89 protein-coding genes (2 of these 89 only partly in view) are annotated in these 115,343 nt (G+C 55.6%); 52 read left to right on the top strand and 37 right to left on the bottom strand.

Annotated elements, in window-relative coordinates; all coding sequences use genetic code 11:
* Window positions 1–545: the 3' portion of a sugar phosphate isomerase/epimerase family protein gene (locus F5984_RS11375; RefSeq protein WP_152124357.1), read on the top strand. 493 nt of this gene lie to the left of the window's left edge; only the last 545 of its 1,038 coding nucleotides appear in the window; the start codon falls outside the window, past its left edge; it ends in the stop codon at window positions 543–545.
* Here the strand turns inward: F5984_RS11375 and F5984_RS11370 are convergent.
* The 7 genes from F5984_RS11370 to F5984_RS11340 all read right to left on the bottom strand — a co-directional run bounded on the left by F5984_RS11370 (window position 542) and on the right by F5984_RS11340 (window position 11,726).
* On the bottom strand, window positions 542–1,174 hold the full coding sequence (locus F5984_RS11370; protein WP_152124356.1) for an ABC transporter ATP-binding protein: 633 nt from the start codon (window positions 1,172–1,174) through the stop codon (window positions 542–544). The genes F5984_RS11375 and F5984_RS11370 overlap by 4 nt on opposite strands.
* 11 nt (window positions 1,175–1,185) lie before the next feature.
* Window positions 1,186–2,295, bottom strand: coding sequence for an MBL fold metallo-hydrolase (locus tag F5984_RS11365; RefSeq protein ID WP_246168919.1), 1,110 nt, complete (start codon window positions 2,293–2,295; stop codon window positions 1,186–1,188).
* A gap of 113 nt (window positions 2,296–2,408) precedes the next feature.
* Window positions 2,409–4,490: a TonB-dependent receptor gene (locus F5984_RS11360; RefSeq protein WP_152124354.1), complete on the bottom strand. Its 2,082-nt coding sequence runs from the start codon at window positions 4,488–4,490 to the stop codon at window positions 2,409–2,411.
* A 317-nt stretch (window positions 4,491–4,807) separates the two neighbouring features.
* The gene (locus F5984_RS11355; RefSeq protein WP_152124353.1) at window positions 4,808–5,989 is read right to left on the bottom strand and encodes an Nramp family divalent metal transporter; all 1,182 of its coding nucleotides are present in this window, start codon (window positions 5,987–5,989) and stop codon (window positions 4,808–4,810) included.
* 287 nt (window positions 5,990–6,276) lie between these two features.
* Entirely contained in the window at window positions 6,277–7,206 is a 930-nt protein-coding gene (locus F5984_RS11350; protein WP_152124352.1) for a sugar phosphate isomerase/epimerase family protein, read from the bottom strand.
* Between the two features lie 89 nt (window positions 7,207–7,295).
* Window positions 7,296–7,820 carry a Dps family protein gene (locus tag F5984_RS11345; protein ID WP_152124351.1) on the bottom strand — a complete coding sequence of 175 codons (525 nt, stop codon included), beginning with the start codon at window positions 7,818–7,820 and terminating at the stop codon, window positions 7,296–7,298.
* A 60-nt stretch (window positions 7,821–7,880) separates the two neighbouring features.
* Entirely contained in the window at window positions 7,881–11,726 is a 3,846-nt protein-coding gene (locus tag F5984_RS11340) for a hydantoinase B/oxoprolinase family protein (protein WP_152124350.1), read from the bottom strand.
* 78 nt (window positions 11,727–11,804) lie between these two features.
* Between F5984_RS11340 and F5984_RS11335 the strand changes: the two genes are divergently transcribed.
* The 5 genes from F5984_RS11335 to moeB all read left to right on the top strand — a co-directional run bounded on the left by F5984_RS11335 (window position 11,805) and on the right by moeB (window position 15,030).
* Window positions 11,805–12,005, top strand: a complete 201-nt coding sequence (locus tag F5984_RS11335; RefSeq protein WP_152124349.1) for a hypothetical protein — start codon at window positions 11,805–11,807, stop codon at window positions 12,003–12,005.
* Window positions 12,002–12,373: a glyoxalase gene (locus tag F5984_RS11330; protein WP_152124348.1), complete on the top strand. Its 372-nt coding sequence runs from the start codon at window positions 12,002–12,004 to the stop codon at window positions 12,371–12,373. The genes F5984_RS11335 and F5984_RS11330 overlap by 4 nt, the downstream gene beginning before the upstream one ends.
* 231 nt (window positions 12,374–12,604) lie before the next feature.
* Complete coding sequence (locus F5984_RS11325; RefSeq protein ID WP_152124497.1) at window positions 12,605–13,378, top strand: HipA family kinase; 774 nt, start codon at window positions 12,605–12,607, stop codon at window positions 13,376–13,378.
* Complete coding sequence (locus F5984_RS11320) at window positions 13,356–13,739, top strand: DUF3037 domain-containing protein (protein ID WP_152124347.1); 384 nt, start codon at window positions 13,356–13,358, stop codon at window positions 13,737–13,739. Before F5984_RS11325 ends, F5984_RS11320 begins: the two co-directional genes overlap by 23 nt.
* Before the next feature lie 178 nt (window positions 13,740–13,917).
* Window positions 13,918–15,030 carry a molybdopterin-synthase adenylyltransferase MoeB gene (moeB, locus tag F5984_RS11315; RefSeq protein WP_152124346.1) on the top strand — a complete coding sequence of 371 codons (1,113 nt, stop codon included), beginning with the start codon at window positions 13,918–13,920 and terminating at the stop codon, window positions 15,028–15,030.
* A 98-nt stretch (window positions 15,031–15,128) separates the two neighbouring features.
* On the opposite strand, the gene F5984_RS11310 is transcribed toward moeB, so the two are convergent.
* Entirely contained in the window at window positions 15,129–15,827 is a 699-nt protein-coding gene (locus F5984_RS11310; RefSeq protein ID WP_152124345.1) for a M15 family metallopeptidase, read from the bottom strand.
* Between the two features lie 139 nt (window positions 15,828–15,966).
* Here F5984_RS11310 and F5984_RS11305 point away from each other — a divergent pair, with 139 nt between their 5' ends.
* The 4 genes from F5984_RS11305 to F5984_RS11290 all read left to right on the top strand — a co-directional run bounded on the left by F5984_RS11305 (window position 15,967) and on the right by F5984_RS11290 (window position 19,695).
* Window positions 15,967–17,202, top strand: a complete 1,236-nt coding sequence (locus tag F5984_RS11305; protein WP_152124344.1) for a nucleoside recognition domain-containing protein — start codon at window positions 15,967–15,969, stop codon at window positions 17,200–17,202.
* 98 nt (window positions 17,203–17,300) lie between these two features.
* Window positions 17,301–17,483 carry a hypothetical protein gene (locus F5984_RS11300; RefSeq protein WP_019990193.1) on the top strand — a complete coding sequence of 61 codons (183 nt, stop codon included), beginning with the start codon at window positions 17,301–17,303 and terminating at the stop codon, window positions 17,481–17,483.
* A gap of 61 nt (window positions 17,484–17,544) precedes the next feature.
* Window positions 17,545–17,976, top strand: a complete 432-nt coding sequence (locus tag F5984_RS11295) for a hypothetical protein (RefSeq protein ID WP_152124343.1) — start codon at window positions 17,545–17,547, stop codon at window positions 17,974–17,976.
* 282 nt (window positions 17,977–18,258) lie between these two features.
* Entirely contained in the window at window positions 18,259–19,695 is a 1,437-nt protein-coding gene (locus tag F5984_RS11290; RefSeq protein ID WP_152124342.1) for a TlpA family protein disulfide reductase, read from the top strand.
* A gap of 417 nt (window positions 19,696–20,112) precedes the next feature.
* On the opposite strand, the gene F5984_RS11285 is transcribed toward F5984_RS11290, so the two are convergent.
* The 5 genes from F5984_RS11285 to F5984_RS11265 all read right to left on the bottom strand — a co-directional run bounded on the left by F5984_RS11285 (window position 20,113) and on the right by F5984_RS11265 (window position 29,331).
* A complete protein-coding gene (locus tag F5984_RS11285) occupies window positions 20,113–21,156 on the bottom strand; it encodes a DUF4097 family beta strand repeat-containing protein (protein ID WP_152124341.1) in 1,044 nt (347 codons plus the stop codon).
* 278 nt (window positions 21,157–21,434) lie between these two features.
* Complete coding sequence (locus F5984_RS11280) at window positions 21,435–23,693, bottom strand: PAS domain-containing sensor histidine kinase (RefSeq protein ID WP_152124340.1); 2,259 nt, start codon at window positions 23,691–23,693, stop codon at window positions 21,435–21,437.
* A gap of 184 nt (window positions 23,694–23,877) precedes the next feature.
* Window positions 23,878–24,543: a 3-keto-disaccharide hydrolase gene (locus F5984_RS11275; protein ID WP_152124339.1), complete on the bottom strand. Its 666-nt coding sequence runs from the start codon at window positions 24,541–24,543 to the stop codon at window positions 23,878–23,880.
* Between the two features lie 54 nt (window positions 24,544–24,597).
* On the bottom strand, window positions 24,598–25,617 hold the full coding sequence (locus tag F5984_RS11270; protein WP_152124338.1) for a glycoside hydrolase family 113: 1,020 nt from the start codon (window positions 25,615–25,617) through the stop codon (window positions 24,598–24,600).
* Window positions 25,618–25,650: 33 nt separating this feature from the next.
* On the bottom strand, window positions 25,651–29,331 hold the full coding sequence (locus tag F5984_RS11265; RefSeq protein ID WP_152124337.1) for a VCBS repeat-containing protein: 3,681 nt from the start codon (window positions 29,329–29,331) through the stop codon (window positions 25,651–25,653).
* Window positions 29,332–29,598: 267 nt separating this feature from the next.
* Between F5984_RS11265 and F5984_RS11260 the strand changes: the two genes are divergently transcribed.
* The 8 genes from F5984_RS11260 to F5984_RS11225 all read left to right on the top strand — a co-directional run bounded on the left by F5984_RS11260 (window position 29,599) and on the right by F5984_RS11225 (window position 40,379).
* Window positions 29,599–32,844 (top strand): SusC/RagA family TonB-linked outer membrane protein, encoded by a 3,246-nt coding sequence (locus tag F5984_RS11260; RefSeq protein ID WP_185155484.1) that lies wholly within the window; start codon window positions 29,599–29,601, stop codon window positions 32,842–32,844.
* Window positions 32,845–32,891: 47 nt separating this feature from the next.
* On the top strand, window positions 32,892–34,640 hold the full coding sequence (locus F5984_RS11255; RefSeq protein ID WP_152124336.1) for a RagB/SusD family nutrient uptake outer membrane protein: 1,749 nt from the start codon (window positions 32,892–32,894) through the stop codon (window positions 34,638–34,640).
* Between the two features lie 130 nt (window positions 34,641–34,770).
* The gene (locus tag F5984_RS11250) at window positions 34,771–35,217 is read left to right on the top strand and encodes an HYC_CC_PP family protein (protein ID WP_152124335.1); all 447 of its coding nucleotides are present in this window, start codon (window positions 34,771–34,773) and stop codon (window positions 35,215–35,217) included.
* Between the two features lie 74 nt (window positions 35,218–35,291).
* On the top strand, window positions 35,292–37,526 hold the full coding sequence (locus tag F5984_RS11245) for a TonB-dependent receptor (RefSeq protein ID WP_152124334.1): 2,235 nt from the start codon (window positions 35,292–35,294) through the stop codon (window positions 37,524–37,526).
* Window positions 37,523–38,095, top strand: a complete 573-nt coding sequence (locus F5984_RS11240; protein WP_152124333.1) for an AraC family transcriptional regulator — start codon at window positions 37,523–37,525, stop codon at window positions 38,093–38,095. Before F5984_RS11245 ends, F5984_RS11240 begins: the two co-directional genes overlap by 4 nt.
* Before the next feature lie 100 nt (window positions 38,096–38,195).
* Window positions 38,196–39,629, top strand: coding sequence for a hypothetical protein (locus tag F5984_RS11235; RefSeq protein ID WP_152124332.1), 1,434 nt, complete (start codon window positions 38,196–38,198; stop codon window positions 39,627–39,629).
* Between the two features lie 93 nt (window positions 39,630–39,722).
* Window positions 39,723–40,091: a heavy-metal-associated domain-containing protein gene (locus F5984_RS11230; RefSeq protein WP_152124331.1), complete on the top strand. Its 369-nt coding sequence runs from the start codon at window positions 39,723–39,725 to the stop codon at window positions 40,089–40,091.
* Window positions 40,092–40,193: 102 nt separating this feature from the next.
* Entirely contained in the window at window positions 40,194–40,379 is a 186-nt protein-coding gene (locus F5984_RS11225; RefSeq protein ID WP_019990206.1) for a hypothetical protein, read from the top strand.
* Window positions 40,380–40,600: 221 nt separating this feature from the next.
* Here F5984_RS11225 and F5984_RS11220 read toward each other — a convergent pair whose 3' ends face one another.
* Entirely contained in the window at window positions 40,601–41,521 is a 921-nt protein-coding gene (locus F5984_RS11220) for a nucleotidyltransferase family protein (RefSeq protein ID WP_152124330.1), read from the bottom strand.
* A gap of 263 nt (window positions 41,522–41,784) precedes the next feature.
* On the opposite strand from F5984_RS11220, the gene F5984_RS11215 reads away from it, so the two are divergent.
* The 6 genes from F5984_RS11215 (at window position 41,785) to F5984_RS11190 (ending at window position 47,920) form a co-directional block, all read left to right on the top strand.
* The gene (locus F5984_RS11215) at window positions 41,785–42,954 is read left to right on the top strand and encodes a homogentisate 1,2-dioxygenase (protein ID WP_152124329.1); all 1,170 of its coding nucleotides are present in this window, start codon (window positions 41,785–41,787) and stop codon (window positions 42,952–42,954) included.
* A gap of 100 nt (window positions 42,955–43,054) precedes the next feature.
* Window positions 43,055–44,185 (top strand): 4-hydroxyphenylpyruvate dioxygenase, encoded by a 1,131-nt coding sequence (hppD, locus tag F5984_RS11210; protein ID WP_152124328.1) that lies wholly within the window; start codon window positions 43,055–43,057, stop codon window positions 44,183–44,185.
* Between the two features lie 100 nt (window positions 44,186–44,285).
* Window positions 44,286–45,032, top strand: a complete 747-nt coding sequence (gene phhA, locus F5984_RS11205; protein ID WP_152124495.1) for a phenylalanine 4-monooxygenase — start codon at window positions 44,286–44,288, stop codon at window positions 45,030–45,032.
* A 199-nt stretch (window positions 45,033–45,231) separates the two neighbouring features.
* Window positions 45,232–45,699: a MarR family winged helix-turn-helix transcriptional regulator gene (locus tag F5984_RS11200; protein ID WP_152124327.1), complete on the top strand. Its 468-nt coding sequence runs from the start codon at window positions 45,232–45,234 to the stop codon at window positions 45,697–45,699.
* Between the two features lie 165 nt (window positions 45,700–45,864).
* The gene (fahA, locus tag F5984_RS11195; protein ID WP_152124326.1) at window positions 45,865–47,025 is read left to right on the top strand and encodes a fumarylacetoacetase; all 1,161 of its coding nucleotides are present in this window, start codon (window positions 45,865–45,867) and stop codon (window positions 47,023–47,025) included.
* Window positions 47,026–47,038: 13 nt separating this feature from the next.
* Window positions 47,039–47,920, top strand: a complete 882-nt coding sequence (locus tag F5984_RS11190) for a flavin reductase family protein (RefSeq protein WP_152124325.1) — start codon at window positions 47,039–47,041, stop codon at window positions 47,918–47,920.
* Between the two features lie 92 nt (window positions 47,921–48,012).
* Here the strand turns inward: F5984_RS11190 and F5984_RS11185 are convergent, their stop codons facing one another.
* Complete coding sequence (locus F5984_RS11185; protein WP_152124324.1) at window positions 48,013–49,131, bottom strand: lactonase family protein; 1,119 nt, start codon at window positions 49,129–49,131, stop codon at window positions 48,013–48,015.
* Window positions 49,132–49,241: 110 nt separating this feature from the next.
* Here F5984_RS11185 and F5984_RS11180 point away from each other — a divergent pair, with 110 nt between their 5' ends.
* The 4 genes from F5984_RS11180 (at window position 49,242) to F5984_RS11165 (ending at window position 52,612) form a co-directional block, all read left to right on the top strand.
* Window positions 49,242–50,042: an MlaE family ABC transporter permease gene (locus F5984_RS11180; protein WP_152124323.1), complete on the top strand. Its 801-nt coding sequence runs from the start codon at window positions 49,242–49,244 to the stop codon at window positions 50,040–50,042.
* A gap of 25 nt (window positions 50,043–50,067) precedes the next feature.
* Window positions 50,068–50,832: an ABC transporter ATP-binding protein gene (locus F5984_RS11175; RefSeq protein ID WP_152124322.1), complete on the top strand. Its 765-nt coding sequence runs from the start codon at window positions 50,068–50,070 to the stop codon at window positions 50,830–50,832.
* A gap of 27 nt (window positions 50,833–50,859) precedes the next feature.
* Window positions 50,860–51,894, top strand: a complete 1,035-nt coding sequence (locus F5984_RS11170) for an MlaD family protein (RefSeq protein ID WP_152124321.1) — start codon at window positions 50,860–50,862, stop codon at window positions 51,892–51,894.
* Window positions 51,895–52,033: 139 nt separating this feature from the next.
* Window positions 52,034–52,612, top strand: coding sequence for a DUF4142 domain-containing protein (locus F5984_RS11165; protein WP_185155483.1), 579 nt, complete (start codon window positions 52,034–52,036; stop codon window positions 52,610–52,612).
* 145 nt (window positions 52,613–52,757) lie between these two features.
* Here the strand turns inward: F5984_RS11165 and ggt are convergent, their stop codons facing one another.
* Complete coding sequence (gene ggt / locus F5984_RS11160) at window positions 52,758–54,548, bottom strand: gamma-glutamyltransferase (RefSeq protein WP_152124319.1); 1,791 nt, start codon at window positions 54,546–54,548, stop codon at window positions 52,758–52,760.
* A gap of 631 nt (window positions 54,549–55,179) precedes the next feature.
* Between ggt and prmC the strand changes: the two genes are divergently transcribed.
* The gene (prmC, locus tag F5984_RS11155) at window positions 55,180–56,049 is read left to right on the top strand and encodes a peptide chain release factor N(5)-glutamine methyltransferase (RefSeq protein ID WP_152124318.1); all 870 of its coding nucleotides are present in this window, start codon (window positions 55,180–55,182) and stop codon (window positions 56,047–56,049) included.
* Between the two features lie 29 nt (window positions 56,050–56,078).
* The gene (locus tag F5984_RS11150) at window positions 56,079–57,053 is read left to right on the top strand and encodes an AAA family ATPase (RefSeq protein ID WP_019990222.1); all 975 of its coding nucleotides are present in this window, start codon (window positions 56,079–56,081) and stop codon (window positions 57,051–57,053) included.
* Between the two features lie 50 nt (window positions 57,054–57,103).
* Here F5984_RS11150 and F5984_RS11145 read toward each other — a convergent pair whose 3' ends face one another.
* From F5984_RS11145 to F5984_RS11105, 9 genes are all read right to left on the bottom strand, one after another.
* Entirely contained in the window at window positions 57,104–58,504 is a 1,401-nt protein-coding gene (locus F5984_RS11145; protein ID WP_246168916.1) for a DUF3748 domain-containing protein, read from the bottom strand.
* Window positions 58,501–59,460, bottom strand: a complete 960-nt coding sequence (locus tag F5984_RS11140; RefSeq protein WP_152124317.1) for a dihydrodipicolinate synthase family protein — start codon at window positions 59,458–59,460, stop codon at window positions 58,501–58,503. Before F5984_RS11140 ends, F5984_RS11145 begins: the two co-directional genes overlap by 4 nt.
* Before the next feature lie 180 nt (window positions 59,461–59,640).
* Window positions 59,641–61,233: a sodium:solute symporter gene (locus tag F5984_RS11135; protein ID WP_152124316.1), complete on the bottom strand. Its 1,593-nt coding sequence runs from the start codon at window positions 61,231–61,233 to the stop codon at window positions 59,641–59,643.
* A complete protein-coding gene (locus tag F5984_RS11130; RefSeq protein WP_152124315.1) occupies window positions 61,230–62,597 on the bottom strand; it encodes a PhoPQ-activated pathogenicity-related family protein in 1,368 nt (455 codons plus the stop codon). The genes F5984_RS11135 and F5984_RS11130 overlap by 4 nt, the downstream gene beginning before the upstream one ends.
* Window positions 62,598–62,640: 43 nt before the next feature.
* The gene (locus tag F5984_RS11125; RefSeq protein ID WP_152124314.1) at window positions 62,641–63,909 is read right to left on the bottom strand and encodes a hypothetical protein; all 1,269 of its coding nucleotides are present in this window, start codon (window positions 63,907–63,909) and stop codon (window positions 62,641–62,643) included.
* Window positions 63,910–64,196: 287 nt separating this feature from the next.
* Window positions 64,197–65,840, bottom strand: a complete 1,644-nt coding sequence (locus F5984_RS11120; RefSeq protein WP_152124313.1) for a SusD/RagB family nutrient-binding outer membrane lipoprotein — start codon at window positions 65,838–65,840, stop codon at window positions 64,197–64,199.
* 51 nt (window positions 65,841–65,891) lie between these two features.
* Entirely contained in the window at window positions 65,892–69,248 is a 3,357-nt protein-coding gene (locus tag F5984_RS11115) for a SusC/RagA family TonB-linked outer membrane protein (RefSeq protein WP_185155495.1), read from the bottom strand.
* A gap of 161 nt (window positions 69,249–69,409) precedes the next feature.
* The gene (locus F5984_RS11110) at window positions 69,410–69,607 is read right to left on the bottom strand and encodes a hypothetical protein (protein ID WP_019990237.1); all 198 of its coding nucleotides are present in this window, start codon (window positions 69,605–69,607) and stop codon (window positions 69,410–69,412) included.
* An 87-nt stretch (window positions 69,608–69,694) separates the two neighbouring features.
* Complete coding sequence (locus tag F5984_RS11105; RefSeq protein WP_152124312.1) at window positions 69,695–70,240, bottom strand: RNA polymerase sigma factor; 546 nt, start codon at window positions 70,238–70,240, stop codon at window positions 69,695–69,697.
* Window positions 70,241–70,695: 455 nt separating this feature from the next.
* Here F5984_RS11105 and F5984_RS11100 point away from each other — a divergent pair, with 455 nt between their 5' ends.
* Window positions 70,696–72,942: a hypothetical protein gene (locus tag F5984_RS11100; protein WP_152124311.1), complete on the top strand. Its 2,247-nt coding sequence runs from the start codon at window positions 70,696–70,698 to the stop codon at window positions 72,940–72,942.
* Window positions 72,943–73,237: 295 nt separating this feature from the next.
* A complete protein-coding gene (locus F5984_RS11095) occupies window positions 73,238–74,614 on the top strand; it encodes a purple acid phosphatase family protein (protein WP_152124310.1) in 1,377 nt (458 codons plus the stop codon).
* 47 nt (window positions 74,615–74,661) lie between these two features.
* Here the strand turns inward: F5984_RS11095 and F5984_RS11090 are convergent, their stop codons facing one another.
* The gene (locus F5984_RS11090; RefSeq protein ID WP_152124309.1) at window positions 74,662–75,759 is read right to left on the bottom strand and encodes an acyltransferase family protein; all 1,098 of its coding nucleotides are present in this window, start codon (window positions 75,757–75,759) and stop codon (window positions 74,662–74,664) included.
* A gap of 84 nt (window positions 75,760–75,843) precedes the next feature.
* Here F5984_RS11090 and F5984_RS11085 point away from each other — a divergent pair, with 84 nt between their 5' ends.
* From F5984_RS11085 to F5984_RS11075, 3 genes are all read left to right on the top strand, one after another.
* Window positions 75,844–78,417 carry a family 20 glycosylhydrolase gene (locus F5984_RS11085; protein ID WP_152124308.1) on the top strand — a complete coding sequence of 858 codons (2,574 nt, stop codon included), beginning with the start codon at window positions 75,844–75,846 and terminating at the stop codon, window positions 78,415–78,417.
* Window positions 78,418–78,468: 51 nt separating this feature from the next.
* Window positions 78,469–79,308 (top strand): ROK family protein, encoded by an 840-nt coding sequence (locus F5984_RS11080; RefSeq protein ID WP_152124307.1) that lies wholly within the window; start codon window positions 78,469–78,471, stop codon window positions 79,306–79,308.
* Between the two features lie 290 nt (window positions 79,309–79,598).
* Window positions 79,599–80,762 (top strand): AraC family transcriptional regulator, encoded by a 1,164-nt coding sequence (locus F5984_RS11075; protein WP_152124306.1) that lies wholly within the window; start codon window positions 79,599–79,601, stop codon window positions 80,760–80,762.
* A 33-nt stretch (window positions 80,763–80,795) separates the two neighbouring features.
* On the opposite strand, the gene F5984_RS11070 is transcribed toward F5984_RS11075, so the two are convergent.
* From F5984_RS11070 to F5984_RS11035, 7 genes are all read right to left on the bottom strand, one after another.
* Window positions 80,796–83,138, bottom strand: coding sequence for a hypothetical protein (locus F5984_RS11070; RefSeq protein WP_152124305.1), 2,343 nt, complete (start codon window positions 83,136–83,138; stop codon window positions 80,796–80,798).
* 284 nt (window positions 83,139–83,422) lie between these two features.
* Entirely contained in the window at window positions 83,423–84,655 is a 1,233-nt protein-coding gene (locus F5984_RS11065; protein ID WP_152124304.1) for a DegT/DnrJ/EryC1/StrS family aminotransferase, read from the bottom strand.
* A 74-nt stretch (window positions 84,656–84,729) separates the two neighbouring features.
* Window positions 84,730–85,770 carry an NAD-dependent epimerase/dehydratase family protein gene (locus F5984_RS11060; RefSeq protein WP_152124303.1) on the bottom strand — a complete coding sequence of 347 codons (1,041 nt, stop codon included), beginning with the start codon at window positions 85,768–85,770 and terminating at the stop codon, window positions 84,730–84,732.
* A gap of 115 nt (window positions 85,771–85,885) precedes the next feature.
* A complete protein-coding gene (locus F5984_RS11055; protein ID WP_152124302.1) occupies window positions 85,886–86,332 on the bottom strand; it encodes a type II toxin-antitoxin system VapC family toxin in 447 nt (148 codons plus the stop codon).
* A gap of 330 nt (window positions 86,333–86,662) precedes the next feature.
* Window positions 86,663–87,421 (bottom strand): DUF4397 domain-containing protein, encoded by a 759-nt coding sequence (locus F5984_RS11045; RefSeq protein ID WP_152124300.1) that lies wholly within the window; start codon window positions 87,419–87,421, stop codon window positions 86,663–86,665.
* A 57-nt stretch (window positions 87,422–87,478) separates the two neighbouring features.
* On the bottom strand, window positions 87,479–89,017 hold the full coding sequence (locus tag F5984_RS11040) for a SusD/RagB family nutrient-binding outer membrane lipoprotein (RefSeq protein ID WP_152124299.1): 1,539 nt from the start codon (window positions 89,015–89,017) through the stop codon (window positions 87,479–87,481).
* Between the two features lie 12 nt (window positions 89,018–89,029).
* Complete coding sequence (locus tag F5984_RS11035; RefSeq protein WP_152124298.1) at window positions 89,030–92,119, bottom strand: SusC/RagA family TonB-linked outer membrane protein; 3,090 nt, start codon at window positions 92,117–92,119, stop codon at window positions 89,030–89,032.
* A 676-nt stretch (window positions 92,120–92,795) separates the two neighbouring features.
* Here F5984_RS11035 and F5984_RS11030 point away from each other — a divergent pair.
* The 6 genes from F5984_RS11030 to F5984_RS11005 all read left to right on the top strand — a co-directional run bounded on the left by F5984_RS11030 (window position 92,796) and on the right by F5984_RS11005 (window position 101,297).
* Window positions 92,796–95,975, top strand: a complete 3,180-nt coding sequence (locus F5984_RS11030; RefSeq protein ID WP_152124297.1) for a SusC/RagA family TonB-linked outer membrane protein — start codon at window positions 92,796–92,798, stop codon at window positions 95,973–95,975.
* 132 nt (window positions 95,976–96,107) lie between these two features.
* Window positions 96,108–97,535: a SusD/RagB family nutrient-binding outer membrane lipoprotein gene (locus F5984_RS11025; protein WP_246168914.1), complete on the top strand. Its 1,428-nt coding sequence runs from the start codon at window positions 96,108–96,110 to the stop codon at window positions 97,533–97,535.
* A 107-nt stretch (window positions 97,536–97,642) separates the two neighbouring features.
* A complete protein-coding gene (locus F5984_RS11020) occupies window positions 97,643–98,098 on the top strand; it encodes a hypothetical protein (protein ID WP_317163098.1) in 456 nt (151 codons plus the stop codon).
* Between the two features lie 93 nt (window positions 98,099–98,191).
* Window positions 98,192–99,376 carry a pyridoxal phosphate-dependent aminotransferase gene (locus F5984_RS11015; protein WP_152124294.1) on the top strand — a complete coding sequence of 395 codons (1,185 nt, stop codon included), beginning with the start codon at window positions 98,192–98,194 and terminating at the stop codon, window positions 99,374–99,376.
* Between the two features lie 200 nt (window positions 99,377–99,576).
* Window positions 99,577–100,605: a 3-dehydroquinate synthase gene (aroB, locus tag F5984_RS11010; protein ID WP_152124293.1), complete on the top strand. Its 1,029-nt coding sequence runs from the start codon at window positions 99,577–99,579 to the stop codon at window positions 100,603–100,605.
* Window positions 100,606–100,736: 131 nt separating this feature from the next.
* The gene (locus tag F5984_RS11005) at window positions 100,737–101,297 is read left to right on the top strand and encodes a DUF4136 domain-containing protein (protein WP_019990258.1); all 561 of its coding nucleotides are present in this window, start codon (window positions 100,737–100,739) and stop codon (window positions 101,295–101,297) included.
* Window positions 101,298–101,393: 96 nt separating this feature from the next.
* Here F5984_RS11005 and nspC read toward each other — a convergent pair whose 3' ends face one another.
* The 4 genes from nspC to F5984_RS10985 all read right to left on the bottom strand — a co-directional run bounded on the left by nspC (window position 101,394) and on the right by F5984_RS10985 (window position 105,592).
* On the bottom strand, window positions 101,394–102,542 hold the full coding sequence (gene nspC, locus F5984_RS11000) for a carboxynorspermidine decarboxylase (protein ID WP_152124292.1): 1,149 nt from the start codon (window positions 102,540–102,542) through the stop codon (window positions 101,394–101,396).
* A gap of 137 nt (window positions 102,543–102,679) precedes the next feature.
* Entirely contained in the window at window positions 102,680–103,495 is an 816-nt protein-coding gene (locus tag F5984_RS10995) for an energy transducer TonB (RefSeq protein WP_152124291.1), read from the bottom strand.
* A 51-nt stretch (window positions 103,496–103,546) separates the two neighbouring features.
* A complete protein-coding gene (locus F5984_RS10990; RefSeq protein WP_152124290.1) occupies window positions 103,547–104,275 on the bottom strand; it encodes a hypothetical protein in 729 nt (242 codons plus the stop codon).
* A 108-nt stretch (window positions 104,276–104,383) separates the two neighbouring features.
* The gene (locus F5984_RS10985; protein ID WP_152124289.1) at window positions 104,384–105,592 is read right to left on the bottom strand and encodes a saccharopine dehydrogenase family protein; all 1,209 of its coding nucleotides are present in this window, start codon (window positions 105,590–105,592) and stop codon (window positions 104,384–104,386) included.
* A gap of 237 nt (window positions 105,593–105,829) precedes the next feature.
* Here F5984_RS10985 and panD point away from each other — a divergent pair, with 237 nt between their 5' ends.
* The 11 genes from panD to F5984_RS10930 all read left to right on the top strand — a co-directional run.
* Window positions 105,830–106,183, top strand: coding sequence for an aspartate 1-decarboxylase (gene panD / locus F5984_RS10980; RefSeq protein ID WP_152124288.1), 354 nt, complete (start codon window positions 105,830–105,832; stop codon window positions 106,181–106,183).
* An 81-nt stretch (window positions 106,184–106,264) separates the two neighbouring features.
* Window positions 106,265–107,284: a lysylphosphatidylglycerol synthase transmembrane domain-containing protein gene (locus F5984_RS10975; protein WP_152124287.1), complete on the top strand. Its 1,020-nt coding sequence runs from the start codon at window positions 106,265–106,267 to the stop codon at window positions 107,282–107,284.
* 38 nt (window positions 107,285–107,322) lie between these two features.
* Window positions 107,323–107,571 (top strand): hypothetical protein, encoded by a 249-nt coding sequence (locus F5984_RS10970; protein WP_152124286.1) that lies wholly within the window; start codon window positions 107,323–107,325, stop codon window positions 107,569–107,571.
* The gene (locus F5984_RS10965) at window positions 107,558–107,878 is read left to right on the top strand and encodes a type II toxin-antitoxin system RelE/ParE family toxin (protein WP_152124285.1); all 321 of its coding nucleotides are present in this window, start codon (window positions 107,558–107,560) and stop codon (window positions 107,876–107,878) included. Before F5984_RS10970 ends, F5984_RS10965 begins: the two co-directional genes overlap by 14 nt.
* Window positions 107,875–108,354, top strand: a complete 480-nt coding sequence (gene rfaE2 / locus F5984_RS10960; RefSeq protein ID WP_152124284.1) for a D-glycero-beta-D-manno-heptose 1-phosphate adenylyltransferase — start codon at window positions 107,875–107,877, stop codon at window positions 108,352–108,354. Before F5984_RS10965 ends, rfaE2 begins: the two co-directional genes overlap by 4 nt.
* 21 nt (window positions 108,355–108,375) lie before the next feature.
* The gene (locus F5984_RS10955; protein WP_152124283.1) at window positions 108,376–109,839 is read left to right on the top strand and encodes a phytoene desaturase family protein; all 1,464 of its coding nucleotides are present in this window, start codon (window positions 108,376–108,378) and stop codon (window positions 109,837–109,839) included.
* A gap of 79 nt (window positions 109,840–109,918) precedes the next feature.
* Entirely contained in the window at window positions 109,919–111,604 is a 1,686-nt protein-coding gene (locus F5984_RS10950) for a M28 family metallopeptidase (protein ID WP_152124282.1), read from the top strand.
* Between the two features lie 233 nt (window positions 111,605–111,837).
* Complete coding sequence (locus F5984_RS10945) at window positions 111,838–112,653, top strand: ion transporter (RefSeq protein WP_152124281.1); 816 nt, start codon at window positions 111,838–111,840, stop codon at window positions 112,651–112,653.
* Window positions 112,654–112,793: 140 nt separating this feature from the next.
* A complete protein-coding gene (locus F5984_RS10940; RefSeq protein WP_019990270.1) occupies window positions 112,794–113,480 on the top strand; it encodes a zinc metallopeptidase in 687 nt (228 codons plus the stop codon).
* A gap of 138 nt (window positions 113,481–113,618) precedes the next feature.
* The gene (locus tag F5984_RS10935) at window positions 113,619–115,292 is read left to right on the top strand and encodes a DUF1800 domain-containing protein (RefSeq protein WP_152124280.1); all 1,674 of its coding nucleotides are present in this window, start codon (window positions 113,619–113,621) and stop codon (window positions 115,290–115,292) included.
* Window positions 115,289–115,343, top strand: partial view of a DUF1501 domain-containing protein gene (locus F5984_RS10930; RefSeq protein ID WP_246168912.1) — the 5' portion only. It continues 1,472 nt past the right edge of the window; the window shows 55 of its 1,527 coding nt (coding positions 1–55); the start codon lies at window positions 115,289–115,291; the stop codon falls past the right edge of the window. Before F5984_RS10935 ends, F5984_RS10930 begins: the two co-directional genes overlap by 4 nt.

Genomic DNA, 115,343 nt, shown 5'->3' with positions numbered 1-115,343 from the left:
ACGGCTTCAAACCCGATGCGTTTGGCATGCAAAACTCCGATGCCGAAATTGACTACGGTATGCGTGCGGCCAAGGCGCTGGGGGCCAATCAGGTCACGCTCGAACACCCGGCCAACGACGCTCACACGCTCAAACTGGGCCAAATGGCAGCTAAACACGGGATTCGGGTGGGGTACCACGGTCACGAGCAACAAACGCCGACGTTCTGGGATACGGCCCTCGCGCAATCGCCGGGTAATGCCATGAACTTCGATTTGGGCCACTACATCGCGGCTGGGCAACCCGACCCGCTGGGCCTGATTCAGCGTCGGCACGACCGCATTTCGAGCATGCACATCAAAGACCGGCAGGGACCAGCCAACGGTAAGAAAAACCTCCCCTGGGGGCAGGGCGATACGCCCTTGACGCAGGTGCTGGGCCTCATGCGGGAGCAGAAATACACGTTCCCGGCTACGGTTGAGCTGGAATATCAGATTCCGGCGGGTTCCAATGCGGTGGCCGAGGTAAAGAAGTGCATGGAGTTTTGCCGGAAAATTCTGAGCTAAACCGATTGCAACAAACCGTTTTCGACCAGAAAAACCCGGTCGATGGGCAGGGTTGACTGCCCGACGTCCTGATGGGACGCCAACCCAAACGAAACGCCCGCTGCCTGCCGCTCGTGGATGAGGTCGTACAGGATTTGCGCGGCCCGGTCGTCGATGGTTGTCAAGGGCTCGTCGAGCAGAATAAGCGCGGGTTGACCCAGAAACGCCATCAGCAGGGCCACTTTTTTCTGCATACCGCTCGAATACGTACCGGTGGGTGTTTTCCAGTATGCATCAACGCCGAGTTGTTCGGCCAAACAGGCGACCTGCGTACGGGTTGCCTGTTTGGCTTTTGCCACAAACTGAATAATGTCGTAGGCCGACAGGAAATCGGGAAACAGGGGCTCTGCTTCGGCATAATTAACCCGTAAACGGTAAGGAACCGGGTGCCGGTTGATCTCGTACTGTTCGTTCAGCCAAATTTCACCGGCAAACGGGAGCATACCGGCTATTGTCCGCAAAAACGTGCTTTTCCCCGACCCGTTAATCCCCCGAAACCAGTACGTACCCGCCGGTAACTGGAGCGATGGCACCGTCAGAATAGGCGTTTCGTGGTAAGCTTTCCGAAAATTTTTAATTGTCAGCAGCATAAGAGTCAACGTTACTGAGCTGGACCGGTGCCCACGGTGCGCCACCAGGCCGATTGGGGGAGCGGTTGCCCCAGCACTATGGGTTGCCCAATTTGAGGGGTTGCAAAAGGCATTCCGGCGGCCTGAGCGCGTTTGGTGAAGCGCTCAACGGGTTCGGTCCAGGCGTGGTAGGCCAGGGCAAATTTACCCCAGTGTACGGGTACTATCGCCTTGGCGTTCAGGTCTTGGCCGGCCTGTACCACCTCTTCAGGAAACATGTGGATGTCCGGCCACAACTCGTTGTACTGCCCGCATTCGAGAATAGCCAGGTCAAAAGGGCCGTATTGTGCGCCCAACTGAGCAAAGGTTTTATCGTAGCCTGAGTCGCCACCCAGAAAAAGGCGGTAGCCGGGCAGTTGCAGCACATACGATGCCCAGAGCGTGCGGCCCCGCGCCAGTGCCCGACCCGAAAAATGCCGTGCCGGGGTAGCTGTTAGCCGAATGCCGTCCTGTACCGTTGTGGTTTCGAACCAGTCGAGCTCGGTAATCCGGTTGGCAGGTACACCCCAGTGTTCGAGGTGCGCCCCTACGCCCAGCGCAACCACAAACTGCTTCACCTTCGGTATCAGGGCTTTAATGGTTGTGTAGTCGAAGTGATCGTAATGGTCGTGCGATAACACCAGCACGTCGATGTCGGGCATATCGGCCGGGCTGTAGGCGTCGCTTCCTGCAAACGACTTCCCAAAAAACGAAACCGGTGCGGCATTCCCGCCAAAAACGGGGTCCATCAACAGCGTAAAGCCGTTGTGCCGCAGCAGGTACGACGAATGCCCAAACCAAACCAGGGTCGGCTGAGCGTCGGGCAGGGTGTTGAGGTCTGTTCGTACCGAGGGCAGCGGCTGCTTGGGTTCATTCTCAGCCGAACGGTTCCAGTAACCACTAAGCAGTTTCAGAGCGGTCGATTCCTTGCCCTCCACCGACGTTTCTTCCCGGTTCTGAAACGAATTGTCCCGGTAATGGGCCGACTTCTGAATGCGCTCCAGACGGGCACCTGTCGGGTCGGTACCAAAAACGGGTAGGCGAAGCAAGGCAAACAAAGTGGCCGTCAGCAGGGCCACCACAACGAGGGTTATTACCATCATGCGGGTAAATCGGCGGGTCATGGGGGGGCAACGGCCGACACCGCCGAAGGGTTCCGGCAGTGTCGGCGGAAATGATGAACGGTTAGTTGACTGGTAGACCGGAGGGCACGGCCTTACCACCGAACCGAAGCCCGAACCCCACCCACGAAGTTACGCCGGGCCGATGCGTTGTAGAATCGGTTGCCAAACGCGTTCAAATCGTACCCTAAGCTGTATTGTTGATCGAGCAGGTTGTCGCCGGTCGCGAACAGATCAAGCATGACCGGCCCCAGCGTGCGCCGGAATCCAACCGTTGCCGTGGCAATCCGGGTGGGGTCGGCGGTGGCCGTGTTGGCGTCGTTGAGCGCAAACGGGCTCAGGAACTGATACGTCAGAAACGCGTACAGCCCAAAGCGGGTGTTCAGGTCCAGGCCCGACACATTGGTGGTGGGTGCCACACCCGGCACCCGCTTGCCCGACACATCGGCGGTACCCTGCCGGTAGTCGCGGTAGCGGTAGTTGGTGAGCGTGAGGGCGTTCCAGATACGCAACGACACCGGATTACCCAGACTACTCTGTTTCAGGATCTGATAACTCAGCAGGGCTTCGAGGCCGCGTTGCTCAGTACGGCCCGCGTTGGTGAAGGTCTCGGCCCCGGCATCGGTTGTGCGCCTAACAATGGTTTCGCGCAGGGCAAACTGGTACGCAGCCAGGTCGAACTGAAGCCGCCCGGCCAGGGTAGAGCCGCGCAAACCCAGCTCGTAGCTCGTGCCGCGCTCCGGCGTCAGACGCGGATTGAACACCAAATCCGACGGCCGGATTTCCTGCAAGGTAGGCGCCGAATACCCCGTGCTGATGCTGCCGAATACCGAAATGGCGTCGGTTAGTTGCTTGAGCAAGGCCACGCGGGGGAGCCATACCGGGTCGAACGTCCGGCGTTGTTCATTGGCCGGGCTGTTCGAAAAGCGTGTAAATTGGTAGCGTACCTCATTGCGGCTGATGCCCGCTGTGAGCACAAAACCGGCCGGCAACGTGCTTTCGACCTGCGCAAAACCAAGCCACTGAAGGGCTTTCAGCTCGTCGTCGGTTTGGAGGGTGTCGATTTGCCCGCGTCGGTTGCCGTAGTTTCGGGAGATGGTAAAATTATGCCCAAGCTCGGCTCCGAACGTAATCACCGTCGGGACGCCCTCCCGGACGGCCTGCCAGCGGGTTACGGTGCGGCCCCCCAGACCCTGATCGGCCCGTCGTTCGTAGTTGGTGATAAACGGGTTCCTGAAATCTGTGACGGTAGCGTACAGGGCGGTGGTGTTTTGCCAGCGTTCGTTGAAGCGGTAGGTTTGCGACAAACCGAGGTACCCCAATTTCTGGTAGATAGCCGCCTGCTGCTCGGCACTGCCGGGCGTAGCGCGGGTGGCTGGGCGAGCCTGTCGCGGGTCGAGCCGGTACTGAGCCTCAGTAAGCCCGCCCGGTGTTTGGTAGTTAAGGTCGGAGAACAACCCCAGCACCGATATGGTCCGGCGGTCGCTCACCCGAAACTGACCGGTCAGCTGCACATTGTCGCGCCGGAGGGCCGAATGGGCTCGGTAGCCCGTGGCTCCCAGATTCTGATAGCTTAGGTTGAGCGACGCGTTTTCGCGGCCTGAGGTTACGGCTACGCCCCCTCCGCCCAGACCGTACGAACCAGCCAGACCGTTCACCTCCACGCTCGAGACACCGGGTGGGGTGGCCGGTCCCGAAAAGAGTACAGCGCCACCGGTATTGGCTCCGTACAGGCTTCCGGCCGGTCCTTTGAGTACTTCGGCCCCGCCCAAAGCGCGCACATCGAGCGCGTTGAGGGGCGTGTTGCCGCCCGCATCGGTCAGGGGCAGGTCGTTCCAATACACTTTCACGTTGCGCACCCCAAACGGCGACCGAATCAGGCTTCCCCGAATGGACAGCCGGTAGCTGCCCGGCGACCGCTCGTCGGCCCGCACACCGGGCAGGGTGTTCAGGGCAGGCACCAGCGTAGGGGCACCAAACCGCTCGGTAAGCTCCCGGCGGCTCAGCAGCCCTACCGAGGCCGCTGTTTGGAGGAGGGGGCGGTTGCTTTCGTAAGCGCGCACCACTACCTCGTTGAGCCGGATGGTGTCTTGCGTAAGGGTGTACGATTGCGGGGGCGCGTCCTGCGCGAAAGCGCTACTGACGGAAGCGACGAGAGCGACGTATAAAATTCTCATTATGTAAGATTACTCGGAAAAAGAAGGCCTGCCGATGGCTGGCGTGCGAATGAGTTGCCGGTCGGAGCCACGGATGCTTATCCCACAACGGCCCGAAACCCGGTTTGGTTACCAGCCGTTGAAAGAGAAAAAGGTTTTTTACGAAAAAAGTGTAGAGCTGACATCTAAACGCAGGCTACGCTCGTACACTTTGCTATGGGCTGAGAAAGGCGACAAATGAACTGAGCAATTTGGGCTAAATCATTTGTAAAGACGTTCAAGACCCTATCCCATGAGATGCGTGCAACGGGTCGCCTGAAGAGCGACCCGTTGTCTGTTTAGGCAAAAACAAGCCACAGGTTGCGCAGGCCAAGAAAAGCCGAGATGGCCACTACCAGCCCCATGGCTATATTTTGCCACAGGTTGTTGCAGTATTGGGCAGGTAGTAGCTTTCGGTTGTTGACGGCCAGGAGCAGAAAGACCGCGACAACAGGAAGTAGCAGTCCGTTGGCCGCCTGTGCCAGTACAATAACCGGCACAGGCTTTACGCCCAGTAAGCCAAACAGCATCCCGACGCCCATCACAACAAGCCAAACGGCCCGGTAAGCCGTTGAGGTGTCGGGCCAGCCCAGCAAGCTTTTGGCGGTAACGGCGGCCGCCAGCGGGGCTGTGAGCGCTGAGGTAAACCCGGCCGCAAACAGGCCAAAGGCAAAGAAGCTCCCCGCCCAGCTCCCCATGCGACTGCTCAGGGTCTGAGCCACGTTTTCGAAGGAAAAGCTGCCTGTAACGAGCGTGCCTGCCAGCAGAATGGCTCCGGAAATAAGCCCTCCGATAGCTACGGCCAGGCCGATGCCCCAGCGCATTTCGGACAGTTGCTGCCCTTCACCAATGCCCGATCCCAGAAACAGGTTGTAGGGTACAATTGTGGTGCCAATCAGTCCAATAACAAGTACCAGCGAACCGTCGGGCAGGGTTGGTACTACCAGCGAGGTCATGAGGGCGGAGGTATCAGTCACGGCCTGAGCCGCTACGTACGCAAAGGCAATGCCCATAAGCCCCACCACCATACCCAGAAACTTGGCAATACCCCCCGTTGAGCCCGCCCAAAGCAGGGCTGTACTTACTACACCTACGACTATCGTAAGCACCCAGGCGGGCAGCTGTGTGAGCAACGTTAGTCCGGCTACGGCTCCCAGAATGTTGCCTGCCTGATAAGCCGCGCAACCAAGGGCCACGGCCCCGAACAGAAACAGGGGGAGTGCCTTTGACCGTAAGCCGTAGGTTTCTGAGATGATTTCGCCCAGGCTGCGGCCCGAGGCAATGGTGATGCGGGCGGCTGCTTCCTGCAATAAAATAGTGCCAAGGGTGCTGAACGTGAGCGCCCAGAGCAGTGAAAAGCCGTACTGCGAGCCCGCCATCGAACAGGTTGTGACGGTGCCGGGGCCAATGAAAGCCGCCGAGATAACCGACCAGAACAGAACACTGCCTAAGCCGGAGCGAAAGGATAACGATTTGGGCATTCTTGACGGTTTATGGTTTATCGTTTCTGGTTTATGGTTAGCAAAACGTACAATCAGCGAGAATCCGCTAAATCCGTGTTATCCGCGTGCCATTAAACTCCAAATTGATTGGCACGCAGATGACACGGATTGGCCAGATTTTCACGGACAATGAGTTAAAAGACAATAGCCTCTTCTGGACTGGAGATTGTTCGCCACGGAGTACTGTGATTTGTGTCAATTTGTTGACAGTAAGTTGGTTGTGATTCTAACTAAAAACTACAAACCGGAACGCCGGCTGGCAAAACCTACGCCCCCAATCCGGCAAATACGTCGCGGGCGTAACGCAGGTCTTGCCGGTGCGCGTCAACAGCGTTGAGGGTATGGGGTGTTTGGGCTTCGAGGCACTGTTCGAGAACCAGGTGAGGGCGCACACGCAGGGCTTTTAGGTCGCGGGTGAGCCGCCGGTAGTCGATATCGCCGTCGGTGAAAGTTTCCTGCCAGATACCCCCTTTCGATTGCCGGATGTGCAGCTCGACAATGCGGCTCCCGAACTGTTTGACAATATCAAACAAGGCCACCTGCGAGTTGCCCGTACCCCGGTACACCCAGTGGGCGTCGAGGCAAAAGGCCACATGGCGCGGATTGGTGTTGAGCATCATGTGGTAAAACTCGCGGGCCCCCGCCCGAAACTCAGGGTCGTGGGTGTGGTAGGCGAGGGTAAGTCCCCGGTTGCGGAGGGCGGCTCCGAGCCGGTCGAGGTTGCGTGCCTGTTCGGTGAGTTGCGCGTCGGTTTTGTTGTCGGCACTGCCCCATTTAAGTGGGTTCGGGTTGGTGACAACAATCCGGGTGCCCAGGGCTTTGGCGGCTTCGGCAATGGCCACTGCTTTGTCGATCGAAGCGGGGGCGTCGGCGGCTTCGTGCAACGAGCTGTTGACGTAAATAGACCGCATCTCCAGCCGATACCGACGTAGGTAAGGCGCCAGTTTGGTCACGTCGTCGGGCGTGTTTAGGCTGGGTTCGTAATCGGTCAGGCCCGCGGCCACGTATTCCGTCAGCGACGCGTCGGGGTCGGCCATCCAGACCTTTTTGTCGCGATTGTAAAACGTGTTCCATGTGTACGAATTGCACGACAGATGGGGCTGGGCGGGGGCGGCCAACGCGGTTTGGGCTGGCAAAAGGGCGGCTCCGGCCAGGCCCGAAACGGTTTTCAGAAATGCTCGGCGAGGGGTAGGCATAGGCAGATGGATGCGCAGGTCTACCCGTAGAAACCAAAAAACACCCGGCGTCTAACCGGGTGTTTGGGTAAATGTGCTTAGTGGCCCGTCTACGACAGATATTTCCGCAGCATCCACGCCATTTTTTCGTGTTCTTCCATCATACCCGTCAGGAAATCGGCCGTTCCGGCATCGTCCAGCTCTTCGTCGGTCGTTTTCACGTCGTCGCGCAGTTCGCGGGTCACTTGCTCGTGGTCGGTCAGCAGGCGCTCAAACATATCACGGGTTTTCACCTCGCCCGACTTATCTTCTTCCAGGCTGGTTTCCTTCACAAAATCGGCCATGGTCGACAGGGGCTTGCCACCCAGCATTCGGATACGCTCGGCTACCTCGTCAATCATTTCTTCCAGTTGCTTGTACTGCTCCTCAAAAAACTCGTGGTATTCCTTGAAGCTTGGACCCGCTACATTCCAGTGGTATTTGCGGGTTTTGATGTACAGTACGTGCAGGTCGGCCAGGTACGCATTGAGCAGTTCGTTGTCTTTTTTCAGAACGTCTTTGCTAAGACCGATGTTGGGCTGAATGTTTTTAACGCCTTGTTCTTTGGTCTCCGGTTTGTTCAGATCGGTAGTCATAACATGAGTATGTAAGATTCAACAGGTAGAACCGGGCCGGGTAAAAATTGTTGCGCGACTTTAGCACACGCCCCGGTCGTTGCTACCCATGCCGCCCCCACCGGGCGTTTCGATTCGGATACGCTCACCGGGTTGCATGGCCCGCGTAAAAATGCCCGGCAATTCGGTGGCTTCACCGTTGGTACTCACCAGCCATTGCTGCCCCACCAACCCTGGCTCACCACCGTTCAGGCCGTAGGGAGGCACCCGCCGGTGTTGGCTCAGCAGCGTAGCCTGTACGGGTTGCAGAAACTCAATCTCGCGTCTGATGCCGTCGCCCCCGCGCCAGGTACCTGCCCCGCCCGAGCCCGCCCGTATGCCAAACGCCCGTAGCCGAACCGGGTACCGCCGTTCGAGCTCTTCGGGGTCGGTGAGTTTGGTGTTGGTCATGTGCTGATGCACCGCCGACCGCCCGTGTGCGCCTACGGTAGCCCCGGTGCCCCCGCCAATGGTTTCGTAATAGCCAAAATCGGCCCCGCCAAACAGAAAATTGTTCATGGTGCCGTAGCTACAGGCTGCCAGGCCAAGGGCCTTGAGCAAGGTATCGACAAGCCGCTGACTCACTTCGGTGTTGCCGCCAACCACCGCCGGGGCCGGTTGCGTCAGGTCGGTGGGGAAGCGCGGGTTCAGAAACGACGAGTCGGGCAGTGTAAACCGCACCGGAGCCATCAGGCCCTCGTTGAGGGGCATATCTTCATTGCACCAGAGCCGGAGCACGTACAGCACGGCACTGTGCAGAATAGACAGGTTGGCGTTGAGGTTATGCGGATGAACCGCCGATGTGCCCCGAAAATCGAATTCAACCGCTCCGTTCTGCACCCGTATTGCCACCCGAATCTGATGCCCGTCGTCGAGGGCTTCGGTAGCCTCAAAAACGGCCCCTTCGTGTTGCGTCAGCACCCGCGCCATCCGTTCGGTAGCCGACTGTTTCAGCCGTTCCATATACCGATGAACGGTAGGCAACCCGTAGGCTTGCACCAGACTGAGGAGGGCCGTTTCGCCTGCCCGGAGCGAGGCTAAGGCCGCTTCAATATCGGCCCGGTTCTCGGCAAGTGACCGGGTAGGGTAGGGGGCGTCCGTGAATCGGTTTTTTACGCCTTGCTGTCCGGCCGGAGTGTCCCAAAGCCACTCGCCCCGGCGCATCAGGTATTGGGGTTCCAGCACTACGCCCTCTTCGGCCAGGGTGGTGGCATCGGGCGGCATAGAGCCGGGTACTTTTCCGCCGATTTCGGCGTGGTGCGCCCGGTTTATGACATAGCCAACCAGTACCGGTTTGGGGGCCTCGGCAGTTGGTCGGGTAAATACGCCCTGTGTCAGCGTCACATCGGGCAGGTGTGAGCCGCCAAAGCGGGGGTGGTTGGTGATGACCACATCGCCTGGTTCCAGTGGCAGTTGCTCCAGACACAGGCGGGCGCATACGCCTAGGCTACCGAGGTGTACGGGTATATGCGGGGCATTGGCCACAAGCTGCGCGCGTGGGTCGAGCAGGGCGCAGGAGAAATCGAGCCGTTCTTTTACATTGGTCGAAAAGGCGGTTCGTTGCAATTGCGTGCCCATTTCTTCGGCAATGCTCATAAACCGGCGGGTAAACAGCTCCAGCTGAATGGCCTCCACATCGGTTTCGGCAGACGGGTCGGGTTTGTCGGGCACTCCCCCAAAAATGGCCACGGCGTCGCGGTTGGGTTGGAGGGTAAGCTGCCAGCCCGGTTCGATAAATACCGACGAGGTGGTGTTGAGTAGCAGGGCCGGCCCCGTGAAGGTGTCGCCCGGTTGCAGGGCCGCCCAGTCGTAGGCCGGGTATAGGTCGGTCTGGAAAGCTGGTTGGGCCGGTCGGGGCGTGGGCAGAGCCTGAGCGGGTTCGGGCATGGGGGGCGCTGTGGCCACCTGTACCCGGATACTCTCGACCTCCACGGCCCGGCCAGCGGGGTAATGACCGTACCGCTGCTCGTAGGCCGCCCGAAACGCATCGGCCAGGTGCTGGGGGGCGTTTGCGTACCGAATATCCACGGTCGACTCCTGCCCTTGCAGCCGCATGAATACCCGCACGGCCGTGACGGCAATGGCTGCGCCCACGCCCACATCAGCCTGAAGCTCCGTGGTGGCTTGCTGGGTCAGAGCGTCGATTCGGTCGGGTAATTCGGTCATAACTTCGTTGAGCGGTTTCAGAACGGCCTGTGCGGCCATACGTTCACTGCGGGCCTGCCCAATTCCGTAGGCACTCAGTAACCCCCCGTCGAACGGCAACACGAGTCGCTTCATACCCAGGAGCCGGGCCACCGAGCAGCCATGCAGCCCCCCGGCCCCACCAAACACCAGCAGGCTGTACTCGGCCGGGTCGAACCCGCGCGCAATAGAGATGGTACGGATGGCGCCGGCCATCGCTTCGTCGGCGATGCGGGCAAACCCGGCCAGAATAGCCTCGGCCGGTGCGTTGGCCTGTTGGCTCACGGCTTGGAGGGCGGCCTGCGCCTTTTCGGGAAAAATTGGAATGCCGAACTGAGCCGGGTGCAGTCGCCCGAGCAACAGGTTAACGTCGGTAATGGTGAGCAGCCCAACCTCGCCCGGCCCCGACGCACCGTAACAGGCCGGGCCGGGGTTAGCCCCGGCGCTGTGCGGCCCTACGCGCAACCGACCCTGAGTTTGGTCGTACCAGCACACCGACCCACCCCCGGCCGCTACTGTCTCGATAGCCAATGAGGGGAGTTGCAGATCGAACGGGCCAATTTGGGTCGAAAACCGGTAGTCGGGTACACCCGTGTTGTCCTGAATCTGGATGCGGGCCACATCGGTACTGGTGCCGCCCATGTCGAGCGTAAGCACCCCACTGCCCGAACCATTGTGTTCGAAGACAGCAGCCCCAGCCTGCCCGGCTCCAATTACGCCCCCGGCCGGGCCGCTCAGAAGGCTGTCTTTCGGCCGAAAGAGGTCGGCCCGAACCAGTCCGCCCGCGCTGCTCATAATGCGGAGCGTAGCCGACGGCCCCAACTGAGCTTGTACATTGGCGAGGTAAGCGTGCAACACCGGTGTTAGGTAGGCATCGGCTACGGCGGTTTGCGTGCGGGCCACGTAGCCGGGTGCTGCCGATACGTCGGTTGAGCAGGTGATGTGCGTAAATCCGGCCCGTTTTAGGGCTTCCCGAATATGGTTTTCGTGGGTGGGGTTGCGGTATGCGTTCAGTAGCGAAATGGCTATGGCGTCGGGGTTCTGTTGCCGGAGGTCGGCAATGAGGGCCGAGAGGGTCGGCTCGGCAAGGGGCGTAACTACCGCGCCATCAGCCCCAATCCGTTCATCAGCTTCCAGAACCGAATTGTAAAGTACTTCGGCGGGTGGAATGGCCAATTCAAACAGGTTTGGCCGTTGCTGGGTGCCAATAAGAAGCAAATCGCGGAAGCCGCGCGTCACAATTAGGGCTACGCGTCCCCCTTTTCGTTCCAGTAGAGCATTGGTGCCTTTAGTGGTGCCAAGCCGCATTTCGAGCGGTGGAAAGGGTTGGTCGAGCGGGGTTTCGGTCAGGAGCCGGGCGGCTAAAACGGGAGCTTCTTCGCCCGTAAACAGTTCGACGGTAGTACCGGCGGGCAGGGTAGGTCCGTTTGGCCCTTCGAGCGTAGGGGCAAGCTGGAGGTACCCCTCTGTACTGAGCGACCGAACGCGGTAGGTGTCGCCTGTACCAACAACCCGCAAGGTGTAACCCGCGAAAATAGGGGCTTTGAGCCACGGAGCCCGCAGCCGACCGTCGGTATCGAGTTGGCCCCTGAGCCGACTGCTGCTGAGTACTTTGGTCCGGTGCAAAGGGCCTTCGGGCGGGCAGGCTATGCCGTCGGTAAACGTGCCGCCGGTGTCAATCCAGATTTGCCAGGTTGGAGTCATACGCAAAAACAACGGGTGCCGGTTTCAGAACCTTTGTCTCGTTGGTGGGTTTTCTGAGAAACAAACTTAGACAACGTTATGGAAAGCAACACAACCCACGGAACGCCCGCCGGTCCGACCGAAGAGATGTACGACCGCAATAAGGAAACCGAAGGCGAACCCCGGTTGGTCAGCGTGGACGAGGACGATGTCTCGGTTGATGCTTCGGATGTAGATGACCACTCGACCGGCATGGGTGAGGATGATTTTTTAGGAAAGTCGAACAAAGAAAACAAGTGAAACCCCGTCCCGAAGTCCCAACCGAACCCACGGCTATCTCAGCCGCCGAGCAGTTTCAGAACCAAACCCTCCGGCCGATACTGAAAGCCCTCAACGACCTTATTCTGGCGTATTACCGGCATCATTTGCCCAAGCGCAAAGCGGCCTTCGACCGGTTTAGTCCCGACGATAAGCTGGCGTACATCGAGCGTTCGGTGCGCGAGGATACCCGGTTGCGGCTTATGCTGATTGGCATGGTGGTAGGGCAGTTTTCGCCCGAGGAGTGGGCCGTTTTTGTGGCTGAAGAAGCCGAACTGACCCGCCGGATTAGTAATCTGCTGATTGGCAGGCTCCAGAGTCAGGTCGATCAGTTGAGTAGCGTGGGGTAATCGGTACGGGGCAACGAAGCGGTTACTCTATTGCGGTTGGGTCTGGTCCGAATCGCCGTACTTTTGTGCTTTACGGGATGGTAACTGGCGTTTCGGTGAATCTGGCTGGTCTCCAGAACCAGACACCGAAACGCCAGCCGCTATCCCTCAAAACCGGAACGCCGGCCACCACAAACCCGTTAGTACGCTGTGCCTAATTACCAACCGCCCGATCTCCGTACCGTCCATGTGATGCGTTACGTTACGCCCCTGCGCGAGGGGGGCTCGCTGCCCGCGTTGGCCGAGGCCGACGATGACTTTTTGTATGTACTGAAATTTCGCGGGGCGGGGCAGGGAGCCAAAGCCCTTATTGCCGAACTGATTGCGGGCGAAACGGCCCGGTTACTGGGCTTGCGGGTACCCGAAATCGTGTTTGCCCAACTCGACGAAGCGTTTGGCCGTACCGAGCCCGACGAAGAAATTCAAGACCTCCTCAAGGCCAGCACGGGGCTCAATCTGGCCCTGCACTACCTGTCGGGAGCCATTACGTTTGACCCACTGGTGACTCAGGTCGATGCCCGTCTGGCGTCGCAGATTGTGTGGCTCGACTGCCTCATGACCAACGTCGACCGAACGGCCCGCAACACCAACATGCTGATCTGGCACAAAGAACTGTGGCTGATCGATCATGGCGCTGCACTGTATTTTCACCACACGGGCGGGTCGTGGGAAGAACACGCCCGGCGGCCGTTTGTGCAAGTTAAAGACCATGTGTTGCTCCCGCAGGCAAGCGAACTCGAAGCAGTCGATGCCGAGTTTCGGGCGGTACTTACCCCCAGCCGGATTGAAGCCATTGTAGGCCTTGTGCCCGACGAGTGGCTGATGGATGAACCGTCGAGTGCTGGCCCCTCGGAGATGTCGCCGGCCGACCGTCGGCAGATGTACGTTCAGTTTTTAACCACCCGACTTTCCGTTTCGGAGGTCTTTGTTAACGCAGCGCAACATGCCCGAAAATCTCTTGTTTGAATACGCCGTAATCCGAGTGGTGCCGCGTGTCGAACGAGAAGAGTTTCTGAACGTGGGCGTCATTTTGTACTGCTCAGCCCGGGGCTTTTTGCAAACCCGCTATCTCCTCGACCCGCAACGGCTCGCGGCTTTTTCGGCCACCCTCGACCTCGACGAGCTGACCCACCGGCTACAGGCCTTTGAGCGCATTTGTGCCGGTCGGCAAACGGGTGGGCCAATTGGTCAGTTGGCTACGGCCGCCCGGTTTCGGTGGCTCACGGCCGCCCGCAGTACCATCGTGCAAACTTCACCCGTACACCCTGGCCTCTGCACCGACCCAGCCCAAACGCTGGAGCGGTTGTTTGAGAAGTTGGTGAAATAGGGGAGAAGGGAGGAAAGGAGAAAAGGGAGGATGGGAAGGAAAGTGGTATCACAGGCTTCTTTTCTTCCCTTTCCTCCTTTCTCCTCTTCCTCCCGCCTTTTAAATTTTCCGGTTGTCCCATAAACTAAATACCCCTCAAAAAGCGTATTTTAGCGTAACAGCCTCACCTAAAATTACTATGCTACTACCTGCTGAATACAAACGCTATCAAAAGCACCTTAACCTGCCGGAGGTAGGTGTGGAGGGGCAACTTAAACTCAAAAATGCCTCGGTTCTTGTTGTAGGGGCAGGTGGGTTGGGGTGTCCGGTATTGCTCTATCTGACGGCGGCCGGGGTGGGCACCATCGGCGTAGTCGACCCCGACGTGGTCGATATTAGCAATCTGCAACGGCAGGTATTGTACACCACCAATGAGGTGGGGAAGCCCAAAGCCAAAGCCGCTGTGGCACACCTGCAAAAGCTTAACCCCGAAGTTACGTTCGATACGTATTCGCTCGCGTTTGAGAGCGACAACGCCCGCGCTATTGCCGAAGGGTACGATATTGTGGTTGATTGTACCGATAATTTCAAAACCCGATACCTCATCAACGACGTATGCGTCACGCTCGGGAAGCCATTTGTGTACGGCGCTATTCACCGGTTTGAAGGGCAGGTGGCAGTGCTCAACCATCAGGGCGGTCCTACGTACCGGTGTCTGTTTCCGGAGTTTCCGAATGAAATGGAGATCCCGAACTGCAACGACACGGGGGTGTTGGGGGTGTTGCCGGGCGTAATCGGGACGTATCAGGCTACTGAAGTAATCAAAATGCTGACGGGCCTGGGCGAGCCCTTGAGTAACCATTTGCTCATGGTCGATTTGCTGGCCATGTCATTCCAGAAAATCCGGGTTAAGCGCCGGGCCGATGCCGAAACCCTCGCGCAGGCTGGCCTCAGCTCGGGCTACAAACCCGCCAAATCGGCAGCAAACGGCCCGCAAAAAATAGCCCCGCAGGAGCTGGCCAACCGGCTGGCGGCTGGCGAAGATATTTTCCTGCTCGATGTGCGCGAGCGCCCCGAATTCGACATTTGCCACCTCGAAGGGGCCGTGCTGATTCCGGTCGGGATTATCCCGAACAACGGCAAACGCATTCCGACCGATAAACCGGTGGTGGTGTACTGCCATCATGGTATCCGCTCGGCCAATGTGGCCAACTACCTGCACACCCAATTCGGGTTGACCAACCTCTACAACCTCGACGGGGGTATTCACGCCTGGGCGCGTGAAGTCGAACCCGAAATGGAGGTGTATTGATAAAAAGGAGAAGGGAAGAAGGAGGAAAGGGAGAAGGGTTAAACCTCGCTTGCGTTCCTTTCCTCCCTCTTCCCTTCCTGCTTTTTCCCTTTCCTCCCTTATTCCACAATCCTAAACTGCATCATGGCTTTCTGGCGGGAGAGGGCGTTGAAATGCCACCACTCGTACTCAATGGATGAGAAACCTGCCTGCCGCATTACCGACCGAAGTAGTTTCCGGTTGGCTACCTGCTGCTTGGTTAATTTGCCTTCGCGCAACAACCGGTCCTCGTCGGAGGGGTAGGCCAATACCCCAAAATAGTCGTAGGGCGTACCCATGTCGAGCGGTACGTAGTCGTTGCCCTGTACGCGGGCAATGGTCAGGTCAACGGCGCAGCCGTAGTTATGAATAGAACCTTCGCGGGGGTCGGCTACGTATTTCCGGCGTACATTTTCGGGGTACTGCGGCAGGGCATTCCAGAGTTTCCACTGGGCCGCGCGCGGGCGGGCGGCATCGTACACAAGCAGGCGCAGGTCGGGTTGCTGCTGCTTGAGCAGGGCGTTGGCTTTGGCTAATTTCTGGGCGGCCATCGGCTGCATGTACGCGCGGGTAAGGTCGCCGTACACGTCTTTTTTGACAAAATTGTCGGTCGTCGAATATTTCAGCTCAACCAGTAATGATGGGTCAACGGTTTGAAGATTCACGAGCCGTTGCGCCTGCATGGAGGCTTCGAGACCTTGCGCATTGGTAATGAGCGAAAGAGTGAATGCCTGAATGAGTGAATAGAAAAATATAGCCTGCCGGACTCTGTTTTGCATACCCGAATACGATTGTTTTGTGAAGCTGATGCCGTAAACTTACAGCATTTCTCGCTGGCGCTGTGAATAAGTGAGCTGACGGAAGCAGTCAATCTGTTTTGAGTCATTCACCATTCGCGCATTTACTCATTCAATAGGGATGGCTTTAAATTACATCTGGGTTGCGTTTTTTCTGATTGCGTTTTTGGTGGCTCTGGTCAAGCTACTGGTTACCGGTGATACGGAGATTTTCAAGACAATTGTTGAGGGGTTATTCGATTCGTCGAAAGTAGCCGTGATGGACATTGCCCTGCCTTTAGCGGGGGTTATGACGTTCTTTCTGGGCTTACTCAATATTGCCGAGAAGATTGGCGCTATCAACGCTATAGCCCGGGTGATTGGGCCGTTTTTCAATAAGCTTTTTCCGGAAGTACCTAAAGATCACCCCGCCAACGGGCAGATGATTATGAACTTTTCGGCCAATATGCTCGGGCTCGACAATGCCGCCACGCCCTTTGGCCTGAAAGCCATGCAGAGTTTGCAGGAGCTTAACCCGGTGAAAGATACCGCCAGTAACGCCCAGATTATGTTTCTGGTGCTGCATACATCGGGCCTGACTATCATTCCGCTCAGTATCATGGCCCAACGGGCTATTCTGGGCGCTGCCGACCCGTCGGATATTTTTATTCCCTGTCTGATTGGTACGTATGTAACCACCGTGGTGAGCATCCTGATTGTGGGTATCAAACAGCGGCTCAATCTGCTCAACTCGACCGTGTTGGGCGGTATTGGTGGTCTCACGGCCTTTTTGGGATTGGCGCTATGGTATCTCTCGGGCTTACCCAAAGAGCAAATCGAGCAGGTCTCGAAAGTGGTAGGTAACGTCTTGTTGCTGAGTATTATCGTGACGTTTCTGGTGGGCGCCATTCGCAAAAAAATTGATGTTTTCGATACGTTTATCGAAGGGGCCAAAGCCGGTTTTGAAACCTCGGTACGCATTATCCCATATCTGGTGGGTATGCTGGTGGCCATTGGCGCGTTTCGGAACGCAGGAGCGATGGACTACCTCGTGAGTGGCCTCAAATACGTAATCGGGCTGACGGGCGTAAACACCGATTTTACCGATGCTTTGCCCGTTGCTCTTATGAAACCCCTGAGTGGCTCGGGCGCGCGGGCCCTCATGATTGATGCTATGAAACAATTCGGGCCCGACTCGTTTGTGGGGCGACTTGTCTGCATTTTTCAGGGGTCGGCCGATACCACCTTCTACATTGTTGCCCTGTACTTCGGGTCAGTGGGGATAAAGAAAACGCGCTACGCCATTGTAGCGGGCCTTATTGCCGACTTTGTAGGGGTGTTGGCTGGCATCGGGCTGGGGTACTTATTCTTTTACTAACCGGGGGCCATTGACCCTACGGCCTGAACGTTCTGCGGCTGGCTGAGTTATGGAGTGAGAACAAAACAGAACGTCAGGCAAACTAATCGACTTTTAGTATGAATATTAATCAGGTTCGCGAACAACTCCACCGCCTGATCGACGAGGTGGACGATATTTATGTGTTGAATGGGCTGTACCGAAATCTCGTGGCCGACAAGCGGCAGCGGGAAGAATACGAACGGGATCAGGCCGAAAAAGCTGAGCGAAGCAAAACCCGGTCTGCACGTCGAAAAGATTGATAATCAGTAGACAATAAAAAATAACGTTCGGCGTACCTGTAGAGACTATCCCTCTACTCGAATGCAGATTCTTCTCCTTTTTCTGGCTTTTTTGGGGCCTCTGCGCGCCCATATTCCCGACGATCTTCAACCGCATCTTACGTATCGATTGCTGGTTGACAACAAGCCGCTCGACTGGCAGGCGGGTGCCCCCGTTTCGCTGAAAAGTTTACGGATAGAGGTTCAGCTTGATGAAGAATCGCAGAAATTATACCCGCATCTGAAAGGGCAGCCTATTTATGCGGGGAGTGTCATCAGTTTGGCACGCGGTAATCGCCGACTGGGCATGATTCGGTGTAATCTGACCCAGCCGCTGACCAATTTTCTGACCCAGGCTACCCCCGGCGACCGGCTGGTTATTGAAGTGCAGGATGTTCAAATTCGCCAAAAAGACGGTACGCTGAAACCCCTTTCGGATGGCAAAAGCCTGGTTTACAGTGTACCGCTGCATTGAGTTGAGGGGGTGCCAATAACTCGTCGGCAGACTGGGCGATTAGCAACGTGTAGTTCACACGGCCAAATATGTAAAACCAGTTTGTAAGCATCTCAACCGTCGTGGTTCTAGTCGATCATTTACCTTATACTCGCTACGCAAACTGCTCGGTGGTGACGCTTACCTAGATAGATAATACTTACCAATTGGCAGGGTATATTCTTTTGGTTTCTATCTCTTCTTGTTGAAAGCCAGCCCAATGGCTCTGCACATTTACGCGCTTGCCATAAAAATGAAAGAAAGATGAAAAAAGCATTTTTTTTGTGGCTGTGGTTCATTGGGATGTGGGTTACTCCAGACTGCCGAGGGCAGCATAAACAGAATACACTCACACTATCACGTACTGATTCTCTTCACCAGGCATCCTGCGTTACAATTGGCCTTTTTGGTGCCTTGACAGGGGCATTTCAGCCAGTAGCGGAAATAGACCTTAACGAATCTAAACCCACTGCCACTTTCTTTCGTCTATCTACTCCCCAGTTTGCTTTTGTTAGATTTGGGGATGAACTCCACCCATTGTTTGTGAAGCCTGGTGAGCAACTACGCCTTCATCTTGGCCTAACGGGTAATGAGGTAACTCTGAACTTTGCCGGCCAAGGTGCTGAGGCCAATACATATTTAGCCCAAGCATATCGAATGCAGCGTCGGTTCGAGAAAGGGCTCTTTGTCTTACCCCTTCCTGATGCTTTCCGACGACTTGATTCCCTGGATAATGCCCTGCGCCTACTTGATCAAACCTACGCCCAGAGAAAGCTTATAACTCAAGAAGTCTTGGCTTTATTACGGAAACGGAGCCAGATCCGCACGTTAAGCTTTAAGCTTAACTTTCTTCTTTCCCGATATGGGGGTGGGCGGGATACGACAGTAATATCGCTCTTGTCGCAAACTACCCAACAAGTTCCCTTTGACTCAACCCTTTTAGTTGCCCATTTGCCGGATTATCTTCGTTTATTGGGCTACTATCGTTCAGCATTACTGATGCTGAACCTATCATCGAGATTTACGAAGGAGGAGTTAACCGCCAATCGGTCGAGCTTGCCTCTGATTACAGATGAGGAAATAAAGAAATGGAACCTCCCACTCCCCTTTACTGAATACATTCGAGCTAATAATTTAAGTGAACGGATCGATCAACATGGTATTACCACAGCTACCTCGACAGTCTTTGACGCTTACCGGAAACGTTATCCACGCTCCCTTTATCTACCCGAGCTGCAAAAAGGCTACGACCGTTGGCTAGTGCTTAAATCGGGACAGAAAGCGCCTGACTTCACAGGAATAACCCCCGAGGGGAAACGCCTATCGCTCAGCGATCTAAAAGGAAAAGTCGTGTACATGGATGTTTGGGCCACATGGTGTCTTCCTTGCCGAGTTGAGTTTCCCCACGCCAAAAAGCTTCAACAAACGTTTTTACCCACTGATGAGGTTGCCTTTCTATACGTATCAATTGATAAAGATGAAGCAGCCTGGAAAAGGATTGTAAACGCCGGTGTGGCCCCTAGCGGGTATCATATAAATGGGTTTGATCAAAAACAAAGCGATCAGTTTGCCCAGTCTTATTTAATCGGGAGTATCCCCCGGTACATTTTGGTTGACAAACTGGGTAATATTGTCAATCCTGAAGCTCCTAAACCTTCGTCAAAGGATATCGAAATGGCAATTAAAGCCTTGTTGAAGTAAACAGCTTCTGGTAGTAATATAGATTTCATGATGACGATCTGGATCTACTATGCTGATTTGGTGCCACGTAAATAATACTAGTTCAAGATGAAGGAAAGAGGATCTACTATCTCTTTTTTGCTGTAGTCAAGTTGCCTCCAGAGTCCTTCCTCGCAGTATACCTGTCAGAGGTTCTGAGCCTGACGAAGGCCAATCAAATGGTCGAGCTAATGCTGTGTTTTGGGGGTACCTTCTTCGGTGAAGCGTATAAACTGTAGACTGGCTTTAGGGGGCAGCAACTCGTCAGTTGCCTGAGGGTGATGAGCAAAACGTATTTCACACGGCTAAACACGTAAAGTTTATATAAAAAATGAAATAAGCAGCTCATAATGAGCTGCTTATTTCATTTTTTATATTTAGCCCCCAACTCTTACACCTCTACTGCTGGTTGAGGTACACACTGCCCATCGAAGCTGAGATTTCGACCCTGGCCCCTCCGCCATTTACGCGGCCTTTGATCCGGTCTTTGTCGGCCTGTCCATCGAAGTTACGCAGCTCGCCCGACACGACTTTACTGCCCCGAATATCGAGGTCGAGCCCCTTGTTCATGGGTAGTTTCACCCGAACGCTGCCCACACTACCGTCAACCCGTACGTATTTGTCGACACGGGTCATTTCGAGTTCGATGCTACCGGCTGAGGTGCTCGTTTCAACGCTACCGGCAATGTTCCGAAGCCGGACGCTCCCGCCCGAGGTGCCTGTTTTCAGTTCGCCGTCAATGTTATTCCCCTGCACGCTGCCGCCCGACGTTTGGGCCACAATATTGCCTTTCAGACCGTTGAGCCGGATACTTCCGCCCGATGTCTCGAGCCGTAGCGTACCGTCGGAATCAGTGGCTTCGATACTGCCGCCCGATGTTTCGAGGGTAATCTGATCGTGACAATTGGTAATCTGAATGCTACCACCTGAGGTTTCTCCATTCACCGTGCCGCGTACATCGTCGAGCCGAATACTGCCGCCCGATGTTTCGAGTTTCTGATTGCCGGTGAGGTGCGCCAACCGCAGACTACCCCCCGATGTTTCGAGGTCGGCGGTGGTGTTGCGGGGCGTGTAAAACTTGAAGCCGATGCTCAGGGCACGTTTCCAGTCATTGCGGTCGTTTTTGCGCCGGGCCGTGGCAATCACGGTTTTTCCTTCCTGCCGAATGCTGATCTCGTAATCTTCGAGCCGCTTCTGTATTTCGTCCTGACTGATGGTTTCGCGTCCGTTCCAGTTGTTGGGGCGCACGTACATTTCGACTTTGGTTTCGTTGCCCGAGCCGCCTTCTACACTCAGGCTACCGCCCGAAGTGCGGGCTTGAACGGCGCTGATTCCTGAGAAAGTTTTGGTTTGAAACGGCTTAAGGTCATCGGTCGATTGGGCCTGAGTAAATGTTGTTGTCAGAAGGCCGAGGGCAAGGAGTGGACCTAGAAAGGTTTTCATGGTTTTGACGATGTTTACGGAAAGATGCACTCTGCCTCGCAGAAGTTGCACCCGCACGGACCAGTTTTTTAGTATTTGGTCCTTCCGCTATAAATCATCGATAAAACCTCCTTCTTTAGAAGCTGTTTGAGTCAATCACTTTGGCCCGTGAGGGCAGCTTTTGGTCGCTGTCTGCGCCACTTTTTTGGGCCGTAGCAACCGCTACGACCGGCAAAAATTGGCTTGTCAGCAACCAAAATCTGCTACCTACGGTCTCAAATCGCTAACTCAAACAGCTTCTAAGCCGGTAGCCAAATGGTAAACACCGAGCCCTTACCCAGTTCACTCGTCGCCCGAATGGCGCCGTTATGGTTTTCGACCACCCGGCGGCAAATCGCCAGGCCGACGCCTGTACCCACAAATTTGGCTTTGCTGTGGAGTCGCTGAAAAACCTGAAAAATGCGTTCAGCGTACTGTTTCTCGAAGCCAATACCATTATCCTGCACCGAAATCTGCCAATACCGCCCGTTGGGGTTCAGGTCAGAGGGAAGTTCGTTGGGGTTGGCAGGCTGGCAACTAACCAAAACGAGGGGTGATAGGTCGCTTTGTTGAAACTTCAGAGCATTGCTTATCAGGTTGTTAAACAATTGCTGCATCTGCAATGCTGACCCCTGAACAGTAGGTAGCTGCTCTATCTGAATGCTGGCTCCCGAGTCGCGGATGAGTAAGTCCAGATCGTTCAGCACATCGGTTATGACCAGATTTAGGTTAATCGGTTCAAATTGGTCTTTCTGGGTCGAGATGCGCGAGTAATCGAGCAGGTCCCGAATCAGCATCGACATCCGCCGGGCCGATTGCTGCATTCGTTGCACCAGATCTACGGCGTTGGTATCCAGCGAGTTGTGATGTCGTTCGGTGAGTAAATCGCCGAAGGCCATGATTTTGCGGAGGGGTTCCTGCAAATCGTGAGAGGCCACGTAGGCAAACTGTTGCAGGCTTTCGTTGGAACGTTTCAGCTCCTGAATCACAACCTCAAGTTGCTGGCGCGACCGTCGAACTTCGCTGATGTCGATAAACGAGATTACTACGCCGTCGCCCAGCTTACCGGTGGCCATTAGGAACGTTTGCGGGCCGTACGTAAACTCAACGGTTTCGGGTTGCCCGGTTTCTACAACCCGGCAGTACCGCGCAAAATCGGCCTCGTAGGTAGGATTGGGTACCTGGCTAAAGGGCTTGGCTAAAATGGTCTCGGTCAGTGGGCCCCAGATTTCACGCGCCAGTCGATTCCCCCGTACGGTCCGAAAGTCCACAATTTTGCCAGCCGAGTCCCGAATGGCTTCGTGTAGCGAGAGGGCCGTTTGCGAGTTATCGAGGATGGCTTCGAGCTGATTGGCCAGAATTTCCTGGTCGACCTCAGCCTGCTTGATGGCCGATACGTCGAGAAATGTGAACAGAACCCCGTCGCCATGCTTGATAAACGACCCTTCAAACCAACCGCGCGTTCCGAAATGGTTATATTCGAACGAATACCGTTGGCTTTCACCGGTTTGGGCGACGGTGTAAAATGTCTCGAAAAGGGGTATGGTCTGCCAGTTTGGAAATAGTGAGCTAATCAGTCGCCCGGCCATATCGGCAACAGTAAGGCCCATCAGCCCGGCATTAAACGAGTTGGTGAGCAAATACCGGAAGTCTACAATGTCGCCTGTCTCATCCCGAATGGCTTCGGCCAGAATAATACCCACCGGCGAGTGGTCTATTACGCGCTGAAGCAGTTCTGCCTGATGTTTGCGTTGTTGCTCGGCCTCCCAGCTTTCCGGCTTATCCTGAATGGTAAGTACAATCCCATCCCCCCACTTCACAACCGATACATCAAAATACCCTGATAGTCCATCGTACTGGTACGGAATATCGAGCCGGGCGGGGGTACCGGTGTCGGCAACCTGCGCATAATGGGCAAATACGCCTGTTTCGACCGTGTGCGGAAAATACTCGAGCATGGTGTGGCCAATCACCTGATGGTCGTCGCGTTGGGTTGTCCGGCGGTTGGTTTCATTTTGCAGCACGTACCGGAAATCCACAATTTCGTTGGCCTCGTTTCGAATGGCTTCAAATGCGGCAATCTGGCTCTGCGAGCTGTCGAGTACCGATCGGAGGAGTTCGTTTTGTTTTGCGAGTGGCAGATGATCGGCGTCAGTTGTATCGGGTTCGATAGCCGCCATTTGCCCATGGACGCCGACCAGAATATCGGGGCTGTCGGGTAATTTCAGGAACGACAGCCGCCCCGATTCGCCGGACAGGGAGAGCCAGTGGGTCTGAGAATCAGTTTGATGTAAGGTATTCAGTATCTGACGATACGAATTAGGGGCGAGGCTGGGTACTAACGACGAAAGCGTTGGTGTCTGAGCAGAGGCATCCGGGAGTTTCCAGCAGTGCTGCGCTGCGGGGTTTGCTTCAACCAGAAGTAAGTCGACAAGGGTGCCCTCAGGGCTGGCTAAACCCTGGAACACCCCCAAAGGGCCGGGTGTAGACTCCAGTAAAGCTTTGGTAAGTAAATTCATTCAATTCGTTACGGTAAACCAGAGGAAGTGTCTGCTCAGACATTGTAACGAAGATAGGGCTTCTGGCGATCTTCGGCAATGACGTTCCCTGGTCTTAAGGTGATTTTAGTACAGAACCGGTACGATGTCTCATAAAAAAACACCTCTCGGTTGGGAGAGGTGTTTTGCCGGAGAGTAAGTACATTTAGTCGGGTAGTACCCGAATCATAATGTCTTTGAACAACACTTTGCTTTTGGGGTCATGACCCTGTAAAGCCACCGTACCACTGCTCAGTTTGCGCGCAATGTTGGGTTTATTGCTGATGCTGTCGGGCTCAGTGTACTGGTTGATGATCTTGTCGTTGATCCGTACCGTAACCATTTTTCCCTGCACGGTAATCTGCTCGGTGTACCACTCGTCGTCTTTCACGAATACCTCTTTCACGTCCTGAAGGGCGTACACACTACCCGTTTTACGCCAGTCGGTATGGGTTTGGTTTACCTGAATTTCGTAGCCTTTGGCAGGCCAACCTTTCTCCTGGTAGCCGGTATGAATAAACATGCCTGAGTTAGAGCCGGGCATGGTTTTTACGGTTGCTTTCCACTCAAAGTTTTTAAACGTATGGTTGTTAACCGGCCCATCGTAGAACAGGTGTGCCCGAGGCCCGAATACCACAATGGCACCATCTTGAACCGAGAACGTAGCGGGGTTTTCGGCTACTTTCCAACCGTCGAGGTTTTTGCCGTTAAACAAACTCACCCAACCGTCGCCTTTCTGGCTGCGGGCGCCTGAGGTCGACGACACGTTGGATTTGGGGGTGGCACAGGCCAGCATCACGGCCGGCGTCAGAAGGATAAGGATACGTTTCATGCGTAGAAAGAACCAGACAAGCGTTTGCGGGTATAAGACAAACGGGTGGCTTATCTAATGCCAGGCAGTTTTAAGCGTACTGGCGGCCGCCCGGTGCTGTGGGCTATACTGGTCGGGGTGGCGCGTGTGGGGCGAGTCGGTCAGGAACCATTTCCAGACGAACCCACCCGCAAACCAGGGCTGATGCCATACTGACTCAAACAGGGCGGAGTAGGCTTGCGCTTGCGCCTGTTCGTTGGGTGTACAGTCCGTGTCCGACTCCCAGGGCCTCCGGGCGGTGTAGTCGCAGGCTCTATAGCCAAACTCCGTAAACAGAATTGGCTTCTGCTTCTCGCCACTTAACTCGCTCAATGCCTGTATGTGGTCTTTCCAGCCCCGGTTCATAGCCCGCACACTTGGGGTCGGGCTGTCTGAAAGCGGAAAATAGGCATCGACGCCGATGTAGTCGAGTTCGTGCCAGAACGGAATCTGGGCGTACCGATCCCAATTGGCCGCGTAGGTCAGTTTGCCTTTGTAAATGGCTTTGACCTGACTAATCAGACGGCTCCAAAACTGAGGCCGGGCTACCGCGAACCGATCCAGCTCGGTCGTGATGCAAAATAGATCGACCCGGAGCGAATCGGCTAGGTGCGCGTGGTGCAGAATGTACTTCGTGTAATCCGTTTCAAACGTTTGCCAATCGGCCTCGTTGGTAAAGGCCAGGTCGAGGTGTGAGCCGCCCATCATCCAGACGTGTGGTTTTAACATCACCTTCAGGTTTTGCTCCCGTGCCATTCGGATGGTTTCGGCCACTCCCTGCGGAGTTTCGCCCCACCACTGTCCCATATTCCGCTTGCCCGGTGGTGGGTTGCCACTGTAGTAAAAGTGCGGGTCGCCCTGCCGGCAGAATCCGTACGGAATCACGGCAACCCAGTCGGCCCCCACCTGCCGTGGGCCATTCAGGGCATCGGGCGCGGGTTGGCGGGGTGGGGCCACCAGATTCACGCCTTTCATTTTTGGCTCCTGCGTGCGGTACGAGGCCACCGACTGGCAACTCAGAATTCCCAAAAGCAGCAGTACCAATGAAAGTTGCATGAAACGGGTTCAGAAAAAAGGTGAAAAATGCGGTTATAACTGCCGCTGTTTGCCCGATCCGTCGGTAATCACAACGGACTTGACGTTGGGAGGCAATACCAGCTGGCGAGCCGACTGCGATAAAAACGACTGACTATATCCAAACTCGACCCGTTGCCGCTTGCCATTAGGCAGCGTAACCAGCCCACTGGCGTCGTTGGGTTGTAGCCGGATGCTTCGGCTGGGCGTTGTTTGTCGGAAGATACACAATTTGCCCCGGTTTTGGGTGGCTACCAGTAGCGGGCGGCCCTTTGCATCAGTGAGCTGAGCCAGCCCTTTGGCGTTGCCCGGCACGTAAAAACCACTGGCTGCTGCGGTCGTTGGGGTAAATCCACCTTTACCGTTGCCGCGGAGCCAGAGCCCGTTGAGGGCATCGTACCGGCCTATCGACACCTCTCCGCTATAATCATTGCCAACCAGCACCACATCGAGATTGCCGTCATTGTCAACATCCTGAGCAACCATGCCGAAAATAGGCCCTAACTGCGCCATTGCGGGCAGCGGATGCATGGCAAACTGGGCTTTGCCGTCGGGGCCAACCCCTTTGTTTTCGAGGTACATAGAGCGAAACTCATTGGCTTCGAGAACCATCGCTTTACTGTGCTCCTCTTCGGTCAGAAGTTTGTCGATACTGGCGGTGGTAAAATCTTTGTATAGCGGAAACCTCTTCCGCATCACAATCATCTGCTTAATAAGGTCGTCGCGGCCGTGAAATGTGTACTCTTTGCGCGGAGCCCCTTCGTTGGCCGTTTCGGGGATGAAAATAGTGGGAATAGCGTCGTAGAAACCATTATTGTCGAAATCGCCCGCGTACAGGCGCACCGGTTCGAGCTTACTCGCCCGCATTCGGGCATTGAGGCCGAGGTTTCCGGCAATGTAATCGATGTCCCCGTCGGCGTCGAAGTCGCCGGGTGTGAGCGAGTTCCACCAGCCTTTCACGTCGGGTGAGATGGGTACAGCCGCAAAGGGTTGTTTCTGGCCATTTTTCAGGAGGGTTAGCGCCATAAACTCGCCCGCCAGCATAAGATCAGGCCAACCATCGTTGTCAGGGTCGGTCCAGAGGGCATCGCACACCAGCCCCACGTTTTGCAGGGCCGGGGCCACCTTTGCCGTAACATCGGTAAACCGGGGAGCTCCTGTACCGCCTTTGGGTGTATCGTTACGAAGAAGCAGGCTCGTAACTGGCTTGGGGTATTGATCTGGCTCCACACGGCCACCCACAAACAGATCAAGGTCGCCATCGCGGTCAAAATCAGCGGCTTTTACGCACGACTTACTGGTGGTATTGGCAGGTAGGCTACCGGTTGCCAGGGTAAACCGGCCTTTGCCGTCGTTCACGTAAAGTCGATCCTGATAGGTCGGGGCACCAGCATTATCTTCACAGCTACCGCTGGCAATGTACAGATCGAGGTCACCATCAGTATCGGCGTCGAACAAGAGAACGCCCATGTCTTCTTCCGGCTTGAGTGGGTTGGGTGTTGGTCCCGGCTGGAGAGGTTGCGATGTAAACCGCCCATTGGTTTGCTGGAGGAAAAACGTACCACTATGTTGGCGCGAGCCCCCCACAAAGAAATCGTCCAGACCATCGCCGTTGACATCGCCAGCCGCTACCGCTGGGCCAAACTGCGACAGTTTGTGGGGCAGGAGTTTCTGGTTGTTGAAATCGATGTATTCCGGCTCCTGATGCACAAACTGAACCCCAACGGAGTCGGTAATGTCGCGCAGTGGGCTCGGGGCTGCCCCGCGTGTTTCAGGCTGGTACAGCTCGTTGGCGTTTCGGGCATCGGCGGTAAGAACCTGATTTGTTTTTACGTTCGTCAGCACCTGCTGGCGGGCAGGCTGCCCGTTGATCCCCGGCCAGATAATACGTACCCGGTCGACGGTTTTGATGGTGCCCAGACCGAAGTGTGCAAACGGTTCCACTGATGACAGATACCCCCGATACGGGCTATGTTCGTAAACCTGCCGCCGAGCTACACCTTTGGCATCTTTGTAATCGATTTCAACCAAGGCTCCCAGCCCCATTCGGTTGAACTCGGTTCCTACAAATCCAACGCGGAGGTAGCTTGTCTGACCGGCTTTCTGCTCCATCAGGTTGTTGCGGTACACAAAGGCCGAGTCGTTGATGTTGTTGGTGACGTAATCCAGATCCCCATCATTGTCGAGGTCTCCGTAGGCCGCCCCGTTTGAAAACGACGGTTTGAACAGACCCCAGTCCTGCGTCACGTCGTCGAACAGTAGCTGCTCGTCGTCCGAGTCGCCAGCGCGGTTCCGAAACGCGTAGTTGCTGATTTTAACCACTGGAATTTGGCTCAGCAGATAACTTTTGGTGGCTACCGCCCCGCTCTCCTGCCGAAAGCTGACAAAATCGCGGTCGGTAATGTCCTTCGGAAACCCGTTCGTAATCATCAAGTCCCGGTATCCATCATGGTCAAAGTCGGCCAGTAGGGGAGACCAACTCCAGTCCGTTTCGGCTACGTCGGCCAGCAGGCTGATTTCCGAAAAAACAGGGTCTTTACTACCGGGGCGCGGACCACCGTTCAGCTGAAGTGTATTGCGCACATACTGGTAATTGTACTTAAATTCCTCATTGTTAAGGTAGTTTTGGTAGCTGTTGGGCCCCATCAGCATTTTTTTGCGGTAATTATCGCGGGGTTGCATATCCACGGCTACCACTTCGGCTAACCCATCATTATTAATATCGGCCACATCGTTGCCCATAGCCGAGTTACTGGTGTGCTTGAAGTAATCAGCCGCCCGGTCGGTAAACCCACCTTTCTGGTTGTTGATATAAAGCAGATCGTCGGTGATGTAGTCGTTGGTGACGTAAATATCTTTCCAGCCGTCGCGGTTGATGTCAACAATTGAAACGCCCAACCCGTACCCTTCGGTCAGGATACCAGCCTCACGCGATACATTGACAAAAAGTGGGGTTCCGGCCGGGGCACTTGCTTTACCGGTTTTTCGCTCGACGGTCATGTTCCGATACAGTCGGTCGGTAGTGGCCGACGAACCGTCCTTTACTTTGGTCCGGTACGCGTTGGGGTATTGCTCAATCGTGTTGGTAAGTACGTACAGGTCAAGGTCTCCGTCGTTATCGTAGTCAAAAAAGGCAGAATGGGTGGTGTGCCCATCGTCGGCAATGCCGTATTCGCGGGCCCGCTCTTTGAATACTGGTACCGAAAGGCCATCGGCACCGGTTTGGTTGCCTTCATTGATGAACAGTAAATTTTCACGCCGGGCCGCATTTTTGCTTACGGTTGCACCGACATATATGTCCATTCGGCCGTCATTGTTGATGTCGACAAGGGCTACACCGGAGCACCATTTACCGTTTCCATCAACGGCGGCCTGCTTGGTCACATCGGCAAACTGAAGCGAAGCCCCTCCTTTTTTTCCCTTGTTGATGTAGAGCCGGTTGGTAGCCTGATTGCCGGTGAAAAAAATATCCTGCAAACTGTCGCCATTGAAGTCGGCAATACTTACCCCTGCACCATTGTATATATACTCAAAATCGACAATATTAAAGGTGTCGTTATCGGTAATGCGGTTACTAAACGTGATACCGGTTTCAGATGTCGGTACAAGTGTAAATAAGGGCGTCTCCTGTTTACAAGAGGAGATTATAATGAGAGTAACTAAAATGGAAATATGGGCGCGTAATTCACGAAGCATGAGTAATGAAGAACAAAATCTGAGAGCAAACTACAAAAAAAAATAGCAATCATCCTAACACAAAAAAGGCCAAAAACGAGCCTGTAGGCATTTCAAGGCCAATAAGTTGGCTGTCAGTCACATTTTTTATGAACAGTTTTAGATGGGATTAAAAAAAGAAAATATTAAAAAAAAGTTCGAGTATGGGCTTCAGATGTTTTACTTTTGCGTGGTGAGTATAAATGCCGTTTTACCAATTAATTCCAACCTTAAAAAACATCAAGGTACATGAGAACAACTCTCTACAGGCTATCTCAGGCTGCGCTGTTATGCACACTGATGCTGTTCAGTAGCATTGTGGTGATGGCCCAGGACCGCCGGATTACTGGGAAAATCACCGGTGCTGATGGCCCCGTTCCTGGGGTGAACATTGTGATTAAGGGAACAACGACTGGTACGACCACCGATGCAAACGGTGCGTACGCGTTGAACCTGCGGGGCGCAAACCCGGTACTTGTTATTTCTGCAATCGGTTACAAAGGCCAGGAAGTAGCAGTAGGTAACCGCTCTGAAGTGAACATTACCCTCGAAGACGATGCAACCGCTCTGTCGGAAGTTGTTGTAACGGGTTATACCACTGACGATCGGCGTACCGTAACCGGTGCCGTTTCGACGGTAAAAGCGCGGGCACTGCAGGCGCAGCCTTCGGGTAACGTAGAGCAGCAGCTCCAGGGCCGCGTTTCGGGTGTGACGGTTATTACCAACGGTCAGCCGGGTACCAACAGCCAGGTACGGGTGCGGGGTTTCGGTGCCTTCGGTGGTAACGAGCCTCTGTACGTAGTAGACGGGGTGCCTGTTGGTTCGGTGAACTTCGTAGCGCCTGACGACGTGGAGACAACCACCGTACTGAAAGACGCTGCGGCTGCGTCGATCTACGGTGCGCGTGCTGCCAACGGCGTTATCGTTATTACGACCCGGAAGGGCTCGAAGACACCCAAGAAATTGCAGGTAACGTACGACGGTCAGATTGGTGCAACCGATCCGGGCAAAGGCCAGGAGATGTTGAAGCCAACTGAGTTTGCCGATTGGACCTGGCGTCAGTTCCGCAACACGGCGTTCCAGAACGGAACAGCTCCTGCTTACAGCCACCCACAATTTGGTACGGGTGCTACACCGGTTATCCCTGACTTCATTAACGTAGGGGGTCGTGCAGGTGTAGTAGGTAGCGTTGATCTGGCGGCTGAGCGGTTGAAGTATAACATCAACCCAGCGGCTGGTGCTATCTATCAGGTAGTTCGGGCCAACAAAGAAGGTACCGACTGGTACGATGCCGTTACGCGGGTAGCCGCTGTACAGCGTCATGGTCTGGGCTTTACCGGCAGTGGCGAAGGAAGCCGTTTCTACATTGGTCTGAGCGCTCAGAATCAGCAGGGTATCCTTCTGAACAACGACTTCAAGCGCTACTCATTCCGGGCTAACTCAGAATTTGATCTGGGTAAGAAAGTTCGGATTGGTGAGAACGTTCAGTTTACGTACCTGTCTGTATTAGGTCAGGGCGGTGCTGGTAACGGTCAGGGTGTAGCTGCCGACGAAAACGACATTCTGCAGGCTTTCCGTATGCCTTCAATCATTCCGGTGTACGACGAGTTCGGTGGATATGCGGGTACGGCTGCCAAAGGCTTCAACAACCCACGTAACCCGGTAGCCGGCCGTCAGGGTCTGGCCAACAACCGTGGTTTCAACACGCTGGGCTTTGGTAACATTTACCTCGAAGTTGATCCGATCGAAAACCTGACCCTGCGTAGCACGGTGGGTGGTCAGTACGGTAGCTTCTACAACTATGGCTACACGCGTTTGCAGTACGAAAACTCGGAGAACAACTCAGCATTTGGCTACAACGAAGGTGGTGGCTATTCATTTGCCTGGGTGTTGACCAACACGGCGGCTTACAAGCGTAAGTTCGGTGTACACGGCGTTGACGTAATTGTGGGTCAGGAAGCCCTGAACACGGGTGTTGGTCGCAACATCAATGGTAACGGACAGAACCCATTCTCTACTGACCCGAACTACATCACGCTGAGCACGGTGGCTTCAACAGGCCGTCAGGTAAACAGCGGTCAGTTCAAAGGGGTTAACTTCTACTCACTGTTCGGTCGTTTGAACTACATCTACAACGATAAGTATATCGTAACGGGTGTGATTCGTCGCGACGGTTCAAGCCGTTTCGGTGCCAACAACCGCTATGGTGTGTTCCCGGCTGCTTCGGTAGCATGGCGGATGTCGTCAGAAGAGTTCATGAAAGACCTCCCGTGGGTGACTGAGTTCAAAGTACGGGGTGGTTATGGTTTGATGGGTAACTCAAACAACGTTGACCCAGCTAACCAGTACAGCTTGTATGCCGCTAACCTCGGCAACTCAGCCTACGATATCAACGGTTCGAACTCAAGCACGGTTGACGGTTATTACCGCTCACGGATCGGTAACCCCGATGCTAAGTGGGAGACCTCGATCACGAGCAACATCGGTTTCGATGGTTCGTTCTTCAACAACCGCCTGGAAGTTATCCTCGACATCTGGCGGAAAGACACCAAGGACCTTCTGTTCCAGGTGCCTATTCCTGACGTAATCGGTACATACGCTTCGGCTCCATCGGTAAACATTGGTAAAATGCGTAACCAGGGTATTGACCTTCAGGTAATTACCCGTGGTAAAATCGGTGCCGAAGTAGGGTACGAAGCGAACATTACTGCCAGCACCCTGAGCAACAAAATTGAGTACCTTGCTCCGGGTCTGACTTACCTGACTACTGTAAACCCAGGTTTCCGGGGTATCAACCCGATTCGGAACCAGTTGGGCTACTCACTGTCAGCGTTCTATGGCTATCAGGTGATGGGCTTATTCCAGAGCAAAGCTGAAGTAGACGCTGCTCCGAAGCAGGAAGGTGCCGCTCCAGGCCGTTTCCGGTATGCTGATATTGATGGCAATGGTGTTATCGATGCGAACGACCGTACCTACCTCGGTAGCCCCGTTCCGAAATTCACGGGTGGTCTGAACCTACGCTTTACGTATCGTGGTTTCGACGTTGAAATGTATGGTTACACCTCAATCGGTAACAAGATCTTCAACGTATCGAAGTGGTTCACCGACTTCTACCCATCGTTTGCCGGTGCAGCTATCAGCGCCCGCGTACGTGACTCATGGTCACCTGAGAACACCGGTGGTACTGTGCCCATTTTCGAATCTGCTTCGAACTTCAGCACCAACACCCAGTCGAACTCGTACTACGTAGAAGACGGTTCGTACTTCCGGATGCAGAACCTGTCGTTTGGCTACAACCTGCCAAGCAGCATTCTGAACAAAATCAAATTGCAGCGTCTGCGCGTATTCGTATCAACGAACAACCTGTTCACGATCACGAAGTACCAGGGTCTTGACCCAAGCGTAGGTGGTAACGCTGATACTAACTTTGGTATTGATGTAGGAAACTACCCAATTACTCGTAGCGTACTGGGCGGTGTTTCTCTGTCATTCTAAAAACAAAAGGGGTATGTAAGTACCCCGCATTTCAACTTAATCACACAATGAGACACAATAAAAAACTCTTTATTCTGGGTGCCGCAACGACCCTGAGTTTGGCAACTGTTTCGTGTAAAGATACGTTTCTGGAGGTGCCCGTTACGGGTCAGCTGGCGCAAGCGCAGTTGAGCTCAAAAGCCGGTATCGAAGGCTCACTGATCGGTGCATATTCGATTCTGAACGGTCGTGGTGACCGTCTGGCATCTTTCTCGAACTGGGTGTGGGGTGGTATCCGCGGTGGCGATGCCAACAAAGGAACTGACCCCGGTGACTTCTCGTCGATCAACCCCATTCAGCGCTTTGAGACCATCTCAACCGGTGAAGTAGCGGGTACGTGGCAGCGGAAGTACGAAGGTATCGCCCGGTGTAACACCACACTGAACCTGCTCAAGAACGCGCCTGCTGATATGTCGGCCGACGAAAAGAAGCGGATAACTGCTGAAACGCGCTTCCTCCGTGCTCTGTATTACTTCGACCTGAAGCGTCTGTACGGTAACACACCGTACATTGACGAGACGGTTGATTACGGTACCGGTATCGAGAAAGTGAAAAACGATCAGGAGTTGTGGCCAAAAATCGAAGCCGACGCTAAGTTCGCTTACGAGAACCTGCCCGAAACCCAGTCGGCGGCTGGCCGGATCAACAAGTGGGGCGCGGCTGCTCAGCTGGCTAAAGTGTACTTGTATCAGAAGAAGTATGCTGATGCAAAAGCTCTGTTCGATCTGATCATTGCTAACGGTAAAACGTCGAACGGTAAGAAGTACGGCCTGGTGCCGAAGTATGCTGACCTGTTCAAGGCGTCGAACGACAACAACGAAGAGTCAGTATTCGCTATTCAGGCAGCTGCCAACACGGGTAACGTAAACAACGCCAACCCTGAGTTTGACCTGAACTATCCGTACAACACGGGTCCGAACGGTCCGGGTAACTGCTGCGGCTTTAACCAGCCCAGCTTCGAGTACGTGAACTCGTTCCGTACCGATGCCAACGGTCTGCCTCTGCTCGACGGTTCGTACAACTCAGCAGCCAATGCCGTGAAAAACGATATGGGTGTGCTGTCGAAGGACGCCTTTACGCCGGATGCAGGTAACCTTGACCCACGTCTCGACCACACGGTAGGTCGCCGGGGTATTCCTTACCTCGACTGGATGGACCACCCAGGTGCCGACTGGATTCGTAATCAGCCGAACGGTGGCCCATACTCACCGAAGAAGTTTACGTACTACAAGTCGGACCGTGGCTCACTGCAGGATAACAGCTCATGGACGCCAGGCTATACGGCTCTGAACGTACCGATTATCCGGTATGCTGACGTTCTGTTGATGGCAGCTGAGTGCGAAATCGAAGTAGGTTCGCTCACTAAAGCTCGTGAGTACGTGAATATGGTACGTAACCGCGCGGCTAACCCAGCTGGTTTCGTTACCCGGACGGGCGGTACGCCGGCTGCTAAGTATGTTATCAATGAGTACCCTGCATCGGTATTTGCTAGCAAAGCTTCGGCTACAGCAGCTCTGCGTTTTGAGCGCCGTCTGGAACTGGGCGACGAAGGACACCGTTTCTTCGACCTGGTTCGCTGGGGTATTGCTGCACAAACGCTGAACGCGTACCTGCAGTACGAAGGCGCTGCGTCGCGTCTGCCAACTACGCTGGGTGGTGCTACGTTCACCGCTGGTCAGGATGAGTTACTGCCCATTCCGCAGGCTCAGATCGATATTCAGGGTAAAGACGTGCTGAAGCAGAACCCAGGATACTAAGATTGATCCGATTACTGTCAAACGGAAGAAAGATCGCCCCTGGCGATCTTTCTTTTTTGTAAACAGATACACCTACCGTTTGCGCGAAAAATTTGCTTTCATTTAATCTTATTTTTACATTTGGCCCATTATGAAACGCCAATTGTTCCGTATTGTCAATGTGCTGATGGCCGTAGTCGTACTACTGAGTAGTACAGGTTTTGGGCTCGTTGAGCACTCGTGCCAGATGCGGGGCAAGAAAATTTCATTGGTAGGCGCTGAAAAAACAGGTTGTGTGGGTTGCCCCACAGCCAAAGCTCAGCCTGCTTCGGCACAGCCCGTTGTTAAAAAAGCGGATTGCTGCCAGGAAGAACAACGCTACGAGAAAGTTGACATTGGCTCGTCGTTGAGTCAGTTAGTAGCCAAGTTCTTCAAAATAATGGCAGAAGCGGTTGTTACGAGTGTAACAACGCTGGTTACGGCTCTCCTCAACTGGATGTTTTCTCAGGATGAGTCAGTTGTCATTCATGCCCCCAATGCCCCTCCTGCCGCCCATGGCCGCCAATTGCTGGCACTGGTGCAAAGCTTCCTGATATAGATCGTTGATGAATGTGCAAATGCCGGTATCCGTCTGGATACGGGCTGTTTTTGTTTTACCCATTCTCAACCATCATGCGTTATCTTCTCATTATAGGCTTATTTATAGGCCTGTCGGCCACGTCGTGGGCCCAGACCATTCAGGGCACCGTATTCGAAACGGTTGCCAACAAACCCGTACCACTGGTAGGCGCCAATGTGTATTGGAGTAGTACAACCACGGGTACGGCTACCGACTCGGTCGGCCGGTTTCAGCTTACCCAGCCCGAGGGGCAATCTCGACTCGTAATCAGTTACGTAGGCTACAAGCCAGATACAGTTACCATCAGCGATCCGTCTGCCGAGATCCGCGTAACACTGCGCGCCGAAACCACTCTTAAAGAAGTGGTTGTTTCGGCCGGAGGAACTACCCAAATAGATCGGCTCAATCCGATTCAGACGGAGGTGCTCACCCAGCGCACGCTGGCCAAAGCAGCCTGTTGCAACCTCTCCGAAAGTTTTGAAACGAATGCGTCGGTGAGTGTGTCGTACAGCGACGCCGTGACCGGTGCCCGTCAGATTCAGTTTCTGGGGCTGGGGGGGCAGTATGTACAAACTAACGTTGAAAATATCCCGAATATCCGGGGCCTGGCCAGTACGTTCGGCATGAGCTACATTCCCGGCACTTGGATTACCAGTATCGACGTGGGCAAGGGAGTAGGTTCGGTGGTGAACGGGTACGAAGGAATGACCGGTGCTCTCAATATCGAACTGCAAAAGCCCGATTTCAAAGCCGAAACCGAGCGTACCCAATGGTTACTGAACGGCTACGCCAACACGTTTGGTCGGGTTGAGGGCAACGTAAACGTATCGCGCGCGCTGTCGAAAAAATGGAGCGTAGGGGGCCTGGGGCACGTGAGCGCGCTACGGACTCGGATTGACCAGAACGGCGACAACTTCCTCGATCTGCCCATGTACCGGCAGTACAACGCTATTAATCGCTGGAAGTACAATAGTGAGCGGTTTATGGCGCAGTTTGGTTTTAAAGCCCTGTACGAAGACCGCGAAGGGGGACAGGTAGCGGCCGTAAATGGACCGAAGTACGAATTTACCAATGGGACAAAACGGCTTGAGTTTTTCTCAAAAATGGCCCGTCTGTACCCTGACAAGCCCTACCGGGGGCTGGGTCTGATTCTGAACGCGTTGAACCATGAGCAGGATGCTCGCTTTGGGTTTGCACCGTACTCGGGCAATCAGCAGATGGTGTACGCAAATCTCATTTACCAGTCCATTATCGACAATACGAACCACACGTTTAAAACGGGGGTGAGTTATATGCTCGACCGGTACAATGAAAGCTACAAGCAAAAGTTGCTACCCACCAACCGGACCGAATCAGTGCCAGGTGCCTTTTTTGAGTACACCTACACCTACCCGGAGCGATTTGCGCTCGTAGTGGGTAACCGGATCGACGTTCACAATCTGTACGGTGCGCAATGGTCGCCACGGGTACATGCCAAATATCATATTCACAATGTCATAACAGCCCGTGCTTCGGCCGGGCGTGGCTTTCGGGTACCCAACCTGATGGCGGAGAACTTTGGGTATTTCGTTAGCTCACGGGAGGTATTTTTCCGTAGCCCACTCCGACCCGAGGTATCCTGGAACTACGGTCTGGGCCTGACTAATGAGTTTTTGATGTTCGGCAACAAAGCCAGTTTTATTCTCGATTATTTCCGCACCAACTTCACCCAGCAGATGGTGGTCGACCTGGAGCATCCGCGTCAGATCAATTTCTACCAGCTTCAGGGTAAATCGTTCGCCAACAGTTTTCAGGCTGAGTTAAACCTGCAGCCGATTCGGCGGATGGAAGTGAAAGCCGCCTACCGTTTGTTCGATGTGCGGCAGTCGCTGGGGGCTGCCTTTGGGGAGTCGGTTTTGCTGGAGCGTATGATGGTGAGCCGCGACCGGGTGTTGTTCAACGTTGGCTACGCTCTGCCGTACGACAAGTGGAAGTTCGATGCCACGCTCCAATGGAACGGACCTAAGCGGATTCCGTACATGGCTGATGGCTACCTACACCCCGGCTATGCCAATATGCGCACCGACCGGGCGCCCGGCTTTGCCAATCTGAACGCTCAGGTCTCGCGGACGTTCCGCAATGGACTCGAACTCTACATTGGGGGCGAAAACCTGACCGGGTTTCGGCAGCTCGACCCCATTATGCACGCTGATATGCCGTTTGGCCCCAACTTCGATGCGGCAAGCCGGGTTTGGGGGCCTATCACCGGGGCCATGGTTTATGTAGGATTTAGACTCAAAACGCTATGACGCTCACAATTCGGAACATGGTGTGCGGACGCTGCAAGCGGGTGGTCCGCGAGGAACTGGAAAAACTGGGCATCAACGTTCGGTCGGTTGAGCTGGGCGAGGTTGAGATTGAAGGGTTACCGCCCACGGTTTCGCTCGATGCCGTACGTGAGGTACTACGGGCCAACGAGTTTGACCTGGTCGATAACCGTCGGCAGAGCCTGCTAGAGCAGATGAAAGCCCTGCTTGTGAATGAAATTCAACACGGAAAAGGAGAACGGCGCAACAGCGAGAACTTTTCGGCTTTTCTGGAGCGGAAAATGGGGTATGATTACTCGTTTTTGAGCCATCTGTTTTCGGCCAATGAGGGTATAACTATCGAAAAGTACATCATAGCCCTGAAAACCGAGAAAGTAAAAGAGTATCTGCGGTACGACGAACTGAGCCTGTCGGAGATTGCCTTTCGGCTTGGTTACAGCAGTTCGCAGCATTTGTCGAACCAGTTTCGGCAGGTAACGGGCCAAACTCCGGGCGGGTACCGGAAGGCGGCACAGGCCAATCGGAAAGAATTGGACAAGCTCACGGGATGATTGGCGCTCATACGGGTTAAAAACCTGTACGTCAGATCGACAATCCTATACAACGTGGTCGGGCTGAGGGGTCTACCTTTGCCTCATCACAACCAACGTTATGAAAAACTTCTTTTTGCTTCTGTCACTGAGCCTCGTGGCCCCGGCCCTACAGGCTCAGCACGAACACCACGGGCATACCATGCCCGCTAAACGCGATTCGGTGGGGAAGCCCACCAACGGAGAACAGCAGCCCATGCACCAGAACCACGGTAATATGAATGGGGCAGACCACCAGGGAATGACGCGTACCGGTGCCGACATGAATCATGGGGGCATGAGTATGTCGCACTTGTATTCGCGGAGTCTGCCCATGAACCGAAATGGTTCGGGTACCTCGTGGCACCCCGATCAGACACCCATGTATGCCTACATGAGTCACCGACCTTCGGGCTGGATGTATATGTTGCACTACAGCGTGTTTTTGCGGCACACTAACCAGAATATCAATAACCCCAACGGGAAGGGTCGCGCGCAGCAGTTCGACGCACCCAACTGGTTTATGGGTATGGCGCAGCGAAACGTAGGGAAACGAGGGCTCCTGTCGATAAAAGCGATGCTTTCGCTCGATCCGTTCACGGTGGGCAAAGGAGGGTACCCGTTGTTGTTTCAGTCGGGCGAAACCTACCAAAATCGACCCCTTGTCGACCGGCAGCATCAGCACGATTTGTTTTCGGAGCTATCGGTCGGGTATAGCCATTCGTTTAGCCCCAAGGCCGACGCTTTTGTGTACGTCGGGTTACCCGGCGAACCGGCTCTGGGGCCACCCGCCTTTATGCACCGGATTTCGTCGTTCAATAATCCCGACTCGCCCCTGGGGCATCACTGGATGGACGCTACCCACATCACGTTTGGCGTAGCAACGGCGGGGTTCCGGTACGGCATTGCCAAAATCGAGGCCTCGTCGTTTACGGGGCGTGAGCCCGACGAAGCCCGGCTCGGAATAGACCGGCCCCGGTTCGATAGTTACTCGTACCGCCTGTCGGTGAATCCCACGCCCTCACTGGCGTTGCAGGTATCGCAGGGGTGGTTGAAAAATCCGGAAATAGCGCATCCGGGCGATGTACGGCGTACCACGGCATCGTTGTTGCACAGCGTAACGCTGAATGGCTCACCCGATTTCTACGTTACATCGGCACTCGTTTGGGGGCAAAACGTACACGACAACGAAGCGGAGAATGCCTACCTGGCCGAAACGAGTTTTCAGGCTGGTCGGGTGGCTTTATACGGCCGGTACGAGAACATCACCAAATCGCCGGAGGAGCTGGGCATTGCGGACGATAATGACAACTCGGTGCCCCGGCACGTGAACGTCGATAACCTGACGCTCGGGCTTAATTACCGGGTGGTGCGGTATCTCAACACCGATCTGGTAGCCGGGGCGCAGCTGACCGCCGGTATGCCCGACCGGTATTTACAAACCCTGTACGGTCGTATGCCTTTGTCGGGGCAGGTATACCTCCGCATTACACCCGCCCCGATGCGCATGCGTTAAACGAACCAAACAAAGTTGCTTAAACGTTTGATAGATAGAACGGTCAAAGCGTTTGGGTGACTCCAGATTTCACCAAAACCAATTGTACAAACCATGAAAACGAACGTATTTTCTCTGATTGCCGCTTTCTTCTTACTCGTTGGTCTGACGGCCTGGACTTCGGCCGATGACAAGGAGAAAGAAGTAAAAATCAAAACGTCGGCGGTGTGCGAAATGTGCAAAGAGCGCATTGAGCGCAACCTCGCGTTTGAGAAAGGGGTGCGCGAATCGACCCTGAACCTGGAGGATAAGGTAGTAACGGTGAAGTATAATCCGAAAAAAACGGATGTGGCTAAGATCAAGTCTAACATCACCAAAACGGGCTACGATGCCGACGAAGTGGCGGCCGATGCTAAAGGATATGACAAGCTACCGGCCTGCTGCAAGAAGGATGGCCATAGCGATGGCAAAGGTCACCATTAATGCGTCGGCCTTCTGCAAGTGGGCCATTCCCTAAGTTGCGTAGCCGGTTATGAGCGATGTGCGTTTGTATGAGTAAAATTCACGTACACAAACTCAACGGTTATGAATGTTAAACGCATCTTCGGCATTATCCTGACCCTGCTTGGGTTGATAGGCTTACTTTTAGGGGGCAAAGACCTCATGGCGGGCGGAGTAGCGCAGGCTTCGCTGGTTTACCTCGGCCTCGGCGCTATTTTCTTCTTTACGGGCATCAGCCTGATTCGCACAACGAGTGATACAGCAAAATGACCTTTGACGGGTCTGCATACAAAACGAGTCGTGACCCGAAAGTCACGACTCGTTTTGTTACGGAATGGAGCCGAATGAAATGTATAACGAATAGTGTACAGTACTGGACATTCGATGTTGGACATTAGACGTTAGACCTCCCTACAGAATGGTAGTAAGTCTAACGTCCAGTGTCTGAAGTCCGAATGTCCAGTACTGAATATACATTATCCATTCACGGTTTAAGCGTTATCCCAAAGCCGGTCGGGGTAGGCACCTTCGGCATGGAGCGCGTTGAGGGCGGCCTGCACCGTGGGTTTGTCTTCGGGGTAAGTGACACCGAACCAGGCTGACTGACTGCGGAACACCTTACAATGGCCCGTGTTGGTCTGAATCAGGTTAGTCATTACCGTCGGGATATAAAACTCAGCCTTGGGTGAGTCGATATTAGCCACGGCATAACTCTCAAACTGCTTCTGAATCAGGGGGAAAACCGATGGTTTGAAACCCCAGAAGTTCATCGAAACAGGGGTATTGGGCGAAAGAGGAGTCAGGCCGTCGGCTTCCTCAAACACGATGCGGCTACCGGCGGGGTCGCCTTCCTGCTCGTAAATTTTGGTACGCTCAATAACCGACGTCAGATTGCCCGACTCGTTCACTTCACAAACCCCGCGCGATACCGAGCCATTTTCCGAGAGCGTATTTTTAACCTCGTAAGCCACCATGGCATGCAGCTGATCGTCGGTGTCAGTTTGCAGAAACTGACTAATCAGTTCAAAGGCCTGATAGCCGTAAAAATCGTCGGCGTTGATAACGGCAAACGGTGTTTCGGTGTGGTCTTTGGCGCATAAAACGGCATGGCCCGTGCCCCAGGGCTTGGTACGCTCAACGGCACCCAGCTCTACCGGCACGTAGGAGCCGAGGGCCTGAATGGCAAAATCGACCTGAATTTTGCCCTGTAGTTTCGGGAGGAAAATCTCTTCAAAGTCGGCCCGGAGTTCTTCACGGATGATAAAAACGACTTTGCCGAAGCCGGCCCGGATAGCATCGAAAAGAGAGTAGTCGATAATGGTTTCGCCGTGAGGGCCAAACTGATCCAATTGCTTGACACCACCATACCGGCTACCCATACCAGCGGCTAAGATCAGGAGTGTAGGTTGCATTCGTCGAGAATAAGGTTTGAAAAGGAAACTGTGTCTGTGTAAACCGATAGCAGGTCGGTGCGGATAGCACGAACCGAGCCCCCAAAGGTAGCCAAAACCGGGTGAGCTCGGTAATACCCCTGTGCGAAGCCGCTTTTACGACCATTCAATCAGCTTAACATCACTTTTTTTCGCGGTTTCGTTCAAATTTTCAAAACTTGTCTCTATAATTGTGCGTTAAACAATTGTTGCTTTAACAAGTATTGCACTTCATCAACAAGAACATGTTCTATCACACCCTCGGCCAGATTCCGCGCAAGCGGCATACGCAGTTCGAGAAACCCGGTGGTTCGGGCAAGCTGTATTACGAGCAGCTGTTCGGTACTATTGGTTTTGATGGTATGTCGTCGCTGTTGTACCACGTTCACCGGCCTACGCAGGTGAAAGCGGTGCTCGACAGTGTCGAGGCTGCGCCGAGGGTGGCGGTAGAAAAAAACATGCTCGCCCGGAAGCTCGTCGGTTTCAACATCGGCTCTGAGGCTCAGACCGATTTTCTCGATAGCCGGACTCCGCTTCTGTTCAATAAGGATCTGGTACTCGGAGTAGCTGCCCCACAGCGGTCTATGAACGAGTATTTTTATAAAAATGCCGACGCCGACGAACTGATTTTCGTGCACCGGGGTACAGGCAAGCTACGTACGCTACTCGGCTCCATCGACTTTGGGTACGGTGATTACCTCGTGATTCCGCGGGGAATGATCTATCAGTTTGAACTGAATGATGGCGAACCCGTGCGCTTGCTGTATGTAGAGTCGCACTCGCCCATATATACGCCCAAGCGCTACCGCAACCATTTTGGGCAGCTGCTCGAACATTCGCCGTTTTGCGAGCGCGACATCCGGCGTCCGCAGGATCTGGAGACGCATGATGAGACGGGCGAGTTCATCATGAAGATCAAGAAACAGGGGGCTATTCATACGCTCGTGTATGCTACGCACCCGTTCGATGTGGTCGGGTGGGATGGATACAATTTTCCATACGCCTTTAATATTCAGGATTTTGAGCCGATAACGGGCCGTGTTCACCAGCCACCGCCGGTGCATCAAACGTTTCAGACCGACTCCTTTGTGGTGTGCTCGTTCTGCCCGCGGTTGTACGACTACCATCCGAAGGCCATTCCGGCTCCGTACAATCACTCCAACATCGACTCCGACGAGGTGATCTACTACGTTGATGGCGACTTTATGTCGCGCAACGACATTGCACCGGGGCACATTACGCTGCACCCCGGCGGCATTCCGCACGGCCCGGCACCCGGCGCTATGGAGCGGAGTATCGGCAAGACCGGTACGGAAGAATACGCCGTGATGGTCGACACGTTTCGGCCGCTGATGCTGACCGAACAGGCCATGACCATCGATGATGGCGTGTACTGGAAATCATGGATCGAATAAACCGTGGCCTTTAGGTACAGACGCGATACGTCGCGTCTCTTTTCTGCGATACTATAGTAGACGCGATGTATCGCGTACGAATTGCATCAACAAACTAACAATGGAAACGCTCGAACTTCTCAAACCAGAAACTTCTCAATCGGTTGATTTTCTGCCGCTCAACGGCACCGATTATATTGAACTGTACGTAAGCAACGCCCGGCAGGCAGCACATTACTTTCAGACCGCTTTCGGTTTTCAGCCGTTGGCCTATGCCGGTCTGGAAACGGGCCTGCGCGACCGTGAGTCGTACGTAGTGGTGCAGGATAAAATCCGAATGGTGCTCACCTCACCACTCCACAGCAAGACCGAAATGGGCCGCCACATCGACCAACATGGTGATGGTGTGCGGGTTGTAGCCCTGTGGGTTGACGATGCCACGCAGGCCTTCGCCGAAACCACGAGCCGGGGCGCGCGTCCGTTTATGGAGCCTACCCGCGAAGAAGATCAGAACGGGTACGTGGTGCGCTCAGGAATTCATACTTATGGCGATACAGTGCACGTGTTTGTGGAGCGCAACGCCTACGGTGGGCCTTTCCTGCCCGGCTACAAAGCCTGGAACCCGCATTACCAACCCACACCCGTAGGGCTCAGGTACGTAGACCATATGGTAGGTAATGTGGGCTGGAACGAGATGAACACCTGGACCCGGTTCTATGGCGAAGTGATGGGCTTTAGCCAGCTTGTTTCGTTCGATGATAAGGACATCTCGACCGATTACACGGCTCTGATGAGCAAGGTGATGAGCAACGGCAACGGTCGGATTAAGTTCCCGATCAACGAGCCGGCCGAGGGTAAGAAAAAATCGCAGATTGAGGAATACATCAATTTCTACGAAGGGGCCGGGGTACAGCACATCGCCGTGGCTACCGACAATATTGTGGAAACCGTAACGGCCCTCCGCGACCGGGGTGTTGAGTTTTTACGGGTGCCCGATGCCTATTACGACGATCTGAAAGACCGCGTTGGGCAGATTGACGAGGAAATTGAAACGCTGCGCCCGTTGGGTATCCTGGTCGACCGCGACGAGGAGGGGTACCTGCTTCAGATTTTCACGAAGCCCGTCACCCCACGGCCTACGCTCTTCTTCGAGATTATTCAGCGCAAAGGAGCCCGTTCGTTCGGAAAGGGAAACTTCAAAGCCCTGTTCGAAGCCATTGAACGTGAGCAGGAGTTACGGGGAACATTGTAATAACCCGCCTGTAGAGACGCATACTTGCGTCTCAGATACGGAATGCTTTTTTGTAAAAGGCTGACGCAAATGAGACGCAACTATGCGTCTCTACAAAACTATGATCCAGGACTATTCAGCTTACACCCCCGACGATCAGGCCGTTTGGAAGTTGCTTTTCGAACGGCAGATGGAGCGTTTGCCCGGTCGTGCCAGTCAGGCTTATATGGACGGAATTGTGGCTACAGGTTTCCCGAATGCGCGGATTCCGAACTTCGAAGAAGACCTCAACCCGCGCCTGCGTCCGCTTACGGGCTGGCGCGTAGTGGCTGTGCCGGGTCTGATTGGCAACCGTGAGTTTTTTGAGCTGATGGCCGACCGGCAGTTTCCGGCTACGACCTGGCTACGCACTCGCGAGCAACTCGATTACCTGCCCGAACCCGATATGTTTCACGACACGTTTGGGCATGTACCCGTGCTGACCAATAGCCATTTCTGCGATTTTCTGGCGGCACTGAGCCGTATCGCTCTCGCGCATGTCGATAATGAAGAGGCCATTCAGATGATTGCCCAGCTGTACTGGTACACGGTGGAGTTTGGGCTTATCCAGGAGAATAGCTCGTTGGGCCGCAAGGGGTTGCGTATTTACGGCGGGGGTATCCTGTCGTCGCCGGGCGAGACTATCTACGCCCTCGAAAGCGACGTGCCGCAGCGGATTCCGTACAAGGTAGAAACCCTGTTACAGACCCCCTACGTCATAGACCGGTTTCAGGAACGCTACTTTGTGATCGACTCATACGAGCAGCTGTACCACTCGGTACCGGAGATCGAGGCCAAGCTGGAAGAGTTGTTGGCAGTGAACAGTTAACAACTATCAACGAACAATGAACAGTTAACAACGAACAGTGGGTAGGAAAGGGCGAACCCTGAGCTACCGATAACAATCGGAAACGCCCAAACGATTATCTTGCCATCCTTTTGGACAAACAATCACACACTCCGTTCACGGTTGGTTGTTCGTTGCTCACTGCTCGTTGATAGTTGTTTCCTGTTCACTGTTCGTTGTAATGACTCATCCGTCCGATTCCCGTGCCTATTTTTTTAAGATCGACACGACCATCAAGAAAATCCGCAATGCGTTGCAAAAGCGATTTGTGGAAGCTGGTTTCGACCTCACGGTAGACCAATGGGTAGTGGTGGATCATTTGCACCGAAATCCCGGTATTGCTCAGGCTACACTGGCCGAAATGACGGCTAAGGATGCGCCCACTGTAACCCGGATTATTGATCTGCTGGTGAAAAAAGAACTGGTTGAGCGCCGAATGGCCGGCGACGACCGGCGCAAGTTTCTGGTGTCGCTTACGCAAACCGGCGAGCAGGTGTACGAACAAATGCTCCCGGCTGTGGTCGAAATTCGGCGTAAAGGGTGGGGGAGTTTAAGTGAAGACGATTACCGGCATTTCGTTCGGATTATGGACGAAATCTATCAAAACTTTAATGACGACGAGGGTAAGACCGCAACGGCTGATGTGTAACACAAAAGGTTGCCCGGCTTAGGCGCTTTTGTCCTTGTCTGGCTTTCTAAGTGGTTTTTGGTTCTTGGTTTCTGGTTTAATGTTTCATGCAATTCGCTATTTCAGAACGAGTTGCCAAACAAAACGATAAACCCTAAACCCAAAACTGGCTTAAACCATGTACCTATGTACGGCATCTTCAGTTACGATATTGCGTCGCCCCGCGTAGGTTACCGGCACGGCGACTTTATTCTCGACCTTGAAACTGTGGCCCTGTTGGGCTACTTCAACCCACTCAACATCAATCCGTCGGTCTTTGCCCAGCCGGTGCTGAACCCATTTATGGCGTTGGGCCGGGCTACCTGCCGCGCCGTGAGCAACCGTATCGGCGAACTACTGGCCAACAACGAGGACGCCCTGCGCGAGGTGCACGATCAGGTACTTATCCGGGCGACGCGGGCAACCCTGCACCGGCCCGTACACATTGGCGATTACACCGATTTTTACGCGGGCATTCACCATGCCGAACATGTGGGCCGTATATTCAGACCCGATGGCGACCCGTTGCTGGCCAACTATCGGCATATGCCGGTGGCCTATCACGGCCGGGCGTCGAGCATTGTGGTGTCGGGGACACCCATTCGGCGGCCATCGGGGCAGGTGCTCAATGCCGACAAACAACCCGAATTCCGACCATCGGCGGCTCTTGATTTCGAACTCGAACTGGGGTTAGTAATTGGTAAAGCCTCCCCCCTGGGGCAGCCCGTTCCCATTGACGAAGCCGAAGACTATATTTTCGGTCTGGTGTTGTTCAACGACTGGTCGGCCCGCGATATTCAGCGGTGGGAATACCAGCCTCTGGGGCCGTTTCTGGGTAAAAACTTTGGCTCGTCGATGTCGGCCTGGGTGTTGCCCTTTCATGAGCTTGAGCCGGTCCGTTGCGCTGGCCCTGAGCAGCACCCGCGTCCCTTGCCATACTTACAACCCTCAGGGCCGGGGCATTTTGACATTCGGCTGGAGGTTTGGCTCAACGATGCCTGCATTACCCGTAGTAACGCCCGGTATCTGTACTGGTCATTTGCCCAGATGATTGCCCACCACACCGTCAACGGCTGCAATCTGAACGTGGGCGATATTCTGGCTACCGGTACCATTTCCGGTCCCACGCCCGACGAAAGCGGCTCGCTGCTCGAACAGAGCTGGAACGGCACCCGCCCGCTGACCCTGCCCGATGGGAGTACCCGCACCTTTTTGCTCGACGGAGACCGGGTGACGATGCGGGCCTTTTTCGCCCCCGATGGGCACCGGCAGGAACTTGGCGAAGTCACGGGCCGTATAGTTGGATAAGAAGCACATTCGGATGAAAACCATTTCCCCACAGGACCTAAGCGTTCCCGATTTTTATCGGCTTTTGAATAGCTCCATAGCGCCCCGACCCATTGCGTTTGTGAGCACCATCAGCAAAGAGGGGCACGTGAACCTGTCGCCCTATAGCTTTTTCAATATTTTCGGGTTCAACCCGCCGATGCTGGTGTTTTCGCCCAGCCGCAATCGGCATGGCCATAAAAAACACGCCCTGCTCAACGTGGAGGAAGTGCCTGAGGTGACTATCAACGTGGTGAGTCACCGGATGGTGGAGCAGATGTCGTTGGCGAGTGCTGAGTTCGACCGGCACGTTAACGAGTTCGATAAGGCGGGTTTTACCCCCCTGCCCTCCGAGCGGGTGGTGCCCCCGCGCGTGGCCGAGGCTCCCGTATCGTACGAGTGTGTGGTGCGGCAACTGGTGCCCCTTGGCGATGCGCCGGGTGCCGGTACGCTCGTGGTGTGCGAGGTGGTACTGGCCCATTTTCACGACGAGATTTTCGACGCTAACGGTCAGATTGACCCGTTCCGAATTGATTTGGTTGGTCGGCTTGGGGCCGACTGGTATGTGCGGGCCAATGATGCCGCTTTGTTTGAAGTGGCTCGCCCGCAAATGGGCGTTGGGGTGGATCAGATACCGCTCCCGATTCGGAATAGCAACATCCTGACAGGCAACGACCTGGGTAGGTTGGGAAGCGCCAAAACCCTGCCCACTCCCGACGAAGTGGCGGCTTATCGGCAAACCGAAGCCGTCCGGTCACTCATGGACGAAGCCCGCTTCGGTTGCCAATACCTACCTGATTTGTTGCACCTACGCGCCAAACAGCTTCTGGCCGAGGGCAACGTAACTGAAGCCTGGCTTACGTTGCTGGTGGCGTAGGCTTCATACAAAGAGATGACATCTCTGGCGATTGACTTCCCTGAACAGAGGCCCCACGCAGAGATGTCATCTCTACGCACAGCCGAATCTGATTACTCCATTTTCAAACACACGGGTGAGGGCACGCTGGCTTGCTCGCCGGTGTCGGTGAGGAGGCCCGTTTTGGGGTCGCGCCGGAACACCACAACATTGTCGGTGTCCTGATTGGCAACCAGCACGTACTGCCCGCTTGGGTGTACCATAAAATTGCGGGGTTTAGCTCCTTTTACCGGCTGATGCCCAATCAGTTTGAGCGTGCCGTCGGCCGCGATAGCGAAGATACTGAGTGAATTATGCCCCCGATTCGAAACGTACAGATGCTTGCCTGCCGGATCGGTATGAATATCGGCATGGGTATTATCGCCCGTAAAGTCGGCGGGTAGGCTGGCCACACGGTCGCCCATGAGCGAGAGCGCGCCCGTTTGGGGATTCCGGCTAAATACTGCCACCGACGACGTCATCTCTTCGGCCAGGTACAGGAAACGCCCGTTTGGGTGAATAGCCACATGGCGCGGCCCCGAACCGGGTTGAACCGTCACAACGGGCGTCGTGGCAGGGGTTAGTTTCCCCGTTTTGGTGTTGAGGGCGTAGGTATGCAGCTTATCGGTACCGAGGTCGGCGATGTACACAAACCGATTATCGGCCGAGATAGTGGCCGAGTGTACGTGCGGGCCTTCCTGCCGACTCTGATTTACGCCTTTCCCCGAAAAACTCAGGCTATCGGTCAATGCGCCGAGCGAGCCATCGGCATTGATGCCATACACCCGCCAGCTGCCGCTTGTGTAATTTGAGATAACTGCCCACCGCCCCGTTTTGTCGACGCTGATATGGCAAGGGCCCCGTCCGAAGGCCGAGGTTTCGTTGATAAACGTCAGCGCACCGGTTTTAGGGTCGCGCGTGTAGGCGCTGACGGCCCCCGCGCGGGTAGCCCCGGCATTGTCGGCCTCGTTTACAGCGTACAGAAATTTACCACCCGGCCGGATGGCTACAAACGAAGGGCTTTTCTGGTTTCGAACACTGCTCAGTGGGGTTAGCTTGCCCGTTTTAGGGTCGAAACGCAGGGTGTAAATTCCCTCGCTGCCGCGAACAGTATAGGTGCCTACGTGCAGGAGTTGGGCGGTTGCCGAGAGGCTCAGAAAAGAAGCCAGTACAAAGGTCAGAAGACGCGTCATAGAGAGGGTTTTGCGGGATGTATTCCCTTCACTCACAAAATTAAACCACCGTTCCAGATTCCTGTTATGAGTGCTGTACTACTTTGGTAGTATCTCTTAAAAAGTACAGAATGAACACCAGCACTACAGGAACCGAGACCGCCAGCACGCCCAGACGTTTTGGGCGCATGCTGATTACGCTGAGCGACGTAGCGGGCTTCGTCGGTCAGTTTTTCAAAGAAGTTTTTCAGCCCCCTTACGAGTTCAAAGAAATTATTCGCCAGTGTTACGAGGTAGGGGTACGCTCGTTGCCGCTCATTTCCCTGACGGGTTTTATCACAGGGATTGTATTCACGAATCAGTCGCGGCCGTCGTTGGCTGAGTTTGGGGCTACCTCCTGGTTGCCGTCGCTCATTGCCATTGCGCTGGTTCGGGCGTTGGCTCCGCTGGTTACGGCCCTGATTGCGGCCGGCCGGGTGGGCTCCAACATCGGGGCCGAGTTGGGGTCTATGCGCGTAACCGAACAGATCGACGCGATGGAGGTGTCAGCTACTAATCCGTTCAAGTTCCTGGTCGTGACCCGCGTACTGGCTACCACCCTCATGCTGCCCACGCTCATGGTGTACACCGTATTTGTGGGGTTGCTGGGGGCGTTTGTCAACGTGACGCAGAACGAAGCCACCAGCTTTCTGACGTTTATCACCGATGTGTTCGAGGCTATTTCGTTTCTCGACATTTTCGCGTCGCTCATCAAAACCTTCGTGTTTGGGTTTACCATCGGTATGGTCGGCTGTTACAAAGGTTACAACTCATCGAAGGGAACGGAGGGTGTCGGTAAAGCGGCCAACTCAGCCGTGGTAACCACCATGTTCCTCGTCTTTATTGAAGAACTGCTGGCTTTGCAGATTGTCAACGCCATTCGCGGTACATAGTCCCACCCAGCCATTCACTACACACATGAACAATGAAGTTGTTATTTCAATCCGCGACCTCCGCATTGCCTTTGGCGACTATAAGGTGTTGCAGGGCGTTGACCTCGACCTGTACAAGGGCGAAAACCTGGTGGTACTGGGCCGGTCGGGAACGGGAAAATCGGTGCTGATCAAAATACTGGTCGGGCTGCTCAAGGCCGATTCGGGGACCATTACGGCCTTCGGGCAACAGGTGGAGGAGCTCTCCCGCAAAGAACTCGACGCGCTCCGGCTCAAGATTGGGTTTTCGTTTCAGAACAGTGCCCTGTACGACAGTATGACCGTGCGCGAAAACCTGGAGTTTCCGCTCGTGCGGAACGCGCGCAACCTGAGCCGCAAAGAAATCGACCAGGCGGTAGAAGAAGCCCTCGACAACGTGGGGCTGAGCCAGACGATCAACCAGATGCCGTCTGAACTATCGGGTGGGCAACGCAAGCGGATCGGTATTGCCCGCACGCTTATTCTGAAGCCCGAGGTGATGCTCTACGACGAACCCACGGCCGGCCTTGACCCGATTACCTGTATTGACATCAACAATCTGATCAACGAGGTGAAAGAACGCTACAAGACCTCGTCGATTGTGATTACGCACGACCTCACCTGCGCCAAAGCTGTAGGCGACCGGGTAGCCATGCTATTCGACGGGCAGTTTCAACGTGTCGGGACGTTTGAAGAGGTATTCGACACCGACGACGAGCGCGTGCAGCAGTTTTACAATTACAATTTCGTGGAAGAACGACGCATGTCATAGACCATCCACAAGCCAAATTTTAGACACATGAAAGCAGCAGACAATAAACGATCGATTACCGTTGGCCTTTTTGTGCTCATCGGGATTATCATTTTCATCGGGGGCGTGTTGTTCCTCGGCGGGCAGCAGAAACGGTTTGTGAAAACCGTGATGGTGAAAGCTATCTTCGACGATGTAGGTGGCCTTAAAGTAGGAAACAACGTCTGGTTTTCGGGCGTGAAAGTCGGAACGGTTCGGCGGATTAGCTTCTTCGGCAATTCGCAGGTGGAGGTCGACATGAACATCGAAGAAAAGTCGCAGGCGTATATCCGTAAAGACGCGCAGGCAACCATTAGCTCCGACGGGCTTATCGGCAATAAAATTGTGATGATTGTGGGGGGCAGCCCCCGCGTTGAGCCCGTGGAAGACGGCGACCGGCTGGCGGTACGCACAGCCCTCAGCTCCGACCAACTGCTCGAAACCCTCCAGGAAAACAACAACAACCTGTTGCGTATCACCACCGATGTGAAAAACATCATTGGCCAGATTAAGCAGGGCAAAGGCGTGGCCGGGGCCGTATTGACCGATTCACTGCTGGCGTACCGGTTCGAGAGCATGGTGAGTAACTTGCAGCAAGCATCGGGCAGTGCCGCCAAAGCGTCGGGGTCGCTGTCGGCGTTTGCGGCTAAACTCAACGACAAGCGTGGCCTGCCTAACCAGCTCGTGTCGGACACGGCCGTGTACAGTAACATCCGGCTGACGTCGGCCCGGCTGCGCGATGCCGCCAATATGGCCACCGAAGTAACCGACGACATGCGCAAAGCAAGCGACCGTCTCAATAGCAAAGACAACCTGGTGGGGCTGCTTCTCAACGACCCGAGCGTGAACAACGATGTGCGCGGCACGTTGAGTAACCTGAATCAGGGGACCAAAAAGCTGGACGAAAACATGGAGGCCCTGCAACATAATTTCCTGTTACGCGGGTTTTTCCGTCGCCGGGCCAAGGAGAAAGAGAAGGCCGAAAAAGCCGCCCAAACAGCCCCCGCCGATAGCGCAGCGCGGCAAGCCAACGCGGGTAACTAAGGGCAGGGTTGATTCCTTCGTTTTAAATTCCCAGTCAAAATCAAATGTATAAAGTATAGTGTAAAATGTATAGTGAAAGGGTTGATTGTCAATTGGTAATCCAATGATTCATTTTGCATTTTACATTGTACATTCGCTTATGAACCGATACCTTTCAATCGTCGTGCTGGGTTTGCTTCTGCAAGCCTGTGGCGGCAACGACAGTGATAACAAGGCGAACGAGGCCAACGAACAGCGCATCGACGCGCAGGCAGTGGGGGTTAGCGACGAGGCTAAGCAGGACGCTAAAAAAACGGCTGCCCGGCTGGTGGAGCTGACGAGCATGAACCTCACCGAGTACGAACTGAGTCAGGCGGCTTTGCGGCAGGCTACCAATCCTGAGGTAAAGGCATTGGCGCAGCAGGCCGTGAACCGGTACGCGCAGCAGGATAAAGCCCTGCGCGATTTGGCCCGTGACCTGAAAATTGTGCTGCCCACCGAACTGTCGGCCGAAGGGCGCGACCGAGTGGAAGACCTGACCGGTGAAAAAGCAGGCACTGCGTTCGACCTCAAATACCTGGAGCAAATCCAGAAAATCACCAATCAGATGTCGGACCTCGCCGACGACCTTGCCGATGATGCCCCCAACGATGCGGTGCGGGAGTACGGTAATCGGGCAGAAAAAGAAGCCAACCAACGCGCCGACCGGGCCAAATCGCTCCGTAACGTGCTGGGGTAAAGGGGGTAAGTAGTTAGGAGTTCGTAGAGTGTTTGATATTCGAACTTCAGACACTAGACGTTAGACTTATTTCCATTCTGAAGAGAAGTCTAACGTCTGGTGTCCAATATCTAATGTCCAGTACTGCACCAACTCGTAACTCCCATTAGTATCCCATAGCCGTGTTATCGGCTCGGGGGTCAGAGGCCCCTTCGAAACTGCCGTCGGGGCGCACCAGAATACAATCCATACGACCGAGGGTGTTGGTCAGACGTTCGAGAACGTAGCCCCGACTTTGCAGAATCTGCTCGGTTTTAGGGGTAAAAGCCCCGTTTTCAAAAGTCGTTTTGTCGGGTAGCCACTGATGATGAAACTTGAGCGCGTTTACGGCCTGCTGCATTGTCATGCCATGTTCAACCACGTTCAGAATCGTCTGAAACACCGATGTCATAATAGTTGAGCCGCCCGGCGTACCCACCACCATGTACAGCTTGCCCGCTTTTTCGAGAATCGTGGGCGTCATGCTCGACAGCATCCGTTTGCCGGGTGCAATGGCGTTGGCCGCGTTGCCCACCAGCCCGTACATGTTGGGCGTGCCGGGCTTTATACTGAAATCATCCATCTCGTTGTTCATCAGAAAACCGGCCCCGCCTACCACAACCCGGCTGCCGTAACCGCCATTGAGCGTGGTGGTAATGGCCACAGCGTTCCCCTCTTTGTCGACCACCGAGAAGTGGGTGGTTTCGAGGCTTTCAAAGCCGGGCAAGGTGCCCCCGCGAATATTCCGGCTGTCGGTGGCTTTGGCCCAGTTGAAGTCGGTCCAGCGCGATTTGAGGTAGAGGTAGCTTGTCAGTTCGGCTACGGGCACCTTCACAAAATCGGGGTCGCCCAAAAACTTGGCCCGGTCGGCATACACGCGTCGTTCGGCCTCAATCATGACCTGTACGGTGCTGTCGCGGTTCCAGCCCCAGCGCCGGAGCGGAAACGGTTCCACAAAACGCATCAGTTGCACCAGCGCAACCCCACCGCTCGACGTAGGGGGCATCGTGATGATATTCAAGTCTTTGTACGTGGCTTTGAGTGGGGTGCGCCAAACCGATTTGTAGTCGGCCAGGTCTTGCTCGGTAATGAGACCGCCCCCGCGCTGCATCTCAGCCGCCAGCAGCCGGGCGGTTTCGCCCCCGTAAAAACCGGCGCGGCCCTGTGCCTGAATCCGCCGTAGCGTTTGCCCCAGGTCGGTTTGCACAAGCCGTTCGTTGGCACGCCAGCGGGTAGTGTCGGTAGGGGCACCTTTCAGAAAATACGATTTGCCGGGATTGATTCGTAGCAGGTCTTGCCGGATACTGTTGAGGCCACGGGCGTCGCGCTCGGTGAGGGGAAAACCCCGCTCGGCGAGGTCGATGGCGGGTTGCAGCACCTGCGCCCAGCTTAACCGCCCAAACCGGCTGTGGGCCTGCACCATACCGTCGACGGAGCCCGGCACCCCACTGGCCAGATGTCCGCTAATGCTCAGACCCGGCCGTACGTTGCCTGCCGAATCGAGGTACATATCGCGGGAAGCCCGGCCGGGGGCTTTTTCGCGAAAATCGAGGGTATGGGCTTCACCGGCTTTGTCGCGATACACCAGAAACCCTCCGCCCCCCAGGTTGCCCGCGCCGGGGTACACCACCGCCAGGGCAAACTGCACGGCCACGGCCGCATCGACGGCATTACCGCCCGCTTTCAGAATCTCCAGACCCACGCGCGACGCTTCGGGGTGAGCCGTGGCCACCATACCGTTGCGCCCGGTAACGCCCATCCGGTCGGAGTAAAACGGTTTGAGCGTAGGGTCTTCGTCGCGGTATTGGTACACGCCCTGACTCTGGGATACCGTGCCCGACGAGCTGCGTGGGGCCGAGGTTTGGCAGGCCACCACGAGCGTCAGTAAGCCAATCGGAATGAATAATGATCGCATCATAGGGGCCAATATACGGAAAAGAAGCGCAGCCCCCGGCGCAAACAAAGGCCGTGGGAGTAGTACAAGTTTATTTTTCGACAGGATTACAGGATGTACAGGATTAACGCGAACTATGAGATTCTAACCCCGTTATACCTTAGCCTCATAGGGGTGGTATGTTTGTAGCTAAGTAGTTGTCATGTACTCTGGAGTGCCGTAGGTACGACACTTGAAGAGCCAACTTGGATAACATGCCGTGCCTACGGTACTCTCAAAAGCTAAAATCCGTACAGTGATCACATAATTCGCGTAGGATTATTTGGTTGTCTGTCAAATCATGTGGAGTCACTGGCATCGTGTGTAGCTCTGGCCTTCGGCCGGAGGGCCATTAGGCCAATTCTACGCTTTATTGGGCCTGGTGGCCCCTCCGGCCGAAGGCCAGAGCCGCACGCTGTCCACAAAAATTGACAGACAACCGATTATTTTTATGGAAGAAAATCCTGTATATCCTGTAATCCTGTCGAAAAAAGCTTCCGTCGAGCTTATCACAAAGAACTTGTCCTACACTCAAGGCCAGATGGCTGTCGACAAAGTGGGCTAAACTTCTATTTGTCCGGCTATTTTCTCAGTTTTACGAAAAAAACGCTTTCAGATGGCTACGGCCCGTCCACTATACCAACAACTCTCGCGCAATATCACGGCATATCCTCCTGAAGAGGCCCGCGAAATGGCGTTCATGCTGCTTGATCATTACTTTGGGTTTCGCAAAGCGGATGTGCTTGGCGACAAGCCCTTGCCGCCTAACCGCACCGAGCCCGACTGGTTTCGGATTCTGGAACGGCTCAACCGGCAGGAACCTATTCAGCACGTAATTGGGACCACCATTTTTTGCGGCCTCGAATTTGAGGTTTCGCCCGATGTGCTTATTCCCCGCCCCGAAACCGAAGACCTCGTGCGGCTTATCATGCACGACTTTGCCAACCGGATCGACGACCCGCTCGAAGCCCGGCCGGTTGAAGTGCTCGATATTGGCACCGGCAGCGGCTGTTTGGCCGTTACCCTCGCCCGTTTTCTGCCCTCGGCTCTGGTTACCGGCTGGGATGTGTCGGAGCAGGCCCTGACCCTCGCCCGGCGCAATGCCGAAAATCTGGGCGCGGCCGATGTGGTTTTCCAGATTCAGGATATTCTGAACGTACCTGCCGGCTTCGACCGGTCTTTTGACTGCATTGTGAGCAACCCGCCCTACGTGACTCGCTCCGAAGCCGCGCAGATGGACCGCAACGTATTGGAGTACGAGCCCGATTTGGCCTTGTTCGTTGACGATGCTGACCCGCTCATTTTTTACAAAGCCGTGGCCGATTTTGCCCGTAAGCATCTGACGCCGGGTGGGGCTTGCTATGTTGAAATCAACGAACGGTTTGGCGATGATACCCGTCGGGTGTTTGCCGACCGGGGCTTTACCAGCGTACAGGTGTACAAGGATATTCACGGGAAAGACCGCAGTGTGCGGGCGTCTCTTTAACTCCGGCTCGTCAGAGCGTCCCTCTTTTTATGCAAGCCACTCAATTTTCATATCATACCAAAATTCGTCAGGTGAGCGAAGAAGTAGGCCGGGTGGTCGTGGGGCAAGACCGGCTTCTGAACCGCCTGCTGATTGGCCTCTTTACGGGTGGGCATATTCTGCTCGAAGGGGTGCCGGGTCTGGCCAAGACGCTCACCATCAACACGCTGGCGAAGGTGTTGCAGCTCGATTTTCAGCGAATTCAGTTTACCCCCGACCTCTTACCCGCCGACCTGATCGGGACAATGATCTTTAACCAGCGAACGGCTGAGTTTGAGGTGAAACAGGGACCCATTTTTGCTAACCTCATTCTGGCTGACGAGATCAACCGCTCGCCCGCCAAGGTACAGTCGGCCCTGCTCGAGGCTATGCAGGAAAAACAGGTGACGATTGGTGAAGAGACCTTCCTGCTCGACCCGCCGTTTCTGGTACTGGCCACCCAAAACCCGGTGGAGCAGGAGGGAACTTACCCTCTGCCCGAAGCGCAGGTCGACCGGTTTATGATGAAGGTCTTTATTGATTACCTCTCCAAAGAAGATGAGTTGGAGGTGATGCGCCGGATGTCAGACATGAGTTTCGACTACGAGGTGCAGCCCGTGCTCGACCGAGACGATATCAGGGGAATCCGCAATGAGATCAACACGGTCAATATGTCCGAAACCCTTGAGCGGTACATTATCGAGCTGGTATTTGCCACCCGTCGACCCCTCGAATACGGCCTCCGCGACGAAGCCCGCTACCTGCAATACGGGGTTTCGCCACGGGCAAGTATCAACCTCAACCGGGCGGCCAAAGCCCTGGCCTACTTCGACCGGCGCGACTACGTGTTGCCCGAAGACATCAAAGAAGTAGCCCCCGACGTGTTTAACCACCGGATTATGCTCAATTACGAAGCCGAGGCCGATGGCGTCACCACCTCGCAGATTATCACCTCGATTCTGCGAAAAGTAGCGATTGGGCGGTAGGGGTTGATATTACGGCCTGAAATGGCTTCTGAATGTAACTATTGTACAGGTCACTCACTCAGCCGGAGTTGCATAATCTGAATAAACCGCCCTTCTGGGCCCGCTACGTACCGGTTATACACGAGCCGGTCGCCTTTGTTGGACCAAACCACACCGTTGATGGGCCGGGTTTCGTCGGTTGAGCGGGGGGTAAGTCGCGTAGCTTGCCCGCTACTCAGGTCGGTGATAAACACGCTGTTGTCGGCTGCGTAAGCCACCCGATTTCCGTCGGGGCTAAACGAAAACGGCGTCTGAATCGAGTGGGGCTGATGGGTGAGTTGCCGAATGGCCCCGCCGTTGGGCGATACGCCAAATACCTGCACCTGCTCGTTTTTATCCTTTGCCAGAAAGCCAATAAGCGTTCCGTCGGGTGTAGAGCGGAGCCAATGTCGAGGGCCTTCAATACCGCGTTCGGTAAACGTAATCCGGCGTTGAACGGCGCCAACGGGCGGGTTCGGGCGGGTGTTTGAAGTGCCTTCGAGGGGTTGGCCGGCTGCGGCAAGGGTGAGGTTGTCGGGCAGGTCGAGTACAAACACCTCGGTCACGGTCTGATTGGCCCCGTTGCGCACATTGCCCTGAAATGCCAACGCCCGATGTTGGCGGCTGCCGTCGGGACGGGTGTAGCCCGCTCTGCCAATCCAGGTCTCGTCGAAGGCCCGATTGATTTCGTCGCTGCCGGGCGTGGGGTTTTCGGTGACGCGCGTCACCACGGCCGCAAACCATTCTCCGCCAAAGGCATCGGCCCCGTTGTCGTTGGGCACTTTCACGGCCCGCACGGGTGCCATCACGCCCACCATACGGAGGTCGGCCACGGTTGGGTCCGAGGCTGCAAGCCGTTCCATCACTTCATCGTTGTACGTAAAGCTGACCCATTGGCCGTCGGCACTCCAGCCATGCGCGTGGGTACCGCCCCGCAACGCCCCGGCCGTAAACGGGGGCGCGGTGTTGCGTCCGTCCAGAAAATGAGGGTTGCCGGGCTTCTGCGTATCAATCAGAACACCGGTGCGCCGGGTCATGGCGTAGGGCAACTGGGCGTCGGCGTTGCGGAGCCCGTGCAGAAATAGCACCTGCGCCTGCGTGGGCGAGAACGTAACGGCCCCCGCGCCCGGCCCATGCGGGGTTTGATTAGGGGTTTGGTACAGCAGCCGGTCTTCGCCTGTATGCACGTTGACCATACGGATACAGCAGGTTTGCCCCAGGTTGGAGTCGACGTTGCGGGTATCGTACACCAGCCACGCATCATCGGGCGAAAACACTTGTATGTGGTTCAACGTGTGGCCGTGGGGGGCGTGGGTTAGCTGTGTTTCGGGCGGCATTCGGAACGGTCGACTGGCGAGTAGTAGAAAAAGCAAAAGTAGCCCGCCCGTGAGGGCTTGCCAAACGGAAGCAAACGCGGGGGGCTTCACACTCATGCGGGTTGTTGCATCAAGACGGGTTCGATGGACAGGTCAGCTTCCAGTTGGGCCAAATCGCGGAGCATGGCATCGACGCGGGTGCAGAGGTCGGGCGTGAGCCGGTCTACTTTCCGGCGTGTGTACAGGCTGATGGGGAGTCCGCGTTTCTGTAGGCTGTACTTCGCCAGGGTGGGGTAGGCCGTATGCACCAGGTCCATGGTGCTGTTCAGAAACTGCTGCACCCGTTTTACGGCTTTCTGCTGCGTAGGGTCGTTGTAATGGTTACAGAGCCAGACAATCAGTTCGGGGTACATATTGCCCTGAATGCACGACAGCCCGGCGGCCCCGGCCTTGAGCGACGATACTGCGTTGACCATGTAGGCATCGTATAGCCCAAACGGGTAGCCCTGTGCCACCGTCAACCGCCGATTTACTTCGGCCAGGTCGAGGCAGGTGTCTTTGTGGTAGATCAGCCGCCCGGTAGGCAGAATGTCGGCCAGAATGTCGGGGGTGATGAGTCGTTTGTACGGCACCGGGCATTCGTACATGCCGAGCGGTACGCCCTCGGTTTGGTCGATGAGTTGATGCAACCGGTCCAGAAACACCGCGTCGGACTCTTCGGGTGAGGCCAATTGGCTCGTAATCACAATCACGGCCTGTACGCCGGTATCGTAAATGCGTTTTACAAAATCGGCCTGCACGGCAATGGGGCCGCCAAACGTGCCGGTCGATACAACGGGCACCCGGCCGTTGGCCCTATTAACTACCTGCCGGGTGATGGTGATGCGCTCAAAGCCTGTCAGCTCGTACATCTCGCTCGAAAGGCAGTTGGCAAAGAGGCCGGCCGCCCCGGTTTGCAGGTAAAAATCGGTGAGCGTAGCCAGACCCGGCAGGTCGACCGCGCCCGAATCGGTAAACGGGGTCAGCATGACCGGCACAAAGCCGCGCGGTAACGAAGAAGGAGGAGGGGTCATAGGTATAGGGGGAATGAGCGGATTAGTAATGGATAATGAACAATGGACAATGAGCAATGAACAATGAACTGGATACTGGCTCGATGGGGGTAACGCAAACCTGAGTATCAGCGCGAATATTGGAATATTGGCCACCGGAATGCCGGCCACTAAAAACGATAAACCAAAAACCCCAAACCCCTACACCGAAGCGGTTGTCTGGGGCTCGGTGGTTTGGGTTTGGGTGCCGCGCCCGCGCAGACGGGTTAGCAGCAGGCCCGTCAGGAAGAGCGTAAGCGTACCCACCACCATAATCATGTTAGGGTGTAGCGGGCTGCGTAATTGCGCCATCGAGTCGGGGAGTTGGGCCGAAAGCGTCATCCAGACAATCACCAGCACGCCCACGATGGTAGCAATCAGAGCCTCGGCGTTGCGGGTAGTTCGGGAAATAATCCCCAGCAGAAACAGCCCCAGCATACCGCCCGCAAAAATGCCCGACAGCATCCACCAGATGTCGAGGACGCTTTTCACACCAATCATGGCAATGCCCGTAAACATACCCAGCACCCCAAACACCGTAGTGGCTATGTACAGTACCCGCAGCGATTGTTTGTCGGTCAGGGCACCCGACACGTACCGCTGGTAAATGTCGACGGAGAAAACCGTAGCCGACGCATTCATGCCTGAGCTGATGGTGCTCATAGCCGCCGACATAATGGCCGCCACAATGAGCCCTACCATCCCCGCCGGTACCTTGTTGACCATAAAATGCGGCATCACTTTATCACCTACGTCGGCCATACTCAGCGTAGCCGCGAGTTGGCGGATGGCGTCGGGGGGGGCACCGGGCAAACGCTCGGTAGCCACCTGCATTCTGACGGCATTGAGCAGGTCGGGGTTGGCCTGATAGTAAGCATACAGGCTCGACCCCAGGAAAAAGAACAGTAACGAGATAGGTACGTACAGGTACACGCACAGCCAAACCGATTGGCTGGCTTCGCGCACCGAAGCCGTGGTGTGGTATCGCTGCACGTAGTTTTGGTCCATCCCGAAGTTGTTCAGGTTCATGAAAAAGCCGTAGAGCAACACGACCCAAAACGTAGCCTGCGTAAAATCAGGGGCGAAACTGCCCAGGCTAAACTTGTCGTTGGCCTGACCAACCTCCACAATCTTCGACAACCCGCCGGGCATACCATCCACTACCAACCACAAAATCAGCATGGCCCCGGCGGTCTTGATGACACCCTGCGCTACTTCGGTCCAGATCACGGCTTCCATACCGCCCAGCACGGTGTAGAAAATAATGCAGCTCCCCACCACCAGCATAATGGTGGCCATGGGGTAGCCGGTAAGGGCTTGCAAACTGAGTGCAATCCCGAAAAAGATGGAGCCCATCCGCGCCAGCTGCGTGAGCAGAAAACACACCACGGCGTAAGTACGGGCCCAGGCCCCAAACCGGTGTTCGAGGTGCGTGTAGGCCGATACCTCGCCCGTGCTGCGGTAAAACGGAATAAAAAACCGCGTGGCTACCCAGGCCGCCAGCGGCATAGACAGGCTAAACACAAACGAATTCCAGTTGGAGCCGAAGGCTTTGCCCGGCACGCCCAGAAACGTGTTGCTGCTCAGAAACGTGGCGTAAATGGACAGGCCAATGGCCCATCCCGGAATTTTGCCCGAAGCGGTTGTAAACTGGTCGGCGTTCTGGTTTTTGCGGGAAAAGTAAATACCCACGGCTACCATCCCGACCAGATAGGCCGCTATGATACTCAGGTCTATGATTGGCAGTGTCTTCATTTCAGGAATACCTCGTCATTATCGGTCAAAAACATGCGGGTACTTTCGGTGTACGTGCCGCCATTGGGGGCCTTGTATTTCAGGTCCACGTAAAAGGCACGGTAGCCACTGCCCGGAAAGGCTTCGGTCAGGTTTATTTTGGCCTGATTGCTGATACCCAACGATTTGCCTGCCCATTTTTCGTCCTGAAAAATCCGGTCGGTTGAGGTAGCCGACCACACCGTAACGTCCTGAAGCGCATCGGGCGTAGCGGTCAGGGTTAGGTTTACGCCTGTCTTGGTGGGGGTTACGGTCCATTGGCAGGCGGGGTACGGCTTTTTGCTCAGGGTGGTTCCGAAAAAGGCACTGAGGGCGCCGAGGGCCTGCCGCTTGTCGCCGAGGTCGTGGCCCACGTTGGGTACGTAGTGGATAAAGTTCTGCCCCGGAATCTCACCAATGTAATGCTTCACGGCATCCACGGTCCAGTACTCGTCGTTGGTGCCCATAAAGAGCATTTTGGGCATGGTGAGTTTCTGCCGATAGGCGTAGGGGTCAATCATTTCGGTGACGGCGCTCCCCGACTTGCTGTGTACCGTTTGCGGAATTTCGAGTTTTACGTAATCTTCAATTTGCTCGCTGTACTTGTTCCAGCTTTTCATCTGGTAGTCGAGGTTCACGGGCATGTTCAGAATATCAATCACCATCGGGGCAATGGCTACCACCCGCTTGTCGCTCGCACCGGTGAGCCAGGTGGTCCAGCCGCGTTTCGAAGCCCCCGACACCACAAAACCATTGATAGGTTTCTGGAGCGTTTTGGTCGAAAACTCCTGCATGGCGTCCATGGCCCGCACGGCACTTTTCACCATCGGAAACAGTAGTGGCCAGCTGTAGTCGCCATCTTTTTTGAACTGATGGAGGGTGTACGAGATGAGGGCGTCTTCGGTCAGGTTGTCGTACAACGGTTGGTTGGGGGTTTGGCGCAGTACGGCCACAACGGCCTTGTTGCCCGTAGCGACCGCGCTCATGGCCCGGTTAAACCCATCTTCGCGCCCATTCCAACGGGGCTCGCCTTCTTTAATAGAGCCGCCCGTGATAAAGAGCATAGCCTCCGTATGCTGCACCTCTTTGGGCACCAGAATCGTGAGCTGATGTTTCCAGATGTGGTTGCGCCAGTTCTGAGAGGTCAGCAAAATTTCGTAAGCCGTAATATCGCCGTAGGTGTACGAGTCTTTCTGCTGCCACGCAAAGGTTTGGTCGCCATTGCGGAGGTAACTTTCGAGGGCTGTCGACGGTGTGATTTTGGGTTTGGGTGCCGGCCGGTCGAACGCAAAAAGCGCTACCAGCAGGCACCCCAGAATAGACAGGCGTAAGGGATTCAGGTTCATGGTTTACATTGGTTTTAGGAATCGGTTCATGGCTGGAAATGGCTTACCGGTACGCATCGGCAGCAGGGGCGTTGGCAATCAGCTTGAGGGCTTCGTCCATAAAAATCTCGGCCGTGTTTTCGCCTAAGCTCGTGCGACTGATGTAGTCATAACGCCGGAAGCTCCTGAAATCTACTTTTGTGAGCATATAGCCGAATGCATCGTTGGTCAACCCAAACAGCATGGGGGCCGAAGAACGCATTTGCCGCTTCAGGTAAAAGCCGATATTGGGCAGTGCTTCGCCCGGAATGGTGAGCACCTGTGCCGTGCCAACCGTGAGCAGATTGACCTGCGCGGCTACCTTGTCGCCGGGCAAAACGGGGTACTTCAGGGGCGAATTTTTGACAATGTATTTCATCACGTCTGACTCAATCGGAAACGTAACCGATCGGGTGGTGCAGCTAAGCGACGGATTGGTTTGCGCCGGGGCCGGCTCAATAATCCGTAGGGCTTCGTCGGCCAGCAGTTCGCCAATGCGGGTACATTCTTCCCAGGTGTTGGCTTCTTTGCCCTCAGGGCGCCGGTTGTCGGCCGTGACCATGCCGCCCTGTGCGCCGTTGACAAACAGGGCCACACCGCCCACTTTGGCCTCAATTCGGTCGTACAGCGGACCGCAGAGGTCGGGGCTCAGAATACCCCGGCCCGACCCAATCACTTCGGGGTGAATGGCGTAGTTTACTAGGGTCGCAATGGGCTTGCCCACGTTCGGGCCGGTGGTTGCCAGCGCCTGTATGACCCCACAGCGCGGATCGTAGAGGTCGGGGGCGTAGTAGTTGTAGGCAATCTGCCCTTTGGCTTCGCCCACGGCCACGCGCAGGGTTGCCGGGCGGAGGTTGGCGCGGGCTTCGTTGACGGCCTCGGCCATGGCGCGCACGCAGCGGTCGAGGTAGGGCATGTCGGCAAATGATTGCCCTTTTTCGTTCGGGAAGGCGTAGGCATCGGGGCCGCTATGGGTGTGGGTAGCCGCAATGAGTATGTTTTCGGGCTGAATCCCCTGAATCAGTGCTCGCGCCTTGTTGCCCAACACCGAGGGCCAGCCCAGATTATCAATGCTAACGATGGCAACGCGGGTGCCGTTTTTTTCAAACACCACGGCCCGCACCCACAGGTCGCCCTGTTTGCGGGTGGCCGGTTGGGGGGTACCAATCCCACCCGAAACGGGCAACAGAGGCTCCGGGGTAATGAGCCGACGGGCAGCCCCAGCCTGAAAACCCTGCGCGTTGGCCCCCAGACTCAACAGGCAGGCTATGAAACAGACAATCCACGTTCGCATACAAATAGAATGGGTAATAAGTGAATGAATAATGTAAAATGTATAATGAACAATTATATTATCTGCTGATAATCAGCTATATTATTGTACATTTTACACTGTTCATTATACATTTAATTCTGTCTGACTACTTAGATACTGAATAATGGGTAATGGATAATGACTACAAAAAGCAGAAAGGGGGGACCAGACAAAAAAGAACTCAAAGCCGCCCCTGGATACAATAAGGTCGACTTTGAGATCCCCCCTCCCAAGTTTAAGGAGGGGGTAAGGGGGGGATAATCTGCCTACCAGGGCTTGCCGGTGCCTTGTACGACCCACGGCTTCGACCAGGCACTGTTTTTCCCGTCTGACTGGGAGTTGGTAGTCATTTCGAGTTTTTCGATGGCGGCTGCCGAGTTGGCCTTGTTGAGGTTCAGCTCGTCGCGCATGTAGTAAAACCGGAGCGGAATGGCTTTGCGCTTGGCCGCCGGCCCTGAACTGAGCGCGGGCAGGCCCGTCCGGCGGTAGTCGAACCACGACTCGGTGGCGCTCGTCCAGCTGGCAATCCACTTCTGACCCATCACCTGCGCCAGCGTGCCATCGTAGGCAACGCCTTTCTGGGCAATAAATGCGTTGTAGCTGCTGGCAAGGCCCCAAGCCGTAAGCGAAGCCCGTACACCTGCTTCGTAATGCGTTTTGGCGTCGCCCACAGACCACCCTTTCTGGGCGGCTTCGGCCAGAATAAACCGAACCTCAGCAGCCGATATAAGCCGGGCTTTGAGCAAGGTACCCTTCGCCTGCATGTAAATCTCGTTGAGGTACGATACGTGCGGGTTCACCGATGTTTGGCCGGGCGTGGGGTTGAAGTTGTACGTCGACGGAAGCTGCGAAACGCTCGCGGGCAGGCCTACGTAGTTCGGGTCGGTATCAATCGGGGTGTTGCCCACCTTATCGGGCGAGAGTAACCGGATTCCGTTCACAATCTTATCGGTACCAGCGGGCAGGGTGGCATCTACCGATAGCGGCACCTCTACTTTCTTGGCCCAGATAGCCAGACGTGGGTCATTGGTAGCCTGCATGGGTTTAACGAGCGTAGCCCCCATTTTAATCCGGCGGTAGTTGCTGCCGCTGATGTCGAATACCGTATTCGATGGCCAGGCATCGTTGGCGTTGTTTCCCACGTAAGCCATGGTCGCATCGGCCGAGGCATCGTCGATAATGGGGTTTTGCGCCAGGTTAGCCATAATCTTCTCGATACCCGCCTTGGCTATATCGGGCTGCTTGGCCGAAATCCGCATGAAATACCGGAGCCGGAGCGAGTTGGCGAATTTTTGCCACTTGGTGGGGTCGCCGGCGTAGTACACATCTACGTTCTCAACAATGCTGGAGTAGGCACTTTTGGGTTTCGAGAGCAGGGTATTGGCTTTTTCCAGATCGGCCAGAATACCCGCGTAAATCGTACCCTGATCGTCGTACTTGGGTGCAATATATTCGGTGCCCCCCTGCTCGCCCTTGAGCGCATTGGTGTAGGGGGCATCGCCCCAAAGGTCGGCAATAAGACCAAACAGGTACGACTTCATGACGAGAGCCACGCCCTGCTGAAACTCCAGATTTTGCTCCACGGCGCGTTTGTACAGGAGTTCGTTATTGCGGAGTTGGTCGTAGTACGGAGTCCAGCTTTGGTCGCCACCCCAGTCGTAGTCGTTATGCCCGTTGAACCAGGCATCTTTCTGGGTGTGCTGCACCACGCCGGCAATATCCTGAAACCCTAAGTTGGTGTACAGTTTGGCCGTTTCGGTAAGCACGGTGGGCATAATCAGGTTGGGGTTTACGGCCCCGGCCTGCACACCATTGGGGTTCACGTTGAGTTCGGTGAGGTCTTTGCACGAAACCAGCAGCGTCGTCAGAATACCCAGGCAGGCTATTATTTTTTTCGATTGCGTTTTCATGAGGTACGTGATTTTGGGTTGGTCGTTGTACACTGTACAGCGTACATTCATTTAGAACGTGAGACCCAGTTTGAAACCGACCGGAATAACCCAGGGGGTTACGTTGTAGCGCTCAATACCCTGCTTAAACTGGGTACCGGCCTGCGTACCGGCTTGCGGCTGAAACGCCATTTCGGGGTCGATGTTGATTTTGGCGGCCGTCCAGAGAATGATGTTGCGGCTGTACACCGAAACGTTGGCGTTTTGCAAACCAATCGACTTCACGAAGCGGGCAGGCAATTCGTAACCGAGCGACACTTCGCGCAGCTTCACAAACGAAGCATCGAACATAGCCGCCCGCGTGAAATCCCAGGGGTAGTTGTCGCCGTAGGGAATAATGCGGGTGCCCGTGCCACCGAGGTTTTCGACATAGCCTGTAATGTTGCCCTTGGCGTCGTACTGCGCAATAACGCCGGGGTTAAACACGCCGTAGGGGTACGTTTTGCCACCAAACTCAAACGGGTAGCCGCCGTAGTCGGCCGTAGGACCACCCACAATCGGGAAGCGGTTGCCGTTGATGCGGATGTACTCGTCGGCGTTCTCAACCAGCCAGTTACGAAGGGCGTCGCCCGTGCGTCCGTTGGGGTTAATAAGGTTGTCGAGGAACCGCTGCGAGCGCAGATCCGACTCCATGTACCGGTAGGTTTGCGACACAAAATCGCCCCCGGCCCGCCAGTCGAGTGAGAGGTTCAGGCTGAAACCCTTGTACGAAACTGAGCTTTGGGCGCCCAGAATAAAATCGGGGTTGAAATTACCAATCTTGTTTTTGCTGGTGCTGGCGCTGCGGGCCTGCCACGAGCCATCGTTGTCGAGAATGGGGTAGCCGAAATACGGCGACTTCTCGTCGGTGACGGTCACGATTTGGGCGTCGTAAATATCCCCAACCTTATCGCCTACGTAGGTCCAGGCTCCACCCTTGGCGTCGGTCCAGAGGGTGTAGAAGGGCAGCCCGTCGGCCAGTTCTTTAATCCGCGTTATGTTGCGGGTAAAGTTGGTGGTCAGATCCCAGCGCAGCCCGCCTTTGTCCCAGAGCGTACCGCCGAGCGAGAGCTCAACCCCCCGGCTTTCGAGCAGGCCAGCGTTGATATTTTTGGTTGTAAAGCCCGACGATGGCGCAATTTGAGTCGGAATAATCTGGTTCCGGTTGTTCGAGACGTAGTACGTACCGGCAAACCGCAGCCGGTTGCGGAACATGTTGTAATCAATACCAACCTCGTACGACGTCGCGATTTCGGGCTTCAGATCGGGGAGCAGAATAGCCCCCGGCTTGTTCAGTCGGGTAATGCCGTTCCAGGCACCCGCATCGCCCAGAGTGGGGTAGAGGCTGTACGGGTTGGCATCGTTACCTACCTGCGCTACGCCCGCCCGTACCTTAAACAGGTCGACGTTTTTGAGGGGCACCATCTCGTTGATGAGCATGCTGAGCGAGGCCGAGGGGTAAAAATACGACCGGTTGCTGACCGGCAGCGTGCTCGACCAGTCGTTGCGGGCGGTCAGGTCGAGGTAAATCATGTCTTTATACCCAAAGTTAGCCGTGCCGTACACGCTGTAAATAGCCCGGCGGAACAGGTAGTTGCTGTATTGCAGGTTGTTGGGCGCGATGTTCTGAATCGTAAACAGACCCGGAATAATCAGGCCGGCCCGGTTGAGGCTGCTCGTGCTGATGTCCGACGACTCGGAGTAGCGGTTGTTACCCCCGGCCGAAATCACCATGCTCAAGTCGCCCAGGCGCTTGTTGTAAGTGGCCAGGAAGTCGGCGTTGCGCTCGTAGCGTTTGAGGTTGATGACCCCGTAGGCTCCGTTGGGCTCGCCCGTGTAGCTCCGGGCAATTTTGGTTTGCCGCTGCTCGCTGTAGGTATCCAGCGCGTAGCGGGCCATCAGTTTAATGTCGGGGGTGAGTTGCCACTCGGCTTTCAGGTTACCAAACAGACGGTCGCGCACGAAGCTGTTATTAACCTCGTAGGCCAGAAAATACGGGTTGTTGTAGTTGGCCGGGCTTTGCGACCGCTGCTGCAAGCCTTCGCGGCCGGGCACCCAGTAGTCGCGTAGCTCGTTGATGTCGATGTGCGACCCTACGGCGTAGGCCCACTGCATGGGGTTGGTGCCGCGCTCGCCCGCCGGTCGGTTGTTGGAGTTGTTCCGGCTAAAATCGAGGTTGGTGCTCAGAGTCAGCTTATTATTGACGCGCAGGGCGGTGCTGACGGCCAGGGTGTTTTTGAACAGGTCGGAGTTGGGAATAATGCCCCGGCTGCTCATGTTGGCGTACGACAGCCGGTAGGTCACTTTCTCGGAGTTGTTCGAGATCGAGATACCGTTGGAGCTGGTAATGCCCGTCTGCACAAAGTCGCGCACGTTGTTGGGGTGCGACACCAGCGGGGTCGGTATTTTTTTGCCGTCGGGACCCACGGGGCTGTTCCACTGAATGGCGCTGTAGCCCCGGTCGAGTTCGGGGCCTACACCCCCGGCCGAGCTTTCGTCGATGGTCAGGATACCACCGGTGTAGGGGTTGGCTGTGGGCGTAAAGGGTAGAATCCCCGTGGCAAACCGGCTCGATGTTTTCAGGAACCGGTACGGCTGATCGAACACTGTGTTTGAGGTGAGCGAAACGGTCATTTTCTGCGACTTTGAGCCGCTTTTGGTTGTGATCAGAACCACACCATTGCCTGCCCGTGAGCCGTAGAGGGCAGCCGCGCTGGGGCCTTTCAGAATCGAGATGTTTTCGATGTCTTCGGGGTTGATGTCTGAAATGGCGTTGCCGTAGTCGACCCGGTTGTCGTTACCAATCTGACTCACGTTGTTAAGTGTATTGGCAATGGGCACACCATCTACCACAAACAGCGGCTGGTTATCCGTATTGAGCGATTTGGCCCCCCGGATAATCATGCTCACCGACGATCCCGTGGGGCCCGTCGAGCTGATTTGTACCCCCGGCACTTTACCGGCGAGCGAGTTCAGGATGTTCTCCTGCGCTACCCGGCTGAGGTCTTTACCCTGCACCTCGCTCACGGCATAGCCCAGCGAGCGGGCTTCGCGCTTGATACCGAGGGCTGTAACTACTACTTCGTTGAGTACTTCGCTGTTTTCGACCAGCCCCACGTTGATAACCGACTGGTTGCCAACCAGGATTTCCTGCGTTTTGTGGCCGATAAACGAAAATACCAGCACGGCGTTGTTGTCGGAAACCGTAATCGAGTACTGCCCTTTCTGGTCGGTCACGGTACCCATCTGTGTACCTTTAATGAGCACATTGGCCCCCGCAATGGGCTGGCTGTTGGTGGCCAGGGTTACGGTGCCTGTAATGGTGCGGGCGGCTTTGGTACGAGCCGGGCTACCAGCCAGCACCTGAGCCGAGCAAACGACCGCTACCATACCGATAGCCAGCGCATGCCTGAGCATGAGGAGAAGCGTAAAGATTGATTTCATGTCTACTTTGTCTGTGAAAGGTTCGGTAATGCCACTCTAAAAGGCGCTAATAGGCTCGGCAAAGAGCCCCCGGTCGGTCGCAGTGGGCGGCCAACAGTCAGTTGCGTTTATCCGGTTGTTTGGGTAGGAGCGGGCGGAGGGCCCTGTTGCTCAATGAGGGTTTTGAAAAAAGTCTCCAGCACGTCCGAATACGCCTGCAGGTCGTCGGGGTGATGGAGGCCGGCCAACAATTGGTTTAGTTCATCTACCGACAACCGATTGTGGATCAGTTGCTCCATCAGGTAGCTGCTGTCGGGCTTCTGCATCCTGTTCGTCCGTTAGTCAGTTTGCCTATACTACTGGACGCCCTTGCGAAAAGACTACTGATATATTGAATATTTACCCAGCGTGGGCTACGAGATGGCTACGTCGACGGTGTCGCGCAGGAGCTGACGGGCCTTGACCAACTGGTTTTTGACCGTGTTCTTCGAAATGCGCAACAACTCGGCTATTTCTCCGTACGATTTTCCTTCTTCGATGCTCAGGAGCAGGATGGCCTTTCGGCGGTGCGAGAGCCCATCGATAGCCGTTTGCAAACGCTGCACCCGGGCCTCTTCGTCGGCCGTGTCTTCGTCGCGGAAGGTTTCCATACGCTCCAGATACCGCTGTTTAAACTGCTGGCTTTTTTCAACCTGCTTCAGGTAATCGAAGGTCAGGTTGCGCAGGCAGGTAAACAGAAACGAATTGAAGTTGAGGTCGGGATTGATCGACGCGCGCCGTTCCCACAACTTCACAAACAGATCATGTACCATGTTTTCGGCCTCGTCGCGGTCTTTGAGCAGATGCAGGCAGAACTTCAGGGCTGGCGTCCGATAAGTGCGGTAAAGCTGAGCAAACGCAGCCTGATCGCCATGGACAACATGACCAATAAGAGTTCGGGTAGCGAGGTCGACAGTCATGGAAAGAAAAGGTAAGGGTTCAGCAGAATAGTTAACAAAATAATAATACAAGCCTGTTGTCGGGCAGTGTATTTTATATTGTTTTAAGGGTTTAGGTCAAAATTAAATTGGGTGTATCTGGCTTAGGATCAAACAAATATAGAGGGTTTGGTTCGGACGGATTTTCGCACTTTGCGTAAAAATACCCTCTATTTGCGCAGAATATTAATTGGTGTATGCGTTCAGAGAAGGCTTTTTCGACCGCAACCGATTGGTTGAACGAATGTTGGTAAAGGATAAAAAATTCCTTTTTTGTTAATAGCCTAATCCGTCTGGCCTGGCGTATAACCTACAACATAGTTTGTAGCCGGAGCTATTGTCCGGCCATGCCCGGCGGGTAGTAAGCTGGGCGCGGGTCTGCTCAGGTATAGGCCCACCGATCTTCTATTCATTCATTCCGAAAACCCGTTCCGCTTATGCGATTTCATTCTTTCTGCGCGGCCTTGGTGTCTGGGGGAGCCCTGCTTTTTGGCGCACTCTCAGCCGCAGCACAGTCCGTTTATCAGGACAAACCGTTTGTCCAGGAGTACAGCGTAAAATACTATACCGACAAGCCCGATGCGAGCCTGACGGGCCTCGCCTGCGACCGCAACGGGGTGATACAACTACTGTCGGGGGCGGGGTTAGAGCGGCCCGCCGGTGGGCAGTTTCTGGTACCGGGGCAGGTACGCCCCGACCGCAGCTACCGGCCCATGAAAGACCGCAAACTAACCGCTGTCGGAATGCACGAGGGCCAACTCGTGTACCTCGACGACCGGGCCGTTCTGAGCAATGCCTGGGCGGGCAAGCTCCATGCTGAGCATCAGTTGCCCGGTGCCCGGCTCTTTGCGGGGGCGCCCGATTTCACGTTTCTCGTGTCCGATGGGAAAGCGCTGCATTTGGTGCAGGACAAGACGATCCGCTGGAAAGGCAGCCTGACCAATGATCAGGTAGTGGCCATTCGGTACCAGCCGTCGGCGGGGCAGTTCTGGATTCTGGGCGAGCGGTCGGTGCAGGTGCTGCCCCTGCGCAACCCGGCCCTGACGACCGTGTACACAGGAGGCCCGTTTACGGCCTTCGACCTGACCGATAAAGGGCAGAAGCTCGTGTTGGGTACTACAGACGGGTATCTGGAGTTCGATCCGGCTACGCGCAAGCCCGTGGGGGCGGTGCGTCGGAAACTCCCAGCCACTGATATTACGGCCGTGGCCGACGTAAACGGGCGGCTCTGGTTTGGTACATCGCAGGGCGCCTTTGCGCTCCGGCCCGACGGAAAGTATGATTATTACAACGGCGAACGCTGGCTACCGGGCAACGCCGTGACCCAGATTACGGCCGGGCCAGCGGGTTCGGTGCTGATTCTGACCACGGCCGGACTCACCCGCATGGAGAGCAAACGGATGACCTTATACGATAAGGCCAAATTCTACGACACCCAGGTGCGGTCGCGGCATATTCGCAATGGCTTCAACGCGTCGTTGAGTGGCATGGAAAAAGGCAATATCGATACGGGGTTCCTGGCCGACTCCGATAACGATGGCCTATGGACGTCGATGTATCTGGCGGGCGAAATTTTCCGGTATGCCGTCACGAAAGACAAAGAGGCTCTGCAAAACTGCCGCGAATCGCTCGACGCCATGGAGCGGTTGTACACCGTAACGCCCGTACCGGGTTTTCCGGCCCGCTCGTTTGAACGCAAAGGCTACATTGCCCGCCTGAGCGACCCCGAACGCTGGCAGCCCTCGCCCCAGCCGGGCTGGGACTTCAAGGCCACCACCAGTAGCGACGAGGTGATCGGGCATATTTTCGCCTTCGGGGCAATGGCCGAACTGATGGATGATCGCAACCTCAAGAGCCGGGCCATTACGCTCATCGACACGCTCATGAGCCATATCATCACCCACGATATGTACCTGATTGATTACGATGGTAAGCCGACTATGTGGGGTAAGTGGAACCCTTCGTACGTCAACAGTTTCCCGACCAACGTTGGCGACCGCAAGCTGAACTCATCGAACATTGTGGCCATGCTGCAGACGGCCTATCATTTCACCAAAAAAGAGAAGTACAAGCAGAAGGCCTTCGAGCTGATGAACAAGCACGGCTATTTCGAGAACCTGATGCGGCCCATGAGCCATATCGGGAAAGCCCCCGACAATGCCGACGAGCACAGCAAACTAATGTCGGATGGCTGGAATCACTCCGACGATGAGATGTACTTTGTTGGCTACTGGGGCCTGTACCGGTATGCGTTTAACGACACCCTGCGCACGCATTTCAAAAAATCGATAATCGACCACTGGGAAGCCGAGCGGCCCGAAAAAGAAGGAGCCTGGAATATCTTTACGGCCCTGACTGGCACCAAAACTTTTGACCTCAACGAGGCTGCCTGGTACCTGCGCGAGCACCCCCTCGACCTTATCGATTGGGACATTCGCAACAGCCACCGCAAAGACATTGAGCGCATTCCCGACAATTTCCGTCGGCAGACTACTAAGGAGGTGCTGCCACCCGACGAGCGGCCTATTCAGCGGCATAACGGCAATATGTTTAGCCTCGACCGCACCCGCAGCAACGGCGTGTCGGAACATAGCGCGGGCGATATTTGGCTGTTACCGTACTGGATGGGCCGGTATTTGGGAGTAATTACGGCCCCCATCGACGGGCCCGTTGCCAGCCGATGAGGAACTACCCCCGGTGGGCGGTCATCAGTATAGCGCCCCCGGTTTCCTGTTTTATAGAGTGTTTTCAGGCGTTCCCTGAGTGGATGTACCATGTAAAGTGAATAATGAATGCCGGTTGATAATCAGTTATTTCATTGTACACTTTACCGTATTCATCTCAGTACTGGACATTAGATGTTGGACATTAGACGTTAGACCTCCCTACAGAATGGTAGTACGTCTAACGTCTAATGTCTGAAGTCCGAATGTCCAGCACTGAAATTATTCATTATACATTTATTTCTCCCCCGTATTTATGAAATTCATTTTACTGTGTTTGGGTCTGAGCCTGACAACGGCTATGGCGCAGGTGCACAAAGAGTACCCGCCGGGGCCGTACCCCGACCGCCTGATTCTCGGCTGGCAGGCCAACCCCGCCACGTCGCAATCGGTCAACTGGCGCACCGACTCCACCGTGACCGGGGCCGTGGGGGCTATTGCTGAAGCCGATCCCTCCGGCGACTTTGTGGCGAGTGCCAGCCTTGTGACTGCCACCACCGAACGGGTGGTGCTCGATGGCCGCACGGTGCTGTACCATTCGGTGCAGTTCAACGGGTTGAAACCCGCGACCAAATACAGCTATCGGGTGGGCGATGGAAAGCTCTGGAGCGAGTGGTTTCAGTTTAAAACGGCTACCGACAAACCCGCGCCGTTTTCGTTTCTGTACTTTGGTGATGCCCAGAACGACATTCGGTCGCTGTGGTCGCGGGCGGTACGCGGGGCCTACACCACCTTGCCTACGGCGAGTCTGATGATTCATGCCGGCGACCTCATCACCACGTCCAATGCTGATTGGCAATGGGGGGAGTGGTTCGAAGCAGGGGGCTGGATCAACGGGATGTTGCCCGCCTTGCCCGCGCCCGGTAATCACGAATATTTCCGGGATGAAACGGGTAAGGTGCGGGTATCACGGCACTGGCGACCGTCGTTTTCGCTCCCCGAAAATGGCCCCAAAGGGTTGGAAGAAACCGCTTATTACCTCGATTATCAGGGCGTTCGGTTTGTGTCGCTCAATTCGCAGGCCGCCATTCTCGACTCGGCCGTGATGCGCCTTCAGGCCGAATGGCTGAACAAAACGTTGGCAGACAACCCCAACCGGTGGACCATCGTAACGCATCACCACCCGATTTATTCGACCAAGCAGGGCCGTGATAACAACGAGTGGCGCGACCGGATGGAACCCATTTACAAGAAATATAACGTTGATTTGGTGTTGCAGGGGCACGACCATACTTACGGCCGGGGTATTAACATGCCGCTGGGCAAGAGCCGCAAACGTCCGGATGGCCCCATTTACGTAGTGTCGGTGAGTGGGCCGAAAATGTACGATATTGGGCTGCAAACCTGGATGGACCGGGCTGCGTCGAACACGCAGCTCTATCAAGCCATCTCCATTGATGGCGACCGGCTGACGTATCAGGCATACACCGTTACGGGCGAGAAATACGACTCGTTTGTACTGGCTAAAAACGCCAAAGGACAAAACACCCTTATTGACCAGGCCCCGGCTTTAGCCCCCGAACGGCTCGATTTGCCCGCCGAATATCAGAAGCGCTTCACGCCCGAACAGGCCGAGCAATACCAGAAGCGGTTTCAGGAGTATAAAGCCCGTAAACTGGGCGGCAAGGGTTGAGATAATCTCGTTGGGCCGGTCTCTGCTTTGAGGCCGGCCCAACAGAATTACAGTTTAATGAAAATCTTGCGTTGGTAAAGCCAATAGGCCGGTATGTAGTTGACGGCCACAAAGAACAGGGCGTACAATAGGCTGGCGAGTTCGGGCTGGAAACCTACGTTGATCAGCTCTTCTACCACGAGTTCGTTGAGGGGGAGGCCGCCAAATTTGAGCCGGTAGAAAAACAGAGCCAGTACATCGGCCATGACGTATACAGCAATAGCGTTAGCCCCAAATACAATGCCCGGTGCGGTGCCGTTTCGGTAGCCGAGTACATCGACCAGAAAGTAAAGTGCCCCCAACAGCATAGCCGCAAACCCGGAGGTGACAAGCACAAACGAACTGGTCCAGAGCCCTTCGTTGACCGGGAATGTAAGTCCCCAGAAATACCCGGCAGCGGTGGTAAAAAAGCCAACGGTCATGAGGTAGGCCACTTTTTCGGTGGGGCTGGCCGAACTGAGCATCCACCGCCCGGCGAGTAGGCCCGTAATGCCCGTGACCGTGGCCGGAAAGGTGCTTAAAATGCTCTCCGGGTCCCAGGTGCCCTGCCACATCCGGCCGGGCAGAAACTGCCGGTCGAACCAGGCCACCAGGTTTTGGCCCGGTTCCAGCACCACTCGGCCCAGGTCGGGCGAGGGAATAAGCGTGAGGGCAAGCCAGTAGGCTACCAGCGTGAGCGCGGCAATCCAGACCTGTTGTTTCCAGTTGGTGTTGAGGTACAGCAGAGCGCAGAACAGAAACACAAAGGCAATGCGGTGGAGGGTGCCGGTCCAGCGGGCGTCGGCCAGATTAAAGTCGGGCATGAGGTTCAGAAACATCCCGACGGCGTAAATCTTGAGCGCCCGTATCACAATTTTGCGGTACAACGGCCCGCGTGGGGCGGCTGAGTCGCGTTTGCCCGAATAGGCGAGGGCAATAGACACGCCCACCACAAACAGAAACACCGGGGCAATGAGGTCGGTAAACGACAGGCCGTTCCATTTGGAGTGCCGGAGCGTAAAATACACGTGCTCTTCGGTGCCCGGAAAATTGACCATAATCATGGCCGCGATGGTGAAGCCCCGAACGGCATCGAGCGAGATAAGTCGGTTGGTGGGTTGAATCATAAACGTATCAAAAAAGCCGCATGGGCCGAATGGTATTTTTAGTACGGAACAGAGTACTATAAAGGCTACTGACACACAAAAATTATGCGCACCGTACTGTACTCTGCCCTGATCTGTCTGATTGGGTTACTGGCTGGCGTAAGTTGCCAGAAAAACGAGTCGGCCGGGTCGGTCACCCTGAGCTGGGAGCTGGTAAGCAACTTCACACCCGTACCCAACGGTTTCGAAGCCCGCTTTGATCTGACCAACACCGGCGACACACCGCTCACCGATCGCAACTGGGCCTTGTTTTTCAACATGTCGCCCCGACCAATGCTCAAACCCCGCAGCCCGCAGCCGGGCACGGTACAGCACATCAACGGCGACTGGTATAAGCTCACGCCCAACGCGGGCTTCCGGCTTGATCCGGGTGCTACCGTAACCATCCGGTACGAGGGCACCGAGGGCGTGGCCAAAGTGACCGATGCTCCGCTTGGGCCGTATATGGTGCTGTACGACGATGCCGGGCGGGAAGAGCAAATCGTGCCCATTGCTAACTACACCGTTCGGCCGTTTGTCCGTAATGAGCAGCGGCTCCGTGGCTCCGCCGACCACGAGCCCCCGTATTCGCCGGAGGGCGTTTTTCGGCAAAACCAAACGGCCACTTTACTGCCGGCCGCTCAGTTGCAGCGGGTGATTCCGGCCCCGGTGCGCTTGTCGACAAGCTCCGGTACGCTGGCCCTGTCGGCGTCGATGCCGATTTATGCCGGCCCCGGCCTCGCGGGCGAAGCCGCGTTGCTGGCCGAAAAGCTGAAGCAGATGACCGGCAAAACGTTTCAGACGGTGACGACTCCCCCCACCGGCCCTGCTATTGTCCTCAAAACGGGACCGGTTCAGGTGGCGGGTAAAAGCCGGGAGGCTTACCAGTTGCGGATTCAGGCTGAGGGTGTAAGCATCACCGGCAGCGATGCCGCCGGAGTATTTTACGGCACGCAGAGCCTGCTGGCTTTGTTGCCCCTTGAAGCGTACAAAGCCCCCGACCAACCGGTGGCGCTGCCTTTTACCGAGATTGATGACGCCCCCCGGTTCGGGTTTCGGGGGTTGCACCTCGATGTGAGCCGAAACTTCCAGACCAAAGAAACCATTCTGCGGGTTCTTGATCTGCTGGCGTTTTACAAGGTCAATCAGTTTTTGTTTTACACCACTGAAGACGAAGGCTGGCGGCTCGAAATCGACGGTCTGCCCGAACTGACGCAGGTGGGTGCCCAACGCCAGCATACGTCGGGCAAAGAGGCTCCGGCCCTGCATCCGGCCTACGGTTCTGGCCCGAAAGCAAACGAAGAAGGCAAATACGGTAGCGGCTTTTATACCAAAGCTGATTTTATCGAGATTCTGAAATACGCCCACGCCCGGCACATCCGGGTGATTCCCGAACTGAATTTTCCCGGTCATGCGCGGGCGGCTATCAAAGCGATGGAGGCCCGCTACCAACGGCTGATGAAAGAGGGTAAACCCGCCGAAGCCGCCGAGTACCGGCTCATTGACCCGGCCGACCGCTCGGTGTATCAGTCGGCACAGGGCTACAAAGACAATGTGGTGAGCGTGGGCCTCGAATCGACGTACCGGTTTTACGAAAAGGTAGTGGACGAGGTAACCCGGATGTACAAACAGGCGGGCGTGCCGATGGAGGTGATGCACATTGGGGGCGACGAAGTGCCCGAAGGGGCCTGGACACAGTCGCCGGTGGCGGCCAAACTCCTGCGTGAGAATCCGGCCATCAAAGATCCCAAAAACTTGCAGGCTTACTTTGTGCGTACCTTGCTCAAACGACTCGAACCGCGCCAACTCGAAATTCATGGTTGGGAAGAGGTAGCCCTCACCAAAGCGGCCAACGGTGCTTACGTGCCTAATCGGGAGTTTGTGGGCCGTCGGGTAGTGCCCTACATTTGGAATAACCTGTTCGACCCTGACCTGGGTAATCGGCTGGCCAACGCGGGTTACCCCGTGGTACTCTGCAACGTATCGAATTTCTATTTCGACCTGGCCTATAATAACGACCCCGAAGAGCCTGGCCTGTACTGGGCGGGCTACGTGGATACGCGCAGCAACTGGACCTTTGCGCCCAATGATATGTTTAAAACGACGTACAAAACGGCCATGGGCGACCCACTCGATTTTACGGGCCGGGAGCGACTCCGACCCGACGCCCGCCCGAACATCAGGGGGGTAGAAGCGCAACTCTGGAGCGAGACCGTGAAAGGTCGCGATATGGCTGAGTACTACATGCTACCCAAGCTGATGGGCTTTGCCGAGAGTGCCTGGGCTCCCGAACGTCCCTGGGAAACGATTGACGACCGGGCCGCGCGTGAGCGGGCCATTGCGGCTGGCTGGAATGTGTTTGCCAACACCCTGGCCCAGCGCGACCTGCCCCGGCTGGCCCGCTTGAACGGAGGGTACAACTACCGTCTGTCACCACCGGGTGCCCGCATCCAGAACGGTCTGCTGGAGGCTAATGTCGAGTTGCCGGGGCTTCAGATCCGGTACACGACCGATGGTTTGGAGCCGAACAGCACCTCAGCCCTGTACCAGAAACCGGTACGGGTGAGTGGCCCGGTTAAACTGAAGAGTTTTGACGCGGCCGGACGCGCCAGCCGGGCTACGGTACTGACTCCGCCCTGAGTGGCCCGGCAAAACCGGCAACATACTGACACCAAACCTTGAACTGAGACGATGAAAACGATTGGGGTTGATCTGGGAGGTACCAACGTGCGGGTGGGCCTGATCGAAAAGGGCACCGTGTTGCACAAAGTGAGTGGCCAGCTCCGGCAAAAAGATTCGCTGTCGGCCACGTTGGGTCAACTGATCGAGCTGATTCGGCCGTTTCTGAGCCCCGAAGTGAGCAGCATCGGGATCGGGGTGCCGTCGGTGGTTGACTTGGAACGGGGTATTGTGTACAACGTGGCTAATATTCCGTCGTGGCAGGAGGTGCCTCTGCGCGATATTCTGGAGGAGGAGTTCGACCGGCCGGTGTTTGTCAACAACGACGTTAACTGCTTTATTCTGGGGGAGCATCAGTTTGGCCTAGCGCGGGGGTGCCGCTCAGCGGTGGGGTTGGCCATTGGTACGGGGCTCGGTTCGGGCGTTATCATCGACAATCAGCTCTACACGGGCAGCAACTGCGGGGCGGGGGAGATTGGCCTTTTGCCCTACCGCGACAAAACGATGGAATCGTATGCGTCAACCCATTTTTTCGAGAGTATACACGGCACGTCGGCCTGGGAGTTAAGTCAGGCAGCCGGGCTTGGCGCCCCCGACGCGCTGGCGTTGTGGGCCGAATTTGGTGGGCACTTTGGGCAGGCTATCAAAGCCGTGCTGTACACCTACGACCCCGAAGTGATTGTGCTGGGAGGTTCCATTGCTAAAGCGTACCCGTATTTTCGGGCCGGTATGCTGCAAAGTATGGCCGATTTTGCGTACCCCACTACCTTGCAGCGGTTGCGGCTGGTGCAGTCTGAAAACGAGTCTATTGCCTTGCTGGGTGCCTCGGTACTGGTGCATCAGCTGGCGTAGGGTTCGTGATTGGCATAGTAACTCTGGTTTCTTTAAACGAATATTGAGCCGAAAGATATTTGCTATCGTAAGTACTACGGTTTTTTGTGTTGTTGGCGTACCCTCTGGCTACGGCTGACCACCCCCTAACCCCGGAACGCCGGACCGCCCTCCTGTTTTTCAGGAGGGGGAATTTACCAGACAAACAAAGAGCTCTCAAGCATCTGGTTTGTATAGCAAGGTGGTCGTTGTTATTCCCCATCCTGTTTTTCAGGATGGGGTTAGGGGGTGGTCTCAAACTTCTTTACATCATGCACAAGGTTATTCTTCTGATCGATTTTGCCGAAGATTACAGCAAGAGTCTGCTGAAGGGTATCACCAAGTACTCGCGGGAGCATGGCCCCTGGATTTTTTGCCGGATGCCGCTGTTTCACCGCGAAACACAGGGTATCGACGGTATTCTCGACTGGGCTCGCGATTGGGAGGCCGACGGAATCATCGGGCAGTTATACAACGATGGCTGTGCTGAGAAACTCGTGGAAGCCGGTATTCCGGTTATTGCGCAGGACTTTAAAGAACGATTCACCGAAATTCCGAACATCACCGGGGCCTACCGCGAAACCGGGGCTATGGCGGCCGACTATTTCCTCAAAAAAGGCTTCCGGCATTTTGCGTTCTACGGATTCAAAAACATTGTCTGGTCGCGGGAGCGGGCGGAGGGTTTCGAGGAACGGGTGGCACGGGCAGGGCACGAGGTCACGTATTTTGAGCACAACAAGGTGCGGTCGAGCGAGTTGTGGTATTACAAACCGAGTTCGCTCAGCGAATGGCTGCTGTCGTTGCCCAAACCCATAGCCCTGTTGGCCTGCGACGACCGCCTGGGGCAACACATCACTGAGGCTTGCCGGCATTCGGGTATTCGGATACCCGACGAGGTGGCCGTGCTGGGTGTCGATAACGACGAAACCCTGTGCGAACTTTCTGACCCGCCCTTGTCGAGCATTGCGCTGGATGCCGAAAAAGGGGGCTACGATGCGGCCCGGCTCCTCGACCGGCTCATTCGCAAGGATATTGAGCAGGCTTACGATATTGTGGTGGAGCCCACGCAGATCATCACCCGGCAGTCGACGGATATTTACGCCACCCACGACGAATACATTGCCCTGTCGCTCAAGTACATTCACCAGAATATTGACAAAAACCTACAGGTCGATCAGGTGGTGAAGCAGGTGCCGCTCTCCCGGCGGTCGCTCGAAATGCGGTTTCAGCAGGTGATTGGCTACCCTATTTACAAGTACATTCAGAACCTGCGCATCGAAAAGTTCTCTAAAAAGCTGCTCGAAACCGATCAGGCCGTGTTTGAGATCGCGATGGACCTTGGCCTCAACGATACCAAAAATATTGCCCGGCAGTTTAAGCAGATTAAAGGCTGCACCCCGCTCGAATACCGGCACCGTTACCTCGCCGGGAAGTAAAGGCGAGGAGCGGTAGCGGCCGGCGATGCCGGTCTATTCCAGTTTTTCCTTGATAAGCCAGATGTCAGAGATCCGGGAGTTCTGCCGCCAGTTCAGGTGCGACTCCTCGGGCTGATCGAACGTGACCTGAATCCGGCCGTCCTGTGTGGCTGTGAGCGGCACTACCCACTCTTTCACAGTATCGGCTTGGCGGTTGTACACGGTCGGTTCGAGCCGTTGGCCATCTACCCGCAGCAGGGCCTCTCCAAATCCAACTACGCGCAGGGTGTAGCGGGCACCGGGGTCGAGGTTGTCGTAATCGAGAGCTGGGCAACGCTGAAACGTTTGCGACGATAGCCGGGCCCGGCTGCTGCCGTTGTTCCACCAGGCAATGTCGGTGGCATCGTCGGAGATGGTTTTGATGCGTGGCCCCTTGCTCACGTTCGACACATCGTCGTAGAAACTACCCGGTCCCGGATTTTCCCAGGTGGCAATTTCGTGCAGGCGTTGTTGGGCGGCTGCCTTGTCGGGTAGCGAGTCAATCCGGGCAAACTGATCGGCCAGCCACCAGCGGTTGTTGAGTGGGTAATCGACAAAATCGAGAACACAGCCCCGCTCGTGACTGCGGGCCTGATGCCGCTCGACACTCGTCTGTAGCCCCACCGACGCAAACAAATCGGTACACAACTGATCTATCCGGCGTCGGAGCGCGGGAGCCGTGGGTTGGCTATCGGCTTGGTTAACAAGCGTCAATGCCTGACGCATGGCTGTTTTGGGATCGGTGGCCCGCAAGAGTAGGGCGTTGGCCTCCTGTTCGAGCCGTTGCTCGTACAGCAGCCGTCGGCGGGTGTAGGTATCGTAATAGGCCCGTAACAAAAGTAGTTGCCACCGCCAGTTGGCCGACAGGGCCGGTGCGCCAGTTTCCAGCTTCTGCCAGAACGCAAACGACGCTTCTACACCCCCGTTTTCGGCCAGTGGGCCGTGCCAGTTCTGCTCCAGTGCGGCTATACCATCGGCTGCGGGCTCGGCCAGCGTAGGCCCAAAGAAAAACCGGCTGTATTCGGCCAGAATTTCCCGCACATCTTTGGTGGGGTCCCAGCCGCGCATACTCCAGACCACCTTGTTTACATCGTCGTGGCACCCGTCTGAGTACGACACGAAGCCGTCGGTAAACGGGGCCCAGGTGGCCTGTGTGCGGGCAAAGAAAAACGGGCGCGGGTTAGCGGCTTCGCGGCCGAGGGTGAGCGCAAAGGCCTGATCCCACCGTTCGACCGGAAACTCGCAGCGAACGTTGTGGGTGATGTCGGGGTACTGCCGCATTTGGTATTGCTTGGGCAACCGAAAGCGGGTTTGGGCGAGGGGCGGGCTACCCGGCCCGTGTACCAGCCCGGCCAGCCAGGTAGGCTTCTCGGTGTTCAGGTAGCGAAACACGTAGTCCATCTGGTCCACGCTGAACCCCTGCAACGAGAGCCACACCCGCCCGGTGGGGTGGTAGCGTACCAGTCGGGTGTGCAGGTCGCGCAGAAACGGCATCAGGTCGCGCGGGTGGTTGTGACCGGGGTCGCCACCGGGCACAAAAATATGATTGAGTCGGGGGCAGGCCCGGTAAAAGGCTTCGTGCCGCTCCAGTTCGGCTTGCTGTTTGGGGGCGTCGGTCAGGTCGAAGGTAGCCGGTGTCCAGACCCAGTGGTCAATGTCGTATTTCTGGCAGATTTCGCCGATACGAATACGCATCTCGGCCGCCGGAATTTTAAAGTGCGGACTGGGTTTGTCGTCTTCGTGGAAGGGAATAGCCTCTACGGCATTGGTGCCAAACAGGGCCAGTTCGCGGATGTACTGGTCGTACTGGGCCACACTCCAGGCATCGTACGAGTTGGCAGTGGTGCGGTAGCCCAACTGATGCCCGCGAATGGGGTAGGCCGGGGCCGATACCAGCGCCACCGGACCGGGTAACTCGGCTTGTTTGGGCGAAAGCCGCAGGTTACGCAACAGCCAGCCCGTACCAAACAGAATCCCCCGGCTATCGTGCCCAATCACCCAGACGGTGGTTTGGCGGGGCTGCACGTCGGTCACAATCGCGAAGCTCTCCGGTTTGTCGGGTTTATGGGTCGTTGGCACGGGGATACCGTACAGCTCGGTGTCGGTTGCGAGTACAAAGGCCACCACCGTACTTTTAGGCCAATCGGTGCGTGTTGTGGGTCGGATTCCCGTTCGTTTGGCTATTTCTTCCTGAAGTACCTGCGGGGCGGTTTCGCGCATGGGAGCGGGTATGCCCGGCGATACGAGCAACGCGGCCTGTTGCAGTTGAATAGATTGACTCCGGGCATTGCCGGAGCCAATCAGCAGGAAGGTGGAAAGGAGTGAAAAGAGCCGGAAAACCGGTACAAAGCGTTTCATACAGTGAGGTGGGGGTAATGGGGTTTACGGCGACTGGTATGCCGGTTTTTAGTGTTTGGCGGCCGGTGTCCCGGTGTCGGGGGGTGAAAAAAGGCGGTTAAAAAGAGGAAGAAATCCGTATCTACTTGCACTTTAAATTGTCTTACTGAGTCAAAACCAACTGTATAATGTACAGTGTAGAATGAATAGTGAACCTGTTGATAATCAGGGATAGTGTATCATTGTCCATTATTCATTATCTATTACTCATTACTCATTACTCATTACTCATTACTCATTACTCATTATCTATTCACAGCCTGCTGGATTTTGCGGATGGCCTCGGCAAAGGCATCCATATCGGTGCGGGAGCCGAGCAGGGCGTGCTGAAAAATCCAGATGCCTTCGTCGGAGCAGGCCCGTTCGGCCACGGGGCAATGTACGTCTGTATAATCCACCGAGTCGGGGATGGCGTAGCACATCCAGTTGCGGTTTTGAAACAGAGGCTGTTTGTACAGCGGGTGCGGATACCCACCTGAGCAGGGGACACCTTCGGCTGCCAGCATTTGTACAAATTCGGCTTTGGGCAGATTGCCAAATACCCGGTTGTCGTACCGAAACATATACAGATGCCGGGCGTGCACGAGGGGCGCGTCGCCCCGACTCATGGGCCTGATTCCGTCGATGGCACCGAGGAGCGAGTCGAGGTAAAGCCCATTTTCGTGCCGTTGGCGGGTTTGGTCGTCCAGCCGCTTAAGCTGTTCGATGAGCAATCCGGCCTGAAGGGGACTGATTCGGTAGTTACAGCCGGGGTTAAAATGGTCGTACCACTGCCCTTCGGGTAGCCGCCCCACGTTGCGCAGCGATTCGACGGTGCGGTACAGGGCATCGTCGTTGGTGATAACCATGCCGCCTTCACCTGAGGTCAGATTTTTCGACGATTGAAAGCTGAAACTGCCCAAATCGCCTATCGAACCAAGTTTACGGCCCCGGTACTCGGCCCCGTGTGCGTGGGCGGCATCTTCAATAACCCGCAGGTTGTACCGTTGGGCAATGGCCAGAATAGCGTCCATATCGCAGGGTAATCCTGCAAAATGAACCGGGATAATGGCTCGGGTGCGGTCGGTAATGGCCGCTTCGATGTGGGCCGGGTCGAGGTTATACGTGTCGGGGTCAAGGTCCACAAAAACCGGCACGCAGTTCACCTCCAGCACGGTCGAGGCTGTGGCAATAAACGTGTAAGGGGGCACAATGACCTCGTCGCCGGGGCGCACCCCACAGGCCATCAGCGCCAGCCGTAGCGATACCGACCCGTTGACGCAGCTAATGGCGTATTTGGTGCCGCAATAAGCCGCAAACTGGGCTTCGAACTCGGCTACCAGCCCCGCACAGTCGGGGTTGCCCCACTGTCCGGTACGGACCAGTTCGGCTACGGTGTTCACCTCCCGTTCGTCGAAAATAGGCCATGCAAATTCGGACTGCACCGTTTTGGGGCCGCCGTGTAAAGCCAGAGGCACAGTTTGAGTGGATTCACGCATGATGGACTGTGTTTCGTCCATAATACGCTGAGTACTCGCATTCGGGCTATTCAGAACGGGGAAATTTGCGTGGTTTAGACGTAGCCGTTAGCCCGGAACCAGTCGAATGCGTCGCGGATAGCCTCCTGAACCGGCGTTTGGGGGAGTTCGAGTTCGCGAACGGCTTTTTGCACGTCGAAATAATGCCCATCGTTGGCCACGGCTACCATGGCCGGGTTAAGCCGGGCCGGTTTACGGGTTATCGTGGCCTGAAGCTGACTCAGTTGCCCGGCCACCCAGGCCACACCTTTCGGAATGGTTACCGAGGGGGGCCGGCACTCCATTACTTCGGCCATCAGGGCAAAAGCCTCGGCATAGCTCAGGTTCTGATTACCCAGAATATACTGCTCGCCCACGCGCCCTTTGGTCAGAGCGTTGACGGTTGCCGTGGCCACATCGGCCACATGTACGTAGTTTTTGCCGCCTACCGGTGTACCAGCCACCTGCCGTTTGTAAAGCCCCAGCAACAGCGCGCCCGACGTAGGTTTGTGGTCCATCGAACCGAGCATAAACGTCGGGTGTACGCCCACGGCCGGCACGCCCGACTGCATTACCCGACGGGTAGCGGCTTCTTTGCTGTCCATATAATCGAGGCCGTACCGGGTACCCACGTAAGGGCTGTTTTCGTTACCCGGATTGGTTTTTGTGCCAAAACCAAACACATTGGCCGTACCCACATACACGAGCCGCTCAACTCCCGTGAGGTGAGCGGCCCGCAGCACGTTCTCGGTTCCGGCCAGGTTGATATCCCAGACGGTTTGGTTGCGGGCCGGATTGACCGACGCCAACGCCCCGGCATGGATGATGTACTGGCAATCGTCGGCCGCGCGGATAACCGAAGCCCGGTCGCGGAGGTCACCCGCAACGGGTACAATAGGTAGGTCGTGGAGGGTAGGGGTGGGGCTGTTGGGTCGGAGCAGAGCCCGCACGGTGTAGCCCCGGTCGATGAGTTGGCGGGCAATATGGCTTCCGAGAAAGCCATTCGCCCCGGTCAGCAGCACGTTCATGGCAAACGGTTGAGTCGGGTAATAAACACCGGGTACGGCCAAATTGGCCCGCTCAGGGTAAGCCCGCAAGCGTACCGGGTAGAGGTAAAAGCGGGTTTAGCCTCTGATTGTTCCTACGTGCTGTAGGAATGGGTATAATTGTACTGAATAGCTAGGGATGTAGATTAAGTGAGATGGAGAGTGCTCAATTAGTTTCCAGAAGGTCGTAATTGTCGGGGCGGTACAGCCGCAAGCCCGGTATCCGCTCGAAGTGTTTCTGGTTGAGCGTGAATACAGGAATATCGAAAAACAAGCTAACACCAATCGTGAAACAGTCCCCTAGACCAGTGTCTGGATAAATCCGAGACACTTCAACCGCCAGTTCGATGCATTCTGCGTGATTGAGCTGCACATACTTATCGAGTTGTCTCCGAATAAAGTCAAACTCATTTTTGGTGATGGGATCAACCTTGCGCCCACGGATATTAACCAGCCATCGCATAAGCTCAATATAAATACTGGCTGAAATGACTGGCACAGAGGTATTTGTAAGTCGGGTGTAAGCTTCAACAATTTGTGGCTTTCCCAAAAGGAAACGACTCATTACTCCCGTATCAACCAGCACAAACGAGTTTGGCGGAGTACTGATCATTCGGGGAGTATTGGCGTGGGTGTGATGTTTTTGCGTTTAGCCAGTATTTTTTGAATGGCTAAGCCAGGGTCTTCCGCAGGACGCTCTCCAGCGGGGATGATGCCCTCAATAATTTTACCCGTCGCATTACGTCCGCGTATCACCAGTGGGGGGAGGTGTTGGGTTGTTTTATGAACAGGCATCTTTTTTCGGTTGTGCTATCTTAACAAAATTAGCTGTTTTCTGGCTCTATCCATAGCTGTCTTGTACAAAAAAACTCAGCGCTTTTCCCACCAAAACAAAAAAGCCGCCCAGCAAGTGCAGGGCGGCTTTTGGGTGTGTATCTGTCTGTTACCGGTTGATATACAGGTTGATACCAGGTGCAGCTGTGCCGGTTCGACCTACTACCCCACGGGTAAAGATGGTGATTACCCGACCGGCAGCCGTGTTGGTAAGTGTAATCGTGCCCAGGTTGGCGGTAGTACCCGGTGCCCGAAACACAAACGAAGGCGTGATGGCCGGATCAATGGCGATAAACGACGTAACTCCTTTGAAAGCCAGTGCGGGTGCCAGCATGGTGCCGTTGGAAAGAGCAAAGTCATACGTCCCCCCCGAAGTCAGGTTGATGAATCGTACGTACGTCTTGGTGGCATCGAGAGCCGAGCCAAAATCGTCGGTGAGTAACAGAACCTCGGGCTTGGCCGTGGGGCCTGCCACAAACAGGGAATAGTACTTAGTATCGTCCAGCGTGATCGATTGTTCCGTAACTACCGTAGCACTACCCGCCGTGGTGCTGGCCGGGGTCGAAATCGTGATGGCGGCCTGTCCCGGCGTTACCAGCGCGTAGTTGGCTAAGTTACCCGGAAACGTGTTGTTGTAGGGCACACCCGCGGGCGTTCCGGGGTTGGTAGTCGTGGCGCCAACGGGCGTAAAGGCACTAAACTTTTTACCGCCAATCAGCAGGTCGATACCCGGCAGGTCGGGGGCTGCGTGAATCAGCTTCAACCGGGCTCCGGCTTCGACGGGCTCGGTGGGCAGTTGCAGGGCGTTTTTCTCGCAGGAGAAGAGCAGCACCGCAGCTGAGAAGATAAACAGAATATTTTTGAGCATGATGTCAAACAGTTCGGGCTGAGGCTGGTAGCTGAAGGGCCACCAGCCCCGGCCAGCTTAAGGTTGGGTAAACCAAACAGGTTTGGTGTGATAATCGAGTTCGAGGCCACCCAGCGGGCGGAGGGCTTCGAGGTTCCAGACGTACTCCGAGTTATACCGGGGCCGGATACGCTGAGCCGGTTTGCCGTTGTTAACCGTGGCTACTGTGGGCAGCTGGAAGCTCGTAAACACATCCGGGCTGTAGTTGTACCGGCGCAGGTCAGACCACTGCTCCAGGAAGCCCCAGCCCCACTGGGCTATGTACTTCTGCAACATGATCTGGCTCAGCGTCAGGCTGGCAGCTGAGGTGGGTACCACCAGCGGGTTGCCCAGGTACGCCGTGCGGTCGGCTGTGGGAACGTTGACCCACGATGCGCTCATGTGCGCTTCGATACCCCGGCGGTACGCGGCCAGGGCGGTTGCTTTGTCGCCTTTGATAAACGCGGCTTCGGCCTTGATGAACTGAAGCTGCGCATAGGTCATGAGCGGAAACGGCCCCTTGTCGGTGAAGATAAACTTACCCGTGGTGCCAGCCGGGGGCAATACCGCCACCTGCGTCCCCCAGGGCGAAGGAACCCGTATAGGCACAGGTACACTGGTCGCTGTCGATTGACCTGCGCCGGGGTTGATACCCCGGAATGTGCCGTCGCCACTGGCAGCCAGCAGAATAGGCAACCGGGGGTCGCGCACGCCGGTGAACACGGTACCGTCCATGAGCCGCACCGGGAAAGCACCCTGCCCGTAGGCTTGCAGGTTCTGCCGCAGCGGCCCGAAAAACGAGCCATCCGCGGTGCTAAGGCCGTTGAAGGTAAACAGGGCGTCGTCGGCGTTGCTCGTAAAAGCGCTATCGACGTAGGCGATTACCTGATCGGGCTTGTACAACGATGGTTTGTTGGACAGGTGATGTGCGTTGATCGCCAGCAGACCGTACGCAAACTTCTTCCACTTCAGGCGGTCGCCCGCGTAAATCCGGTCGCCCCGGCCGAGCGAAGCCGTTGATACGCGACCGTCGGCCCGGTTCAGGTTTTTGATCCCTTCCTGCAACAGCCGCACCACTTCAGCGTACACAGCTTCCTGGGTGTCGTAGTTGAAGGTGTTTTTGTTCGGGTCCTGATCAAAGGCTTCTTTCAGGATAATCTCGCCGTGCACGTCGGTGAGCATTTGCCAGCCCCAGGCCTGCATCACCTGTCCCACGCCGAGGTAATCCCAGCGCTCGTTAGCCTGGGCATCGGCCATCATGTTGAGGGTGTTGCGGCCCCCGCGCCAGTACACGTTCCGCCAGATTTCGCCCCCGGCATCGCTGTTGACGGCGTAGCTGTGTACGTCCCAAACCACACCTGCAGTTGCGTTGTGCCAGTTCTGCACATACGAACCAATGTAGCGGGCGTCGAATTGAATGCCGAGAACATACTGGTTCTGAATAGGAGCCAGCAGCAACGCAGCTTCAACCTGATCGGGGTTGTTGGGGTTTTTGTTGATGTCCAGGTATTTATCGCAGCTACTGAGCGACAGGCCTAAACCGGCCAGCAGTAGTGCGGAGAATTTCTTCAGGTTCATTCGTTTGTCGCGTTAAAAACCAATATTCACCCCGATGTTGAACACGCGCGGCAGGGGTAAGTTGCCGTAGTCAATGCCCATACCGCCCGAACCACCGGTTACGGTATTGGCCGCGTTAACGCCCGGATCGCCACCCGTGTAGTTGGTGATCATAAACAGGTCGTTGGCCGTGACAAACAGACCTGCTGTTTTGATTACCCGCGACCGTTGCAGCAGCGAGGGGGCAAAGTTGTAGCGCAGGGTTACTTCTTTCAGGCGCATCCAGTTCACGTCGCGCTCAATAAACTCTTCGTCGGCAAGGGCTGTGTAGAAGCTGTTATTGTAGTACGGCACCACCTGAATGGTGTTGGGCGTTGGGTTGGCAGTATTTTCGAGGCCGTCCTTCAATACACCGGTAAACGTGTAGGGCTTCTCACGGTCGAGGGTTTTGGGGCTCAGACCACGGTTGTAGAGGTACAGCTCGGTTGCGTTGAACACATCACCCCCCTTACGCACGTCGAGTACGAAGTTGAGGCCGAAGTTTTTGTACGAGAACGAGTTCACCAAACCCATTACAAAATCGGGGTTACGGTCGCCCACCACGTTCCAGACGGTTTCGGTCAGGGGCAAGCCCGATACGGGGCTGATCAGAATGTCGCCCCGCGTGTTGCGCACGTAGCTGTTGCCGGTCAGCGTGGTAAGGGGGCCGTTCAGGCGGGCACCGTTGCGCACGTTGCCAAACACCCAGGTGTCGGAGTTGTAAAACTCAGACTGACCGCTGGGCAGCTCGGCCAAACGGCTGTTGGTTTTGGTGAAGTTGGCGACAATGTTCCAGTTGAAGTTGCCTGTGCGAACAGGCTCGGCATTGACCGACAGCTCGACACCCTCGTTCCAGAGCCGTCCGCCGTTGATTACCTTCAGGATGAAGCCCGTACCGTAGCTGATGCGCAAATCGCGGATGATCTGGTTGACGCTGTTGGTCTTATAGTATGACAGATCGAAGCCGAGCCGGTTGTTGAAAAACTTCATCTCCGTACCCACTTCAAACGACGTTACCTTTTCGGGAACGAGGAATGGGTTAGGTGCCGTGAAACCGTAGCTAAAGCCACCGCCCGTAGTGGTTTGGCTTTCGTAGGCCTGCGAGGTTGAGTATTCGGGAGCCTCTTTACCCACCTGAGCGGCCGAAATACGGAACTTACCGTAGCTCAACACGTCGCGGAAACGGCCCTGTGGTATCAGGTCGGTGTACACCAGACTGAACGAAGCCGAGGGATAGAAGAACGAACGTGACGCTTTCGGGAACGTGCTCGACCAGTCGTTACGGCCGGTTACGGTCAAAAACGCAACATCGTTATAACCGAGGGTTACGTCGCCAAACACACCCACCAACCGACGCTGACGTACAAACTCGCGCGATTTCTGGGTGAGGGGGTCGGTGTTGTTGATCGAAACAAAGTTAGGGTCGAGGAATTTCTCACCCCGCGTCGCCAGCGAGCGGTAGTTGTAGTCATAAATAGCCTGACCTACCCGTACCGATGTGCTCAGCTTACCAAACTGTTTCTTGGCGGTAGCAAAGTATTGAGCGGTAAACGTCCGGTTGTTGTCGGTCGACTGGTCAATGGCTCCGCCGATTACCCCACCCGACCGGTTCGATTCGGGGTGGTACATAAACATGTACTGCGTTGAGTACACATCAAGACCCACCCGGCCCGTAAACGTAAGCCAATCGGTAGCTGCAAAGTTGGCACCCACGTTCGTAATCACGCGGTTGCCCCGGTCGCGGAGCTTGTTCTTGTTCACGTCGAAGAACGGGTTTTCGATTTCGCTCGTGGCCGAAGTTACCTTCCGGCGCGACCCATCGGGGTTGAGGTAGCTCGTCATATCGTCGCTCGCAGGCCACGACAGCAGACCCAGCAAAAACGAGTTGGCCCCTTTCGATACTTTCACGTTGTCGGTATTGATGTACTGCAACGTTGATTCGAGCGACAGTTTGTTGCTCATCTTGGCAGTACCGCCGAGGCTCACATTCAATCGCTTATACTCCGTAGTAGGCACTACCCCTTTGCTGTTGAAATACCCGCCCGAAAGCCGGTACGTGTACCGGTCCGACCCACCGTCGAACGAGATGTTGTGCCGCTGCCCGATACCGGTCTGCAAAAACGAGTTCGCGTTGTCGTAAAGGGGTGTGTTTTCGGCATAACGTGGGCCAAATGCGTTGAAGCTGGTGTTTTGGCTTACCCCGTTGTTGCCCTGGCTGTACACCTTCTGGGTTTCGGGTAGTGGCCCTACCTCCTGAATCGTGTACGTGCTGGTATAATTAATCCGTCCGGCACCGGCTTTGCCTTTCTTGGTTGTAATGACAATGGCACCGTTGGCGGCTTCGACCCCGTAGAGGGCGGCTGCTTCGGGGCCTTTCAGTACCGTGATGGTCTCAATGTCGTTGGGGTTGATGTCCTGCGCCCGGTTCGAAAAGTCGATGTTCCGGTTTTCGAACGATTGCCCCGAGATACCGCCCGCTACAAACTGGTTGTTCTGGGCGGTACGGTTGTCAATAGGCATCCCGTCGATCACGTACAGCGGCTGGTTGCTTCCCGAAATTGAGTTGATACCGCGAATCTGCACCCCCGACGAAGCACCGGGCATCCCGCTCGACGTACCTACCGTAAGGCCAGCTACTCGGCCTTGTAGGGCGTTGATGAAGTTGTCGCGTTGTGAGTTGGCCAAATCTTCGCCTTTCAGCTCCGTTACGGCATACCCCAACTGACGTTTTTCGCGCTGGATACCGAGTGCTGTTACTACGACTTCGTTGAGGCTACCAGCTTCCTGCTCCAGTTTTACGTTCAGCACGGTGGCGTTGCCTACCGTTACGTCCTGGGTTTTGGTGCCGATATAGCTTATACGCAGTACCTGACCCCGGTTGGCCTGGATGCGAAACGTACCGTTGGCGTCGGTATTAGTACCGCGCGAAGTTCCTTTAACTACCACACTCGCGCCCGGAATGGGGGCACCGTCTTCGGCAGCTGTTACTTTACCCGTGATGAAGTCATTTTGAGCGTGGGCTCCCAGAGCCACTACGCTAAACAGGATGAACATCATCAGGAGTTTTCGTAAAGAAAACATCATAATGAAAGTTGATAAAATATAGAATAATCCGTTTTGGGGCAAAATTGGCCCCTTTCTACCGAAATAAAAAGGATACGGCTTGCTAAGAGGGTGATTTTCGTCAATAATTCTCCCTGTATCCGGTAGATTAGTAAAAAGTTGTATTTTCTAAGGAATAAATAAAAAATGGCTAAGGAGTTAATTTGGTTATTTGTGTAAATGATAAAATTTTGGTCGGCTATTAATAAAAATCATAAAATATAATTTGGATATGCAGGAACGGTACCTATATTTGACGTACAACAAAACCGGCTTACCGCTTCGGCGCTGATTACTGGCCGCACTTGGGTCAGGGCCGACTGAGGTCTCGCTACAAGCTGTACCACACTCGATGGACAGTCCGGCGAAACCCGCATGAACCGATGCCTCCGTTCGGGGGGCTCCTTCGTACCATTCGTTTCTCGTAACCAACTCAAAAACTGGCTTCTGGAGCCGGGCCGGGTAGATATTGCCTTCTATTTCTGGCGCTTGGGTTAGGCTGGTCTGCTTTGCCGTACTCCCCGGAGTCGGTCAACGGGCCTTTGTCAGACTGCCCGGTTGGGGCAGTTGTGCGCACCGGGCGGCCAGTGTGCGTATGGTTTGCGCCTGCCGGGGCAGTCTGACAAAGGGATACTCACTTTTCAAACCGCCTTATCGAATGAAAACAAGACTACTCACCTTTCTTTTAGGGTTGTTGACGCTGGTAGCCCATGCGCAGGAGCGCGTTCTGACGGGTACCATCACATCGGCTGAAGAAGGCGCCCTGCCGGGTGTCAACGTGGTGTTAAAAGGCTCCGAAACGTCGGGCCGCACAACCGGTACCACAACCGACGCCCGGGGAACGTTTTCGCTACGTATCCCCGACGATAAAGCCATGCTGGTGGTCAGCGCTATTGGCTTTGCCACCGAAGAGATATCGGTAGGTACTCGCACGAGTTTGGCCATTACGCTCCGGTCTGATAACCGGCAATTGGCCGAGGTGGTGGTAACGGCCTTTGGTATCGCCAAAGAAAAAAAGGCCCTGGGCTACGGGGTGCAGGAAATCAAGGGCTCGTCGCTCACCGAAGCGCGGGCAACCAACGTGGCCAATGCGCTCTCGGGTAAAGTGGCCGGTCTGCGCATTGGCAGCAATGGCGGGCCCGGTAGCGGGTCGAGTATTCAGATACGGGGAGCTGCGTCGATTTCGGGGAATAACCAACCCTTGATTGTGGTGGATGGCGTTCCGATTCAGCAAACGTCCGAAAAACAGTTTGGCGGAGGGCTGTCGGAGATTAACCCGGACAATATCAAGGAAATCAGTGTGCTCAAAGGGCCCAACGCGGCTGCTTTGTACGGCTCGCGGGCGGCCAACGGCGTTATTCTGGTCACGACAAAAACGGGAGCCAATGCCAAAGGAATTGGTGTGGAAATTAACTCCAACGTGACCGTAGACCGGGCTTGGATTTCGCCCGAGTTTCAGAATACCTACGGTGGCGGCAACGGCTACCGAACCTGGTACAACGATGGCTGGAGCGGGGCCATCACTGATCCTAAAGAATTAGCCCAATACCGGGCCGCCTATGGCCCGAATGCTCCGCTCAACGGTACCGAGGGCACCGACGAGAGCTGGGGAGCCCCTATGGATGGGCGGTTGGTGCGGCATTGGTGGAGTGGGACCGAGGTGGCTCCGCTGACCCCCATGCCCAACAACTGGCACGATTACTGGCAAACTGGCAAAACGTTTACCAACAGCGTGGCCCTTTCGGGAGGCAACGATAAGGGTAACTTCCGGCTGTCGCTTGGGCGGCTTACCCAACAGGGCATTATGCTTTACAACGACTTCCAGCGCGACAATTTTAAGTTCAACGGGAGCTACAATTTCACGCCTAAACTAACCGTCACGATTTCGAGCGAGTACGTCAAATCGGGCGGTAACCGGGGGTATCAGGAAGGGCAACAGTTTATCTGGGCGCACCGCCAGACCGACTGGAGCCGCCTGAAAAACTGGCGCGACTACACGTCCGTGCATATTCAGCGTGCCTTGCCCGGCCGGCCCGCCGATACCGACCCGCCCAACTGGCAGCACACGTTCTTCACAAACCCCTATTTCAGCACCGAGATGCTACCCTTCACCAATGACAAAGATCGGATGGTGGGTAATCTGGCGCTCAACTACCAGCTGATGCCGGGCCTGAGCCTGCTGCTCCGTAGCGGTACCGATTTCTGGACGGATACCCGTATCAACGTGGTCAATTTTGAGCGGGTTCGCAACGGCAACCGCACCCCCGGCCGCTATTCGGAAGAAGTGCTCCGCCGGCAGGAGACGAACCACGACGTCATGCTAACCTACAACAAAACCATAACCCCCGACATCACCACCAATGTACAGGTAGGTGGGGTACAACGCACGAACTATTACAAACGCAACTACACCTACGTAGGCGAACTGGTGGTCGACGGCCTTTACAATCTGGCCAACTCCAACGTGAGCCAGAATGCGGTCGAAAGTGCCATTCAGAAATCGCAGATGAACAGCTTGTTTGCCTCGGCCGAGTTTGGCTGGCGCAACGCCCTGTTTCTGAACGCAACCGCCCGTAACGACTGGTCGAGTACGCTGCCGTCCAACGCCCGCAGCTATTTCTACCCGTCGGTGTCGGCGTCGGCCGTGCTGACCGACCTGCTCAACCTCTCTTCGGGCGTGCTCTCGTTCGGGAAGGTGCGGGCGTCGTGGGCGCAGGTCGGTAATGATGCCGATCCCTATCAACTGACGCAAACGTTCCGGTCGGGTGGCTCGTGGAATGGGTCGGTGCCGGAGTTTTACGAAAACATCCGAATCGCCAATGCTACCCTCAAGCCCGAAATCACCACGGGGAAGGAGTTTGGGCTTGATCTGCGGTTCCTGAAAGGGCGCATCGGACTCGACGTTACCTACTACGATCAGACATCACGCAACCAGATTCTGGCCGTCGATATTTCCAAAGCGAGTGGCTACAATCAGCGGGTGCTCAATGCCGGAATGCTCACAAACAAAGGGATTGAGATTGTTTTGTCGGGCACACCCGTGAAGCTCCCCTCGGGCCTGACCTGGGAAACAACGCTCAACTTTGCCCGCAACCGCAACCGGGTGGTTGAGCTGGCCGAGGGGCTTACAACGTACGTGCTCAACGCCCGGCAGGGACTCAATTCCGAAGCCCGCGTGGGCGAAGCCTACGGCACGCTGTTCGGGATTGGTTTTGAACGGGCACCCGATGGGCAGATCATCTACAACAATGGGTTGCCCGTTGTGTCGACAACGGCGCGGGTGCTGGGTAATATTCAACCCCGCTGGACGGGTGGCTGGCTCAACACCCTCAACTATAAAGGGTTTGTGGTGTCGGCACTGGTGGATGTGAAAATGGGGGGTGACTTCTTCGACGAAGGCACCGGTACCGCCCGCTGGACAGGGCAGCTGGCCGAAACGGCCGTGGGCCGCGAGGAAGGCATTATTGGTAAAGGCGTGGTGAACGTTGGGACGCCCGAAAGCCCGCAGTACGTACCCAATACGGTGATTGTACCAGCCACTACGCTCTACGGCTACAACAACCCCCGGCGCTACCACGAAGCCGCCATCTTCGACGGGTCGTACGTGAAGCTGCGCGAGGCATCCATCGGGTACGCGCTGCCACCGGCTCTGCTGGCGGGTAAGTTTATCCGGTCGGCCAAGCTGTCGGTTGTGGGGCGTAACCTGCTCATGCTGTTCCGCAACAACCCCCACATTGACCCCGAAGTGGACCGTTTCGGCGGCAACGCGCAGGGTTTCGCGTACGGCGAACTGCCCAGCAGCCGCAGCCTTGGTATTAACCTGAACCTCAGTTTCTAAATGCGTTCATGGTTTGTAGTTTATGGTTTTTGGTCACCAGCTGCGATCAGTTAGGGGCAAACGGACCATAAACTACAAACCATAAACCCTAAACTAATACAGATGAAAGCCTTTTTCCTATTCATAGGGGTCATGCTAACGGTCTCGTCCTGCACGGGCGATTTCGACGCGATGAACACGGACCCCAATAACCCGACGGCCCTCAGTCCGCAGTACTTGTTGCCGTACGGGATCGAGAAGGTGGTAGATCGCTCGTGGGGTGGCCGCGACCGGTTTGAGCGGCTCAACCTCGATGGGGCCATGCTCTGGATGCAGTACCTCACCCGGAATATCTATTCCAACGAGGGCGATAACTACGGTCTTTCTGTGGCGTTTTACAACAACAACTGGAAAGCCCTCTACAACGACGGTCTGGTCAATTTTCAGCGGATGGTGAGCCTGTCGCAACCGGGAGGCAAGTTTCAGAACACCAATTACGAGGGGATTGCGATGGTGATGCGGACCTGGACGTTTTCGCTCCTGACCGACCTCTACGGGCCAATTCCGTACACCGAAGCCCTCAAAGGTACCGCCGAACAGCCTGTGTATTCGCCCACGTACGACGAAATGGACAAGGTGTATGCCGGGATGCTGGCCGACCTGAAAACGGCCAACGAAAAACTAGTGGTGGGCGGCCCGGCTGTGTCGGGCGACATTCTGTACAACGGCGATATTCTGAAATGGAAGAAGTTTGCCAACTCGCTACGGCTGAGGCTCGCCAACCGGCAGGCGGCCAAGAAAGCCACGGAGTCGCGGGCGATTATGGCCGAGATTCTGGGCGACCCGGCCAAGTATCCTGTTTTTGCGAGCAATGCTGATAATGCCTCGCTTAAATGCACCGAGGTGCTGTCGAGCAACAATGAGTTGTATCTGGTGATGGTCAACGACAGCCGCACCGACTGGAACGTGAGCAAAACCCTTGTCGACAAGCTCACCGACCTGGCCGACCCACGCCTGACCGTGTACGCGCAGCCGAACAAGGACGGCAAATATGTAGGCCATGCCAACGGGTTGCCCGATGCCATTGCGACCACTTACCTGGGCAGCAGCTCCAACATTGGCACGTACTTTATCCAGAAAACATCGCCCCAGGTGATTATGACATACGGGGAGCTGAACCTGATTCTGGCCGAAGCAGCCCTCGATGGCGACATCTCGGGGAGCGCCCAAACGTACTTTGAAAAGGGGATGACCGCTTCGTTTGAGCAGTACGGCCTTAAAATGACCGATACCTACCTCAAAACCGTGGGTACGGTAACCCGTGAGAAGGTGATGGAGCAAAAGTGGATTGCCTTGTTTGGGCAGGGCCTGGAAGCCTGGACTGAGTATCGCCGGACGGGCCTGCCCGTATTGCCCGCTAAAGACCCGCGGGCCGTGTTTGAAAACGATGGGGTGTTACCTACCCGCTTGCCGTATCCGACCTCTGAAGCTTCGCTTAACAACGCCAACCTGGCTAAAGCGTTGACAATGATCGGCGGAAAAAACGACACGAAGGCTAAACTCTGGTGGTCAGAAAAATAGGATGTCGGCTTTAACCTCTAAAAAACATGAAACGAAACGGGTTGAAAAATAAACGTTTAACTGGCCGGGTTTGGCTAAATTGTAAAAGCCGGTTGTTAGCCTGGGGTTTGGCAGGCATCACGGGCCTGTTGGGCGCTTCGGCCTGTCAGAAGGTCGACGATCCGTTTGTCGACCGGGTAGCGGCCCCGGTGCTGGTAATTATCGAAAACGCGACCGGCGATGGGGGGGGCCTTACGGGCGAACCCGTGCTGTCGCAAAAGGTAAGTGGCGCGGTGAGTGTTGGCGTTCGGATTCTGGAGCTGAATAAAGACGGAATCCTGAACAACAAAGTAGGTATTGACTCGATTCCGGTGGCGGGCCTGGCTTTGAAAGTGACCCTCCGCAACGGTACGGCCCTGGGCGATGTCACAACCGATAGCCGGGGCCGGGCTACCCTATCTAAAACCTGGTCGGAGTTGGGCGTTGCGGCTCCCCGTTCGGGTAGCGTGGTGCTGCTTACCTGGACTGGTTCGCACAAGGGTCAGGGGTTCAGTCGGTTATCTCGCGTGCAGGGAATTAATTAAACTGCGATGCGAGATAAGCGATGAACGGTTCACTGTTACAAGAGGATTCATCACTCATCGTTTATCTCGCATCGTTCATCACTAACCACGTTTATGCAATCAATCAATCGTCGTGACTGGCTACGGGCTGGTCTGATTTCCGGGCTCGGACTGGCCGGTATGCCCCTCTCCAATGCGTTGGCCGGTACATCGTGTGAGCCCTGGCTCGATGAAGCCGCTTTTCTGAACGGCGAAGCCCCAACTGATGTACCGCCTAAAACGGTGGCTCTGAAAGCGCGGCTGTCAGCTAACGAAAATCCGTATGGGCCATCGCCCAAGGTGCTCAAGGCCATTGGCGAAGCTGCCCCCGATGGGTACCTGTACGCTATGGAGTACACCCGGCAGTTCAAAAAAATGGTGGCTCAGGAAGAGGGTGTGCCCGAGGAGTGCGTCTTGCTGGGAGCCGGTTCGGGGGAGCTGCTGAATGCTACAGCGATGTATTATGCCTATAAAACCCCGGCGGGCAACAATCTGGTGTTTCCAGACCCTACGTTTGAGGCTCTGCCCCGCGCGGCTCTGCGCCACGGCATGACGGCCGAGCGCGTGCCGCTGGTGGCGGCCGATGGGTACGATCAGAATCTGCAAAAACTAAGCGACCGGATTTCGGCCAAAACGAGTCTGGTGTACCTCTGCAATCCGAATAACCCCACGGCTATTCTGACCGACCCGGCTAAACTTAGGAGCTTTATTGAAGCCACGGCCGATAAAACGCCTGTTTTTGTAGACGAGGCTTACATTGATTACGTAGCCGACCCAAAAGCGGCCTCAATGGTCGATCTGGTGCGGAAAGGAAAGAACGTACTCATCAGCCGAACCTTTTCGAAAGTACATGGCTTTGCGGGGTTGCGCATCGGGTACCTGCTGGGCAAACCCGAAACGCTTGTGCAGATTGCGGCTTTCTCGCCCAATGGCGGGGGCATCAGCATGACCTCGGTTCGGGCGGCACTCACCAGTATGCCCGACAAAGCGTTTTTGCAGTGGTCATTGGGCAAAACGGCCGAATCGAAGGCATTTTTGGCCAAGGTGCTCAAAGACAATGGGTACGAGGCCCTGCCTTCAGACGCCAACTTTGTGATGTTCCCGATTCGGATGAAAGGTGAAGATTTTACGGCTAAAATGATGGAGCAGGGGGTGAGTGTGCGGCAGTGGAAATTCGATGGGCAATACTGGTGCCGGGTGAGCCTGGGCACCATGGAGCAGATGAAGGCCTTCGCCGATGGGCTGAAAGTGATTTCGTAGGAAAGGGGGAGGAAGGAGAAGGGAGTGAGGAGATAGGAGTGAGGAGTAAGGGAGAAGGGAGTGAGGAGATAGGAGTGAGGAGATAGGAGTTGCTGACGCACGAGTATTGCTTACGCGTCAGCAACTCCTATCTCCTCACTCCCTTCTCCTCACTCCCTTCTCCCTTACTCCTCACTCCTGTATTCTCCTATATTTGTGCTATGTCATCGGTAATCATAGCCTCTCTGCCCGAAAGCCTGCCTGCTTTCATCGCCCAAATCGACCCATCGGCCATTGCTGTTCTGGTCGACAATCATACCTACCGGCACTGTTACCCGGTGCTGAAATCGATTCTGCCCAAACACACGCTCATTCGGATTCGGGCGGGCGAAGAGCAGAAACACTTAGCTACCTGCCAAACCATATGGGACGCCCTCACCCGCGCCAACTTCGACCGGCACGGGCTCCTGCTCAACCTCGGCGGGGGTGTAATTGGCGATATGGGGGGCTTCTGCGCGGCTACCTACAAGCGGGGCATCGCGTTTGCGCAATTACCCACTACGCTACTCTCGCAGGTCGATGCGAGTGTGGGCGGTAAACTCGGTATCGACTTTCAGGGGCTCAAAAACCATATCGGTGTTTTCAAGCTGCCCGATGCCGTGCTTATCGACCCGGCCATGCTCGCTACCCTGCCCGAGCGGGAGTTACGGTCGGGCTTTGCCGAAATCATCAAGCACTGCCTTATTGCTGATGCCGAGCAGTGGCAAAAAATTCGGCGGCTGGAGCTGAACGAACAAAACTGGCCCGAGCTGGTGGCGCACTCGGTGGCCGTGAAAGAGCGGGTAGTGGCACAAGACCCCACCGAAAAGGGCCTGCGGAAGATTCTGAATTTTGGTCATACCCTCGGCCACGCCATCGAAACCCATTTTCTGGAAGACTCCCGCCGACGGTTGTTGCACGGTGAGGCTATTGCCGCCGGGATGGTCGCCGAAGCTTACATCGCGTTCAAAAAAGGAATGATCGACGAAACCTTGCTCACCGAAATCGAAGAGTACCTGTTTGCCGTATATGGAAGAACCCGACTAAAAGACGAAGACATGGACCCGATCCTGACGTTGACCCTTCAGGATAAGAAAAACCGGGCCGGCCAAGTCCGGATGGCGTTGCTCGATGGGCGGGGTAGTTGCGCGTTCGACGTACCGGTTACAAAGGCTGAAATGAAGCAGGGCTTATTTTATTATCGCGGGTAGATTTTTGAAATAATTCCGCGGTATAAGCTTGGTTCTCAAACAACTGATGGGTACATTGCGTTTGAACGATAGTTGTATTATCAACCTGTAATTTCAGCAGTATCAGTTAAACATTTACTTCTCCTCAGGTCATGCGGAAAATCTTTGGCGCTCTCATTGTATTGGCCGTTGTCGGCCTAAGTTCGATTGGCTGTACACCCGGTAAGTTGTTCGTTGAGCATGATTACAGCTACGAAGGCCATTTCAAAAACTATACGTCCTTCAATTTTCTGGAGTGTGAGTTTATTGACTCTACATTGCTGTGCTCCGACATTCAGGACGCCATCCGCCATCAGATGGAGGCACGCGGGTACAAAGTGAGCAACCGTAATCCCAATCTGTTGATTTCGTACAATATTTTCCGCTCCGATCTCCGCTTCCGGGGGTATCAGCAGCCGGTTATCAAAGACTGGGTGGTTCGGGAAGATGACGACGCGACCTATAAACGCATTGATTACAACCTCGACGAGGGAACCCTGATGATTTCGCTCATCGACGCTGAAACGTATCAGGTAATCTGGAAAGGCTACGCATCGAAGATGATGCGGAACCCCAACTTCAAGAATAACTACTTCAAAGGTATCGTCCGATCTATTTTCGATCAGTACCCGCTCATGGCCACCACCGAGAGCAGTACCGGCCGAGGTCGGTAGAGCGATGAGTTATGAGCGATAAACGATGAGTGGGCTGACACAACCATTTTATGGCGTCAGCCCACTCATCGTTTATCGCTCATAACTCATCGCTACTTAACTGAGTCTATCCTTAAAGCTTTCGTAGCCGTATTGACGCACGAGGTCGAAGGTGCCGTTGGCTCTCAGAATCCCGATGGCGGGGAGGCCCACCCCGTTGAAGGTGGTGGTTTTCACCATCGTGTAGTGAATCATGTCTTCGAAGATAATCGTATCGCCTACCTGTAGTGGTTGGTCAAACGAATAATCACCCATGAAATCGCCGGCCAAACAGGTCATGCCACCGAGCCGGTAGGTGGGTTTATCGGCTACGGGTTCATGGTATGCCCCCCGGATGCGGGGTTTGTAGGGCATTTCGAGGGTATCGGGCATGTGAGCTGCAAACGAGGTGTCGAGCACAGCCACCTCAATCCCCTGACTGTCGAACACGTCGAGAACCGTAGCCGTCAGAACGCCCGTTTGCCAGCCGATGGCCGAACCGGGCTCCATAATCACCTCCACATTGTATTTCTCCCGGAAGGTTTTCAGGAGCCCAATCAGGTGCTCGGTATTATAGCCTTCGCGGGTCATGAGGTGGCCTCCGCCCATATTTACCCATTTAGCCTGATGCAGCAACGGGGCAAAGCGGCTTTCGAGGGCTTCGAGCGTCCGTTCGAGGGTGTACGAGTCGTTTTCGCAGAGCGTGTGGAAATGAATTCCTTCGAGACCGTCGGGCAATTGGTCGGGTAGTTTGTCGCGTGTGACACCCAGCCGCGAACCCGGCACGCAGGGGTTGTACATATCAGTAGCTACCTCCGAATACTGCGGGTTGACCCGAATGCCGCACGATACACCCCGTTCCCGCGCCCGTTGGCCAAACCGCTCCCACTGACTCCACGAGTTGAAGGTGATGTGACTGCTGCGGTTCAAAACCTCCTCAAACTCATCGTCGCGGTAGGCCGGAATGTAGGCGTGGGCCGGAATACCCATGTACTCGTTCACGAGCCTGATTTCGTTGAGCGAACTCGCCGTGGCCCCGCTCAGGTACTCGCGCACAATCGGAAACGCGCTGAACATCGAAAATCCTTTGAGCGCCAGAATAATCTGTACACCAGCGGCTTGCTGCACCGAGTCGATTAGTTGGAGGTTTTGGCGGAGTTTGTCCTCTTCGAGAACGAAGCAGGGCGAGGGTATGTCGTTGATGATGGATTCGATGGTTGTATTCATACCGCAAAGGTAGTCAATCTGGAAACTTGGTAGCCGCCCGGCCGCAAACAGTTCTCCGAATAGGCAACGGTAAGCAGATGGCCCCGCCTTTGCTCACGGGGTACCCTTGCTCCGGCTCTGTTGGCGGCTGTTCTACCCTATTCCAGCGCAAAAGCAATGGGCAGTGTAAACCGGACCCGCACCGGTCGTCCAGACTGACGGCCGGGTTTCCAGCGGGGCATTTGCTGTACCACCCGGCGGGCTTCCTCGTCGCAGCCGAAGCCAATGCCTTTCAGAATCTGCACGTCGGTGAGCGAGCCATCCGAGTTAACCACAAACCCTACATACACGCGCCCGCTGATGCCCGCCTGAGTGGCCTGCCGTGGGTATTTGAGGTTGTTGGTGAGGTAACGAGTTAGGGCTTCCAGGCCACCCGCAAACTCAGGTTGCTGCTCAACGGCCAGAAATTCGGGCTCTTTTTCGGGCGTTACGTCAATGGCCGACTCGGTTTTGGTTGGGGCTGCAGCTTCTTCGGGCGGAGCTATAATCGCTGTTTCGTCGCCGGTTCCTTCGCGGGTTTGGTCGCTCGGGGTGGCGTCGGCCAATTCCTCAACGGTCGGGGGGAGGTCAGCGGCCGTAACCTCGTTGTCGGGCAGTACTTCGGGTGGCAAACTCCGAATCGTTTTGGGGGTTGGTAACTCCTCGACCGGCGGTAGTTCAACGGGTTTCTCGGCGGTGGGCGTTTCGAGCCGGGCGTTTTCGAGGGTGACCTCACGAATGTATTCCGACGGCCCGGTTTGCGGTTTCAGCCGGGCGTACAACGTGGGGGCCGACACCCCCAACAAAAACAAACCGACGCCCAGCCCCAAAGCGCGGGTGAGCGTCGGTTGATACCGTTTCCGCAGCAGGTAGGCCCCGTAGGCCCGGTTGCGCGATTCAAAAACAATGTCGTTTAATGTCGAGGGCGTTTGCATAATCCAGCAGATTTTAGCGTGTTTCTGTTGGATGCAGATGCCCTGTCTATTTCATAAGTTGTCGTAATACTTCACAATCTGGGCCAGCTCGGTATCCGTTTTGGCGTCCAGTTTTTCACCCTTGATGTACGTTTCGAGTGGGCCATTTTTATCGCCCAGTGCTTCTATGATACCCTTTTTTCCTTTTTTGACTTTGTTGATTGTCTGATCGGGTTTCAGCACGTAATACGTGTACTCGTTGGTGTAGGCATCGTAGCGGGTATCGGTCGAGTAGGGCGACTTAAAATCGGCTTGCCGAAACTCTTTGCCTACGCGTTTGAGCAGCGATGTTTTTCCGTCGTACAAAACCAGAAAATAACTCCCCCGAAGTTTAACATCGTCGGTTTTGAGGTCGGCAAAACGCCGGAACAGCCACTCGGCCCCGTCGTCGGAGCGGAGCACAAACTGCTTTACCTGATTCGGGTACACGATAATCGAATCGTTGGCCTGGGGGCGCTTGAGTACCAGATTCTGGCTGAAGGCATCGTACTTGATGGGCACGCTCTCGTAGTTGCGGCCCGTAACAAGATCAATCCGGCCGAGGCTCCAGTCGTTCAGGAAGTAGGGGCTGCCCTGCACGCCTTCGTAGCGGGTATCGATGCGCTGCATCACGCCGAAGGTGTTGGAGCCTACCCACTGCTGCATGTTCTGAACTGTGACCGGCGCGGCCGGGGTAGTGGTCTGGGCCGGCGCGGGCAAGGCAAGCAACAGCGCCGGGCAAAACATAACGAATTTTCGCATGGCAAAAAGGAGCTAAACGTCAGACCAATATAGTGGGTTTATGGTTTTTAGTTTATCGTTTCTGGTACTCACTAAAAACGATAAACTAAAAACCATAAACGATAAACCCTAGTACTCGTGCGGCAGCGGTACGTTGACGCGCTCCTGCACGGGAAGCCCCTGTTTGTTCATTTGCTCGATGAACGGATCGGGGTCGAGCTCTTCGCAATTCCAGACACCCGCCTTCATCCAGTCGCCCCGCAGCATGAGCATAGCGCCAATCATGGCGGGTACACCCGTCGTGTAGCTCACGGCCTGTCCGCGCACCTCTTTGTAGGTCTCGGCATGGTCGCAGTTGTTCCAGATGTAATAGGTGCGGTCTTCACCGTCTTTCACGCCTTTGATCTGGCAACCAATACTCGTTTGGCCCGAATAGTTTTCGCCGAGGGTGTCGGGGGCGGGGAGTACAGCTTTGAGGAATTCGAGCGGTACAATTTGCTGCCCTCCAAAGTTAATCGGCTGAATGCTCGTCATGCCCACGTTTTGCAGCACTTCGAGGTGGGTGAGGTACGCCTGCCCGAAGGTCATCCAGAAACGCGCCCGCTTCAGGGTCGGGAAGTTCTTCACCAGCGATTCGAGTTCTTCGTGGTACAGCACGTACGACTCTTTCGGCCCGATTTCGGGGTAATCGATGGGTTTGTGCTGGCTCATGGCCGGAATTTCGACCCACTCGCCATTCTCCCAGTAGCGGCCCGGCTGGGTAATCTCGCGGATATTGATTTCGGGGTTGAAGTTGGTCGCAAATGCCTTGCCGTGGTTGCCCGCGTTGCAGTCCACAATGTCGAGGTAGTGCATCTCGTCGAAATGGTGCTTGGCGGCATAGGCCGTAAACACCTGCGTGGCACCGGGATCGAACCCGCAGCCGAGCAACGCCATGATACCGGCCTGCTCAAACCGCTCTTTGTAGGCCCACTGCCAGCTGTACTCAAACTTAGCTACATCTTTCGGCTCGTAGTTGGCCGTATCCATGTAGTGCGTGCGCGTTTCGAGGCAGGCGTCCATGATGGGCAGGTCCTGGTAGGGCAGGGCCACGTTGATCACCAGCTTGGGCTCGTACTTCCGAATCAGGGCGACCATCTCGGCCACCACATCGGCATCAACGGCATCGGTACGGATGGTTACGCCGTGCATCTCCCTAATTTCGGCGGCAATTTTATCACATTTCGACTTCGTGCGGCTGGCCAGGATGATGTCGGTAAAAACGTCGCTGTTCATGGCGCATTTGTGCGCTACTACACTGCCGACGCCCCCGGCGCCAATAATCAAAACTCGGGACATGAGATTGGTTTATGTTTTGAAGTTTATGGTTGGTGGTTTATGGTCGCTCAGGCCGAAACTGCAACGGGTGGAGCCTCCTGCCTATGAAAACCGATACATGATAAACCACAAACCCGTAACGGCTTCGCAAAGATAGCCCTTTCGATAGTTCTGCAACCAAAGGCGGGGGGGCGGTGTTTCAGGGGTGCCTGCTTAGAGTGGAAAATCCACTACTTTTGCCCGGCAATTGTCTACTTCATGTTCGTTACCGTATTAAAATCGAAACTGCACCGGGTCCGCGTGACTCAGGCCGAACTCAACTATGTGGGAAGCATTACCATCGACGAAGACCTCATGGATGCGGCCGGCATTATGGAAAATGAGCAGGTGCACATTGTCAATAACAACAATGGCGAGCGCCTGATTACCTACGTGATCAAGGGCGAGCGCGGCTCCGGTATCATTTGCCTCAACGGAGCGGCTGCCCGCCGGGCGCAGGTTGGCGACATCATCATCATTATCTCGTACGTCATGATGACCCCCGACGAGGCCCGCGCCCACAAACCAACTGTGGTGTTTCCCGATGAAAATAATCGACTAATAAAAGGATAGGAAAAGGGCGAAAGGAGAAGGGAAAAGGTGGCTCTACGCATACTTCTCCCTTCTCCTTTCTCTTTTTCCTCCCTCCCCCTTATGAAGCAACTTCTCAAATACCTTATTTCCTTAGTGGTGGCCGGTGGGCTGCTCTGGTACGTTTTCAAAGACATCAACCTCGATGCCATGCTCGTGGCTATCGGGCAGGCCGACTACCGTCCGGTGGCCCTGTACGGGGTGTTGATTCTGGTAGCTCACTGGAGCCGGGCCGTACGGTGGGGGTTGCTGCTGGAGCCGGTGGTGGGTTATCGGCCGTCGGCTACGAACCTGACTCTGGCCGTGCTGACGGGCTATTTTGCCAATCTGCTCATTCCACGCATGGGTGAGGTAACCCGTTGTGGTACCCTTAACCGTACCGACGATGTGCCCGTGAACGTCAGCTTCGGGACGGTGGTAGCCGAGCGGATCTTCGACGTAATCATGCTGGTGTTGCTCATTGGGCTCACGTTTGTGCTGGAGTTCGGCCGGTTGAGCACCTTCCTGACCGAGTTTCTGGGGAGCAAGTTCAACCTAGCCAAGTTGCAGGATAACACGGGTCTGGTGCTTGGGGGGGCTCTATTGCTGGTAGGCGGGGCTATAGCCGCCTGGTGGCTGTTTGGCCGCTACAAAGACCGGCTCATGCAAAACCCCTTACTGAGCAAACTAATTGGCTTTGGTATGGGCTTGCTCGATGGCCTGCTGAGTGTCAGGAAGCTGCGGAGTCCGGGGCTGTTTCTGTTTCATACGCTGCTGATCTGGGGCATGTACTACGCCACCATGTATGTTCTGTTTTTTGCCATGCCGCAAACGGCCAAACTCGGTCCGTTGGCGGGTCTGACGATCCTGACAATGGGCACCATCGGGATGGCCGCGCCTACGCAGGGTGGCCTCGGGGCGTTTAATATTCTGGTGGGTTCGGCTTTGGCGCTGTATGGCCTCAGCCCGCAGGACGGGCAGACCCTGGCAACTCTTATGTTGCTGTCGCAGTGGTTGTTTGTGATTTTGTACGGCGGCATTAGTTTCCTGATCGTACTGGCTAAAAACCGGCGGGCAGCTGTGGCCGAATCAGAAGTGATTTAATAGCTGGTTTGGGTTATATTTGTTCAAAAGCAACGGTTATGAGTATTGCAGAGCAATTGCATCGGAGAATTGATGAACTGAATCAGGCGCAACAGGAAGAGCTGCTTCATACCATTGAGCAATGGCTGAACGAAAAGCCCCCACATGATGCGGAACAGGAAGAGCGTGAACAACTTATCAAGGTGGTTCTGGCGCAACGACTGGCCGACAAAGAAACAAGGAAGGCTAAAGGGCGGCCGCTGGATGAGGTAATGGCTGAGCTGGAAAAAAAGTATGACTGGAGATAAATCATTTCAGGTTCTAATCTCCGATTCAGCAGAGGCTGACCTCAAGTCAATTGTTGCGTATCTGGCAACAGAACAACCTACCAAACTACTTCCTTTCTCAGACGATATTCGCAAGGCGAGGGCCTTTCTTACGGATAATCCGTTTTTGTATCAGGATTATTTCGCGTTTGTGAAACGCGCCCCACTTCGTCGGTCAGGGTACAATTTGTATTATGCTGTTGATGAGGTAAATAACGAAGTGGAAATTATTGCTATTTTCCATCAAAAAGAAAGCCCTCAGCGCCTTCGTGAGCGCATTAATCTATGACTTCTTCCAAAATACAAACCCGTGAGCAGGCCATTCGGCAGGCGGCCGAGTGGCGGGCCGAGGGGCAGCGCATCGTGTTTACCAACGGTTGCTTCGATATTGTTCACCTGGGGCACATTGACTACCTCGAAAAAGCCCGCGCGCTTGGCGACCGGCTCGTGCTGGGCCTCAACACCGATGCGTCGGTGAGCCGGATCAAAGGCCCCCTGCGCCCGGTGGTGAACGAGTACGCCCGCTCCCGAATGATGGCCGCTTTCGAATTTGTCGATCTGGTGACCCTGTTCGATGAGCCAACCCCCAAGGAGTTAATCGAGCTGATTCGGCCCGATATTCTGCTGAAAGGCGATGACTACACCGTGGCCACCATTGTCGGGGCCGATTTTGTGCTGGCCAATGGTGGGTCTGTCGAGACCATTCCGCTTGTGAAAGGCTACTCGACCACGAGTTTGATCGAAAAAATCAAGCAGAGCTTCTAAACCGCCCGTCGGCATCAGCCCATGAAGCCATCTGCCACTGCCTACGATGCTGTGATTGTGGGGGCTGGCCCCAACGGCCTGAGTGCGGCTATTCTGATGCAGCGGGCCGGGCTCAGGACGCTGGTGCTCGAAGCCAAACCCACCATAGGGGGCGGCTTGCGCTCCGCCGAACTGACTCTGCCGGGTTTCGTGCACGATGTATGCTCGGCCATTCACCCGCTCACGGCAGGTTCGCCGTTTTTGCAGCAACTGCCGCTTGCACAGTTTGGGCTTCAGTTTATAGAACCACCGGTGGCAGCCGCGCACCCGTTCGACGACCGTTCGGTGGCTCTGCTGACCCGTTCCGTTGAGGAGACAGCCCGGCACCTCGGCCCCGATGCCGATACCTACCGCCATCTGATTGATCCCATCGTGCACCAATGGCCCTCGCTGGTAACGAGCCTGTTGGGACCGCTGCAAATACCCAAAAACCCGTTTCCGCTGGCTCAGTTTGGGCTTAAAGCCCTGCCGCCCGTGACGTGGCTGGCCCGGTCGTTCAAAACCGAAGCCGCGCGTGGGTTTCTGGCCGGTATGGCCGCGCATTCGATGCTACCGCTTACCAGCCTCACCACCTCGGCCATTGCGCTGGTGCTGCTGGCCCTGGGGCATCGGCAGGGGTGGCCCTTGCCTGTAGGCGGTGCACAGGCAATTGCTACCGCGTTGGCTGGCTATTACCAATCCATCGGTGGGGAGATTCAGACCGATCGCCCGGTTCGTACCATGCGCGATTTGCCAACCGCCCGTGCCTTACTTTTCGACCTAACTCCCCGTCAGATACTGCCCATTGTGGGGCATAAGCTCTCCCGCCTGTACCGCTGGCAACTGAACCGGTACCGCTACGGGCTGGGTGTGTTCAAAATTGACTGGGCTTTGTCGCGCCCGATACCGTTTACCAATCCCGAACTGCATCGGGCAGGAACCGTGCATTTGGGTGGGTCGATGGCCGACATCACGGCTTCGGAGCAAGCGGCCTATGCCGGTGTACATACCCCCCGGCCGTTTGTGTTATTGGCCCAGCAAAGCCGGTTCGACCCGACGCGGGCACCTGCCGGACACCATACGGGCTGGGCCTACTGCCACGTTCCCCACGGCTCAACCGTCGACATGACTCAGGCCATTGAGCAACAGGTGGAGCGGTTTGCGCCCGGCTTCCGCGACCTGATTCTGGCCCGGCATACGATGAACACGGCCCAGATGGAGCACTACAACCCCAATTATGTGGGGGGCGATATTAACGGGGGCATCCTCGATTTAGGGCAGTTGTTTACCCGGCCGGTATGGTCTGCCTCGCCGTACTCGCTGGGGGGCGGAGGGGTGTACATTTGCTCGTCGGCAACCCCGCCGGGCGGAGGGGTGCATGGTATGAGTGGCTACCACGCGGCCCGTGTTGCCCTGCGCGAACAGTTTGGGCTCGACGTACCCGTGCGGCTTTACCCGACCGGTTAACCTGCCCTGCACGATTGGGTTTGTTTCCAGTTTGACCGAACTTTCCGAACTTGCCCTTTCGTAACACAAACACCTCATCATGCGCGTAAACGCACTTGCCCGCAGGGCACTCCCTACCGTACTCGGAACTACTCTGTTTAGCCTGGCCGTAATGGCCCAATCCGGCACGCCCGCCATTCCGGCTGAGGCCCAGAAAGCGGCCAAAACCGTGCGCCCGGAGGCTATCGAAGCCCATATGCGGCACCTCTCCGACGATAAACTGCAGGGCCGTAAACCCGGTACACCCGGCTACGAGCTGGCCGCTCAGTACGTTGAAAATCAGTTTAAGCAGCTTGGTTTTACCCCCGTTGGCAAAAGCTACCGGCAGGCCGTGCCGCTACGTCGGGCACAGGTGGTTGAAGAGGGGAGTTCGATGAGCCTCACGCGCCGGAGTGCCGACGGTCTTGATGGCCCCGCTCAGACGCTGACCTACGGCCGTAATTTTATCCTGAGCCCGCAGTTTGGGCGGGCCACGAGTGAGGTCTCGGCTCCGGTGGTGTTTGTGGGTTTTGGGGTGTCTGCCCCCGAACTGGGCTACGACGACTACGCCAACATCGACGTGCGCGGTAAAATTGTGGCCTGTTTCAACGGGGCACCTGCCTCGTTTCCGTCGAATCAACGGGCGTATTCGGGTTCGGCTAAGCAGGAGGTAGCCGCAGCTCGTGGGGCCGTGGGCATCATTACGTTTAGCCTGCCTACCGACATGCGGGCGCGCATTGAGTCGAATGCCCCGCGTAACCGGCTACCAACCTACCGCTGGGTTGACCCGAAAGGGCAGGCACAGCGTACCTACCCGCAACTGAAAGTAATTGCGTCGATGGGCGACTCAACGGCCCGAACCTTGTTTGCCGGGGCCGAAAAAACGTTCGATCAGGCGCGAATTGCCGCCACCCAGAGTAAGCCACAGGCGTTTCCGCTCAACCTCTCGGTTCGGGCGCGTACGCAGACGGAACTGAACGACGGGCTGGTGGGTGAGAACATTGTGGGGATGCTGCCCGGTACCGACCCCCGGCTCAAAGACGAGTACGTGGTGTACGTGTCGCACCTCGACCACCTGGGCATTACCCGGCCGCTTAAAAGTGCCCCCGCCGATTCGATCAACAACGGCGCACACGATAATGCGTCGGGCGTAGCCATCAACCTCGAAGCAGCCCGGCTTTTTGCGTCGCTGCCCAAGGCCCCCCGCCGGTCAGTTTTGTTTGTGGCCGTAACGGGCGAAGAAATGGGGTTGCTCGGCTCCGACTACTTCGCCAGCAACCCCACCGTGCCCAAAGACAAAATTGTGGCTAACCTGTGTCTGGATATGCCATTTTTCTTCCACCCGCTTATCGACATTGTGCCCTACGGGTCGGAGCATTCGAGCATGGTGGGGGCCGTTAATGCGGCCGCGCAGTTTGTGGGGGTGCAGATTGCCAAAGACCCTATTCCCGAGCAGGCTGTGTTTATGCGTTCAGACCATTTCAGCTTTGTGCGGCAGGGAATCCCGGCTATTTACATCAAAAGCGGCTCGACTACCGGCGACACCCGCGACGGTACCAAACTCAACCTCGATTGGCGGGCTACGGTGTACCATACGCCCAAAGACGATATGAACCAGCCGTTCGACTGGAGTGCGGCCGCCCGGCACGTGCAGTTGCAGTTTCTGATTGGCTACCTCACAGCCCAGGCCGACGAGCGGCCGGTCTGGAACAAGGGCGATTTTTTCGGGACAAAATTTGGTCGTTGATCGGTTTATCGCGCCGGGGTTTTCAGAAGGTCGGCGCAATTCTTTATTTAACGTGAATTATGGATGATTTGTGTTGTAACTAGTTGTTTAACATGTGTTTGCTGGTGCCAGGGTCTTGACGAGCTTAGGCTGACTGGGGACTCTCAAGCCGAATGTCAGCCCGGACCGCGTGCGGTTGAGCCTGTCGAAGGCCCTGGCGTCAGCCAGTATGCATAATTCACTTCATTTAAACAATGAACGAACGTTGGGAACGCATTCGGCACCGGATGCACGAAATCATTTTTGAGGCCGACACCCCGGCCGGGCGGGTTTTTGACCTGACGCTGCTGGTGTTGATTCTGCTGAGCGTGCTGATTGTGATTCTGGAAAGTGTGCCCTCGTTGGCCAGCCAGTTCGGCCCTTTCTTTGAACAGGTTGAATGGATGTTTACCATTCTGTTTACGATTGAGTTCGTGCTGCGGCTAATCAGTGTCCGCCGACCGTTAGGGTATCTTTTCAGCTTTTTCGGGCTGGTCGATTTGTTGTCTATTTTGCCCGGTTACGTGGGGCTGTTTATGGTGGGCGGCAACGAGCTGATGGCCGTCCGGATTCTGCGGCTCATCCGAATTTTTCGGATTCTGAAGCTGGGCGAGTACACGGCGGCATCCCGCTTGCTGGCGTATTCGCTGCGGGAGAGCCGGGCTAAAATCGCGGTGTTTTTCGTCACTATTCTGTCGCTCGTAGTGGTGCTGGGGGCCATGATGTACGTAGTGGAAGGGCGCACCAACGGCTTTGAGAGTATTCCGCTTAGTATCTACTGGGCTGTAATCACGATCACGACGGTTGGCTACGGCGATATTGTACCCGCTACGGCGGCTGGTAAGTTTATTGCCACCCTCATCATGATGCTCGGTTATGTGATTATTGCCGTGCCTACGGGCATTGTGGCCGTGAGTATTAGTGCGGCCAGTAGCCGGTTGGCGGTCTCGACGCAAGCCTGCCCCAACTGTAGTCGGCAGGGCCACGACCCCGACGCCGTTTACTGCAAATACTGCGGGGCTAAGCTCTAAAACACCTCTTCCCGGTTTTGGGCCGCTCGGCTATCTGTAGAGCCATCAGTACCGGGTGTTGGGGATTTTGGGACAAACCGGCCTACTTTTTTGTTATACTTGCGATGGGCTTACAACCCTGAACCTAACTTATTCTGAAAATGGCAGGTGCTTATTTAATTGGTATCATCGTTTTCGCAGTCAGTGCTTTCGTGAGCTGGCGACTGCGGAGCAAGTTCAACGAGTATTCACAGATTGGCCTGAGCAACGGCCTTAGCGGGGCTGAGATTGCCCAACGGATGCTCAACGAAAATGGGATTTACGACGTGCGGGTACTCTCGGTAGAGGGTATGCTCACCGACCACTATAACCCGCAGGACAAAACCGTAAACCTCAGCGCCGACGTGTATTACGGCCGTAGCGTAGCCGCTGCCGCCGTAGCCGCGCACGAGTGCGGGCACGCTGTACAGCACAAGGTGGCTTACGGGCCGCTGAAGTTCCGGTCGGCCATTGTGCCGTTCGTGTCGGTGGCGTCGCAGTATATGCAGTGGGTAATTCTGGCGGGTATTCTGCTCATCAACACGTCGCTCATTCCGCTAACCATCGGGGTAGCATTGTTTGCAGCTACTACCTTGTTCAGCTTTATCACCTTGCCCGTTGAGTTCGATGCGAGCAAGCGGGCGCTGGCGTGGGTACAAACCCGGGGTATTGTAACCCAGCGCGAGTACGACTACGCCAAAGACGCCCTGTGGTGGGCGGCCATGACCTACGTGGTGGCAGCCATTGGCTCGCTGGCAACGTTGCTCTACTACGTGAGTATCCTGATGGGTGCTCGCCGGAACGATTAATAGATGCTTAAATCGCGCATGGCGCGTACCGTTACCGAAGTGGCCTGCTTTTAGTAGGCCACTTTTTTCATATATTGCCTTGCTCTTTTCCCGGCGCAGGCATTTTGCCGGGCCATCGTACTGTTGACTTAATCCTTCATGGCGTACCTTTCTCCGTACAGTGCGGTACTGACCGCCAAGACGGCGGCCCACCTGCTCCGCCGGGCAACGTTTGGCCCCACACCCGCCGAGATTACGCAGTTTACGGGTAAAACGGCCGCCGAAGCCGTGCAGCTCCTCATCGGCAACGCCAATTACAGCCCACCCGCCCCCGTTGATCTGGACAGCACCCAGCCCACCGCCGGGCAGGCCTACATGGGGTTTGCGTTCAATGGTGACCGGAACTTCGACTTTGGGCATTACATCCGGTACTGGTGGCTGGGGCTCATGCTCGGGCAGAACCAGCCGATTAGCCTGCTCGATAAACTGACGTTGTTCTGGCAAAATCACTTCGTAACTACCCGCGAGGTAGTCGATGATTACCGGTTTGTATGGCGGTATCTGCAACTGCTGCGAACCAACGCGCTGGGTAATTTTCGGACGCTGGTAATTGAAATCAGCAAAGACCCGGCCATGCTCAAATACCTCAACGGCAATGAAAACGAGGTGGGCAAGCCCAACGAGAATTATGCCCGCGAGTTGCAGGAGCTGTTTACAGTTGGTGCGGTCGACTACGACGGCAACAAGAATTACACCGAAGACGACGTGAAGGCGGCCGCGCGGGTGCTTACCGGCTGGAAGTTTACCAACTACTGGGTCAATGGGTCAACAAGCATCAGTACCACCTTCAACGCGGCTAAACACGATACAACGAACAAAACGTTTTCGGCCAGTTACAGCAATGCCGTGATTACGGGCCGTACCGGCACTACAGCGGGCGATACCGAGCTGAATGATCTGGTGACCATGTTGCTGAACCACCCGCAAACGGCCCGGTTTATCTGCCGCAAGCTCTACCGGTGGTTTGTGAACCCCACGGTTACGCCCGACATCGAAACAAATGTGATTATTCCGTTGGCCCAGTTTTTCGCATCGGCGGGGAATAACTGGGCTATCCGGCCGGTGATTGAGAAACTACTCACGAGCGACATCTTCTTCGACCCGGCCAATATCGGAGCCATGATTAAGTCACCGGCGGAGTTTCAGATTGGGGCGTTGCGGTTTTTCGGGCAGATGCCGCCTGATATGCGCACCAAAATTACCCCGTTCAAAAAGTACATGGACTTTGTGTTCTGGCGGATGCGTGACTTACAGGAGCCGCTCCTCGACCAACCGAGTGTGTTCGGGTACGAGCCGTATTACCAGACGGGTTTCTCTAAAATCTGGATCAATACCACCACCGTAGCCCTGCGCAACGACTATACCGATGCTTTTATCTGGCGTTGGCTGGAGGTAGAGCCCGGCTACAAACTGGGTATCGACCTGATTGCCTGGGTGACGAGCCTGCAACCTAATTTTAGTGATATTCCCGCTTCAGGAACGGGCGGCACGGGCCCAGTCACCTGCGTGCAGGTACTCGACGCCTTTACCCGGAATCTGTTCGCGACGGACCTGTTTGGGAGTCAGAAAGACTTCCTGATCGACCAGATTATGATGATGAACTCCTCGCCCCGCACCAGCTGGGAGTTTGAGTGGAACACCTACCGCCGAACCATCACGTATCCGGCCAACTACACCACCACCCAGGTTACCAACGCCCGCAATACGATCAACTGGCGGCTCCAGACCCTGATGAAGTACATTTTACGCATGGCCGAATATCACGTGTTATGAAACGAAGAGATTTTATGCGGGCGGCTTCGTCGGCCCTGCTGCCGGTTATGG

The organism is Rudanella paleaurantiibacter (assembly GCF_009184635.1).
Lineage (GTDB): Bacteria > Bacteroidota > Bacteroidia > Cytophagales > Spirosomataceae > Rudanella > Rudanella paleaurantiibacter.
The sequence above is the reverse complement of the archived record's forward strand: the minus strand, read 5'-3'. Positions and strand labels throughout refer to the sequence as shown.

Coding starts and splice junctions, on each gene's coding strand:
- F5984_RS11370 (WP_152124356.1), bottom strand. CDS start 1,174: ATGCTGCTGACAATTAAAAATTTTCGGAAAGCTTACCACGAAACGCCT.
- F5984_RS11365 (WP_246168919.1), bottom strand. CDS start 2,295: ATGATGGTAATAACCCTCGTTGTGGTGGCCCTGCTGACGGCCACTTTG.
- F5984_RS11360 (WP_152124354.1), bottom strand. CDS start 4,490: ATGAGAATTTTATACGTCGCTCTCGTCGCTTCCGTCAGTAGCGCTTTC.
- F5984_RS11355 (WP_152124353.1), bottom strand. CDS start 5,989: ATGCCCAAATCGTTATCCTTTCGCTCCGGCTTAGGCAGTGTTCTGTTC.
- F5984_RS11350 (WP_152124352.1), bottom strand. CDS start 7,206: ATGCCTACCCCTCGCCGAGCATTTCTGAAAACCGTTTCGGGCCTGGCC.
- F5984_RS11345 (WP_152124351.1), bottom strand. CDS start 7,820: ATGACTACCGATCTGAACAAACCGGAGACCAAAGAACAAGGCGTTAAA.
- F5984_RS11340 (WP_152124350.1), bottom strand. CDS start 11,726: ATGACTCCAACCTGGCAAATCTGGATTGACACCGGCGGCACGTTTACC.
- F5984_RS11335 (WP_152124349.1), top strand. CDS start 11,805: ATGGAAAGCAACACAACCCACGGAACGCCCGCCGGTCCGACCGAAGAG.
- F5984_RS11325 (WP_152124497.1), top strand. CDS start 12,605: ATGCGTTACGTTACGCCCCTGCGCGAGGGGGGCTCGCTGCCCGCGTTG.
- F5984_RS11320 (WP_152124347.1), top strand. CDS start 13,356: ATGCCCGAAAATCTCTTGTTTGAATACGCCGTAATCCGAGTGGTGCCG.
- moeB (WP_152124346.1), top strand. CDS start 13,918: ATGCTACTACCTGCTGAATACAAACGCTATCAAAAGCACCTTAACCTG.
- F5984_RS11310 (WP_152124345.1), bottom strand. CDS start 15,827: ATGCAAAACAGAGTCCGGCAGGCTATATTTTTCTATTCACTCATTCAG.
- F5984_RS11305 (WP_152124344.1), top strand. CDS start 15,967: ATGGCTTTAAATTACATCTGGGTTGCGTTTTTTCTGATTGCGTTTTTG.
- F5984_RS11300 (WP_019990193.1), top strand. CDS start 17,301: ATGAATATTAATCAGGTTCGCGAACAACTCCACCGCCTGATCGACGAG.
- F5984_RS11295 (WP_152124343.1), top strand. CDS start 17,545: ATGCAGATTCTTCTCCTTTTTCTGGCTTTTTTGGGGCCTCTGCGCGCC.
- F5984_RS11290 (WP_152124342.1), top strand. CDS start 18,259: ATGAAAAAAGCATTTTTTTTGTGGCTGTGGTTCATTGGGATGTGGGTT.
- F5984_RS11285 (WP_152124341.1), bottom strand. CDS start 21,156: ATGAAAACCTTTCTAGGTCCACTCCTTGCCCTCGGCCTTCTGACAACA.
- F5984_RS11280 (WP_152124340.1), bottom strand. CDS start 23,693: ATGAATTTACTTACCAAAGCTTTACTGGAGTCTACACCCGGCCCTTTG.
- F5984_RS11275 (WP_152124339.1), bottom strand. CDS start 24,543: ATGAAACGTATCCTTATCCTTCTGACGCCGGCCGTGATGCTGGCCTGT.
- F5984_RS11270 (WP_152124338.1), bottom strand. CDS start 25,617: ATGCAACTTTCATTGGTACTGCTGCTTTTGGGAATTCTGAGTTGCCAG.
- F5984_RS11265 (WP_152124337.1), bottom strand. CDS start 29,331: ATGCTTCGTGAATTACGCGCCCATATTTCCATTTTAGTTACTCTCATT.
- F5984_RS11260 (WP_185155484.1), top strand. CDS start 29,599: ATGAGAACAACTCTCTACAGGCTATCTCAGGCTGCGCTGTTATGCACA.
- F5984_RS11255 (WP_152124336.1), top strand. CDS start 32,892: ATGAGACACAATAAAAAACTCTTTATTCTGGGTGCCGCAACGACCCTG.
- F5984_RS11250 (WP_152124335.1), top strand. CDS start 34,771: ATGAAACGCCAATTGTTCCGTATTGTCAATGTGCTGATGGCCGTAGTC.
- F5984_RS11245 (WP_152124334.1), top strand. CDS start 35,292: ATGCGTTATCTTCTCATTATAGGCTTATTTATAGGCCTGTCGGCCACG.
- F5984_RS11240 (WP_152124333.1), top strand. CDS start 37,523: ATGACGCTCACAATTCGGAACATGGTGTGCGGACGCTGCAAGCGGGTG.
- F5984_RS11235 (WP_152124332.1), top strand. CDS start 38,196: ATGAAAAACTTCTTTTTGCTTCTGTCACTGAGCCTCGTGGCCCCGGCC.
- F5984_RS11230 (WP_152124331.1), top strand. CDS start 39,723: ATGAAAACGAACGTATTTTCTCTGATTGCCGCTTTCTTCTTACTCGTT.
- F5984_RS11225 (WP_019990206.1), top strand. CDS start 40,194: ATGAATGTTAAACGCATCTTCGGCATTATCCTGACCCTGCTTGGGTTG.
- F5984_RS11220 (WP_152124330.1), bottom strand. CDS start 41,521: ATGCAACCTACACTCCTGATCTTAGCCGCTGGTATGGGTAGCCGGTAT.
- F5984_RS11215 (WP_152124329.1), top strand. CDS start 41,785: ATGTTCTATCACACCCTCGGCCAGATTCCGCGCAAGCGGCATACGCAG.
- hppD (WP_152124328.1), top strand. CDS start 43,055: ATGGAAACGCTCGAACTTCTCAAACCAGAAACTTCTCAATCGGTTGAT.
- phhA (WP_152124495.1), top strand. CDS start 44,286: ATGATCCAGGACTATTCAGCTTACACCCCCGACGATCAGGCCGTTTGG.
- F5984_RS11200 (WP_152124327.1), top strand. CDS start 45,232: ATGACTCATCCGTCCGATTCCCGTGCCTATTTTTTTAAGATCGACACG.
- fahA (WP_152124326.1), top strand. CDS start 45,865: ATGTACGGCATCTTCAGTTACGATATTGCGTCGCCCCGCGTAGGTTAC.
- F5984_RS11190 (WP_152124325.1), top strand. CDS start 47,039: ATGAAAACCATTTCCCCACAGGACCTAAGCGTTCCCGATTTTTATCGG.
- F5984_RS11185 (WP_152124324.1), bottom strand. CDS start 49,131: ATGACGCGTCTTCTGACCTTTGTACTGGCTTCTTTTCTGAGCCTCTCG.
- F5984_RS11180 (WP_152124323.1), top strand. CDS start 49,242: ATGAACACCAGCACTACAGGAACCGAGACCGCCAGCACGCCCAGACGT.
- F5984_RS11175 (WP_152124322.1), top strand. CDS start 50,068: ATGAACAATGAAGTTGTTATTTCAATCCGCGACCTCCGCATTGCCTTT.
- F5984_RS11170 (WP_152124321.1), top strand. CDS start 50,860: ATGAAAGCAGCAGACAATAAACGATCGATTACCGTTGGCCTTTTTGTG.
- F5984_RS11165 (WP_185155483.1), top strand. CDS start 52,034: ATGAACCGATACCTTTCAATCGTCGTGCTGGGTTTGCTTCTGCAAGCC.
- ggt (WP_152124319.1), bottom strand. CDS start 54,548: ATGATGCGATCATTATTCATTCCGATTGGCTTACTGACGCTCGTGGTG.
- prmC (WP_152124318.1), top strand. CDS start 55,180: ATGGCTACGGCCCGTCCACTATACCAACAACTCTCGCGCAATATCACG.
- F5984_RS11150 (WP_019990222.1), top strand. CDS start 56,079: ATGCAAGCCACTCAATTTTCATATCATACCAAAATTCGTCAGGTGAGC.
- F5984_RS11145 (WP_246168916.1), bottom strand. CDS start 58,504: ATGAGTGTGAAGCCCCCCGCGTTTGCTTCCGTTTGGCAAGCCCTCACG.
- F5984_RS11140 (WP_152124317.1), bottom strand. CDS start 59,460: ATGACCCCTCCTCCTTCTTCGTTACCGCGCGGCTTTGTGCCGGTCATG.
- F5984_RS11135 (WP_152124316.1), bottom strand. CDS start 61,233: ATGAAGACACTGCCAATCATAGACCTGAGTATCATAGCGGCCTATCTG.
- F5984_RS11130 (WP_152124315.1), bottom strand. CDS start 62,597: ATGAACCTGAATCCCTTACGCCTGTCTATTCTGGGGTGCCTGCTGGTA.
- F5984_RS11125 (WP_152124314.1), bottom strand. CDS start 63,909: ATGCGAACGTGGATTGTCTGTTTCATAGCCTGCCTGTTGAGTCTGGGG.
- F5984_RS11120 (WP_152124313.1), bottom strand. CDS start 65,840: ATGAAAACGCAATCGAAAAAAATAATAGCCTGCCTGGGTATTCTGACG.
- F5984_RS11115 (WP_185155495.1), bottom strand. CDS start 69,248: ATGGTAGCGGTCGTTTGCTCGGCTCAGGTGCTGGCTGGTAGCCCGGCT.
- F5984_RS11110 (WP_019990237.1), bottom strand. CDS start 69,607: ATGCAGAAGCCCGACAGCAGCTACCTGATGGAGCAACTGATCCACAAT.
- F5984_RS11105 (WP_152124312.1), bottom strand. CDS start 70,240: ATGACTGTCGACCTCGCTACCCGAACTCTTATTGGTCATGTTGTCCAT.
- F5984_RS11100 (WP_152124311.1), top strand. CDS start 70,696: ATGCGATTTCATTCTTTCTGCGCGGCCTTGGTGTCTGGGGGAGCCCTG.
- F5984_RS11095 (WP_152124310.1), top strand. CDS start 73,238: ATGAAATTCATTTTACTGTGTTTGGGTCTGAGCCTGACAACGGCTATG.
- F5984_RS11090 (WP_152124309.1), bottom strand. CDS start 75,759: ATGATTCAACCCACCAACCGACTTATCTCGCTCGATGCCGTTCGGGGC.
- F5984_RS11085 (WP_152124308.1), top strand. CDS start 75,844: ATGCGCACCGTACTGTACTCTGCCCTGATCTGTCTGATTGGGTTACTG.
- F5984_RS11080 (WP_152124307.1), top strand. CDS start 78,469: ATGAAAACGATTGGGGTTGATCTGGGAGGTACCAACGTGCGGGTGGGC.
- F5984_RS11075 (WP_152124306.1), top strand. CDS start 79,599: ATGCACAAGGTTATTCTTCTGATCGATTTTGCCGAAGATTACAGCAAG.
- F5984_RS11070 (WP_152124305.1), bottom strand. CDS start 83,138: ATGAAACGCTTTGTACCGGTTTTCCGGCTCTTTTCACTCCTTTCCACC.
- F5984_RS11065 (WP_152124304.1), bottom strand. CDS start 84,655: ATGCGTGAATCCACTCAAACTGTGCCTCTGGCTTTACACGGCGGCCCC.
- F5984_RS11055 (WP_152124302.1), bottom strand. CDS start 86,332: ATGATCAGTACTCCGCCAAACTCGTTTGTGCTGGTTGATACGGGAGTA.
- F5984_RS11045 (WP_152124300.1), bottom strand. CDS start 87,421: ATGCTCAAAAATATTCTGTTTATCTTCTCAGCTGCGGTGCTGCTCTTC.
- F5984_RS11040 (WP_152124299.1), bottom strand. CDS start 89,017: ATGAACCTGAAGAAATTCTCCGCACTACTGCTGGCCGGTTTAGGCCTG.
- F5984_RS11035 (WP_152124298.1), bottom strand. CDS start 92,119: ATGATGTTTTCTTTACGAAAACTCCTGATGATGTTCATCCTGTTTAGC.
- F5984_RS11030 (WP_152124297.1), top strand. CDS start 92,796: ATGAAAACAAGACTACTCACCTTTCTTTTAGGGTTGTTGACGCTGGTA.
- F5984_RS11025 (WP_246168914.1), top strand. CDS start 96,108: ATGCTAACGGTCTCGTCCTGCACGGGCGATTTCGACGCGATGAACACG.
- F5984_RS11015 (WP_152124294.1), top strand. CDS start 98,192: ATGCAATCAATCAATCGTCGTGACTGGCTACGGGCTGGTCTGATTTCC.
- aroB (WP_152124293.1), top strand. CDS start 99,577: ATGTCATCGGTAATCATAGCCTCTCTGCCCGAAAGCCTGCCTGCTTTC.
- F5984_RS11005 (WP_019990258.1), top strand. CDS start 100,737: ATGCGGAAAATCTTTGGCGCTCTCATTGTATTGGCCGTTGTCGGCCTA.
- nspC (WP_152124292.1), bottom strand. CDS start 102,542: ATGAATACAACCATCGAATCCATCATCAACGACATACCCTCGCCCTGC.
- F5984_RS10995 (WP_152124291.1), bottom strand. CDS start 103,495: ATGCAAACGCCCTCGACATTAAACGACATTGTTTTTGAATCGCGCAAC.
- F5984_RS10990 (WP_152124290.1), bottom strand. CDS start 104,275: ATGCGAAAATTCGTTATGTTTTGCCCGGCGCTGTTGCTTGCCTTGCCC.
- F5984_RS10985 (WP_152124289.1), bottom strand. CDS start 105,592: ATGTCCCGAGTTTTGATTATTGGCGCCGGGGGCGTCGGCAGTGTAGTA.
- panD (WP_152124288.1), top strand. CDS start 105,830: ATGTTCGTTACCGTATTAAAATCGAAACTGCACCGGGTCCGCGTGACT.
- F5984_RS10975 (WP_152124287.1), top strand. CDS start 106,265: ATGAAGCAACTTCTCAAATACCTTATTTCCTTAGTGGTGGCCGGTGGG.
- F5984_RS10970 (WP_152124286.1), top strand. CDS start 107,323: ATGAGTATTGCAGAGCAATTGCATCGGAGAATTGATGAACTGAATCAG.
- F5984_RS10965 (WP_152124285.1), top strand. CDS start 107,558: ATGACTGGAGATAAATCATTTCAGGTTCTAATCTCCGATTCAGCAGAG.
- rfaE2 (WP_152124284.1), top strand. CDS start 107,875: ATGACTTCTTCCAAAATACAAACCCGTGAGCAGGCCATTCGGCAGGCG.
- F5984_RS10955 (WP_152124283.1), top strand. CDS start 108,376: ATGAAGCCATCTGCCACTGCCTACGATGCTGTGATTGTGGGGGCTGGC.
- F5984_RS10950 (WP_152124282.1), top strand. CDS start 109,919: ATGCGCGTAAACGCACTTGCCCGCAGGGCACTCCCTACCGTACTCGGA.
- F5984_RS10945 (WP_152124281.1), top strand. CDS start 111,838: ATGAACGAACGTTGGGAACGCATTCGGCACCGGATGCACGAAATCATT.
- F5984_RS10940 (WP_019990270.1), top strand. CDS start 112,794: ATGGCAGGTGCTTATTTAATTGGTATCATCGTTTTCGCAGTCAGTGCT.
- F5984_RS10935 (WP_152124280.1), top strand. CDS start 113,619: ATGGCGTACCTTTCTCCGTACAGTGCGGTACTGACCGCCAAGACGGCG.